Source organism: Pseudophaeobacter sp. EL27 (genome assembly GCF_900313025.1).
Taxonomy (GTDB): Bacteria; Pseudomonadota; Alphaproteobacteria; order Rhodobacterales; family Rhodobacteraceae; genus Pseudophaeobacter.
In genome coordinates this window covers 113,996-202,600 of sequence record NZ_OMPQ01000004.1, presented here as the reverse complement: position 1 = coordinate 202,600, position 88,605 = coordinate 113,996, and the positions used below count along the sequence as shown (strand labels likewise).

78 protein-coding genes, 2 tRNA genes, 2 rRNA genes, 13 pseudogenes, 1 riboswitch and 1 other annotated feature (1 of these 97 running past the window's edge) are annotated in these 88,605 nt (G+C 55.5%); of the genes and pseudogenes, 41 read left to right on the top strand and 54 right to left on the bottom strand.

Annotation, left to right across the window (positions count from 1 at the left end):
- The 3 genes from ED661_RS02925 to ED661_RS02915 all read left to right on the top strand — a co-directional run.
- Positions 1–2,202: ribosomal RNA gene (locus ED661_RS02925) — 23S ribosomal RNA — on the top strand; the annotation flags it as partial.
- A gap of 204 nt (positions 2,203–2,406) precedes the next feature.
- A 5S ribosomal RNA gene (rrf, locus tag ED661_RS02920) occupies positions 2,407–2,521 on the top strand.
- A 177-nt stretch (positions 2,522–2,698) separates the two neighbouring features.
- Positions 2,699–2,775, top strand: a tRNA-Met gene (locus tag ED661_RS02915).
- Positions 2,776–2,972: 197 nt separating this feature from the next.
- On the opposite strand, the pseudogene ED661_RS02910 reads toward ED661_RS02915, so the two are convergent.
- The 4 genes and pseudogenes from ED661_RS02910 to ED661_RS02895 form a co-directional block, all read right to left on the bottom strand.
- Positions 2,973–3,308 (bottom strand): annotated as a pseudogene (locus ED661_RS02910) (transposase); the annotation flags it as partial.
- Between the two features lie 95 nt (positions 3,309–3,403).
- Complete coding sequence (locus ED661_RS02905) at positions 3,404–3,937, bottom strand: transcription termination/antitermination protein NusG (RefSeq protein ID WP_122072450.1); 534 nt, start codon at positions 3,935–3,937, stop codon at positions 3,404–3,406.
- A 273-nt stretch (positions 3,938–4,210) separates the two neighbouring features.
- Positions 4,211–4,448, bottom strand: a pseudogene (locus tag ED661_RS02900) (hypothetical protein); the annotation flags it as partial.
- Between the two features lie 59 nt (positions 4,449–4,507).
- A pseudogene (locus ED661_RS02895) lies at positions 4,508–4,867 on the bottom strand (transposase); the annotation flags it as partial.
- 251 nt (positions 4,868–5,118) lie between these two features.
- On the opposite strand from ED661_RS02895, the gene ED661_RS02890 reads away from it, so the two are divergent.
- The 5 genes from ED661_RS02890 to ED661_RS02870 are packed head-to-tail and all read left to right on the top strand — an operon-like array spanning position 5,119 to position 9,192.
- Entirely contained in the window at positions 5,119–5,880 is a 762-nt protein-coding gene (locus tag ED661_RS02890; protein ID WP_122072449.1) for an amino acid ABC transporter ATP-binding protein, read from the top strand.
- 36 nt (positions 5,881–5,916) lie between these two features.
- Entirely contained in the window at positions 5,917–6,690 is a 774-nt protein-coding gene (locus tag ED661_RS02885; protein ID WP_122072448.1) for a transporter substrate-binding domain-containing protein, read from the top strand.
- Positions 6,691–6,744: 54 nt separating this feature from the next.
- Entirely contained in the window at positions 6,745–7,443 is a 699-nt protein-coding gene (locus ED661_RS02880) for an ABC transporter permease (RefSeq protein ID WP_122072447.1), read from the top strand.
- Positions 7,443–8,114 carry an ABC transporter permease gene (locus ED661_RS02875; RefSeq protein WP_122072446.1) on the top strand — a complete coding sequence of 224 codons (672 nt, stop codon included), beginning with the start codon at positions 7,443–7,445 and terminating at the stop codon, positions 8,112–8,114. Before ED661_RS02880 ends, ED661_RS02875 begins: the two co-directional genes overlap by 1 nt.
- Positions 8,115–8,142: 28 nt before the next feature.
- Complete coding sequence (locus ED661_RS02870; RefSeq protein ID WP_122072445.1) at positions 8,143–9,192, top strand: SMP-30/gluconolactonase/LRE family protein; 1,050 nt, start codon at positions 8,143–8,145, stop codon at positions 9,190–9,192.
- A 61-nt stretch (positions 9,193–9,253) separates the two neighbouring features.
- On the opposite strand, the gene ED661_RS02865 is transcribed toward ED661_RS02870, so the two are convergent.
- Genes ED661_RS02865 through ED661_RS02850 form a run of 4 tightly spaced genes read right to left on the bottom strand, consistent with a single transcriptional unit; the run spans position 9,254 to position 13,130 of the window.
- Positions 9,254–10,207 carry an ornithine cyclodeaminase family protein gene (locus ED661_RS02865; RefSeq protein WP_122072444.1) on the bottom strand — a complete coding sequence of 318 codons (954 nt, stop codon included), beginning with the start codon at positions 10,205–10,207 and terminating at the stop codon, positions 9,254–9,256.
- Positions 10,204–11,373, bottom strand: coding sequence for an acetylornithine deacetylase (argE, locus tag ED661_RS02860; protein ID WP_122072443.1), 1,170 nt, complete (start codon positions 11,371–11,373; stop codon positions 10,204–10,206). The genes ED661_RS02865 and argE overlap by 4 nt, the downstream gene beginning before the upstream one ends.
- Complete coding sequence (locus ED661_RS02855; RefSeq protein WP_122072442.1) at positions 11,370–11,987, bottom strand: transcriptional regulator; 618 nt, start codon at positions 11,985–11,987, stop codon at positions 11,370–11,372. The genes argE and ED661_RS02855 overlap by 4 nt, the downstream gene beginning before the upstream one ends.
- Before the next feature lie 3 nt (positions 11,988–11,990).
- A complete protein-coding gene (locus tag ED661_RS02850) occupies positions 11,991–13,130 on the bottom strand; it encodes an aminotransferase class I/II-fold pyridoxal phosphate-dependent enzyme (protein WP_122072441.1) in 1,140 nt (379 codons plus the stop codon).
- A 112-nt stretch (positions 13,131–13,242) separates the two neighbouring features.
- Here ED661_RS02850 and ED661_RS02845 point away from each other — a divergent pair, with 112 nt between their 5' ends.
- From ED661_RS02845 to ED661_RS02835, 3 genes and pseudogenes are all read left to right on the top strand, one after another.
- A complete protein-coding gene (locus tag ED661_RS02845) occupies positions 13,243–14,220 on the top strand; it encodes an ornithine cyclodeaminase family protein (RefSeq protein ID WP_122072440.1) in 978 nt (325 codons plus the stop codon).
- Positions 14,217–15,179 carry a pyridoxal-phosphate dependent enzyme gene (locus ED661_RS02840; RefSeq protein WP_122072439.1) on the top strand — a complete coding sequence of 321 codons (963 nt, stop codon included), beginning with the start codon at positions 14,217–14,219 and terminating at the stop codon, positions 15,177–15,179. Before ED661_RS02845 ends, ED661_RS02840 begins: the two co-directional genes overlap by 4 nt.
- A gap of 122 nt (positions 15,180–15,301) precedes the next feature.
- Positions 15,302–15,442 (top strand): annotated as a pseudogene (locus ED661_RS02835) (IS6 family transposase); the annotation flags it as partial.
- On the opposite strand, the gene ED661_RS21800 reads toward ED661_RS02835, so the two are convergent.
- From ED661_RS21800 to ED661_RS22320, 3 genes are read right to left on the bottom strand one after another with little or no spacing between them, the layout of a single operon-like run.
- Positions 15,438–15,749 carry a hypothetical protein gene (locus ED661_RS21800; RefSeq protein WP_162930002.1) on the bottom strand — a complete coding sequence of 104 codons (312 nt, stop codon included), beginning with the start codon at positions 15,747–15,749 and terminating at the stop codon, positions 15,438–15,440. The pseudogene ED661_RS02835 and the gene ED661_RS21800 overlap by 5 nt on opposite strands.
- On the bottom strand, positions 15,739–17,523 hold the full coding sequence (locus ED661_RS02830) for a carboxyl transferase domain-containing protein (protein WP_122072438.1): 1,785 nt from the start codon (positions 17,521–17,523) through the stop codon (positions 15,739–15,741). Before ED661_RS02830 ends, ED661_RS21800 begins: the two co-directional genes overlap by 11 nt.
- 60 nt (positions 17,524–17,583) lie before the next feature.
- Positions 17,584–17,709, bottom strand: a complete 126-nt coding sequence (locus ED661_RS22320) for a hypothetical protein (RefSeq protein ID WP_256385547.1) — start codon at positions 17,707–17,709, stop codon at positions 17,584–17,586.
- 31 nt (positions 17,710–17,740) lie between these two features.
- Here ED661_RS22320 and ED661_RS02825 point away from each other — a divergent pair, with 31 nt between their 5' ends.
- Positions 17,741–19,300, top strand: coding sequence for a long-chain-fatty-acid--CoA ligase (locus tag ED661_RS02825; protein ID WP_122072437.1), 1,560 nt, complete (start codon positions 17,741–17,743; stop codon positions 19,298–19,300).
- A gap of 185 nt (positions 19,301–19,485) precedes the next feature.
- Positions 19,486–20,432 (top strand): annotated as a pseudogene (locus tag ED661_RS02815) (IS3 family transposase); the annotation flags it as partial.
- Positions 19,773–19,889 (top strand) — a sequence feature (AL1L pseudoknot). It overlaps the preceding pseudogene by 117 nt.
- A gap of 255 nt (positions 20,433–20,687) precedes the next feature.
- Here ED661_RS02815 and ED661_RS22145 read toward each other — a convergent pair.
- From ED661_RS22145 to ED661_RS02795, 5 genes and pseudogenes are all read right to left on the bottom strand, one after another.
- A pseudogene (locus ED661_RS22145) lies at positions 20,688–21,088 on the bottom strand (IS3 family transposase); the annotation flags it as partial.
- Positions 21,089–21,249: 161 nt separating this feature from the next.
- Positions 21,250–21,999, bottom strand: a complete 750-nt coding sequence (locus ED661_RS02810) for an amino acid ABC transporter ATP-binding protein (protein ID WP_162930014.1) — start codon at positions 21,997–21,999, stop codon at positions 21,250–21,252.
- Between the two features lie 12 nt (positions 22,000–22,011).
- Positions 22,012–22,899 (bottom strand): amino acid ABC transporter permease, encoded by an 888-nt coding sequence (locus tag ED661_RS02805; RefSeq protein ID WP_122072433.1) that lies wholly within the window; start codon positions 22,897–22,899, stop codon positions 22,012–22,014.
- Positions 22,889–23,644: an amino acid ABC transporter permease gene (locus tag ED661_RS02800; RefSeq protein ID WP_122072432.1), complete on the bottom strand. Its 756-nt coding sequence runs from the start codon at positions 23,642–23,644 to the stop codon at positions 22,889–22,891. The genes ED661_RS02805 and ED661_RS02800 overlap by 11 nt, the downstream gene beginning before the upstream one ends.
- A 29-nt stretch (positions 23,645–23,673) precedes the next feature.
- Positions 23,674–24,507: a transporter substrate-binding domain-containing protein gene (locus ED661_RS02795; protein ID WP_122072431.1), complete on the bottom strand. Its 834-nt coding sequence runs from the start codon at positions 24,505–24,507 to the stop codon at positions 23,674–23,676.
- Between the two features lie 182 nt (positions 24,508–24,689).
- On the opposite strand from ED661_RS02795, the gene ED661_RS02790 reads away from it, so the two are divergent.
- Both ED661_RS02790 and ED661_RS02785 read left to right on the top strand, forming a co-directional pair.
- The gene (locus ED661_RS02790) at positions 24,690–25,433 is read left to right on the top strand and encodes an ABC transporter substrate-binding protein (protein ID WP_122072430.1); all 744 of its coding nucleotides are present in this window, start codon (positions 24,690–24,692) and stop codon (positions 25,431–25,433) included.
- On the top strand, positions 25,430–28,138 hold the full coding sequence (locus tag ED661_RS02785) for an ATP-binding protein (RefSeq protein ID WP_122072429.1): 2,709 nt from the start codon (positions 25,430–25,432) through the stop codon (positions 28,136–28,138). The genes ED661_RS02790 and ED661_RS02785 overlap by 4 nt, the downstream gene beginning before the upstream one ends.
- On the opposite strand, the gene ED661_RS02780 is transcribed toward ED661_RS02785, so the two are convergent.
- A complete protein-coding gene (locus ED661_RS02780; protein ID WP_122072428.1) occupies positions 28,126–28,938 on the bottom strand; it encodes a response regulator in 813 nt (270 codons plus the stop codon). The two genes, ED661_RS02785 and ED661_RS02780, sit on opposite strands and share 13 nt — an antisense overlap.
- 213 nt (positions 28,939–29,151) lie before the next feature.
- Positions 29,152–30,096 (bottom strand): PDR/VanB family oxidoreductase, encoded by a 945-nt coding sequence (locus tag ED661_RS02775; protein ID WP_122072427.1) that lies wholly within the window; start codon positions 30,094–30,096, stop codon positions 29,152–29,154.
- A 231-nt stretch (positions 30,097–30,327) separates the two neighbouring features.
- Here ED661_RS02775 and ED661_RS02770 point away from each other — a divergent pair, with 231 nt between their 5' ends.
- The 6 genes and pseudogenes from ED661_RS02770 to ED661_RS02745 form a co-directional block, all read left to right on the top strand.
- On the top strand, positions 30,328–31,233 hold the full coding sequence (locus ED661_RS02770) for a LysR substrate-binding domain-containing protein (RefSeq protein ID WP_122072426.1): 906 nt from the start codon (positions 30,328–30,330) through the stop codon (positions 31,231–31,233).
- Positions 31,234–31,329: 96 nt separating this feature from the next.
- On the top strand, positions 31,330–32,484 hold the full coding sequence (locus tag ED661_RS02765) for an aromatic ring-hydroxylating dioxygenase subunit alpha (protein ID WP_122072425.1): 1,155 nt from the start codon (positions 31,330–31,332) through the stop codon (positions 32,482–32,484).
- Positions 32,481–33,932 (top strand): aldehyde dehydrogenase family protein, encoded by a 1,452-nt coding sequence (locus ED661_RS02760; protein ID WP_122072424.1) that lies wholly within the window; start codon positions 32,481–32,483, stop codon positions 33,930–33,932. Before ED661_RS02765 ends, ED661_RS02760 begins: the two co-directional genes overlap by 4 nt.
- 2 nt (positions 33,933–33,934) lie before the next feature.
- Complete coding sequence (locus ED661_RS02755; RefSeq protein WP_122072462.1) at positions 33,935–34,174, top strand: hypothetical protein; 240 nt, start codon at positions 33,935–33,937, stop codon at positions 34,172–34,174.
- Between the two features lie 197 nt (positions 34,175–34,371).
- Entirely contained in the window at positions 34,372–36,792 is a 2,421-nt protein-coding gene (locus ED661_RS02750) for an FAD-dependent oxidoreductase (RefSeq protein WP_122072423.1), read from the top strand.
- A gap of 145 nt (positions 36,793–36,937) precedes the next feature.
- Positions 36,938–37,049: pseudogene (locus tag ED661_RS02745) on the top strand (IS5/IS1182 family transposase); the annotation flags it as partial.
- Here ED661_RS02745 and ED661_RS22370 read toward each other — a convergent pair.
- Both ED661_RS22370 and ED661_RS02740 read right to left on the bottom strand, forming a co-directional pair.
- Positions 37,042–37,155: pseudogene (locus ED661_RS22370) on the bottom strand (IS3 family transposase); the annotation flags it as partial. The pseudogenes ED661_RS02745 and ED661_RS22370 overlap by 8 nt on opposite strands.
- A gap of 277 nt (positions 37,156–37,432) precedes the next feature.
- Positions 37,433–37,508: transfer RNA gene (locus ED661_RS02740), tRNA-Trp, on the bottom strand.
- Positions 37,509–37,649: 141 nt separating this feature from the next.
- On the opposite strand from ED661_RS02740, the gene ED661_RS02735 reads away from it, so the two are divergent.
- On the top strand, positions 37,650–38,342 hold the full coding sequence (locus ED661_RS02735) for a lysophospholipid acyltransferase family protein (protein ID WP_122072422.1): 693 nt from the start codon (positions 37,650–37,652) through the stop codon (positions 38,340–38,342).
- A 492-nt stretch (positions 38,343–38,834) separates the two neighbouring features.
- On the opposite strand, the pseudogene ED661_RS22365 reads toward ED661_RS02735, so the two are convergent.
- Positions 38,835–39,047, bottom strand: a pseudogene (locus tag ED661_RS22365) (hypothetical protein); the annotation flags it as partial.
- A 92-nt stretch (positions 39,048–39,139) separates the two neighbouring features.
- On the opposite strand from ED661_RS22365, the gene ED661_RS02730 reads away from it, so the two are divergent.
- Together ED661_RS02730 and ED661_RS02725 are read left to right on the top strand one after the other, a co-directional pair.
- Positions 39,140–39,412 carry a PfkB family carbohydrate kinase gene (locus ED661_RS02730; protein WP_371412386.1) on the top strand — a complete coding sequence of 91 codons (273 nt, stop codon included), beginning with the start codon at positions 39,140–39,142 and terminating at the stop codon, positions 39,410–39,412.
- Between the two features lie 98 nt (positions 39,413–39,510).
- Positions 39,511–40,081: pseudogene (locus ED661_RS02725) on the top strand (keto-deoxy-phosphogluconate aldolase).
- 88 nt (positions 40,082–40,169) lie between these two features.
- Here the strand turns inward: ED661_RS02725 and ED661_RS02720 are convergent.
- The 4 genes from ED661_RS02720 to ED661_RS02705 are packed head-to-tail and all read right to left on the bottom strand — an operon-like array spanning position 40,170 to position 43,168.
- Positions 40,170–40,991: an amidohydrolase gene (locus ED661_RS02720; protein WP_122072420.1), complete on the bottom strand. Its 822-nt coding sequence runs from the start codon at positions 40,989–40,991 to the stop codon at positions 40,170–40,172.
- The gene (locus tag ED661_RS02715; RefSeq protein WP_122072419.1) at positions 40,988–41,419 is read right to left on the bottom strand and encodes an RbsD/FucU family protein; all 432 of its coding nucleotides are present in this window, start codon (positions 41,417–41,419) and stop codon (positions 40,988–40,990) included. The genes ED661_RS02720 and ED661_RS02715 overlap by 4 nt, the downstream gene beginning before the upstream one ends.
- Complete coding sequence (locus tag ED661_RS02710) at positions 41,409–42,458, bottom strand: aldo/keto reductase (RefSeq protein WP_122072418.1); 1,050 nt, start codon at positions 42,456–42,458, stop codon at positions 41,409–41,411. The genes ED661_RS02715 and ED661_RS02710 overlap by 11 nt, the downstream gene beginning before the upstream one ends.
- The gene (locus tag ED661_RS02705) at positions 42,458–43,168 is read right to left on the bottom strand and encodes a GntR family transcriptional regulator (protein ID WP_122072417.1); all 711 of its coding nucleotides are present in this window, start codon (positions 43,166–43,168) and stop codon (positions 42,458–42,460) included. The genes ED661_RS02710 and ED661_RS02705 overlap by 1 nt, the downstream gene beginning before the upstream one ends.
- Before the next feature lie 102 nt (positions 43,169–43,270).
- On the opposite strand from ED661_RS02705, the gene ED661_RS02700 reads away from it, so the two are divergent.
- The 7 genes from ED661_RS02700 (at position 43,271) to ED661_RS02670 (ending at position 52,570) form a co-directional block, all read left to right on the top strand.
- Complete coding sequence (locus ED661_RS02700) at positions 43,271–44,794, top strand: UxaA family hydrolase (RefSeq protein WP_122072416.1); 1,524 nt, start codon at positions 43,271–43,273, stop codon at positions 44,792–44,794.
- 14 nt (positions 44,795–44,808) lie between these two features.
- Complete coding sequence (locus tag ED661_RS02695) at positions 44,809–45,555, top strand: SDR family oxidoreductase (RefSeq protein ID WP_122072415.1); 747 nt, start codon at positions 44,809–44,811, stop codon at positions 45,553–45,555.
- 96 nt (positions 45,556–45,651) lie between these two features.
- Positions 45,652–47,112, top strand: coding sequence for a sugar ABC transporter ATP-binding protein (locus tag ED661_RS02690; protein WP_254054750.1), 1,461 nt, complete (start codon positions 45,652–45,654; stop codon positions 47,110–47,112).
- Positions 47,109–48,116 carry an ABC transporter permease gene (locus tag ED661_RS02685; RefSeq protein WP_122072413.1) on the top strand — a complete coding sequence of 336 codons (1,008 nt, stop codon included), beginning with the start codon at positions 47,109–47,111 and terminating at the stop codon, positions 48,114–48,116. Before ED661_RS02690 ends, ED661_RS02685 begins: the two co-directional genes overlap by 4 nt.
- A 58-nt stretch (positions 48,117–48,174) precedes the next feature.
- Positions 48,175–49,122 (top strand): ABC transporter substrate-binding protein, encoded by a 948-nt coding sequence (locus ED661_RS02680; protein WP_122072412.1) that lies wholly within the window; start codon positions 48,175–48,177, stop codon positions 49,120–49,122.
- Positions 49,123–49,189: 67 nt separating this feature from the next.
- Positions 49,190–50,050, top strand: coding sequence for a fumarylacetoacetate hydrolase family protein (locus ED661_RS02675; protein ID WP_122072411.1), 861 nt, complete (start codon positions 49,190–49,192; stop codon positions 50,048–50,050).
- 579 nt (positions 50,051–50,629) lie between these two features.
- Entirely contained in the window at positions 50,630–52,570 is a 1,941-nt protein-coding gene (locus ED661_RS02670) for an SARP family transcriptional regulator (RefSeq protein ID WP_122072410.1), read from the top strand.
- Here the strand turns inward: ED661_RS02670 and ED661_RS02665 are convergent.
- From ED661_RS02665 to ED661_RS02655, 3 genes are read right to left on the bottom strand one after another with little or no spacing between them, the layout of a single operon-like run.
- On the bottom strand, positions 52,520–53,254 hold the full coding sequence (locus ED661_RS02665; protein WP_122072409.1) for a hypothetical protein: 735 nt from the start codon (positions 53,252–53,254) through the stop codon (positions 52,520–52,522). The two genes, ED661_RS02670 and ED661_RS02665, sit on opposite strands and share 51 nt — an antisense overlap.
- A gap of 15 nt (positions 53,255–53,269) precedes the next feature.
- Positions 53,270–54,658: a peroxidase family protein gene (locus ED661_RS02660; RefSeq protein WP_122072408.1), complete on the bottom strand. Its 1,389-nt coding sequence runs from the start codon at positions 54,656–54,658 to the stop codon at positions 53,270–53,272.
- Positions 54,659–54,672: 14 nt separating this feature from the next.
- A complete protein-coding gene (locus ED661_RS02655) occupies positions 54,673–55,572 on the bottom strand; it encodes a YcaO-like family protein (protein ID WP_162930013.1) in 900 nt (299 codons plus the stop codon).
- A 668-nt stretch (positions 55,573–56,240) separates the two neighbouring features.
- Here ED661_RS02655 and ED661_RS02645 point away from each other — a divergent pair.
- The 4 genes and pseudogenes from ED661_RS02645 to rpsU all read left to right on the top strand — a co-directional run bounded on the left by ED661_RS02645 (position 56,241) and on the right by rpsU (position 57,841).
- Positions 56,241–56,450 carry a hypothetical protein gene (locus tag ED661_RS02645; protein WP_122072405.1) on the top strand — a complete coding sequence of 70 codons (210 nt, stop codon included), beginning with the start codon at positions 56,241–56,243 and terminating at the stop codon, positions 56,448–56,450.
- Positions 56,416–56,643 (top strand): annotated as a pseudogene (locus ED661_RS02640) (IS3 family transposase); the annotation flags it as partial. The gene ED661_RS02645 and the pseudogene ED661_RS02640, both read left to right, overlap by 35 nt.
- 266 nt (positions 56,644–56,909) lie before the next feature.
- Positions 56,910–57,512, top strand: coding sequence for a class I SAM-dependent methyltransferase (locus ED661_RS02635; RefSeq protein ID WP_122072404.1), 603 nt, complete (start codon positions 56,910–56,912; stop codon positions 57,510–57,512).
- Positions 57,513–57,640: 128 nt separating this feature from the next.
- Positions 57,641–57,841 (top strand): 30S ribosomal protein S21, encoded by a 201-nt coding sequence (gene rpsU / locus ED661_RS02630; RefSeq protein ID WP_040700433.1) that lies wholly within the window; start codon positions 57,641–57,643, stop codon positions 57,839–57,841.
- Positions 57,842–57,999: 158 nt separating this feature from the next.
- Here rpsU and ED661_RS22360 read toward each other — a convergent pair.
- Positions 58,000–58,143 (bottom strand): annotated as a pseudogene (locus tag ED661_RS22360) (integrase core domain-containing protein); the annotation flags it as partial.
- Between the two features lie 394 nt (positions 58,144–58,537).
- Positions 58,538–59,797, bottom strand: a complete 1,260-nt coding sequence (locus tag ED661_RS02620) for a nucleotide sugar dehydrogenase (protein ID WP_122072403.1) — start codon at positions 59,795–59,797, stop codon at positions 58,538–58,540.
- A 198-nt stretch (positions 59,798–59,995) separates the two neighbouring features.
- Here ED661_RS02620 and ED661_RS02615 point away from each other — a divergent pair, with 198 nt between their 5' ends.
- The gene (locus ED661_RS02615) at positions 59,996–61,162 is read left to right on the top strand and encodes a nucleotide sugar dehydrogenase (RefSeq protein ID WP_122072402.1); all 1,167 of its coding nucleotides are present in this window, start codon (positions 59,996–59,998) and stop codon (positions 61,160–61,162) included.
- Positions 61,163–61,217: 55 nt separating this feature from the next.
- On the opposite strand, the gene ED661_RS02610 is transcribed toward ED661_RS02615, so the two are convergent.
- From ED661_RS02610 to ED661_RS02585, 6 genes are all read right to left on the bottom strand, one after another.
- Positions 61,218–62,276 carry an aldolase/citrate lyase family protein gene (locus ED661_RS02610; protein WP_122072401.1) on the bottom strand — a complete coding sequence of 353 codons (1,059 nt, stop codon included), beginning with the start codon at positions 62,274–62,276 and terminating at the stop codon, positions 61,218–61,220.
- Between the two features lie 42 nt (positions 62,277–62,318).
- On the bottom strand, positions 62,319–63,119 hold the full coding sequence (gene hpaH / locus ED661_RS02605) for a 2-oxo-hept-4-ene-1,7-dioate hydratase (protein WP_122072400.1): 801 nt from the start codon (positions 63,117–63,119) through the stop codon (positions 62,319–62,321).
- The gene (locus ED661_RS02600; RefSeq protein WP_122072399.1) at positions 63,116–63,973 is read right to left on the bottom strand and encodes a fumarylacetoacetate hydrolase family protein; all 858 of its coding nucleotides are present in this window, start codon (positions 63,971–63,973) and stop codon (positions 63,116–63,118) included. Before ED661_RS02600 ends, hpaH begins: the two co-directional genes overlap by 4 nt.
- A gap of 68 nt (positions 63,974–64,041) precedes the next feature.
- Complete coding sequence (gene hpaD / locus ED661_RS02595) at positions 64,042–64,893, bottom strand: 3,4-dihydroxyphenylacetate 2,3-dioxygenase (protein ID WP_122072398.1); 852 nt, start codon at positions 64,891–64,893, stop codon at positions 64,042–64,044.
- A 102-nt stretch (positions 64,894–64,995) separates the two neighbouring features.
- Positions 64,996–66,510 carry a 5-carboxymethyl-2-hydroxymuconate semialdehyde dehydrogenase gene (gene hpaE / locus ED661_RS02590; protein ID WP_122072397.1) on the bottom strand — a complete coding sequence of 505 codons (1,515 nt, stop codon included), beginning with the start codon at positions 66,508–66,510 and terminating at the stop codon, positions 64,996–64,998.
- Positions 66,507–66,911 (bottom strand): 5-carboxymethyl-2-hydroxymuconate Delta-isomerase, encoded by a 405-nt coding sequence (locus ED661_RS02585; protein WP_122072396.1) that lies wholly within the window; start codon positions 66,909–66,911, stop codon positions 66,507–66,509. The genes hpaE and ED661_RS02585 overlap by 4 nt, the downstream gene beginning before the upstream one ends.
- 109 nt (positions 66,912–67,020) lie before the next feature.
- On the opposite strand from ED661_RS02585, the gene ED661_RS02580 reads away from it, so the two are divergent.
- Entirely contained in the window at positions 67,021–67,374 is a 354-nt protein-coding gene (locus ED661_RS02580) for a GIY-YIG nuclease family protein (protein ID WP_122072395.1), read from the top strand.
- Positions 67,375–67,716: 342 nt separating this feature from the next.
- Positions 67,717–67,941: a hypothetical protein gene (locus tag ED661_RS02575; RefSeq protein ID WP_122072394.1), complete on the top strand. Its 225-nt coding sequence runs from the start codon at positions 67,717–67,719 to the stop codon at positions 67,939–67,941.
- 243 nt (positions 67,942–68,184) lie between these two features.
- On the opposite strand, the gene ED661_RS02570 is transcribed toward ED661_RS02575, so the two are convergent.
- The 7 genes from ED661_RS02570 to ED661_RS02540 all read right to left on the bottom strand — a co-directional run bounded on the left by ED661_RS02570 (position 68,185) and on the right by ED661_RS02540 (position 77,810).
- Entirely contained in the window at positions 68,185–69,192 is a 1,008-nt protein-coding gene (locus ED661_RS02570) for a nucleotidyl transferase AbiEii/AbiGii toxin family protein (protein WP_122072393.1), read from the bottom strand.
- Positions 69,193–69,194: 2 nt separating this feature from the next.
- Positions 69,195–69,791, bottom strand: coding sequence for a DUF6088 family protein (locus ED661_RS02565; RefSeq protein WP_122072392.1), 597 nt, complete (start codon positions 69,789–69,791; stop codon positions 69,195–69,197).
- Positions 69,792–70,160: 369 nt separating this feature from the next.
- A complete protein-coding gene (locus ED661_RS02560) occupies positions 70,161–73,193 on the bottom strand; it encodes a hypothetical protein (protein WP_122072391.1) in 3,033 nt (1,010 codons plus the stop codon).
- Positions 73,181–75,001 (bottom strand): hypothetical protein, encoded by a 1,821-nt coding sequence (locus ED661_RS02555; RefSeq protein ID WP_122072390.1) that lies wholly within the window; start codon positions 74,999–75,001, stop codon positions 73,181–73,183. Before ED661_RS02555 ends, ED661_RS02560 begins: the two co-directional genes overlap by 13 nt.
- Entirely contained in the window at positions 75,001–75,432 is a 432-nt protein-coding gene (locus tag ED661_RS02550; RefSeq protein ID WP_122072389.1) for a hypothetical protein, read from the bottom strand. The genes ED661_RS02555 and ED661_RS02550 overlap by 1 nt, the downstream gene beginning before the upstream one ends.
- The gene (locus ED661_RS02545; protein ID WP_122072388.1) at positions 75,413–76,579 is read right to left on the bottom strand and encodes an AAA family ATPase; all 1,167 of its coding nucleotides are present in this window, start codon (positions 76,577–76,579) and stop codon (positions 75,413–75,415) included. The genes ED661_RS02550 and ED661_RS02545 overlap by 20 nt, the downstream gene beginning before the upstream one ends.
- Before the next feature lie 104 nt (positions 76,580–76,683).
- Positions 76,684–77,810 (bottom strand): IS3 family transposase gene (locus ED661_RS02540; RefSeq protein ID WP_122072387.1). Its coding sequence is split into 2 segments (ribosomal slippage): positions 76,684–77,546 and positions 77,546–77,810, totalling 1,128 coding nucleotides; the frame shifts between segments, so codons are not numbered across the junction.
- A 56-nt stretch (positions 77,811–77,866) separates the two neighbouring features.
- Between ED661_RS02540 and ED661_RS02535 the strand changes: the two are divergent.
- Positions 77,867–78,283 (top strand): annotated as a pseudogene (locus ED661_RS02535) (tyrosine-type recombinase/integrase); the annotation flags it as partial.
- Between the two features lie 273 nt (positions 78,284–78,556).
- Here the strand turns inward: ED661_RS02535 and ED661_RS02530 are convergent.
- The 3 genes from ED661_RS02530 to ED661_RS02520 all read right to left on the bottom strand — a co-directional run bounded on the left by ED661_RS02530 (position 78,557) and on the right by ED661_RS02520 (position 81,065).
- A complete protein-coding gene (locus tag ED661_RS02530; RefSeq protein ID WP_254054748.1) occupies positions 78,557–79,162 on the bottom strand; it encodes a DUF1415 domain-containing protein in 606 nt (201 codons plus the stop codon).
- Between the two features lie 296 nt (positions 79,163–79,458).
- A complete protein-coding gene (locus tag ED661_RS02525; protein WP_122072386.1) occupies positions 79,459–79,905 on the bottom strand; it encodes a thioesterase family protein in 447 nt (148 codons plus the stop codon).
- Positions 79,905–81,065 carry an iron-containing alcohol dehydrogenase gene (locus ED661_RS02520; protein ID WP_122072385.1) on the bottom strand — a complete coding sequence of 387 codons (1,161 nt, stop codon included), beginning with the start codon at positions 81,063–81,065 and terminating at the stop codon, positions 79,905–79,907. The genes ED661_RS02525 and ED661_RS02520 overlap by 1 nt, the downstream gene beginning before the upstream one ends.
- Before the next feature lie 277 nt (positions 81,066–81,342).
- Positions 81,343–81,552, top strand: a riboswitch (cobalamin riboswitch).
- Positions 81,553–81,710: 158 nt separating this feature from the next.
- On the opposite strand from ED661_RS02520, the gene ED661_RS02515 reads away from it, so the two are divergent.
- Positions 81,711–82,595, top strand: a complete 885-nt coding sequence (locus ED661_RS02515) for a TonB-dependent receptor (RefSeq protein WP_122072384.1) — start codon at positions 81,711–81,713, stop codon at positions 82,593–82,595.
- 297 nt (positions 82,596–82,892) lie between these two features.
- On the opposite strand, the gene ED661_RS02510 is transcribed toward ED661_RS02515, so the two are convergent.
- The 4 genes from ED661_RS02510 to ED661_RS02495 form a co-directional block, all read right to left on the bottom strand.
- Positions 82,893–83,462, bottom strand: a complete 570-nt coding sequence (locus tag ED661_RS02510; protein ID WP_122072383.1) for an invasion associated locus B family protein — start codon at positions 83,460–83,462, stop codon at positions 82,893–82,895.
- Positions 83,462–83,854, bottom strand: coding sequence for a hypothetical protein (locus ED661_RS02505; protein ID WP_122072382.1), 393 nt, complete (start codon positions 83,852–83,854; stop codon positions 83,462–83,464). The genes ED661_RS02510 and ED661_RS02505 overlap by 1 nt, the downstream gene beginning before the upstream one ends.
- 81 nt (positions 83,855–83,935) lie before the next feature.
- Positions 83,936–84,916 (bottom strand): MBL fold metallo-hydrolase, encoded by a 981-nt coding sequence (locus tag ED661_RS02500; RefSeq protein WP_254054747.1) that lies wholly within the window; start codon positions 84,914–84,916, stop codon positions 83,936–83,938.
- A gap of 50 nt (positions 84,917–84,966) precedes the next feature.
- Positions 84,967–85,689 (bottom strand): GDSL-type esterase/lipase family protein, encoded by a 723-nt coding sequence (locus tag ED661_RS02495; RefSeq protein ID WP_162930012.1) that lies wholly within the window; start codon positions 85,687–85,689, stop codon positions 84,967–84,969.
- 189 nt (positions 85,690–85,878) lie between these two features.
- Here ED661_RS02495 and ED661_RS02490 point away from each other — a divergent pair, with 189 nt between their 5' ends.
- The gene (locus tag ED661_RS02490; RefSeq protein WP_122072380.1) at positions 85,879–86,319 is read left to right on the top strand and encodes a nuclear transport factor 2 family protein; all 441 of its coding nucleotides are present in this window, start codon (positions 85,879–85,881) and stop codon (positions 86,317–86,319) included.
- A gap of 4 nt (positions 86,320–86,323) precedes the next feature.
- Here the strand turns inward: ED661_RS02490 and ED661_RS02485 are convergent, their stop codons facing one another.
- The 4 genes from ED661_RS02485 to ED661_RS02470 form a co-directional block, all read right to left on the bottom strand.
- Entirely contained in the window at positions 86,324–87,220 is an 897-nt protein-coding gene (locus tag ED661_RS02485; RefSeq protein WP_122072379.1) for a LysR substrate-binding domain-containing protein, read from the bottom strand.
- A gap of 117 nt (positions 87,221–87,337) precedes the next feature.
- On the bottom strand, positions 87,338–87,730 hold the full coding sequence (locus ED661_RS02480) for a hypothetical protein (protein ID WP_122072378.1): 393 nt from the start codon (positions 87,728–87,730) through the stop codon (positions 87,338–87,340).
- A 52-nt stretch (positions 87,731–87,782) separates the two neighbouring features.
- On the bottom strand, positions 87,783–88,454 hold the full coding sequence (locus ED661_RS02475; RefSeq protein WP_162930011.1) for a GDSL-type esterase/lipase family protein: 672 nt from the start codon (positions 88,452–88,454) through the stop codon (positions 87,783–87,785).
- A gap of 37 nt (positions 88,455–88,491) precedes the next feature.
- A protein-coding gene (locus tag ED661_RS02470; protein WP_122072457.1) for an ABC transporter ATP-binding protein crosses the window boundary here: on the bottom strand, positions 88,492–88,605 show its final stretch. 972 nt of this gene lie beyond the right edge of the window; 114 of the gene's 1,086 nt are visible here — the last part of the coding sequence; its start codon lies off the right edge, out of view; it ends in the stop codon at positions 88,492–88,494.

Below are 88,605 nucleotides of genomic sequence, written 5' to 3'. Positions count from 1 at the left end.
TCGTCGGCAGCATCAGATGGTTATAAGAGACAGCTTAATAGTGCGAATGAATGCGTGGGATCAGACCCGAAACCGAGTGATCTAGGCATGGCCAGGTTGAAGGTGCAGTAACATGCACTGGAGGACCGAACCCACATCTGTTGAAAAAGATCGGGATGAGCTGTGCCTAGGGGTGAAAGGCCAATCAAACTCGGAGATAGCTGGTTCTCTGCGAAATCTATTTAGGTAGAGCGTCGTACGAATACCCCGGGGGGTAGAGCACTGGATGGGTAATGGGGACTCACCGTCTTACTGATCCTAACCAAACTCCGAATACCCGGGAGTACTATACGGCAGACACACTGCGGATGCTAACGTCCGTAGTGGAGAGGGAAACAACCCTGACCTCCAGCTAAGGCCCCTAATTCATGGCTAAGTGGGAAAGCAGGTGGGATGTCCAAAACAACCAGGAAGTTGGCTTAGAAGCAGCCATCTTTTAAAGATAGCGTAACAGCTCACTGGTCTAATTAAGACGTCCTGCGGCGAAGATGTAACGGGGCTCAAGCCATGAGCCGAAGCTGAGGATGCACATAGTGCATGGTAGCAGAGCGTAGTGTGACATAGTTCCATGTCTCCTTACCTACTTCGGTAGGATTGGAGACACGGAGCTTTCGATGAAGCGGGCGCGTGAGCGATCCCGTGGAGAGATCACTAGCGAGAATGATGACATGAGTAGCGACAAAGAGTGTGAGAGACACTCTCGCCGAAAGTCCAAGGGTTCCTGCTTAAAGCTAATCTGAGCAGGGTAAGCCGACCCCTAAGGCGAGGCCGAAAGGCGTAGTCGATGGGAACCAGGTTAATATTCCTGGGCCATGAGGTGGTGACGGATCTCGAAGGTAGTTCATCCTTATTGGATTGAATGGGCTGCTGAGAGGTTCCTGGAAATAGCCCCTCTATAAGATCGTACCCTAAACCGACACAGGTGGACTGGTAGAGAATACCAAGGCGCTTGAGAGAACGATGTTGAAGGAACTCGGCAAAATACCTCCGTAAGTTCGCGAGAAGGAGGCCCGGGTCCTACGCAAGTGGAATCCGGGGGCACAAACCAGGGGGTGGCGACTGTTTATTAAAAACACAGGGCTCTGCGAAGTCGCAAGACGACGTATAGGGTCTGACGCCTGCCCGGTGCCTGAAGGTTAAAAGGAGGGGTGAGAGCTCTGAATTGAAGCCCAGGTAAACGGCGGCCGTAACTATAACGGTCCTAAGGTAGCGAAATTCCTTGTCGGGTAAGTTCCGACCTGCACGAATGGCGTAACGACTTCCCCGCTGTCTCCAACATCGACTCAGCGAAATTGAATTGCCTGTCAAGATGCAGGCTTCCCGCGGTTAGACGGAAAGACCCCGTGCACCTTTACTACAGCTTCGCACTGGCATCAGGATTGTGACGTGCAGGATAGGTGGTAGGCATCGAAACGTGAACGCTAGTTCACGTGGAGCCTCCCTTGAGATACCACCCTTCGCACTCTTGATGTCTAACCGCGGTCCGTTATCCGGATCCGGGACCCTGCGTGGCGGGTAGTTTGACTGGGGCGGTCGCCTCCTAAAGCGTAACGGAGGCGCGCGAAGGTTGGCTCAGAGCGGTCGGAAATCGCTCGTTGAGTGCAATGGCAAAAGCCAGCCTGACTGCGAGACTGACAAGTCGAGCAGAGACGAAAGTCGGCCATAGTGATCCGGTGGTCCCGAGTGGAAGGGCCATCGCTCAACGGATAAAAGGTACGCCGGGGATAACAGGCTGATACTGCCCAAGAGTCCATATCGACGGCAGTGTTTGGCACCTCGATGTCGGCTCATCTCATCCTGGGGCTGGAGCAGGTCCCAAGGGTACGGCTGTTCGCCGTTTAAAGAGGTACGTGAGCTGGGTTTAGAACGTCGTGAGACAGTTCGGTCCCTATCTGCCGTGGGTGTAGGATACTTGAGAGGAGTTGCCCCTAGTACGAGAGGACCGGGGTGAACGAACCACTGGTGGACCAGTTGTCGTGCCAACGGCAGTGCTGGGTAGCTATGTTCGGACAGGATAACCGCTGAAGGCATCTAAGCGGGAAGCCCCCCTCAAAACAAGGTATCCCTGAGGGCCGAGGTAGACCACCTCGTCAATAGGCCAGAGATGTAAGCGTGGTAACACGTTCAGTTGACTGGTACTAATCGCCCGATTGGCTTGATCTGATCTAGTAATAGACAGCCAAGAACCAAATAAGCACCACATGACAAAGACTTAATGTTGATTGTTTCTTCCGATATCAGCTGTGAAAACCGAAACATTCGGTGACATTACTGACGTGCGGCAACGGGCATTTGCTAAAGCAAATACCCTGCCTGCCGCGCGACCTCTTGGCGGAGCCAAGAGGGTCGGACTTGGATTTTTCTTGGTTTGGTGGCGATAGCGAGAGCAAAACACCCGGTCCCATCCCGAACCCGGAAGTTAAGTGCCTTTGCGCCAATGGTACTGCGGCTTAAGTCGTGGGAGAGTAGGTCACTGCCAAACCTAGTAAAATCCAAAATCTCAAAACGATAACATTAAGAATACCCTTCAGATCAAATCGCCCTGAAGGGGACACGCAGAATTGCTACCGGCAATACTGCAATTGTCCTCAAGTAGCCCAACGGGCAAGAGGACAAACGGGCTCAAATAGCGCTCCGCGCGGTAGCCCAAATAAAGTGTCGCGGGATGGAGCAGCCCGGTAGCTCGTCAGGCTCATAACCTGAAGGTCGTAGGTTCAAATCCTACTCCCGCAACCAATATACTTGTAAAGTAGAACACGACACCAAAGCCCCTTCGGGGTGGCTTTGCGCGTTCTACCGCTAAGCTCCTGATGCACTTGTTGAAGTTTAGAAAGCTCCGCTGCAATGCGGATGCTTTCCGACGTCGTTACAACCGACAGAATGCCTGTCAGGTCGCCAATCAGATCAACCGTCAATTCTTCACCCGGGCCTTGGCGGAAGTTTAGGATCGTGGTTTCGTCGGGGATACGATCATCGCCCAGTTCGATCCCAGCGAAACGCCGCATCGCCTCGCTGTCATACAGCGTCTCTTCGGCCATCGGGTCGCTCAGCGCCTACCAGTTCAGAAGAAAGAAGACCCGCAGCATCGTCTCCAGGGGAACCGGGGGATGGCCACCCTTGGGCCCGACCTTCGGGTAATGCGGCGCGATCAGCGCCAGCAGACGACCCCAGGGCTCCATTGCATCCATCTCCGCCAGGAATTGCTCGCGTCGCGTCACCTTCGTCTTCACCGCATCGCGCAAGCCGGGAAAGGCGGGCTGTTTCGGCATCGGAAAAGCTCCTTGAAGACGGTCCCCAAGTCTACCAGATCAGGTCAAAAGTGGCAGGTTTTTCAGACCTTCCAAGAATTTTGCTGTCAAATTGTCTAAAATTGCTGTCCAGAAGTGTTTGGCACCCGCAGCTGATCCGCTCCGACCGCCATGCGGGTCTGTCCACCCATGATCTCCATCAGGACCCAGATGCGCCGATCGGGCGCGATCTTTTCGACCTCCGCCACAAAATTGGCAAAGGGCCCCTTGGTCAGGGTCACCTGATCACCGGGCTTCAAGAGCTTAGGCGGCAGCAGTTTGCCCTTCGCGTCACTGCGCAGCATCAGCTGTGAGACTAGATCCAGCGGCACCGCCGTTGGCTCCTTGCCAAAGCTCACCAGCTGCGTGATGCCGTAGGTCGAGTTCACCGTGCGCCAGAACCCGCGGGCCACAACGAAGGCCACGAAAATGTAGCCCGGAAACAGTGGCCGCATGGAGGTGACGAACCTGCCGTTGCGCTGTCGCGTCTCCTCTTCCATTGGCAGAAAGGTTTTGAAGCCTTGGCGCTTGAGGTTCTTATCCGCGATGTTGGCACAATTCGGCTTCAGTTGCGCCAAAAACCAGCTTGTGCCGCGATCGTGGAATGTCATCTTGTAACCTCATTAAAACTCTATCGCTCACATATCGCTCGAATTTGAACGGGTGCAAGTGAGGTTTTCCGGGTGTGATGTGAGATTTTGATGAAGATGTTGGCGTCAAAATTCCTCAAGGCGTTGATATAATGTGATAATTTATAACTATCAGTTTGTTGCATTTTGCCATCCAAGCAAACGTCCGACCGAGTTAAATACGGATCGGAGGTTGAGTTGGGCGGGAGTGGCGAGGTAAAAGAGTTTCGGGCGGCGCAGTATGTGCGCATGTGCCAATCGCCGTTGTGTGGATTGGTGCTGGGCCAGGACACGGCATACACGACGCTCAGAAACCTTCATCTGACTGCGCACATGATCAATGCAGGCACGTCGACGCGAGGGCTCAGGGGCACCGCCCATTCAGGCCTGACATGATTCACAGGATCATGTCCTAGACGGCTATCACTCCGCGTGCGGCCTCCAGCAGGATCAATTTGTCCAATGTCAGGTCGGAAACCGTACGCCGAATTTGTATTCATGCCGCCCGTTTTCAGGGTATTTGATCCCCCGGATCATATCCTGATCCTTCAAACTCCGCCCGATCAGACGTCTACGCCCCCCTTTTTTAACCGACAAGCTGGAAGCTGTCCGGTGGGCTTTGAGGTAAGTTGCGTCGATTGAAATTGTTTTGTTGTCCGGTGCTTCAGCAGCATGCCATTCCATGATCCGGGCAAACACTCCCATATCACTCCACCGTTTCCAACGATTGTAGAGCGTCTTCGCAGGACCATATTCATTGGGTGCATCACACCACCGTAAGCCATTACGATTGATGAAGATAAATCCACTTATAACACGTCGATCATCAACGCGCGGTACACCATGGCTCTTTGGAAAACAGGGCCGAAGCCGCGCCATTTGATCGTCGTTCAGCCAGTTAAGATTGCTCATTAAATTCCCGAGATTGAGGGCTATGAACCACGCAGCCATCTCAGCCTCAATCAGATTAATAGATCCTGAGCCTGGGTTGCGTTTGCATCGGAATTGCCGGTGCTGGCTGTCAGGCGCAGGCGCTGAAGGAAGACCAAGATCATCCTCACAAATAGTGGGCTCGGGTTTTCGGAGACCTGAAGATGACACCTCTTGACTGAAGATATGGACCAATATATCTAAAATAGACTATTGAGTATAAAGAGAGTATCATGACTAGGCACCAGATCTCGGTCGAGAACTTGAGAAAATCATATGGGCAGCTGGAGGTTCTGAAAGGTGTCTCCCTTGCTGCCGATAAGGGTGAAGTTGTCTCGCTGATCGGGTCATCTGGTTCGGGGAAAAGCACTTTGTTGCGTTGCCTTAACCTGCTCGAGGTGCCCACAAGTGGTGCGCTTACTCTGGAAGATCAGCCGGTTGAATATGTTGTTCGCAATGGTGCCTTGAATGAAACGCGAGCCATCCGCCAGTACCGGGCCAGCCTTGGTATGGTGTTTCAGAATTTCAATCTTTGGCGACATATGACAGCTGCACAAAATGTGCAGGCGCCGTTGCGCCATGTGCTAGGTCTGTCCAAGTCTGAGGCGCATGAGCGGGCAGAACGCGCGCTGGAACAGGTCGGGCTTTTTGATCGGCGAGATCACTACCCCTCTCAGCTATCAGGTGGGCAGCAACAACGTGCTGCAATTGCACGCGCCCTCGCAATTGAACCCAAAGTTCTTTTGTTTGATGAACCGACATCGGCGCTGGATCCCGAGCTGGTGAAAGAGGTTCTGAATGTCATTGTCAAGCTCGCAGAGGGCGGCGCCACGATGATGCTGGTCACACACGAGATGCGGTTTGCCCGCGAAGTCTCTAGCAAGGTGGCTTTTCTGGATGCCGGGCAAATCGAAGAAACCGGGCCGCCGTCTCAGGTTTTTGATGCACCCAGCAGTGAGCGATGTGCGCAATTCGTCTCATCGGCCTCCCACTAACAAAAACCGGAGTAATCCACCAACAAGGAGAGAAAAATGCTGAAACATCTACTGGTTGCTGCTGCAGTTGTTGCTGCGATACCCGCGAGTGCGGATACATTACGGGTTGCAACGAGCGCGGATTATCCACCCTGGGAGTCGGTCAACTCTGCTGGCGAAATGATTGGTTTTGACATTGAAGTTGGCCAAGCAATTTGCGCCAAGATCAAAGCGGAATGTATCTGGACCAACCAGGCCTACGACGGTCTGTTGCCAGCACTCGAGGCCGGTCAATATGACATGATCATCTCCGCAGTTTCGATCACTGACGAACGCAAAGAGCGCATTGGCTTTTCGTCAGCCTATGCACAGGCGCCTGCCTCGTTCGGGGCTTCGGGCAATGGATTTGGTGATATCGCGGATCGCCCGGGTCTACAGGCCGCTCTGGCAGGCAAGGCCGTAGGGGTTCAAGGATCCAGCATTTTTGAAGGATTGGTGGGAAACCACTTTCCTGATGCGATCATCAAAACCTATGAGCGCGCAGACCAAATTGTAGCGGATCTGGCGATTGGGCGTTTGGACGCCGCGCTGATGGAAACCACAAGCTGGGCAAGCATGTCCGAAGCCAATGCAGGCGCAAACCTCTCCACCTTTGGACCTCAGCTTGATTTCTCAGAATATTCTGAGCTGGGCGAGGGTATTGGGCTTGGGTTTTCAAAAGACGATGCTGACCTGAAAAATCGGGTTGACGAAGCCATCGCTGAGCTGCTTGCCGATGGCACTATCGCTGGCATTTCCCAGACCTGGTTTGGCTTTGACGCAACCCCCTAATCCCTAGGCGACGCAGAGGGCTAACACGGCCCTCTGCACCCGGAAAGTGATGCGATGTTTGAACTGCTCAGTTTTGGAGATGCGGGTTGGGGTGACGAAATTTCCCGCGGATTGGTGACCACGTTGATCCTGGCTGTCATCTGCTTTGTCACCGGGACGTTCGTCGGGTTGATGCTGACGCTGCTGCGTCGTGCCGGGCGGTTTTCCCGGTTTGTCGTCGGGGCCTATGTGACCGTTTTGCGCGGGGTGCCAGAACTGCTGGTTATCTATCTGTTCTTCTTTGGCACCGGAGTATTTGTCCGCGGTGTCGCTGCCAGTTTTGGATATACCGAATATATCAACCTGAGTGGGTTTTTCCTGGCTGCACTTGCGCTAACCTGTATCACCGCAGCCTATTCCGCCGAAGTTTTTCGCGGTGCAGCTTCGAGCATTCCACCAGGCCAGGCTGAAGCCGCCCGTGCGTTTGGATTTAAACCCAGCAAAGCCTTTCGCCTGATCGAATTGCCACAGCTGATAGTCGTGGCGCTTCCTGGCTTGGGCAATATCTGGCTCATCTTGTTAAAGGACACCGCGCTGGTCAGCCTGACATCCGTGGCGGAGCTGATGCGGCAATCAACCGTTGCCGCTGGCGCCACCTTCCGGCCCTTTACGTTTTACGCCATAGCCGCTGCCATCTATTTCATTATCTCGATGTTTTCCGAACGGGCGGTCACGGCTGTTGAACGGCGCATTGCCATCACAGGAGAGCGGTAATGGAGTGGCATCTGTTCAAGGATTTTATCCCAAAATTACTCGCGGGAGTGCCGATCACGCTTGGTCTTTTGGCAGGGGCTTTGGCTTTGGGCGTCCTGCTGGGGGCGATCCTATGCTATCTTCGCGTCGCAAAGGTTCCGGTTTTGCGACATGGTGCAGTTTGCTATGTTTCGTTGTTTCGGGGCACCCCGATGTTGGTGCAGCTGTTTGCGATCTATTTTGGGTTGGGGCAGTTCGAAGCCGTCCGCGAAAGCATCGCTTGGCCATTGCTGCGCCATGCCTGGTTCTGTGCGTTCCTGACATTGGGACTCAATTCCGCGGCTTTCACATCCGAGATCTTGCGCGGCGGGTTATTGGGGTTGGAAAAGGGACAGCTGGAAGCCGCAAAGGCCTATGGGTTTTCGCGCTGGAAAAAGCTGCGCTTTGTCATTCTGCCGCAGCTCACGCGGATTAGCATCCCTGCCTATAGCAATGAAATTATTCTGGTGCTCAAGGGAACCTCTCTCGCCAGCACCATTTCTTTGTTGGAAATCACCGGGCTGGCCAAACAATTGTCGTCCAAACATTTCACCCCTTTCGAAGCCTTTATCAGCGCCGGCGTGGTCTATTTGGCTATCGTCTTTGCGCTGACCTTTTTGATGCAATGGGTTGAACGGCGGCTCGATCACTGAGGAAACATTCAAAACGAGGAGCGAGAGAATGCCAAATGTTAGAGCACTGCAATCCCAGATGTCGGTAGCTTTCCTGACATTGGCGACCTGCCTTGGCGGGGCCGCCAGTGCGGCGGACCTGCCAGCCCCGGAGGGGTTGTCTGATTTTCTGGAACCTGATGCTGCATGGGAGCTGGTATACAGTGCGGCCTGTTTCACCGAAGGCATTGCCGCTAGCGCGAAGGGCGATGTGTATTTCAGCGACATCATGTCATCAGGTGATTGCTCGGCCGAGGGGCATCAGGAAGGCGCAATCTTCAAATACGACGCTCAGGAGAAGCAGGTCTCGCTTTTCCGTTCTCCCAGCGGGCAGTCAAACGGCTTGTACATGGCCGAAGATGGAGATCTCTATGCGGCGCAGGGAGCAGATTTTGGCGGTCGTCGTATTTCCCGGATCGATGCAGAAACCGGACGGGCCCACATTATTGCGCATAGTTTTCAGGGGCGGCGGCTGAATTCTCCAAACGATCTGACGATGGGGCCGGGCGGGCTGATCTATTTCAGCGATCCCCGATATGCTGGGCATGAAACCATCGAGCAACCCATTCAAGGCGTCTATCGAGTAGAAAACGATGGTTCTGTTACTCTGGTGGTCGCGGATGCGGTCAAACCCAATGGGATCGCCTTTTCCCCTGATGGATCAAAGCTTTATGTGGCGGCGGCGAATGATAACAGTTCAACCGATTACACACGCCACGCCAAAGACCAGCCAGTCCATGCAGGCCTGATGGCCGTTCTGGAATATCCGATGAACGACGATGGCACACTGGGTGCGCGCAGCATTCTGATCGACTATGCTCAGGTCAATACCTTTGGGCCTGACGGCTTGAATACCGACAAAGACGGCAATCTTTATGTGGCTCTTTTTGGCGTCGATGATCCGGGAGTTTATGTCTATTCCCCAACCGGAGATGTGATCGGGCACCTACCAACTGGCGAGGTCTGGCCGACAAACACAGAATTCGTTCGTGACCCCGACGGCACCACCTATCTTTACATGACCGGCGGAGCTGATCTCTATCGTATCAAGATGAAGTAGCCGCTTGCGGTCGGGAAAGAAAAGGCCGCTGACCTAGTATGGATCAGCGGCCTCTATGGGTTTAGCTGCTTTGTTTTGCCAGGGACAACAGCGCCTTGGCCGCAGCGATGTCTTCCAGTCCCAGCCCGATCGAGCGGAAAAATACCGGTTTACCTTGGCTGGGGCGCGGGCAGGTTTCAGTGACCAAAGTGGCCAGATCTCCCATGATTGCCTCTTTACTCCAGCCATGATCACGCGCAGCCAGAACCATTTCACCTGCTGAATCTGGTGTCGTCGCCTGGGCGTCGCAATAGACTTGTGCCTGGTTTAGCCAAGCAGGATCAACCTCATGTGCCTGTGCGACATTTGTACTGATCGAAGTCACGAGGGTGTTCGCGCCGATGGTTGCAGTGTCGATCACTGGTGTGCCGGAAGAGGTGCATAGCATCACCACATCCGCGCCATCGCTGGCCATCTCTGGGCTGCTGGCAAATTGGATGTAGCTGGCCAGCGCGCGCCAAGTGTCTTGCGCAGCGATGTCATCTGCAAGCGAGCGCGAATACACTGTGACAGATGACCAGTTACGCAGCTTGCAGGCATGGCGATAATGCGCCTGAGCAACCGCACCGGAGCCGATGATGGCCAATCGCTTGGCGCTCTCTGGAGCCAGGAGGTCGACGGCCAGTGCTGTGGTTCCGGCGGTGCGTTCCGTGGTCAACTGGCCTGAATCACATAGTAGCAAAGGCTGGCCGGTTTCCATCGACATCAGCAAGGTCCAGGCGGTGATGATTGGTGCGTCTTTTGTGACCAGATAGGGCGATAATTTTGCGCCAAATACACCCGCAGTACCCTGGGCGCCCAAATAGGTGATAAAGTCTCCGCGATCCTCAGGAAATAAAGTCACGCTTTGTGAGGGTTGAACGGCTTGTTTCTGCCCCAGCTCCGCAAACATTGCACGCAGCTCGTGGGCCAGGTCGATCCGAGGTGCCAGTTCGGCAACCTGGTCTGCATTCAAAATGATCGGTGTGTCAGTCATGCTATTGTCCTTGTGCAAAGAGTGTCGGTCAACGCCTGCATGAAGGCTTGACCCCGCTGCAATTGTGCGGCGGTGATAAATTCGTCAGGCTTATGGGCCTGTTCGATACTGCCCGGGCCACAGATCACGGTGTCGTAGCCAGAGGCTTGAAAATGTCCCGCTTCGGTCTGATACGACACAAACCTGTCAGCATTATCGCCAGTTAACCTGCGGGCCAATGCGGTGGCTGCCCCGTCCGGATCAGCGATCATCGCTGGAACAGTTTCGGTTATTTCAAGCTCAATATGCGCTTCTGGATGCTCCACTTGCATGTCGCGTTCGATGGCTTTCAAAAGGGCCCGATAGGGATCAATCCAATCGCTGGCTTTCTCGCCGGGCAAATGGCGAATGTCGCTTTCAAAAGAGCAGTTTTCTGGCACAGTATTGAGTGCGACCCCTCCCGTGATAGTGCCAACCTGCAGGGTGGAATAGGGTGGCACAAAGCCGTCACCCGCTGATTGTTTGCGGCTTTTTTCCATCTGTGCGGCATGCCAAGAAATTGCTTTGGCAGCATGGTTGATGGCTGAGACGCCGAGGTCCGGACGCGAGGAATGGGCCGCCTTGCCGGTGATACGCGTCACCATCCCAATGCCACCTTTGTGACCGCGTACAACATTCATCTCTGTTGGTTCACCAACAATAACCACTTCGGCAGGTGGAAAGTGTCGCGCCAACTCCGCCAACAAGGGTGGGCTGCCGAGGCAGCCAATCTCTTCGTCAAACGAAAATGCCAGCTGCACCGGACGACAAAGGGGGGCGGCGACCATCTGCGGCACAGCGGCCAAGGTCAGGGCAAGAAACCCCTTCATGTCGCAAGTCCCACGACCAAAATACTTGCCGTCTCGGGCGACCAGTTCAAACGGGTTCGATGCCCAAGCCTGGCCTGTGACAGGGACAACGTCGGTGTGACCAGAGAGGATCACACCACCGGCTTCATCTGGCCCGATCTGGGCAATCAGACCCTGTTTTTGACCGCTCGCGTCTGGAAAGACATGGAAGCGCACATCATGGCTGTCCAGATAGCTCGCGATGAACGCAATCAGGTTAATGTTGGATTGGTCTGAGATCGTAGGGAAACTGACCAATTTCTCCAGCAAAGATAATGTCGGGGCGAGGTCCGCGCTCATTCAGCGACTGCCTTGAGATCGTTGTAGACCGTAGCCCGACTAACCGAGAGAACCCGGGCAACATAAGCGGCTGCGTTTCGTTCGGACAGGGCGCCAGAGCTCTCCAGGGCCGCGACAAGCTCACGACGGGCCTCGCGGCTCAGCTCTTCAACACGCAGGGACCGTGTTGCACACCAGTCGCTGACAAATACATTGAGATTTTCGTGCCAATCATTGCGAAACAGTGCTTCCGGTTGCACCTTGGGAGAGCGCGCAGGGAGCAGGCTACGGACGGCCCGTTGCAGGTTTTGCAGGTCAGCCTGATCATGGTTGATACACAAAACGAACTGGGCATTGCCGGCATCATCGCGGACCACAACGCTGATGGACCGCAGAACGCTGCCGTCCCAGTTCACTTTCTCATAGGGGCCAATGACATCCTCGCTGGGGTGGAAATCGATCTCATGCATGTTGGAAGGATCGCCAGGTTGGCGTTGGGAAAAGGGGTTGGCAATATAGGCAATGGTTTCAGTGCTTAGATCATGCAGGACGACTTCGTTTCGGGTGCCAAAAAGCAGCGGGATCGCGTCAGCCAGGGCCTTGCTATTGGTGAGCAGAGTTTTGCGGTCCAACATAGCCTATCGGCCCTCCATAATGTCACGGGTAAGATCGTTCATATGGTTCAACCCTTTGCGTAGGTGGTCTTCGGGCAAGGCAGAACTGAACCTGAAATGGTTTTCGACACCAAACCGCGCTCCCGGAATAACCAAAAGGTCCTTTTCGCGCAGGAGGCGCGCGGCAAATTCTTCGGAGCCGATCGGCAGATTAAAGTGTACAAATGACATGGCCGAGGCATGTGGAGCCACGGTCTCAAACACACCCTGGTGCCGCCCCAGCTCTTCGGTCAGGATATCAAATCCGGTACGGATGAGCTTGCGGGCGCGCGCCTTTAATTTGGAGCGGGCGGGCTCAGCCAGGGCGTGGTCAGCCAGCTCCATCGACAGCATTGAGGCCGAAATGGATGCATATTCATGACGCCGCCAGCATTGTTCGATGATCTCTTCTGGCCCTACCAGCCAGCCTAAACGCAGCCCGGGCAACCCATAGGCTTTGGACATCGAGTTGACAATAAGCACCCTGTCGTAGGTGCCCCAGAATGAGGGCGTTTCCACGTCTCCCTCGCGTTCGGTCCCAGCATAGACTTCATCTGCCACGATCCAGGCTCCCACCCGGTTTGCAGCAGCGATAATCTGAGCGCGGTCTTCCACTGTCAGGACGCAGCCGGTTGGGTTATTCGGGTTCACAACGTGAATAATACGTGTTTTTTCGTTCACCGCTGCCGCCAGCGCCTGGGCGTCAATGCCCCATTCGTTGGCTTCGATCAGATCGACCCAGCGGACTTCATTGCCATTGTTTTGTGCGTTGCCTGAAATCTGCTCATAGGTGGGGCGAAAGCAGACTACATTGTCGCCTGGCTTCAACAGGGTATTTGCGACCAGGGTGTTTGCCTCGGTTGCGCCTGTGGTGATCATTACGCCCTCTGGGCTGGAACCAGGATAGAAACCAGCGATAGTCTCTCGCAGTGATTGCTTGCCATTTACCTGTGGATAATCGATCAACGTCGACATAAATGCGTCGGTGTCGATCTCCGCCATATCTGCCAATTCTTGCAGCGACATGGGATGCACACCGCTTTCTGAAAAGTTGTAAACAACTCCGTGTTCCAGCTCTGACAGATACTGTTCCACCTTGAACGTGTGATAGGCTTCATTTCTCATTCGGAAGGTCCTTTTCCATCAGCGGGGTAGTCTGTGGTTTCCAGATTGACCAATTTGTACAAATTAGATATTTCAGTCTACAAGCTGCGTCAATACGCTTTGGAGACTGAAGATGATTGAACTGGACAGGCCTGGCATACAGAAGTTGGTGGACAATAACGCCGGGTCAGAGGCCGTTCGTCACGCCTATATCGCGCAGGCCGAAGGTCGGGTCCAATCGCCCCCTGTTGCATGGCTCGATTTTAAAGCTGCGAATGGCGAGTGTCATGTAAAAACTGGCTACATCACCGGCAGCGAAGGCTTTGCTATCAAGATTGCCACCGGGTTTTACGACAACCCAGAGCGCGGGCTGGCAACATCCAACGGAATGCTCCTTGTATTCAGTGCGCAGACTGGTGAACCGTTGGCGGTTCTAAAAGACGACGGATGGCTGACGGACCTGCGCACTGGGTACTCTGGGGCGCTTGCAACCCATGCTTTGGCGCGTAAGGGCTATCGCGACGTGCTGATTGTCGGGGCGGGGATCCAGTGTTTGCACCAGGCCCAGTCCCTGCAACGTCTTGCCGGAGAAATACCGCTGACTTTCAAAATTTGGGCGCGTCATTCCGATCGTGCCAAAGCCGCAGCCGATAGGCTAAGCGCTGCGGGGCTTGAGGCGAGGCCGGTAACAGATCTGCAATCCGCTGCGGGTGCGGTTGACGCCATCATCACAATTACCCCTTCAAAAACACCATTGATTTTTCGAGACTGGGTTCGAGCGGGCACGCATATCACTGCAGTGGGTGCCGACTGTCCTGGCAAACAGGAATTGGATGTCGATCTGGTCGCCCGGGCTGATCTTCTGATTTGTGATCTGGCGGAGCAAGCCCTGCATGAGGGGGAGTTTCAAAGCGCCTTCGCCGCAGGGAGAGTTGCAGAAAAAGATCTGGTCGCATTGGGCCATGTGCTTTCAGGAGCCCACCCAGGCCGGCTTGATGATCGGGCGATTACAATTGCAGATCTGAGCGGTCTTGCTGCTTTGGATGCGGCAACAGCTTTGACAATAGTGCAGGCCTTCCGACAGCAGACAACCCAAAAGGTGAAATCATGACCAGCCCCAGTACTCTCATCCTGCAGTCTGCAGTACGCTCAGCCACTGTCAGGCGCCGTATCGCTCCAATGGTTCGAAAGACGCCGGTGCTGGCGTCGCGTATGGTCCTAAACCAGGGAACCCAACTTTTTTACAAAACTGAAAATTTGCAGACAACTGGGTCATTTAAGTTTCGAGGCGCAAGTGCAAAGCTGACGTCTTTGCCGACGGACCGCCCGGTGATTACCGCCTCTACCGGCAATCACGGTATTGCCTGCTCCGTTGCTGCGCAGAAAACGGGCCATGATCTAACAGTGGTGGTACCTTCCAATACCATTGCTCAAAAGCGGGAAAAGATTGAAAGCTATGGCACCCGGCTGATTATTGAAGGGTCCGACGGTGTTCTGGCCGAAGAGCACGCGCGTAGGCTTGCACAGACCCAGGGCTATACTTATGCCTCTCCTTACAACGACGCTGAAGTCATTGCGGGGCAGGGTACTATTGGTTTGGAACTGATTGAACAGCTGCCTCAGATCGATAACCTGTTTATCTCCATGGGCGGTGGGGGCCTCATCTCTGGGGTGGGAGCGGTGATCAAGGCGATATCCCCAGGCACCCGTATTATCGGGGTCAGCGCGGTCAACACAGCGGCCCTGGCGGCGGCTATCAAGGCTGGCAAGATTGTCGAAACCGAGCATCATGACACATTGGCCGATGGCGTGGCTGGCGGCGTAGATGCAGGGTCGCTTACCCTGCCGATGGCCAGTGAGGTAATCGACGAGATCATTCATATTGCCGAGGATGGAATTGCCCTGGGATTGAAGGCCCTAGCATGGACAGAAAACATGATCGTCGAAGGGGCGGCTGCCCTGGCCCTGGCCCCAATTCTCTCGGATCCTGACCGGTTTGAAGGCAAGGTGAATGTGGTGCTGCTATGCGGAGCCAACTATGATCAAGACAGGGTGCGGGCAGTCTTGTGAACTGGGAGTTCATAGGCCACTGGGGCAGCGGTCGCGGCTGTGAACTGGCCAAGATTGTCTGACATGGATGGGAAGGGCATTGGCAACTTGTTTGCGCGTTCTGAACTGGTTACCGCTCACGCATGAGAATCCCGCCCCAAATGCTACGCCTGAAAGGTTTTCGTTTCCCGCGTGAAATCACCGCCTGTGCCGTCTGGGTCTACCATCGTTTTGCGCCCAGCACCGCCGATGTCGAAGATCTTCTCGCTGAACGCGGAGTTATGCGGCGGGTGTTTTGCTGGTGTCGGGCTCCTGGTAGATCGGCAGCAGCCGCATGAGCCGCATCAAACGTCGGGCACTATGCCGCCGGCAGGCTTGGGTGTTGCGCTTCATATGACGTGCCATTTGGCGCGATCTGGACCACGGCGTCTCCAAGAACCGCTTGTCGATCACCGCCATAAACCGCAGGTTCTCGGCGCTCTCGTCCTTCGGCACATAGGGCCAATAGGATCGGGTCAGCGTCAGCAGCTGAATTTGACGGCGCAGGCTCAGCTGGGGGCAATGCTGGTGTTTCCCCCGCCTACCAAGCATCCACATAACGGTCACTGCAACTGCTGGGGCTGACAGTGGCCACAACGCGTGAGATTTCTTCGCGGGTCTGGGCCGGATCAATCACCGCGTCAAACTCCAGAAGGCTTGCTGCATTCAAGGCTGAGCCGTTTTGGTATAGCTCGGCCACCAACCGCTGGTACTCGGCTTCGCGTTCTATTGGGTCCTCTATAGCGGCCAAATGGTCCCGATGCCCCAGCTTGACGGCCCCTTCCAGCCCCATGGCCCCGACTTCGCCTGTTGGCCAGGCGCAGCAATAATGTGGTCGGTCAAAGCCGCCCCCAGCCATTGCCATCGCCCCCAACCCATAGGCCTTGCGCAGGATAACCGTCACCAAAGGCTGGCTGAAATGGGCCCCTGCAAGGAACAGCCGCGAGATATGTGCCACCTGTCCCGTCTCTTCGATCGCAGGCCCCACCATAAAACCCGGTGTGTCGCACAGGGTCACGACGGGTAGCCCCCAGGCATCACAGAGTTGCAGAAACCGGGCGCCTTTGTCGCCGGCAGGCGCATCGATGGCTCCACCTAAATGCAGCGGGTTATTCGCCAGAACCCCAAAGGCCTGTCCCTTTATGCGGATGAAGCCGGTGATCATCCCCTGGCCAAAGTCGCGGCGCAGTTCCAGAAAACTACCCGGATCCGCCAACGCGTCGAGTGCCTCGCGCATGTCATAAGCGCGGGTGAGATCCGCAGGGACAACACTGCGCAGGGCCACCACCGGTGGGCCCGCCTGATCAGCCTCATCTGCGTCATCCATATGCGGCAGCGCAAGCAGCACCTTGGCAGCGGCCACCGCCCCGGCCTCATCCGCGCACAACAGATCAATGACACCGTTTGCCTTTTGAACTTCGGAGGGCCCTATGTCATGGGCCTGCACTATGCCCAGGCCTCCGCCTTCGATCATCGCCGGTCCCCCCATGCCGATCCAGCTGTTTTGGGTGGCAATACGAAGATTGCACAGACCAAATAGCGCCGCATTTCCGGCAAAACACAGCCCGGCCGCAATGCCAATTTTGGGGCCCTTATAAGCGGCAAAGTGGCGAAAAGAGGGAACATTCAGCCCGGCCACCATGAGGGGGGCCATGTCATAGTCATTTGGCCGCCCGCCGCCGCCTTCAGCAAAAAGAACAATTGGCAGGTTGTCCCGCCCGGCACGCTCAATCAAGCGGTCCATCTTGCGGTGGTGATTGTAGCCCTGGGTGCCAGCAATAACCATGTAGTCAACCGCCATGGCAGCCACGGGCCGCCCCTGCACAGTCCCGGTACCACAAATAATCCCATCCCCCTGAGTGCGCGACTGCAGCTCCGACAGCGGGCGTTTGGTGCGTTGGGCAGCAACCGCGAGAGCACCGTATTCCGTAAACGAACCGGGGTCGAACAGATCCTCGATGTTTTCCCGCGCTGTCCGGCCGCCAGATTGATGGCGCTTGGTAACCGCCTTTGCCCTGCTACTATCCGCAAGCAGTGCCATACGCGCTTCAAACTCACTAAAGTCCAACCGCTGCCCCTGTGTATCCTGCGACACCTGCAACGACACCTCAGCCGGTTCAAAGCTGATCAGCGGCTCGCCACCACGCAACTCATCCCCGGTCGACACATGCAGGGAGGTGATCACCCCGCTTTCACCGGCGCGGATCTCATGCTGCATTTTCATCAGCTCCGTCACCAGCAAAACTGTGCCAGTCGCCACCTCATCCCCCACCGCCACGCGGATTTCTGAGACAATGGCAGGGTTTTCCGCTTTGATGGTTTTCACGTCAGGCCTCTTGGGTTTTTGGACCTGAAATCACTGGTCCTGGTAGGTCTTCGAAAAGGGTCAGGCTTCAGCATGCGCCAGTTGCGCCGCCCTGTGCAAAGGACGTTCCGTCACATCAAAAATGGATTTTTCCAACCGGTCAAAGCGTTGACTTGCACGGTTCAGGTGATCAACTTTGGCTAGCATTCCGCATCGCAGCAAACTGAAAGGTCGCAACATGCAGATCACGTCTATGATCAAACGGGCCGCCCAGATCAATCCCGATGGGATTGCAACGATATTCCAGGACCGCCAACAAAGCTGGAACCAGATGCTGGACCGTGTGGCCCGTCTGGCGGGCGCGCTGCAAGGGTTGGGTATGAAGCCCGGTGACCGTGTCGCTCTGGTTTCGCTGAACTCGGATCGCTTTATCGAATACTATTTTGCGGTGGTCTGGGGCGGTGGCGCGATGATGCCGATGAATATCCGTTGGAGCCCTGCCGAATGCGCCTATGCGCTCAACGATGCCGGGGCCGAAATCCTGATCTGTGATGAGACCTTCAAAGACCTGGCCGCCGAGGTGAAACCACAAGTGGCAGGCCTGAAGACGTTGATCTATGCCGGAGACGGCGAGACGCCAGAGAGCATGCAAAACTACGAAGCGCTGATCTCCGCTGCCCAACCCGCCAAGGATGCCGAACGCAACGGCGATGATCTGGCCGGCGTCTTTTACACCGGGGGCACCACCGGGTTTCCCAAAGGGGTGATGCTGTCTCATACCAACATGTATGTGGGCGCGGTGGCAAATGCCCATGACATCAATATGCACGACAGAACCGTGTATCTGCACGCGGCACCAATGTTTCACATCGCCGACCTGCTGTGGTTCACCGCTGTTACCCTGATGGCAGGCACCCATGTCATCATCCCGATGTTCACGCCCGAAGGCACCCTGGAGGCGATCGAGAAACATCAACCAGACCAGGTCTTGCTGGTGCCGGTCATGTTGCAGATGGTGCTGCAAAGCGACAGGCTGGCGCAGACGGATATCTCGTCTTTGCGCCAGATTGCCTATGGCGCTTCGCCAATCACCGAGGCCGTTCTGAAAGAGGCTTTTGAGAAATTTCCCAATGTTTCGTTTCTGCAGGCCTTTGGGCAAACCGAGCTCAGTCCGGTGGCGACCATTTTACCCTCTGAGTACCATGTGTTTGAAGGCCCCAAAGCAGGTAAGCTGCGCTCCGCCGGACGGGCGACACGGGTCTGCGAAATTCGCATTGTCGATGATCAGCAACAAGAAGTCGCCAAGGGAGATGTCGGCCAAATTGCCGTCAAAGGGCCAACCACCATGCTTGGCTATTGGAACAAACCTGAGGTAACCGCCGAAACCATTATCGATGGTTGGGTCATGACCGGGGATGCGGGCTATATGGACGAGGACGGATTTGTCTTTCTGGTGGACCGGGTCAAGGACATGATCGTGTCAGGCGGCGAAAACGTCTATTCCGCTGAGGTAGAGAATGCACTGGGCCAACACCCCGCCGTCGCAACAAGTGCAGTGATTGGTATTCCCAGCGATCAATGGGGCGAAAGTGTCCATGCCCTTGTCATCCTGCACCCGGATGCTGCTGTCACCACCCAAGAGCTGCAAGCGCACTGCCACACTCTGATCGCCGGATACAAATGCCCACGCAGCATCGAATACCGCACAGATCCCTTCCCCCTGTCCGGAGCGAATAAGGTGCTGAAAACCGAGTTGCGCAAACCATACTGGCAAGGGCAACAGCGTCAGATCTCCTGAATTGGTCTTAATGCGCATATCAGGCAGCCGAAGAGCCTTTAAGTAATTGACGATAAAGAGAGTTTCCGGGCCACGTTAGGCGGTGGAGGTTGCGAATCATAAGGCGCTAGGAAATGCCCACCTATGATTTCACTGGGTGAACCGCCCCTTGTTTTCCGGAGACCCAGAAGTAAGGATACTGGGTCATGGGAAAGACGAAGAACGGAACACGCTACCCAGAGAAACTGCGCGCTCGATCGGTGCGGATGGTATTGGATCACGAGAGAGAATACGCGAGCAGATCGGCGGCAATATTTTCGATCTCTGAGAAGGTTGGGTGCAGCAGGGACAGCTTGCGCATCTGGGTCAAGCAGGATGAGACGGATACCGGCAAACGCGATGGCGCGACAACGGCTGAGTGAGATCGCATCAAGGAACTTGAGCGCGAGAACCGGCAGTTGCGTCAGGCCAATGAGATCCTAAAAAAGGCGTCTGCTTATTTTGCACAGGCGGAACTCGACCGCCCATTTCGCAAATGATTGCCTTCATCAAAGACTTTCGAGGGGAGCATGGGGTCGAGCCGATCTGCCACGTTCTGCAAATCGCCCCTTCGACTTTCTATGAACGCTTGGCCATTGAACGTAATCCTGACCGGGCTTCTGAGCGTGCTAAGCGCGATGCGTATCTGCGCAAGGAGATGAAGAACGTCTGGACGAAAAACCGATCTGTCTACGGCGCAAGAAAGCTGTGGCATGCAATGAAACGCGAGAAGATTGATATCGCTCGTTGCATGGTTGAGCGTTTGATGCGGCAACTCGGCATTCAAGGCGCCAGGCGCGGCAAGAAGATCAAGACGACCTGTGGTCAGCCTGCGGATCAATGCCCGCTGGACAAGGTCAATCGTGAGTTCAGGGCTTCAATGCCAAACGAGCTTTGGGTGTCAGCCTTCATGTTCGTCTCGACCTGGCGTGGGTTCGTCTATGTCGCGTTCGTCATTGATACCTTTGCCAACCGGATCGTCGGTTGGAAGGCATCAACAACACAGGACCCGCAATTTGTTCTGGATGCGCTCGAACAGGCGATCCATGCGCGCAGGCCAGCTGAGAAACTCATCCATCATTCGGATCGCGGCAGCCAAAATGTGTCGATCAAATAAACTGAACGCCTCACTGACGCCGGTTTGGAACCGCCCGTCTTTCAGCTCTTGAAGCGGGAGAAGGTCAGGCGACGGAAATACAAAACCCGCGAAGATGCGCGGCGGACATCTTTGAGGACACAGAGCTATTCTACAACCCGAAACGCAAGCACACGAACAACGGCATGCTGTCACCCGTTGACTTCGAAGAAAGACAGCTCAAACTGGAAAAGGCAGGCGTCTAGGAAACTTGGGGCACCTCACCGCGAGGGGGCGGCCAACACGGCGATGCCCGCATTCAGGCCGATCTCTTTGGGTTCCTCGTCATCCTGGGACGGCCATGAGAGCCCGGACAGAGACGTGATTGTTCCTTGATATGCGCCAGCGTCACCATGTCAGATCGCTGCCGACGGCTTGCAGGCCGAGTAGGGAACGCAGGCAAACCACCTGGGCGGGCATCCTTGATCCGGCACATACGACCAGTGGAAAACGCAGATCGGTGCTCCTGCCCTTTCGTGCATGTAACCATGCACTGCAGGGCAGTGGGTGTGCCGTGATCCATTTGTTCAGCGTCGACATGCCGACACCTAGATCGTCAGCCACCTGCAAACGCCTCTGCCCACTGGTCAACGCGACCCTTACCGCGTCTTGCGGAATTCGCCCGTCCGTTTCAGTCCCTTTGTTTATCTCGATTGCTGCAGTAAATGCTATCAAAGGCGCGGCAGCAAATCGCAACAGGTCCAAAGCCGTCGTTCGAGATATCAGGTAAACCGGATGTATTGGGAACTGAACTGCAGATTCTTTCGGGAACCCGAAGCTAAGCAATCCTACTGTGCTAAAGAATCTGACTCAGGAACTCTTGGGTTCGTGGATCACTGGCGTGGTCAAAGAATTCCGATGGAGATCCGTGTTCGACAATCACTCCCTTGTCGGTGAAATAGATATGGTCGGCCACTTCGCGGGCAAAGCCCATCTCATGTGTGACCAGGATGCAGGTCATGCCCTCTGCCGCCAGATCTTTGATCGTCACCAGGACCTCTTTGACCGTTTCAGGATCCAGAGCGGCGGTTACCTCGTCAAACAGCATGACATCCGGGCGCATTGCCAGGCTGCGCGCAATAGCAACACGCTGCTGTTGGCCCCCGGACAGCTCGCCCGGGTAGTTGTCTTCTTTGCCCTCCAGGCGCACTTTCTTGAGCAGGGCGCGGGCGCGGGTCTCGACTTCGGCGCGATCCTCATTGAGCACCTTGATCGGCGCCATCATGACGTTTTCCAGGGCTGATTTATGCGGAAACAGATTGTACTGCTGGAACACCATGCCAACCTTTTTGCGCAGCTCCAGCCGGTCGAGATCGTCGTCATGCACCTCTTGACCTTCGACGGTGATGGATCCGCCCTGGATATCGTTCAGCGCATTGATACAGCGGATCAGGGTCGATTTCCCTGACCCTGAGGGCCCGATGATACAAATCACCTCGCCCTTCATGATATCCATGCTCACGCCCTTGAGCACTTCGACAACTCCAAAGGATTTGCGCACGTTGTGGATCGAAATGATCGGTTGTTCGGGTGTCCAGTTTGTCATGATCCAGACCTTTCAGAGTTTGACGGCAAAGCGCTTTTCCAGCGCGATGGTGAAGCGGGCAATCGGGTAGCAATAGGCAAAGAACAGCGCCAAAGCGTAGCCAAAGAAGGGCACCAGCAGTTCCGGCCGATTGTTCTCAGCCTCCATGGCCTGCCGCGAGAAGGTGATGATTTCTCCGACGCCCAACAGGGAACAGAGCGGTGTGGCCATGGTCAGGATCGCGTACCAGTTCATCCAAGGCGGGATCATCCGCTTGAAACACTGTGGAAGGATGATCTGCCACAGAGTCTGGGTGCGGCTGAAAGATAGCGATTCAGCAGCTTCCCATTGCGCCGAGGGCACAGACATCACCGCACCGCGCACGATCTCGGAAATATTGGCCATGATTGGTAAGGACAGGCCGATGACCGCTTTCATCCAGGCAGGTACTGGGATGATGAAACCAAAGACATTGATCTCAAACGGGAAGGCCAACAATACGATGAACAGGATCACCAGCCAGGGCGCATTGCGAAACAACTGCGTGATGCCCCAGGCCAAACGTCGCAGCCAGATCCGGTTGGAGATCTGCCCAAGCCCCAGCGCAGCCCCAGCCAGGGTGCCGATCAACATGGCAAAGATCGAAATCACCACGTTGAAGACAAAGCCCTGCAGGGTCAGAAAGGGGATCCAACGCCAGAGCGCCGCAAAGGCATCAGGCATGCCATAGACACCGGACTGGGCAAAGGCAGCTGCGGGCCAGATCAACAGCAGAAGGACAATCACCTGTGGCGGAACGGAGGCCAGCCAGCGCAGCAGGAACATCTCATCATAGGCATGACCCGCCGGAGTGAAGGGTTTCAGGACAGCCAAGTCACTGCGGGGCGCAGAGCTGACGCCGGGGATGGAGTTACTGCCCATAGCCAGGGATCCTCATGTTGCGTTCCCAGGAGTTCATGCCAAAGACCAGCACCCCGACCAGCGCGATATAGACCACAAAAAGCAGCAACATCGTTGGGTTCTGGGCCGAGGGAAAATCGTTCCAAATCGACACGCTTTCATACAGAAGTTCGGGAACCGCGATGGCAAAGGCCTGGGTCGTGGTTTTGACCAGATTGACCAGGTTGTTGTTCAGCGCCGGGATCGAAACCCGCAGTGCCAGGGGAAACACCACATTGGTATAGGTCTGGGTGCGGCTCATCCCCAGCGCCTCGGCTGCTTCGCGGGTGGAATGCGGCACCGCTTCGATGCCTGCCCGGAAGATTTCGACGTTGAAGGCGCCCGCAAAGAACGACAGGGAAATGATCGCCCAGCCTGCATTTGAGATGATCGGGACTTCGGTCCAGCCATCCGGTCCGGTCACGACCGGGGTGAACTGCCCCAGGGCAAAGTAGAAAAACAGCAGCTGCACCAGCGGCGGCGTGTTGCGGAAGAACTGGATATAGCCCTGCACTGTGGCGCGCAGAAACCGGTTCCGCGCGCCCTGAAGCCAGGAGCCGATAATGCCGATGATCAGGGACAGGATCACGCAGGCCAGGCTCAGCTTTATTGTCATCCACAGGCCGGACAAAACGCGTCCGGCCTGTTTCTCATCATAGAGCCAGATGAAATTCCAACGGGGGAAGTCCTCGGCCAATTGCAGAAAGAATGCTTCAAATCCGGTCATGGCCGCATCTTCCCCCTTATTGTTGTTGGTTATTCAGTGATGTGATCAGACAGCTTGTCGTTCAGGCCCTGCAGATAGGCCGTTGGCTTGATGCCCCATTTGGCTTCCCACTCGATCAGGCTGCCGTCCTGGTGCCAGGCATATTGCATACCGGCCATGAAGCGACCAAAGACACAGGCTTCTTCCGCTTTTGGAACCGCTAGGCCCCAGGGGCTGTCGTCTTCTGAGGCCAAAGGCATTTCAAACTCTGCCCATTCGCCTGAGGCGATGGCGGAACCGATAGAGGAATCATCATAGACAAAGGCGACACATTTTTTGTCACGAAGGGCCTGGCGGGCCTCAGCTGAGCCGCCAAAGGCAACGATCTGGGCGCCGTATTTGTCTTCGATGATTTGGTTGTAGAATGCGCCCTGCACGCCACAGACCGGCTTGTCGCGCAGATCATCCCAGGCGGTGAAACCCAGCGACTTGGGGGCCAGGATATTGGTGCCGGAGGTATAATAGTTGGGCCCGACGATGCCGACGATCTCGCGGCGATCTGCCCGGTCGGTCATGGTGGCGATCATCAGGTCGATCTGACCTTGTTCCAGAAACTGCATCCGGTTTGAGGCCACAACAGGCATCAACTCCAGTTCGACACCCATGGTTTCGGCCACATCCCTAGCCATGTCTATTTCCATGCCAATGATGGATCCGTCGGTGTCGCGGAAACCCCAGGGCTTATAGTCAGCCTTGACGCCAACCACAATTTTGCCGCGCTCTTGAATGCGGGTCCAGCTGTCGTTGCTGCATTCGGCGGCGCTGCTGGCCACTGGTGCCAGGGCGATGCTGGTTGCGGCAGCGGTTGCGAGTAATGTCTTCATGTTTTCCTCCCTCGGAATATCCTGAAGACCAATTAGCAGGCAAAATTTCACCCTGTGAGTGACCAAAAAATTCCTCTGCCAGCGTAACTTTTTGACCGCCTCCGAATTTGGCGATTTTCTTGTCTTGTGCAGTCAGCTGCGGATAGATTGCCTGGAACTAGAAAACGGGGATAGGCCACGCAATGGACTGGTTGAGACGGATCGTCACGAGTTTTGGGGCGCTTGGCCTTTTGACCATGCCGCTCTGTGCGGAAACCTGGGTTGCAGGTTCGATGGAGGGGTTTGCTCCATTCAACTATTCAGTCGGTGATGAATACGCAGGCATTGACGTGCAGATCATGAACGAAGCGGCCGCCCGCATCGGCGTTGAATTGGAGCATCGCCCGATGCCCTGGAAACGCGTTTTGCTCGCTTTTGAATCCGGCGAGCTGGACGTGATCTTTCAACTGGCCCCCTCGCCAGAGCGGTTTGCCAATTGGCATATGGTTGGTCCTCTACGTCGCACCCGCACCGTATTTGTCACCACGTCAGACAGCCCGATACAGGACATAACAGAACTGGAAGACCTTGAGGGCCTGGTGGTGGGTGTTGTTGCCGGGTTTATCTATGAAGAAGCCTTCGACAATCACCCCGACCTGCTGCGTGAGGAATCGCTGGATGATTTCACCAATATTCGTAAGCTTCTGTTGGGGCGCTCGGATCTTGTCGTCGGCGGTTACGCAACCCTACTCTATGTCGCCAGCGAGCTTAACGCGCTGGAAAAGCTACGATTTCTACCAACCCCCCTTTCAGAGTATTCGCGCTACGTTGGCTTTCCCCGCACCCCTCGCGGCAAAGAGATGGCGGAACGCTTGCAAAAAGAGCTGGATCTCATGCAGGCCTCGGGTCGGATGGACAGTATCCTGCGCAGCCATCTTGCCCGATGAGACTGCCCTTCAAAGTCATCGGTATCACCCGCAAGATTGCGCTTGCTGCAGCCATTCTTGGGGTTTTGTCAGGACTGATCCTGGGGCTGGTTTTGCTGCTTCTGGAGCATGGGCAACGCATCGACACAGCCCGGCTGAACGCCGAACGCATCATTCGCGCCACACTGCCGCAGCTCGAAAGCGCCTATTGGGAAGTGGACGTGCCCGATGCGCGTTCCATTATGAACGGATTGTTCGAGGTTCCGGTAATCCAAGGCCTGCGTGTGGAAGATCCTCTGCTTAGTGACGCACTTCGAAACAGCAGTGGGCTGGTTGATCTATCCGCGCGGAAACCGGAAGTCGAAATCCAGTCCTGGCTGGCAGTTTTGTTCAAACGCGGCATCGAATTTGAGAGCCGCTCTTATGTGTTGTCCAACCCGCGTGATGGACAAGAGATTGGCCAACTGATCGTCGATTTTTCCTATCGCGCCGTCCAACAGGACATGGTGGCGCGCAGCTATGTCGTACTTGGCTCGAGTATTCTGCAGACACTTTTGGTGACCGGGGTTATCTTTTTGATGATTCAACTGGTTGTCATCCGACCATTGGCGCGACTGCAAGCGGCAGCGCTCAGGGTGCGTGATGGTCATTCCTTCCAGCTCAAAGGCCGTGATCAACGGATGTTCGACAGCGCACGTCAGGATGAAATCTCCCGGCTTGCCCGTGCCTTTCGCCGAACCGTAACCGAGTTGGAAGCCAGTCGCGATAATTTGCTGGAATTGGTGGATGAACGCACCACAGAACTCCTGGAGGCCCGCAACGAAGCCGTAAAGGCTTCACGCGCAAAATCGGTCTTTCTTGCCAATATGAGCCATGAGTTGCGCACCCCCTTAAATGCCATCGTCGGTCTTTCTGGGATTCTGCTGGAAATGGGCCAAAGCCGCAAATCTCTGCGTCACCTGACGGATATGCAGGCTGCTGCGGCGCAGCTTTCGGAAAATATCGACAGCATTCTAGATTTGTCCAAGATCGAAGCAGGCCGGTTGAGCCCCGAACAGGTCTGGTTTGATCTCGACGACCTGCTGGACGATGTGCTGACCCAAACTCGCGCTTTGTTGGGAGATAGACCTGTGCAATTGACATGGGACTATCAGCAGGGTCTCCCGCAAGACATCCGCACGGACCCGCTGCGACTGCGACAGATCTTGATGAACCTGGCCTCCAATGCGGTCAAATTTACTGAGAGTGGTGAGATCTGTCTTTCGGTCCATCATGTTGAAGAAACGCTGGTGTTCAGGGTCCGCGATACTGGCATCGGCATTGCGCCCGATCAATTGGCGGAGGTCTTCAAACCCTTTGGTCAGGCCGACAGTTCAACCACGCGGCAGTTTGGCGGTACCGGGCTTGGCCTGCCGATCGCTCAGCGGCTAGCCGAGGCACTGGGGGCAAAGCTTGATGTGGAGAGCACTCTTGGCCAAGGCTCGTGCTTTCGCTTGAGTATCACCCCGCCGACCCGACGGGGTGCTGCCATACCCCCAACGGAAACAGGGCTTTGCATTACGGGCTCCAGCGGTCCCGTACAGCAAATCAGACAAATCTCATACCGACTTGGCCTCAACCCAGAGGCGGAATGTCCGACATTTCATATCCAAGTTAGCAGTCGCCATGTCACCTTTTCACAAAGCGAAAACGGCACCGGCCTGTGTGAACATATAGAGCTTCCCATCACCAAACGGGAATTCAAGGAGGCTCTGGATGGCCTGCAGGAGGCCGGCGAAATCTCTCCCCCCGAAGGCCTGCCCCTCGCCTCAAGGGACGTGCTCATCGTCGAGGACAACCGGATCAACCTGTCCGTTTTTGTCGGGCTGATCGAAGCCTTGGGGGCCAATGTGCGAACGGCTTGCAACGGATTGGAGGCATTGGATCAGGTGGCCCAAGCCATGCCGGATGTGATTTTGATGGATCTGCACATGCCGCACATGGATGGGCATCGCGCCTTCGAGGTGCTTCAGGTGGATTTTGGCGCGTCCCTCGCTCCGGTTATTGCTGCCTCTGCCAACGCTACGCCTGAGGAGAACCTGCGATGCATCACGGCAGGTTTCGCCGATTTTCTGTCCAAACCAGTTAACCCTGCTCAGCTACGCCTCGTGTTGGAAAAAGAGGTATCACGGTCTGACAACACCTCTCAGGACCGCGTTTTTGATGCAGATCGCGGGGTGTTGCATGCGGGAGGGGATAGGGCTCTTTATGGGCGCAATCTCAGTCGATTTCATGTCGATTTGGCGGTTTGGCACCAGTCACTGCAGATCTTGGAGAGCAGCCCGGACCCCGCCTCTTTGCATGAACTTCTGCATGTCATCAGGGGCGCTGCGGCTACCATGGGCGCGATGGATCTGGCGGAAACAGTGCGCGGTGTGGGAGAGGTGAAACCAGATGTCGTGGCCGTAATCTCAGCAATTGAAAGGCTACAGCCACTGATAACCAAAGCGCTGCCGCTGGTGGACGAGAAAGCAGCAAACCCGCATCTATCCCTGGAGCAGATTGGGCAATTGATCTCCAAACACGATATGTCCGCCCTGGAGGCCATTCGTGGATTGGAAACGCTGAACTTGACCCCTCAGGGCGCTGCCGCATTCAAAGATCTCAGTCAGGCCTTAGAAGGTCTGGACTTTATCACCGCGGAAACAGCCTTTGCCCGCCTATTGACCTATCTTCAAGAGGATTGAAACTGGCCAATTTCGACCACCAACCGAGCCAACATATCTTCTGCCTTTTGCAGCCTATCGGCACGGCGGACCAAAAGGTTTTCCAGGGCTATCCTAGCCTGACGCAACTCGATGTGGCTGCGAATACGCGCCCGCAAAACCACAGGAACGATGGGCCGGGTGATGAAATCGCAGGCCCCTAGCTCCAATCCGCGGGTTTCATCCGTTGGATCATCCAGGCTTGTGACAAAAATGATGGGAATATCAGCCAGGCTTGCGGTTGCTTTGATCCGTTCGCAAACCTGATACCCGTCCAAATCAGGCATGCGAATATCCAGCAGGATCAAATCCACCGGCTCACCAGAAAGATACGAGAGGGCCTCAGCACCAGATGTTTGGGCAATCACCCGGTAGTTATCACTGAGCAGACCAAAGAGGTGGTGAATATTCGTTGGCGTATCATCCACTATCAGAAGCGTCGGCAAGGAATCGTCTTCGTGCACCTCTGGTGTCGGCGACTGTGGCAAAACCTCTGTTGGAGCATCCCCAGCCAACTCCCGGGCAGCCACGGCGATGGCCTGCAGGTTTGGAGATACAGTTGCATAGAACCTTTCCCCAAGAGGTCCTAAAAGCGCCCGATTGGCATCCCGCTTGAACAGGATAACGCCCAGGTGGCTCTCCATGGCGCGGATTTGTCGGCTTACCGCCTCGCGCGAAACATTTAGCTCCTCGGCAGCGGCAGTGAATGTGCCTAGGCGCCCAGCAGCCTCAAAGGCCAACAAAGCGGTCAGGGGGGGGAGATTGCGTTTCAGATATTTCATGAAATTGGATCAAACGGGAAAGCATAGCTATTCGCAAGTGGTAGCTTGTCTCGAGCTTGCATGCTTCACACAGAAACCCCCAATTTTTTATGGGGCACAGCCGTAGAATTCGTATGGCCATTTTCAGTTTCCTTGCGGGTGTCATGTCGCCGATGCTCATGTTGGATCGCTCACGCGTCGTACCGCCCGCCCGCCGTATCTTTCCGGCTTCCTCTAGAGATCCAAAATTAGCTTGTTCCCCGCTGCGCGTGACACACAGGCACACATATATTTGTTGAGCGCTTGTTCCTCTGGGGTCAGGATGCCGTCGCGATGATCCACTTCGCCTTCAACGACATCAACAATGCAGGACCCACACAGCCCTTCGGAACAGCCGAAATCGATTGCGATGTCATTGGCGCGCAACACGTTGAGAACATTATCTTCCTTTGAAACGTGGAACACTTGGCCGGAAGAGTTCAACTCGATGTCGAACCCGCGTGTCGGAGCCTGGTCCACTTCCGATGCAGCAGCAAAACGTTCGAAGTGAATTGTGCCACCGCGCATAGCGCTGCCGGCTTCCAGGACAGCGTTCAACATAGGCTCTGGCCCACAAACATATAGATCGCTGCCCGCGGGAATTGCCTGCATTGCTGAACTCAGGTCTATCTGACCATCGGTGTCATCGCAGTGCAGGTGATACCATTCATCCAGCCCAAGGGCGCGGAACTTGGCATCCATCGCGGCGTATTCTTTAGATCGAACCAGATAATAGACCTGAAAGCGCTGTCCGGTGTTCAGCAGTTGCCGCGCCATGGCGACAAGCGGTGTCGCGCCAATGCCACCGGCCACTAAGGTGACATAGCGATCATTGCTTTCCAGTTGGAAGTGGTTGCGGGGACTGCCAATTTCCACCGACGCTCCTTCTTCCAGCTGATGCATGGCCAGTGATCCGCCACGACCCTCTGCCTCACATTTGACTGCAATATTGATCTGGCGCCCATCCTGGGTCCAGCTCCAGATAGAGTACTGCCGCACAAGATCGTCACTTAGCCGTACATCCACATGTGCCCCGGGTTCCAGGCCGGAAAAACGGCCCTCACGTAGTTCAAAGCAAAAATCCATGGTGTCAGGGCTTAGTTTGGTCTTTTTGATAAGCCGTGCAGTCTGGGTGTCCATTTGAATTCCTCTTTGTTTGCCGATACCTCAATCTGAGGTCAAAAGCGCCAAAACGTTCAGATGTTGAGGCTCCTGGCAGGGAAGGATGTCATTTCTCTGGGTTTTCCACCCCAATTTTGACCTCAGGGTGCGTCAGAAAATCGTCGCAAAGGTTGCTGGTGTTCAACAGCAAAAATACTCATATAAAAGTTAGCTATACTCACCTGTCGATGCCAACCTCTGGGAGGCCCCATGTCCAGACGCCACTACAATCTACCTCCATTGACGACCCTGTCTGCCTTCGAGGCCGCCGCAAGGCATCTGAGCTTCAAGACGGCTGCGCAGGAATTGTCCGTGACGCCAGGGGCAGTGAGCCATCAGATCAAAGCCCTGGAAGGCGAGCTTGGCTCGGCATTATTTGAGCGGCGCCACCGAGGCGTTGAACTGACCGCAAATGGGCATGCCCTGTTTGAAACCCTGGCCTCGTCTTTTGGGCGCATCTCAAAACGGCTTGAGATCATTCGCGAAAACGGAGCCGCGGAAAAAATCACCGTAGGGTCAACAACCGCGGTAGCCGCCCTGTGGCTTTCGCCTGCTATCATTCGGTTTTGGCGGGAACACCCAGATGTAAACATCCATCAAATCACACAGGATTTCCCTTTTAACGCACGCGCTGACGTTGATTTTGTCATTCGCTATGGCCGAGATCGTAACTCGCCGTTGCACCATCGTCCGCTTTACCGCGATGAGCTTGTTGCCGTGGGCCCCCCGGACCTGGCACAGACCTATGCCAATATTTCTCTCGAGGATCTTGCGCAGGAACGGCTCATTCACTTGGACAGTGACGCCCGCAATTGGACGACCTGGTCGGAATGGTTCCAACAACTCGGTTTTGACGGAGAGCTTTCTGTCGGGTCACGGGTCACCAGCTATTCGGTGGCTTTGCAGCTCGCCCGCAAAGGGGCAGGACTGGCGCTTGGCTGGCGCAGGCTTGTTGAACCAATGCTGAAAACCGGGAAACTGGCGGTGATCGGACAACACAGTTTGCCAGCACCGCATGAATTTCACCTTGTTGAATACTCCAGTGACACATCCTCAACCAGCGCAGAAACTCTCAAGTCTTGGTTGCTTAGCGAAGTACCCGGAGGTTCGGTTTAGATAGGTTAAACCATGGGTGAACTTTTCCGATATTGAGGGCCCCGGGTCTCTCCGCCAGATGTGATGCAAGCGCAACTGCATTTGAAGGGGAGACACATGAACACTCATAGCCCACTGTCATCCGTATTGACCGAGGTGAACACCGCCAATGGTCTGCCCAACGAACACTATATTGATCCGGCCATTTTTGCAGAAGAGCGGCGCTCTGTTCTTTTTGCCAACTGGGCTGGTGTCGGTTTTGGCAAGGACATTCCTGAGGCCGGGGATGCCAAACCCGTCGAGTTTCTGGGCATGCCGCTTTTGATGGTGCGTGATCGCGATGGTAGCGTGGGCGTGTTTCAGAATACCTGTCGGCATCGTGGCATGATCCTGGTGGATAAACCTCAAAAAATCCGCGGCGCGATCCGCTGCCCCTATCACAGCTGGTGCTATGGTTTGAACGGCGCATTGCGCACGACACCTCATGTTGGTGGCCCCGGCCAGAACACGCATGATGACGTCAAAATGGACGAGCTCGGCTTGTTCCGTATACGCTCATATATCTGGCGCGATGTGGTTTTTGTGAATGTGGACGGCACGGCTGAAGAGTTTGAAACCGCAAATGGCGCGCTTATGGAGCGTTGGAAAGAGTTCGAACAGCCTCAGCATCATGGCGGTGAAGCCTCTTCGTTTAAATTGTCGGTGAAAACCAACTGGAAACTCGCGGTAGAGAATTACTGCGAAAGCTACCACCTGCCCTGGGTTCACCCCGGCCTGAACAGCTACTCACGTCTTGAAGATCACTACAATATCGAGGAGCGCGATCAGTATTCTGGGCAAGGAACACTGGTTTATCGGCAATTGGAGGACCAGGACGGTGCAAAATTCCCTGACTTTTCTGGACTGAGCACGCAATGGGACGAAGGCGCGGAGTATGTTGCAGTCTACCCGAATGTTCTCTTAGGCGTGCAGCGTGACCACAGCTTCGCCATCGTGCTGGAGCCGGTGGATTGCAGCAACACGGTAGAGCATATCGAGCTCTACTACGCCAAAAGCGAGAAAGAGACGCCGGAATATGATGGGCTGCGCGCCTCAAATGCGCAGCTTTGGAAAACTGTATTCGAAGAAGACGTGTTTGTTGTAGAGGGCATGCAAAAGGGGCGCCATGGTGAGCTGTTTGACGGTGGCCGTTTCTCCCCTGCAATGGATGGGCCAACACATAATTTCCACCACTGGGTCGCCTCGCAGGTCGCAAAGGGCCGCACCGCATGAACGGTTTTCTAAAAGATGGGCTGGCCAGAAATTTTCTGGCCGGCACCTGGGTCGAAGGTGACGGCGGCGCGACAATAGCTGTCGAGGATCCCGGTTCTGAGGAACATCTCGCCGATTGCGCCCAAGCGGGCGAAGAGACGCTGAACAAAGCGTTGAGTGCTGCGCGGGCCTCATTTGACCGTGGCGATCTTGCTGACATGCAGCCCTCTGCTCGTGGGCGGTTGATGGCCCGAGTCGCGGTTGAAATTCGCGATCTCGCCGCGGAAGGAGCCGAACTGCTGTGCCGTGAAAGCGGCAAGACGCTTGAGGCGGCTCAGGATGAGTTCGAAGAAGCGGCGCAGTATTTTGAATACTACGGCGGTGTCGCGGATAAGATCGAAGGTAAATCGATCCCGCTCGGCCCGGATTATGCAGACTACACGGTCTATGAACCCTTTGGGGTTTCGGCGCAGATTGTTCCGTGGAACTTCCCTGTTTCCATCGCGGCGCGCTCGCTGGCGCCTTCGATCGCTGCGGGCAATTCGACCATAATCAAATCGCCGGAACTCGACCCCATCGGCCTGGCGATGCTGGGTCTTGCCCTGGAACGCGCCGAAGTTCCCAATGGCGCGGTGTCGATCCTGAATGGCATCGGATCTGATCTTGGCGTGCGTCTGGTCGCCAGTTCAGAGATCGACCAGATCGTCTTTACCGGCTCGGTGCCGACTGGTCAGGCAATCCTGCATGCAGCCGCCGAAACAGTGACGCCCTCTCTGATGGAACTGGGAGGGAAGTCAGCGGCAATTGTTTTTGAAGATGCCAACTTGGACGGGTTTATCGCCAGTTTGCAAAGCGGCATTTTCTACAATGCTGGTCAGGTCTGTTCCGCCATGGCACGGGTTTTGGTGCATCGCTCGATCTATGATCAAGTGGTTGAACGCGCCGCCGAACTCTCCAATGGGCTGAGCATTGATCACGGCTTGAAAAACCCGGACCACACGCCTGTCATCTCTAAGCAGCAATTGTCGCGGATTGAAGAGATCACTTCGATGGCACGACAAACCGGCGCACGCGTCGCTGCCGGTGGTACGCGATTGGATCGCCGGGGCTACTTTATGGCGCCGACAATTCTGGCGGATGTCGATCCCGCCAGCCGGGTTGCACAGGAGGAGATCTTTGGCCCTGTCACCTGCATAACCCCCTTTGACACAGAGGCTGAGGCAATCGCGATAGCCAATGGCACTGAATTTGGCCTGGTTGCAGGAGTCTTCACGCGTGATCTGGCCCGCGCCCATCGCTCCGCCCGAAAGCTGCGGGCAGGGCAAGTCTTTGTGAATGAGTGGTTCGCGGGCGGCATTTCCACCCCATTTGGTGGTGTCGGGAAATCCGGTTTTGGTCGCGAAAAGGGTCTGGAAGCCCTGTATAATTACGTTCAAACCAAGAACATCGCGATCTCACTAAAGGGCTGATGATGGAACCAGAGGACCTCGATACCGCTCTTTTGGCGGCCCATGCGGCGAATGACGCCAGTGAGCTGATCCGGCTCTATACCTTGGCCGGGGACCGCTCTGAAGACCGACAGGATGTGGATGCCGCCTGTTTCTACCTGACCCATGCCTTTGTCTTTGCGCTGGAAGCCGGAGCCCCGGAGACGCGCGACCTGAACAAACGTCTGGCGGATCAAGGGCGGGCCAAATTGCTTGAGTTTTGACCTGATTACGACAGTTTCCGGCGCGAATAAAACAGACCGGGCCTGTTGCGGCAGCCTCAGATTAAGTTCTGTAACGGCGATCTGATGAACCATTGACCAGCGGCCCGCTTTGGGCCTCTGTTTCACCCAAAACATGCGGAAAACAGTGATCTTTTGCTTTTCCAAAGATGGATCAAAGACCTAAGAGGAACCAAGACATGCGTACAGAAGCACAGGCCGTTGTCATCGGCGGAGGGGTGATTGGCTGTTCGATCCTGTATCATCTGACAAAACTTGGCTGGTCCGATGTGATCCTGCTGGAACGCGATGAGCTGACCTCGGGCTCGACCTGGCATGCCGCGGCCAATATTCATGGGCTGCATGACAGTACCAATATCTCGCGCATTCAGCATTACACAATGACGCTCTACAATGAGCTGGAAGACGAGACCGGACAAAGCTGCGGCGTGTTCCAGCCAGGATCACTGTATTTGGCACAGACAGAAGAGCGGGAGCATCAGCTGCGGCTTCAGGCGGCCAAGGCCAAGCTCTATGGCATGAATTTCTACGAGATCAGCATCGAAGAGGCGCAACGCTTGAACCCGATGGTCAACTATGACGGCATTCGCTGTGTTATGTATGAACCTGATGGCGGCAATGTTGACCCCTCAGGCGTGACAAATGCCTATGCAGTGGGAGCGCGCCAACGGGGGGCGGACATTCATCGTTTTACGCCGGTCACGGCGACAGACCAGCAGGATGACGGCACCTGGATTGTCCGCACACCCAAAGGGGATATCCAAACTCCCTGGGTAGTGAATGCCGCCGGGCTTTGGGGCCGTGAGGTGGCAAAACTGGCCGGAATCGAGTTGCCGTTGCAGCCAACCGAGCATCAGTATTTTGTCACCGAAACCATGGCAGATGTTGAAGGCGCCGATCGCCGTTTGCCCTCTGTTTCGGATCGGGACGGAGAATACTACCTACGGCAAGAGGGGCAGGGGCTACTGGTTGGCGCCTATGAGAAGAACATGAAGTTCTGGGCGGAAGAAGGCACGCCATTGGATTTTGCCCATGACCTGTTCCCTGATGATTTGGAGCGGATCGAAGAAAACATGATGAACGCAATCGAGCGAGTTCCCGCCGTTGGCGAAGCCGGCATCAAGCGGGTGATCAACGGACCGATGATCTGGTCGCCTGACGCGAATGTGCTGATGGGGCCGGTGCCTGAAATGGACGGTTATTTCTGCTGCAACGGCATTATCCCAGGCTTTTCGCAATCCGGCGGGATGGGGCTGATGGCGGCGCAATGGATCATTGAGGGTGAGACGCAATACGATATGTTTGCCTGGGACATGGCACGCTTTGACGGTTGGGCCACCAAAGAGTTCACCAAGGCGCGGGTGCAGGATCAATATGCGCATCGCTTTGCCATCCACTTCCCCAACGAAGAGCGTAGTGCTGGCCGGCCGGCGCGGGTCCGGCCCATCTATGAGATACAGCGCGATATGGGCGCAGTTTTTGGGCTGAATGCCGGTTGGGAACACCCGCTTTGGTACGCGGACACACCGGGCGCCACAGACACCAATGGTTTCATTCGCCAAAACTGGTGGGAGCCAGTCGGCAAGGAATGTCGGATGCTGCGCGATCGGGCCGGCATTATCGACATTTCAAACTTTGCCAAATACCGCTGCAAGGGCCCCGGTGCCGCCGATTGGCTGAATGCTGTCTTTGCCAATAACATGCCCAAAACTGTGGGGCGTTCCTGCCTGACGCCGCTGATTTCCAAACGCGGCGGAATTGCCGGGGATTTCACCGTGACCCGCGTGGCGGAGGATGAATTCTGGGTCATAGGCTCGGGCCTGGCGGAACGCTATCACAAGCGGTTCTTCAAACAGGTGCCATTGCCAGCAGGCACCACTTGGGAAAGCCAAACCGAGGCTATGTGCGGCTTCAACGTCGCGGGCCCCAAATCGCGCGAGATGTTGCAGCGCATGACCAATGCCTCGCTTGCGACTGCGGATTTTCCCTTTATGCGTTCGGCGATGATTGAGCTTGGCGGAGTTGAGGTTCTGGCGCTTCGGGTCTCTTTCACCGGCGATCTGGGCTGGGAATTGCATTGCAAAACCGAGGATCAGGCGCAGCTCTATGCGGCTTTGTTGGAGGCGGGAAAAGAGGTTGGTGCCGGACCCGTTGGATCCAGAGCACTAATGTCTCTGCGGGTTGAAAAGGGCTATGGATCCTGGTCGCGGGAGTATTCGCCTGAATATTACCCACAAGAGGTTGGCCTGGACCGGTTGTGCAAGACGCAGAAGGATTTCCTCAACAAACAGGCCGCATTGGAGGTGATGGCAAAACCCGCACGCGAACAGCTGGTGTTGCTGCAGCTAGACGAGGCTTCTGTGACGGCCTCGAACGCCGATGCCACCGGAGGAGAGCCTATATTCAAAGATGGCAAAGGGATTGGCCGCGTGACCTCGGGGGCCTATGGCTACACGGTTGGCATGTCGCTGGCCCTTGGCTTTGTAAAAGACGCCGGACCGGGGGATGAGGTGGAAATCATGGTTCTGGGGCAGCCGCACAGGGCGAAGATTCTGCCTGCGCCCCCCTTTGATGCAGACGGGAGTATTCTGCGGGCATGATCCTAAACTTCCCATTTTGCAGCCAGCCTGAAGGGACGTGAAGTCGGTGATTTTCGGGGCTTGGTTTGGGGCCACATAGACTTTGTTGCACAAATGGGTCTGATCTAGGATTCATGTCGTAAATCCAGCGTGGTAGCGGTCGACTATGAGCAACTGGCGTGACTACAACCGAGCTCTAAAGCAGCGCGGTTCGTTGTCCATCCGGTAAGAAGGGGCGTCAGCAGGCTTACAGTGATGCGGCGATACAAGCTTGCCTGGCTGGATGTATTCAAGCCGCAGGTTGCGCTTCTCGGCCCATTCCATCCACCGACCGGCAGGTTGGCGTGCGAACTCAAGGATGGTTCGAACGACTGGCGCTTGCGGACCACACACCAGCGACATTCAAACCAAACCTCGAAGGCACCTCCCATCGGGTCTGTGTTGCACCAAAGGATGCAGAGAGTTTTCACAAACGCTTTATCACGTCAGCAACCATGGAAAGCCAGTTCTCTCAAAACCGGAAAATCTTGCTCAAGAAACTACGAGCCGCATAAGTAGAGGCATTCTTCTCCAATGAGGAGAAACACATTGACAGAAATTCGCATGACACATGCTAAATTCGCACGTGTATGCTTCTTTGGCACCAGCAAAAAAAGGAAACTGGCAGGGGCATCAGGGTTCGAACCCGAGACCTACGGTTTTGGAGACCGTCGCTCTACCAACTGAGCTATACCCCTGCAGTGTCGGTGTTCCTAAGCCACCTCTGCCTGACTCGCAAGAGGGAAATCTACAGAATGCTCCCAGTTTTTGCGTAAGCTGGCGAGTGGACTGGTTCTTGCCGGTTGAGTATTCTATGACTGGCAAAAAGGGACCTGCTTTTGAGCCTACGAAAAAAAATTGCCGATAACCCTCGCTTCAATAGATTTTTTGAAGGCCTGTTTGCGGCCTATGTCAGTTTTGCCTATCGCAACTCACGCTGGCAACGCACTGGGTTTGAAGAAATGGATGCTGCCGTTTCGCGAGGAGAGCCTGTGATTTTTGTGCTGTGGCACCAGCGACTGATCATGGCGCCCTATCTGTTTGACACGTCTTTGGGTCGTATTTGCGCGCTGACTTCTGCCGCTCGTGCCGGCAGGCTGGCAGGGCAGATTCTGGTGCGACTGGGGTTTGAAACCATACCGATGTCCAGTCACAAACGTCATGTGGCTCTCTCCCGAGAAGTGTTGCGGCGCACTAGAGAGGGGTGTTCGATTGGTATTGCAGCAGATGGTCCCCGCGGCCCTGCACGCATCTCTTCCGGGGTTCCGATCACCTGGGCGCGGATGACAGGCTGCCGCGTTTTTACAGTCGCCTTTGCCGAGCGGCGGGTTCTAAAGATGCCCACCTGGGACAAGCAGATGCTACCCATGCCCTTTTCGCGCGGGGTGTTGATTTGTCAGGAATGGACCGATCCGGTGCCCAAAAAGCCAAATGAGAATGAGGCCGAAGCCCTGCGCTTGAGCCTGCAGTCTGCATTGAATGAGATCACCAGCCAGGCCGATGAGGCCGTGGGACGGACTATGGATCGATGAAACCATCCTTTCCGGCCCCTCAAAAGATCTGCGTATGAAGCCCACCCTCAGGGTTTGTGTTTTCAAAGGTGCTTTTTACCAAGCTGAAAAAGGCTCGCAGAACCAGGTTTGCGTCCCTGCTGGGTCTGAGGGTGCTGCTAATCTACAACCTCTGTGCCGCGGTCAAAGGTAATCAACCTATGTACACTATGGGACAGGTCTTTTGTGGCGCAGCGCGATGACACGCGAGCACTATTCTGTGTGTTTGATCCGTTTCCGCTGTCGTGCGCGCCAGTTGGCAACCGCCAACTGGGCAGCTGTACCCTCAAACCCACTACGCTTTGGCATAGGGGGGGTCAGAGACATGATTTCTCTTCAGTTCTCGGAAGCACATCAACCAAAACTGGACTTGGCATGAAAAAGTTCCGGTCTCTCGAAAGCTAGGGGATAAATGCCGTCTTCACGGGTTTTAGACCCCATTGATGTTTGGAATATTGCTCCTTCCGCTTGTCAGCGGGTCGCCCGTTTCTGGCGCCAAATCAGTTCGGCTTTCAGCGACTTGAAGATGGACACGATCAGGGAAATGTCATGACGATTTCCCTTGCCGCTCATTCGCTGGCCGCGGCACATGTTTACTTGCAGGGGGGGAGACCAGAAATCTGTGTTTGGTTAGGCGTTTCTGGTATCGCTTGAACAATACTGGGCGCCTCGGTCCGTATGGTGAAGTCAGCCCTCGAGTAGGCGCCGCAAACGCTGAATGACTGGATGAAGAGGGGCAAGGTCGCTCCTGGTCAGGGCAGCGGCATCACACCCGAGCAGTGCTCGAACGGTTTGAACAGTATGGGGTTCCGACAGGTGCGTTGAAACGCGGAGTGTGTGGGCCGCTGCCAATCAATGCAGGCATAGACCCATCCGTAAAATATTCACCCGCATTGAAGGTTGTTGATACAACCGCCGCAGGAGACAGTTTTGGCGGTGCATTTCTGGCATCTTTCCTAACTGGCGGCAGCCTGAGCAATGCAATGCAGGCTGGGCATACGCGGGCATCGCAGGTTGTCGGGCATCGAGGTGCAATTGCTGAAGCTTTTTGAGAGGCCAGTTTCCTATTCGACAGCCAAGCTTGATCTTTCCTGCCACCCGGCAATAGGCATTGCTGACGCTGGTGCCAGTGCATGCGGAGACCAAACCGTTGCCTATCACCCCAACAGACGCCGCCGGCTACTGTTGGGAAATCTGTCAACTGGCTCCCATTGTACCGGCTCTCGTTGGCCATGATGTCGCCCATGCCGGCCCTTTGGGAGAGACGCTGATACGTGGCGGCCTTCCTGAACTTGAAGTCACCCTGCGCACCCCTGCTGCTCTGGACGTGATCCGCGTAATGGCTCAAGTGCCAGGTGGTGTCTCGCCTGGCGCAACGGACAATCTTTTGACGGCCTGCGAAGACATGGATCTGCCTTTGCTGCTGGGCGCCGCTAGCGCAAGCGATGTATCTGCCGGAGCGCGGCTATGACATGCTGACATTCGACCCCGCCGAGACCTCGGGAGGTGTCTCCGCAATCAAAACCATCAGCGCCCCTCTGCCCCGGGGCTCGTTCTGCCCAACAGGGGGATTAACCCGGAAAATCCAGATACTACCTGTCCTTACCCAATGTCATCTGCGCTGGAGGCAGTTGGGTCGCACCTTCAAACCTGTGGTGCAAGCAGATGATTGGGATGCCATCAAAGCGCATGCAGGGGCGGCGCGCCAGCTTTGGGTTTGAGGCCCTTGGGGGCGAAGTGTTTGATCGGGGCTATCGCGCCTGATACCCTCAAAGGCGATCTTTCGCTCGGATCTCTGCAAAGACATTTCTATGAAAGATTGTACGCAGCAACGGCGTTTGATCCAAAAATTGCCTCTCTGGCAGGTTCACCTGAAATGAGAGAGCTCGCAACCTCTATCCAAGTCCCATAGTTGGCCGCAATCGTCAGAACCGGCCAGTCGCTTCCCCAGATCAGCCTTTGCGCGCCAAAATGGTCGAATAATAGTGAGACGTAGGGCACGAGGTCGGAAGTGGTCCAGTCATCACCCGCTTCGGTCAAAAGGCCAGACAACTTGCAACTCGCATTTGTTTCTTCGGCGAGGAGGGCGATGTCTTTTGCCCATCCCTCGAACTGGCCACCAGAAATGTCGGGCTTGGCGCCGTGGTCGATTACGGTCCGCAAATTAGGGTGGCGGGATAGCAATTTGTGAAGGCGCGGGAGGTGTCGGGGTAACACCAATGCATCAAATGTCAGGTCAGCGTCGATCATTGCATCGAATGCTGGCGTTAGGTCAGCTCGCAACATCCAGTCATCATCGGCGATGTCCTGGATCATTGGTCGCAGGCCAACCAATTTAGGATGTTGTGCAAGTCGCGCAATGTCTTTGGCAGCTGTTGGGGCGGTAAAATCGGTCCAACCTACAACGCCCAATACGAAGGACGTCGTGTCAGCGATTTCCAAAAGGAATTTCGTTTCGGCTACCGTGGGAGCTGCTTGCACCAGGACGGTTCCGGCCACGTTGGCCTGAGCGATAAGGGGGACCAAATCGTCTGGCATGAAATCCCGATAGAGAGGCCCCAGTTCTGGCGTTAGCCAACCGTAATCACCGCGTGCGAGTTGCCAAAAATGTTGATGCGCGTCGATGATCATGCGGCAATCACTCCTTTCTTTAGGATAATATTGCCATAAAGCCGCGTCTCGCCAGTCTGGATTATTGCAAAGGCGGACTTTGCGCGGCCATAAAATGCAAAGCGCTCCAGCCTGTCTAAGGTGGCGGGGTTGTCCGCTGTGGTCGTTGTGATGTCTTGAAACGCGGTCACGATAGGAGGAACTATTTCGGGATCATCGACAACTTCCATCACCACAGCCGGAGCGGGTACAAACCGATCCAATGGAAGGACTGTGAGAACCGCCTGTAAAACGTCTGTCGCTGACAATCCGTCAAGACGGTGACAGCGTGCACCTAGTGCGGTTGCCGGAAAGTTCGCATCTGCGATGACCAAATCGTCACCGTGGCCCATGGCTCGCAGGGTCCAAAGCACATCGGGCGAGAGTATGGCGGGGATGTTACGAAGCATCAGGCTGCTCCAGAGGGGTAGGGGCATCCTCACGGATCAACCCCTGGGATTTCAAATCCGACCAAAGATCTGAAGGGATGAGCCTTTCGAAAGTTTCGACATTCTGACGCACTTCATCGGGGCTTGATGCACCCGGTATCACGGATTTAACCGCAGGATGGCCCAATGGAAACTGAAGCGCGGCGGCGATGAGCGGGGTGTTGTGTGAGGCGCAGACCTCGTTCAGGGCGCGGACACGTTGCAAAATGGCGTCGGATGCGGGCGCGTAATCAAATCGCGCGCCCACAATCGGCCCCGTAGCGAGGATGCCAGAGTTGTAGGGCCCGCCAAGGATGATCCCAACATCGCGTTTGATACATAACGGCAGGAAGGTATCAAGGGGATCCTGTTCTAACAACGTATAGCGCCCAGCTAGTAGAAATCCGTCAAAGTCCGCCTCACCCAAAAGCCGTTCGCAGATTTGCCAAGTGTTCACACCCGCGCCGATGGCGAAAACTTTGCCAGCTTCGCGCAACTCGGATAGGGCGCGATAGCCGCCCTCAGAAAACAGCTGGCGAAGATTGTTGCCCTCAAAGGCCTGCCCATGGTTGCCGGCATCAATGTCATGCAAGAACAACATGTCGATCCGATCTGTGCGAAGTCGGACGATGCTGTCTTCATAGCTGCGCATGATCCCGTCATAGGTGAAATCAAAAACAATGCGTTTCTGCGGCACGTCTACAAATGCTTCGGGGGTTACCTCATCGGGGGTGCAGTCCTCCAGAATTCGACCGACTTTTGTCGACAGAACGAGCTGATCAGGGTCAAACCGCGATCGCGCTTCGGCAACCCTCATTTCTGAACGCCCCAGCCCATACTGTGGTGCGGTGTCGAAATACCGGATGCCCGCGTTCCATGCGGCATCAAGGGTCGCTTGCGCGTGACTGTCTTCGATCTTGCGATAGAGATTGCCAAGCGGCGCACCACCAAATCCGAGCGGCGATAAGTTGACCGGCAACCGGGTGCGCTGGTTGAGAGCAGTGGGTTGGACCAATTTCATTAGTTACTTTCTCGGTTGGGGCGGAAGTATTCAGGGTGCTGGCGTTCCAACGGTTCAAGGCGGGTCATTAACTGCCGAAGGTGGAGCGACATCGCAGAACTCGCGGCAGCGGCAGAGCGCGCTTTGATTCCGGCCAGAATGTCTTCATGTTCGGCGACCGCTTCAGCGGGGCGCCCCCGTTCAGGTAAAATCAACACCCGCGCGCGATGCAGTTGCAGCGACAGTTGTCCGGCGGTGACACTAACGCGCGGAAAACCGGTGAAGGCTAAAATCAACTCGTGAAATTCCAGGTCAGCCTCAAAGAATCCCTGAAAATCCTCATCTTCCACCAAAAGTTTCTGCATTTTCAGATTTCGGGATAAAACTGTCAGCTGTTTTTCAGTTCGTTCCTTTGCAACCTTTGCGACAGCGGCAATTTCGACCGCTTCGCGCAGGAAACTTTCTTCGCGCAACTCGAACATTGAAAATTGCGAAACCCGCGTGGCCGATTGAGGGATTATGTCGACCAACCCATCCGACGAAAGTCTGTTTAGAGCCTCCGTGACCGGAGAGCGGGAGACCCCCAGTTGCTCGCAAAGTGCGCCCTTGCGCAGCACGAAGCCCGGTTCAAACGCCATGGTCAGAATTTTATTTCGCAACGCCGTATAAACCCGCTGGCCCAAAGGGCCATCCAGACTGTTGATATCGAGCGCGAGCCTTTGGTTGGTCATAATTGTCGTCCTTTAACTGACATGTTAGTTGACGGGTGCATCGAGTCAAGCTAGCACTTACCCTACTAAAGCAAAAACCCCTAAGCCAGAGATACCCAGCTGATGACACAACATTCCCGCATACTGACCCTGCATCCGCATGACAATATTGCTGTCGCGTTGGCTGACATTGCAGCGGGTGAGGTGGATGTCGCGACGGGTGTTACGCTGCTGCAACCCATCAAGCAGGGCCACAAGATTGCAATTTCCGCGATCAGTGCCGGCCAGAACGTGTTGCGTTATGGACAGACGATCGGGCAGGCCACTGCGGATATTGCAGCGGGCGAGCATGTGCATATCCAAAACCTCGGCATGGGGGAACACAGCCGCGACTATGCCCATGCACGTGATGCCAAACCGCTTGCGGCCTCCACGAAAATTCGCACATTCAACGGCTATCACCGTGCTGACAGCCGTGTCGGCACACGCAATTATCTGGGCATCCTGACGTCAGTAAACTGTTCCGGATCAGTGGCCAAATTCATTGCAGAAGCGGCAGAAAAGTCCGGCTTGCTTGACGATTACCCGAACATCGACGGCATTGTCCCGATCACTCATGGCACTGGTTGCGGGATGTCTGGGAACAACGAAGGCTACGACACGTTGTTTCGCACGCTGTCCGGTTATGCCCAGCACCCCAATTTCGGCGGTATTTTGTTGATTGGCCTTGGCTGCGAGGTCATGCAGATTGCAGACCTTGTGGGAGGACGTGAAATTCGTGCCGATGGTGCGCTGCGGTACATGACTATTCAACAGACGGGTGGCACACGCAAGACGATTGAAAAAGGACTAGAAGAACTCCGCAGTATCGCCGAACTTGCAAACACGGCATCCCGCAAACCAGCCCCGATTTCCGAGTTGATGCTGGGAATGCAGTGCGGCGGGTCGGATGGATATTCCGGCATCACGGCCAACCCAGCACTGGGGGTGGCTTCGGACATGCTGGTGCAACATGGTGCCACAACGATCCTGTCTGAAACTTCAGAAATTTACGGTGCAGAACACCTGCTGACTCGTCGCGCGGAATCGATCGAGATCGGCGAAAAGCTGATCGAACGGGTCCGTTGGTGGGAGGACTATACCGCCCGCAACAAAGGTGAGATGGACAATAACCCCAGCCCCGGCAACAAGCGTGGCGGGCTGACTACAATCCTCGAAAAATCCCTTGGTGCCGTCGCCAAAAGCGGCAGCGCGCCGCTGACGGATGTCTATCTGTTTGGAGAAAAAATCGACAAGAAGGGCTTTGTCTTTATGGATAGCCCCGGTTTCGACCCCTGTTCAGTAACAGGGCAAATCGCGTCCGGTGCAAACCTGATTGTATTCACGACAGGGCGCGGATCTGTTTCGGGGTATATGCCGACACCCTGTATCAAGGTCGCGACCAATTCCGAAATGTACGCCCGTATGTCCGAGGACATGGACATCAATTGCGGTGACATCGTCAGCGACGGCGTCAGCCTGAATGACAAAGGCAATGAGATTTTTGAGATGTTCATAAGCATCGCATCCGGCGAGCAGACCAAAAGCGAAGGCCTGGGTTTTGGTGGCGTGGAATTCGTGCCGTGGCAGATTGGCGCGATGATGTGAAAATGAGGAACGATATGACACTGAACAACAAAACAATTCTAATTACGGCTGCTGGGCAGGGTATTGGTGCGGCGAGCGCACGAGCTTGCGCTGCGGCGGGTGCAACTGTGATCGCGACTGACATTAATGCGGATCTGCTGGCCAATCTAGACGGCGTCGATGGTATCGAAACCCGCGTGCTGGATGTCACGGACGTGGATGCCATCAACGCATTGGCTGCGGATCTTCCTGATTTGGATGGATTGTTTAATTGCGCCGGAGTCGTTCACCACGGCTCAGTTCTTGAGCTTGATGATGCCGCTTGGGAATTTTCGTTGGACCTGAACATCACATCAATGGTGCGGATGTGTCGCGCGTTTGTGCCGGGCCTTTTGCGCCGCGCAGACAGCGAAGGGACAGCCTCAATCCTGAACATGTCATCCATGGCATCTTCGGAAAAGGGATTTATCAATCGCACAGCTTATGGGGCAACCAAAGCAGCCGTGATTGGCCTGACCAAAGCGATTGCCGCGGATTTTGTTACGCAGAATTTGCGCTGCAACGCCCTCTGCCCTGGTACCGTCGATACACCCGCCTTGCGGGGCCGCATCACTGCGGCACTGGACCCGGTACAGGCGGAAAAAGACTTTATCGCACGCCAACCCATGGGTCGCTTGTCCACGGTTGATGATCTGACACCAATGATTGTTCTGCTGCTGTCCAGCGGCGGCCAGTTCATGACGGGTCAATCTGTTTTGGTCGATGGTGGCTGCACGATCTAGCGCGATCACTGGCTTGGGAGGGCTGAAACCATGACAAATATTGTCGAAATGAGAGGCATCGAAAAACGCTTCCCCGGCGTGCATGCCCTAAAGTCTGTGCAGTTTGATCTGCGCCCGGGAGAAGTTCATGCTCTTATGGGCGAGAATGGCGCTGGCAAATCGACCCTAATGAAAATTATGTCCGGCATCTATGCTCGTGACGGCGGTGAGATGTTTGTGGATGGCAATCCGGTGACGCCGGACGGACCTCGCGCGGCACAAGACCTTGGTATTGGCATCATCCATCAGGAATTAAGCCTGATGAACGATTTGACAGCGGCGCAAAACGTGCTGATCGGGCGCGAACCCCGCCGCGCATTTGGACGGTTGGACGAGACTGCGCTGAACGCCAAGACCGCAGAGATTTTTGCCTCACTGAACCTTAAAATGGACCCGCGCACGCTGGTTCGCACCCAGACAATCGCGCGCCAACAGTTGATCGAGATCGCCAAGGCGCTGTCGTATGACCCACGCGTTCTGATTATGGACGAACCGACAGCAGCGCTGAACGACACTGAAATCAACGAGTTGTTCAAGGTGATCGAGACGCTGAAAAATGACGGTGTCGGTATCGTTTACATAAGCCACCGTATGAATGAAATCAAACGTATCGCCGACCGGGTGACCATTCTACGTGACGGAGCCTATATCGATACGCTCGAGTCTGCAGAGACGCCGCTGTCACAGATTATCCAGCTTATGGTGGGCCGCGAAGTCACGCAAAATACGCCCGTAATCCCTGAGATTTCGCAAAGCGCTGTTGCTTTGGAGGTGCGCAACCTTTCGCGCGGTAAGGACGTTCTCGACGTTAGCTTTGACCTGCGCAAAGGCGAGATTTTGGGCTTTGCCGGTTTGATGGGCGCAGGCCGTACAGAGGTTGCGCGGATCATCTTTGGCGCGGACCCCCGCGATGCTGGTGAGATCCTAATTGATGGCCAGAAGGTCAACATACGCACGCCCCACACTGCTGTCGAAGCAGGCATCGGGTATTTGTCCGAGGATCGAAAACACTTTGGGTTGGCTGTGGACATGACTGTTCGTGCCAACATCGCCATGGCTAGTCTGGACAAGCTCACCAGCCGCGTAGGCGTACTGAACGAAGCGACAATGAAAGACACAGCGGTCAAGTTCATTGATCAGCTTGGCATTCGCACGCCCTCGGACATGCAAGAAGTCCGACTGTTATCAGGAGGAAACCAACAAAAGGTCGTCATCGCCAAATGGTTGCTGCGCGACTGTGATGTATTGATCTTTGATGAGCCCACACGCGGCATAGATGTCGGCGCGAAATCAGAAATATATGCATTGCTCGAAGACCTCGCCGCACAAGGCCGCGCGATCATCGTCATCTCCTCTGAGCTGCCCGAAGTCATGCGCTTGTCCCACCGCATCGCAGTAATGTGCGAAGGCCGTTTGACCGGCATTTTGCCCGGCGGCGAAAACACTACTCAGGAACAAATCATGGAATTGGCCACGCAGCGCGATCCCGCACTGGTTGGCGCAGAGGATCAGAAATGACGACCACTACACTAGATGCGCCCAAGTCAACGCTCGCTCGAATCGTAGCGGCGGGAACCCATCAGCGGGTATTGGCCTTTGCAAGTTTGATCATCCTTTTGATCGGCTTTTCGATTGCCTCGCCCAATTTCATGCAGACCTCTAACATGATTGCTATTTTGCAGGCGACCTCGGTGAACGGCGTGCTGGCGATCGCTGTGACGCTGGTCATCATCACCGGAGGGATCGATCTTTCGGTCGGCACCATGATGACATTTTGTGCAGTGATCACCGGCGTGGTGCTAACCTACGCAGGGCTTCCGCTAATGTTCGGAGTAATTGCGGCGGTACTAACCGGGGCGCTGTGCGGGGCCTGTTCGGGCACGTTTGTTGCCAAGATGGCTATTCCACCGTTCATCGCGACGCTTGGCATCATGCTTATCCTGAAGGGGTTGAGCCTCGTGATTTCCGGTACAAGGCCGATCTATTTCAACGACACTCCCGGCTTTAGTGAGATTTCGCGCGGGTCGCTGATTGGTGAAATCATCCCCAGCTTGCAAATCCCGAATGGTGTCTTGATCTTGTTCATCGTCGCTGCGGTGACTGCCTATATCCTGAACCGCACTGTATTGGGTCGATACTGTTTTGCCCTGGGTTCAAACGAGGAATCCGTGCGCCTTTCCGGAGTAAATACCGACCGCTGGAAGATTGTGATCTATGCGCTGGCAGGGGCGATCGTTGGTATCGCTGGCCTGCTGATCGCGTCGCGTTTGAACTCTGCACAACCAGCCCTTGGGCTTGGCTATGAACTGGAAGCGATTGCAGCAGTGGTTATCGGTGGCACCTCCCTTTCAGGCGGTCGCGGCTCAATCCTCGGCTCGCTTATCGGTGCATTGATTATGGCTGTTCTGACCAACGGGTTGCGAGTGCTGTCCGTCGCTCAAGAATGGCAAACCGTCGTCACTGGTGCGATCATTATTCTGGCGGTTTACGCCGACATGATGCGCCGCAATAGGGCAGCCTAATAAGCCCAATACCCGGGAGGAGAACCGGGTCAAACGACAACCTAGGAGAGGAAGCATCATGTTGTCACGTCGTACCCTCATTGGCGCCTTAAGCGTCTCAGTCGCTCTCGCATCGGCACCCGCCGCATTTGCGCAGGACGAAATCTATATACCCCTGGTCTCAAAAGGCTTTCAGCACCAGTTCTGGCAAGCTGTAAAAGCTGGGGCAGATCAGGCTGCTGAAGAATTTGGTGTTCGCATCACGTTCGAAGGTCCGGACAATGAAACCATGGTGGATCGTCAGATCGACATGTTGGCGGCTGCTTTGGCCAATAACCCTGCTGCGATCGGTTTTGCCGCGCTGGATAGTCAAGCCGCTATTCCACTGCTGCGTCAGGCCACCGAGGCTGGCATCCCTGTGATTGCGTTTGACAGTGGCGTCGACAGTAACATTCCGGTCTCTACGGCCACCACTGACAACGTCGCCGCTGCTTCATTGGCTGCTGACAAAATGGCCGAGTTCCTTGGCGGTACAGGGACAGTCGCCGTTGTGGCCCATGACCAAACCAGCCGCACCGGCATCGATCGTCGCGATGGTTTCCTGAACCGGATGAAAAATGAATATCCAAACATCGAAGTTGTCAGTGTTCAGTACGGCGCAGGTGATCAGTTGCAGTCAACCGAGGTTGCGAAGGCCATCTTGACAGCCGAACCTGGTTTGGGCGGTATGTTCGGCACCAATGAAGGTTCCGCAATCGGGATCGTAAATGCAGTGCGTGAAATGAATGCGCAAGGCGTCACCATCATCGGTTATGACTCGGGTAAAGCCCAGACAGATGCAATCCGAGAAGGCCTTATGGCCGGTGCGATCACACAGAACCCTGTTGGCATTGGCTACGAAACCGTTCGTGCCGCGGTTGCCGCGATGAATGGCGAAGAACTGCCAGAGATCATCGACACTGGCTTTTACTACTACGACCAATCCAATATTGACGACGCTAAGATCCACGCCGTCCTGTACGATTGATCTTACCACTGTCGCCGCCCTTCCTGGGGCTGCGACAGCTTCCCTTTCTTTGATGTCCGAGGACCACATGAAACTATTACGCTACGGCCCCAAAGGTCAGGAAAAACCTGGTTGTCTTGATGCGGAGGGGCGCGTCCGCGACCTCTCGGGGCATGTTGATGACATCGCCGGGGCAGCACTTCTTCCAGACTCGATTGCGGGCTTAAAGTCCCTGGATGTTGCATCCTTACCCATCGTTGAGGGCAGACCGCAGGTCGATTTGCGTCTTGGGCCATGCGTTGGTCAGACAGGAAAATTTGTTTGCATCGGCTTGAATTATGCAGATCACGCCGCTGAAAGCGGCTTGGAGGTTCCAACGGAGCCGGTGATTTTCAACAAATGGACTTCGGCCATTGTGGGACCAGATGACGACGTCCTTATCCCACGCGACTCCAAAAAGACCGACTGGGAAGTCGAACTGGGCGTCGTCATCGGCAAAGGCGGCAGCTATATCGCTGAGTCCGATGCAATGGGTCACGTCGCAGGGTTCTGCGTTATCAACGATGTATCTGAGCGTGAATTCCAGATCGAGCGTGCAGGCACATGGGACAAGGGCAAAGGGTGCGACACCTTCGGGCCAACTGGACCATGGTTGGTCACGCCTGACGAGGTTGGCGACTATGACGCCCTTTCGATGTGGCTAGAGGTTGATGGCACCCGCTACCAGAATGGATCCACAGCGACGATGGTTTTCAAAATTCCGCACCTGATATCGTATTGTTCACGGTTCATGAGCTTGCAATCCGGCGACATCATTTCAACCGGTACGCCGCCTGGCGTCGGCATGGGAATGAAGCCACCAACCTATTTGTCGGGTGGTGAAACGATGCGCCTCGGTATCGAAAAGCTTGGCATTCAGACCCAGACTGTCCGGACCCTGACCCAATAACATCTTTTTTGAACTGCGGGCGGCTTACTTTGGAGTGACCCGCTCGCAGAAATACCAGTATTCACCGCAAAAACGACAGTGTGAGCAAGGCCTGAACTGCGGCTTTTGAGTCTTTGCGCGTTAGAGCTGTCATGCGGCCCGATCCAGGACCCTTTCTTTGATGACCTCTGTAGGCGCTATTCATCCCAACATGAATTACCGGGCGGCTTTCAAGCCAAACGCGTGATCAAGGGTTGGATCAGCTTTGACACCCCAAAGCGCCCACACCTCGGGTCTCGGCAAGCGAACCCCCGACGCCGCATTTTTCAACGCAGACGACCCCAACAGACCGCATGAAACCACCCAGACTACATCTTAACAGAGCTGTCGACCTGTCCGAATAGCTAATCCATTTCAACTTTTAGCTCCCAAGAACAACAGGTTTGACCCGATCCTTGACGCTGCAAGCTGAGCAAAGTTCATTTTTATGCGGACAACTTGATACCCAACCAATCAAAATATTCCAGCCGTGCAAAATAACTCCTACGTCGTGAAGAATGATACATTGCTCGGGCACTCCTCTCATAGCATAGTAAGATCATGAAAATTTCGCCGGAAACGTTTGTTGAATTCCTGTCAGAGATAAAGCTGAGAAAGGCGCGGGCGTTGGCAGTTTACCTGGTGATTGAACCGGGGCGAGAACGACGCAGCGAACTGATTATTGACTTGCTTTGGCAGGAGGCTCAGTTGGCCAAGGCGCGCGCGTCACTACGCCAAACTGTGCGGCATTTGCGTGTTACCTCAGAGAACCAGTTCCACTTTCCTCTGATCACACGCAATGGCCAAATTATGCTGGATTGTCCGCGCGACTGGCGCCTGTTTGAGGATGTGGCGCAAGGCTTGTCCAATCCTGATCTGTTCCAGGCGGCACGGCGCACCGGGTTGGACCTGCTGGACGTGTTCGAACAGCTGTTGGGCATTTCGGACAATTTCGACAGTTGGTTGGCGATTGCCCGCAATACAGCACTGTCAGGCCTTTGCGCTGCGCTGGAACAGGTGATGGCCCGCCCTAACAGGCAGCTGGGGCAAGAGGCGGCGCAGTTTTTGCTGGAGTTGGATCCCTGCCACGAGGCGGCAGCGCGATTTTTGATGCTTCAGTATTGGAACGCAGGCGCCCCAAACCGGGCGATCGAACTTTACAATCTACTCTATCAGGCCCTGGACGCGGCCTATGACCAAGACCCGGAAAGCAGCACAATCGAATTGCTAGCGGCGATCAAGCTGAACCCCGAGGGCGGCCCAGGCAAGGGCGCGTCAAAGCGGGCACGGCCCAGCCGGGTAACATTGGTGGTCGAGGTGCCCGATCAGGGGCCACTCGATGACCGCGACAGCAGTTTTCAGACTGTTCTGGCAACTGATCTTCGCAGCAGACTGGGGAGGTTTCGCGAATGGCAGGTCATTGCCTCGGAGCCCGAAGACAACGACTTTTTGGCGATCCGGCCGCGCCTGTTCCAACTGGATGGACAGTACCGCTTCCTGGTCGAGATAGTACACCCGCGCAATCGCGAGCTGATCTGGTCGGAGATCATGGAGGATCCGTATAACGACTGGGTCGGCAAGGTCCGGATGTTGATATTGAACATCAGCAACGCCTTGCAAGTGGTGGTGGCAGACAGGCAGGGCAAGGACGGGCGCGCCGAACTATATGATCGCTGGCTTCAATCCCTGGCGCTGAAAGGGACCTGGACGCATGAAGACGAGCTCCGTGCCGAGGCGCTGCTGCGCTGCATTACGCAAGAGGCTCCGAAATTTGGCCCGGCCCATGCGGAACTTGCGGGGATTTACAACATCCGCCATATCCTGCGCCCCGGTACTCGCCAAGATCCAAACCTGCGCGACAAGGCGCTGACCCATGCGCTGGATGCGGTTGCGGCGGATGCGATGGACACGCGGGCGCATCGGGTTCTGGCCTGGTGTTATTGCCACAAGGATGAGTTCGACCTGGCCGAGTTCCATTTTGAGCAATCCCTGCAGCTAAACCCGCAGAACACGCAGACCCTCGCATCAAGCATGCTGGGTTTTGCATTTTGCGGCAACGAGCTTCGCGCCCGCACCATGTTGTCCGAGCTCGAGCGACTGCCCGAAACGCTGGAACCGTTTCACAATATCTACCTGGCAGCGACCACCTATCTGCTGGGGGATTTTGCAGCCGCAGCCCAGCATTGCGCTGGCGGAGATGGCCTTATGTCGACCACCGGCGGCTGGCACTGCGCAGCCCTGGCCAAGCAGGGCAAGACGCAGGCCGCGCGTCAACGATTGGAGCAATATCACCAGGAAATCTGCGCTCTGTGGCACGCGGCCGAAGCGCCGGATCTGCACGACGTGATTGACTGGTATGTCGCCTGTTTTCCATTACGCAGTGAAAATGTGCGCGAGGATCTGCGCCACACACTCTACGATGTTGCGGCACAGCCTTTGCCGGCAGAAGCGCTAGTCGCACATGTTGGTGATGTAGATACCCACAGCACGGTGGAAGGCTGACAATGGCGAGGAAAGAATGCGCGCCATGGATTTGCGGGTCGGATCTTCCTCTTCTTCTTCGGATCCAAGGTCATTGTCGAGCGCGGTTGAAGCGGCCCAACTGGCATTCACCTGCGCCTTGATGGCCTCCTTTGTGTCATCTGACAGATCGGCCGCACCTGCCTGTACGTCGCTCAGAGCCTTGTCGAGTAGGCCGTCATAGAAGTGCTTCACCATCAGGTGGTCAAGCGTGTAGGTCAGCGGCGGCTCATAGCCCGGCTGGTTGGCTTGGGTGCTGAAATAGGCCGCGCGTTCAGCCAGAGTGTTTTGCACTGGGATGACCAAAGTGCGAGAATTCACGTCGACACCATCCGTGTCCGGCCGGCGTTCGTCCCACTGCAGTTTGAGCTGGAACTTGTCGTGAATCTGTGTGATCGCGGGATCGTTCAGATCATGCATCTGATCCATTGGTACGACCGCCATAGCCTGACGCAGCTGTTCAGCCGCGCATTTATAGGCGGTTGTGTCCTCGTCCAGCGGACCACCGCGCGACAGTTCAACCACGGTCCTGCCGATGAACTCCACATCCAGGGCCTCGCCGGGCACGCCCTCTTTAATCGGGTCAGCACTGATGTCGCCGTCTTGGTGCAGATACTTGGTTCCGCCGCCATCGACCTTGCGGCCTACGATGATGTATTTGTCCATCTTGTCCCCTCCTCGTCAGGAAATTACGGTATTGATTATCTGGATGAAGCGGTTGGGCCGGGGCAGTATTGGCGCAACCGCGCTGGGGGTAACCATGCGCACATTGGCGATGGCCTCTTCGATTTTGCAGCGTAGCAGCAGACTGCCCAGCGGGCCAAAGCGACCGTTTTCACCATAAAGCTGGGCTTCGATCATCAGGATGAGGTGGATATGGCAACGCTTGACTTCGCCCTCGGTCAGCTTAAGCCCCTGAGGTTTGGCCACTTTCTGGGTAAAATCCCGGGCAAGTGCGGCTGGAGCAAGACGCTCGGACCATTTCGACGGCATCAGTGCCAATACCTGCTGGATGTCCGAACCATCCAGCCGCTGGGGACCAAGATCACGCGCGGTGCGTGCATCAAGCTTGTCGATGGTCACTCCGCCCCGAGGCCGGAACGCTGGCGAAAAGCTGGCTGAGATCCCGGTCTTGGTGCCCTCCCGCGCGGGGTCGAAGAACAGCGACCAGTCGAGCGGCCAACTGCTCAGCTTGCGCTCATTGTGCTGGGAGGAGCGCAGTACCAAAGCCCCAAGATCGCGTAGTTCTGGAAACTTGTAGGCCCTGCGTGGCAAGGTATGAAAGGCGCGCATCACCCCATGTTGCATGGTGATCGCGTCGATGACCTCGAACTTTCTCAACTCCCTCATCGGGATTGCTGCGACTTCGGGGGCCAGGAACTGAGGCAGGAAATCCTCGCGGATAACTGCTATCCAGCTGTGTAACACATGGTTGCGCGCCAGAGAAAAAGCCAGGTGGCGGCGTTCTTTCGAAGTTGATGACAGCGCGTCATAGAACTGCTGGGCGATGTGGTTGTGGTAGCGCATCATGATCGCCGTCATGCGATGCAGGATGTGAACATCGCGATTTCGGGCATCGGCGATAGCGCGGACGCTAGGATCGTCAGTAAGGTGGGGTAGCGTGATGACGCTCATGGGGTTGATGCGGAACAGCTGGGTCTTTTGATCGTAGAGATGCGGCAGAACGCGAGGACCAGCACCATAAAGGGTTTCCAGTGTCAGCGGGTTTTCGATGGCGTTGTGACGCTTGGGCCGGTGATCGGTGGCATCGCCGGGGCGGACCGCGTAGGGCACCTGGCTGTTCGGGACACTGTGGCCCATATCGTGCCCGATCAGCTGGCCCAGATAGGTGTACCCTGCTGGAATGTGTTGTTTTGAGGCGATGCAGGCCTCACGCCAATCCTGTCCGGCAAAATCTATAACACCTCGCCCCACCGCCCCGCTGCCACTGGTGTCTTCTGAGGCCACCCCTGTGCAACTGTGATCGCTGACCCAGCTCTGATCCTTGCAGTGACCGGCTTCGCTCTGAAAGGCGGTGCTGGTTTCGTCGACTTTGGGTGCAATGGTCATTCAAAATCTCCCGGTTACATGAAGGGCGACCCCTGCCCATGCAGGTCGAAATCGCCGCTGTTTGGCAATGTGCAACTCCAGACCCGGCGCAGCTGGTCCGTCGGAGTAATGTCCCGCAGCGTCACCCCATCAAATATTGCCGCATCGGCGCCGGGCGGCGTTTCGGCAGGTTCAATCCACCCGCCCGTCCCCAGCAGCGCGGGGCAGCGCCGAACGTAGAGTGCAATCTTGTTTTCGATGGCGCTGGTGTCCTGGTCGCTATGACCGCTGCGCGCCGCCAGGACTTCACCTAGGTTGAGTTCCATCAACAATGTCTCGCGCAAGGCCTTGCGCACCGAGCGCTCCGGATCAAGATCGGCGCCAAAGCCCAGGATCGGGTCCTGACCGGAGCCCCCATGCGCGTGGCCGACAGCCACCGAAACCGGGCCTGGATGATCCAGCAGCCAGACACCTGTCTTGCGGCGCTGAACGGCGCCTTGCCGCATCCCGTCAAGCCAGACGTCAATCCTGCGCTCCGCCACCCAGTCCGGCGCCACGGGCCGCGCCGCCGTTTGGCCCAGCCACCAGGACCAGATGGCAGCGCGTTCATGTGCCTCAAACACTGCGAGTCGCTGCGCCGCCTGATCATCCGAATGGGCGGCAACGCCTGAATGCCCGGTTGCAACCGGTGGTAAGCCTGCAGCGCGTAGCGCCGCCTGCGCCGCGATTTCCGCCGTTTCGCCAAGACAGCATTCCAGCGCCTCTTCGCGCGTATCACCGGCCCCGCTGGCTGTGGCGCCAGCTATCGCGAGCGCCTGCAGAACGCACAGATTGGGCGCCGTCAGAACCTCGCGCCAGTCATGACGGGTCCAGTGCGCCAGCAGCTGGTTGGCGTCTTCATTTTTTCTCTCTGGCCTGTCATTGGGTGCTGCCATGCCTCGAAAATCCCTTTTCATCTGCCTGCGTCGCTGCCTATCCCCCAGTTTAGTTAGGCTGTGTGATTTTCCTGTGACCCGGCACATTTGAAGTGTGCTGGCAAAACTGGCCAGCGAGCTATGATGAATTTAAGATCGACGACAGGATACAGGAATGACGAAGGGAGGTAGTTTTTCGAATAGGTTCAGGAAAGCGGAAGACTACAAGGCTGTCGTCAAAGAACTTCATGTGAAGATAGCGAGGCTGACGGTCACGCGGCCAATCCATGCTGGGTGTAGCGATGTCACCTTTATTCTAGTCCGCCATGGGTTCCTGTACTTGGTTGCGATTAAGGATTGGGCTACGCGTAAGGTGTTCTCCTGAAGACTATCGAACACACCGGGCGCCAACTTTCGTGTAAAAGCCCTGAAAGAAGCTATCGTCAAATTCGGTAAGCCCGCGATCATGAATACGAACCAAGGATCTCAGTTCACAGGAGCGGTATGGATCACCACTTTAACCGAAGCTGATGCCAAAATCTCAATGGCTGGCAGAGGCCGATATCTCGATAATATCCTCATCAAGGTTATGGCGGTTGCTCAAGCAGAAAGTCGTTTATCTGATTTGTTCCGACCTGATCTGACACCGCCCCCGCTTTCAGCGAACAGAACTGGGAACGGCGCGTCGCTTGATCGAGATGATGGTTGCTCGTTTTGATGGTGGTGCACTCCAGCCACAAAACGAGGAAACCACGATGTTGGATACTACCGACAAGATCATTAAACACAAAACCGGTCTGCTGAACCTGGCAGAGGAGCTGGGTAATGTCTCGAAGGCCTGCCAGGTCATGCACTGCCGGGCAATTGGTCGAAACGTGCTTCAAGACGCTCAAAGCTGAACTGATCTGGCGAGACACATGGGGCACCCGTAGGCAGGCCGAGTTGCTCATCTTCAAATACATCAACGGCTTCTACAATCTGCGCCGACGCCATTTAGCATTGGGCTGGAAAAGTCCCGTCGCTTTCGAAAGGAAAGTGGCTCAAACGAGCACTTGGGGGGCACAAAAGCGCGACAGGTCCACAACCAACTAATCGCGGTTTCAACATTGCCACTCCACATCCAGCCAACCCCATCATGAGCCAGCAAGTTCGAAGAGAATAAAGGCAACCTCAGACGTTAAAACAGCCCGATAAGTGAGAAATTACGTTGACAGGATAGAGAACATTATGGGCTCATCGTGTCAAATTCTGCTACTGCACTAATGGCCATTTTTTGGGGCTGCGGGAAATACAGAAATGCGCTACAGATCGAAACGCACGAGCATTGATGCTCTTTCGGGACAGAAAATGGATAAAAATTGAAGCAAGTTGCAGGAGAACTTCGCGTCGATTTTGTCGAAGGCGCAGTCGGCCACCGTCTTCGGTTCGGTGGTGGTCGTGGCCAAGATTTAGCCAAGGCTATGGGGTTGCGAGGGGGTAAAACTCCTATGATCGTTGATGCGACTGCAGGATTGGGCCGGGACTCATTTCTTTTAGCGTCCTTAGGTGCGCAAGTCACTTTGATCGAACGCTCAGAGAAAATGCACGCATTGTTAGATCGAGGCATGAAGCGCGCAGCAAGAGAGGGTGGTCAGTTTCGCGAAATTATTGGCCGCATGACCCTGCTGAAGGGAGACGCTCTGGATGTGATCCCAGAATTGGCCGCCGAAGCAATTCTGATTGATCCAATGCACCCTGAACGGAAAAAGTCGGCACTGGTGAAGCAGGAGCTACGTCAAGTCCGCGAGATCGTCGGCTCCGACGATGACGCTGCTGATCTGGTACGATTGGCGATCAAACATGCGCGTAAACGAGTGGTTCTAAAGTGGCCCGCTAAGGCTGATCCTATTGAAGGCGTTAAGAAATGCTCTCACCAAATTATCGGCAAAACAACGCGATATGATGTTTTTATGATAAATTAGGCGGATATCGGCGCAAAGGTAGTTTCATCCGCATAGCCGTCCTTGCTGTACAAGATGGTCTAGGGTTGCTACTTGGTCAGCAGATTCAGATCACCGCAACCCCAAACAAGAAAGTTGGTGTAAACCACATGCAGGTTAGTGTTCGCGACAACAATGTCGACCAGGCCCTCCGAGTTCTAAAGAAAAAGCTCCAAAAGGAGGGCGTCTTCCGTGAAATGAAGCTCAAGCAACATTTCGAAAAGCCTTCCGAGAAAAACGCGCGTCAGAAAGCAGAAGCGATCCGTCGTGCCCGTAAGCTGGCACGCAAAAAGCTGGAACGCGAAGGATGATCTAATTCAGCTCTTGATGCTGAACAAACAGAACCCCCGTTGTCAGATGGCAACGGGGGTTTTCCGTGCCAGCATCGCCTTTTTGCATGGAGCGCTTAGATCTAGCCCCCCGAAAGGGGTGAGCTACTCCCCATTTATTGGACAATTTCTGGCGTAGTTTAAGCTACTCTTTGCACCTGCTGATCGGGTTTGGTTGTTTCAATTCTCTGCCAGTAGATCACAGCGGGTGGTTTGCCGCCAAGGGCGGCATGTGGGCGTTTGTGATTATAGAAGTCGATCCACTTGCCGATGCCCGCCCTGGCCTCTGATCCGCTTTCTCAAGCATGCAGGTAGATGCGTTCATATTTCAAAGACCACTACAACCGTTGGACGAAGATGCTGTCCAAGAACCTGCCTTTTCCATCCATCGATATGCGAAGACCCGACTTGCGCAGCCGATCCGCCCACGCAAATGATGTGACCTGGCTTCCCTGATCCGTATTCATGAACTCTGGCGGGGCGCTTCAAACTGTCATTGTATGACGTCTAGTTTGTCGTCCTATATGTTGTCGGGGACCATTACTCATATCTCCCAGCGATCATGCTGAATTCACAAGGTGAATCCGCCCCTCGATTTGTACACCAAAGCCCCTCTTTAGGCGTTGGTGTTAGGGTCTCGGCATTCCGGTGGAAAATTCAGTTTTCCGTCTTTATTGATTACAACCTGATGTCTGAAGCTTCAGCTGGCAGGATGTATTTCAGATCGTAGAGCACTGTATCTGCCGTTCCAAATTCCCGAAATTCACTTTCCTGCATCTCGGTGAACTCGGTATGAGCGACTGCGAGGATGATGCCATCATAGGCGTTCTGTTCTGGGTGACTTACAAGATCCAACCCTAAATTGGCCCGTGCAGCAGCAGGATCGGCATGGGGATCATGCACATCTACGATCAACCCGTAGTCCTCTAGACCGCGCACCACATCGATGACACGGGTGTTGCGCAGATCGGGGCAGTTTTCCTTGAAGGTGAGCCCCATGACCAGTACCCGGCACATCGGTTTGCCGCGTTTGACCAGAGCCTTGATCATCTGTTGAGCAACATAGGTGCCCATCCCGTCATTCAACCGGCGCCCGGCCAGCAGGATATCCGGGTGATAGCCAAGGCTCTCGGCTTTGTGCGTCAGGTAATAGGGGTCAACACCGATGCAGTGCCCTCCGACCAGACCAGGGCGAAAGGGCAGGAAGTTCCACTTGCTGCCGGCAGCTTGCAGCACCGCTTCAGTGTCGATGCCCATCCGATTGAAGATCATTGCCAGCTCGTTGATCAGGGCGATATTGATATCTCGCTGGCTGTTTTCGATCACCTTGGCGGCCTCGGCCACACGGATGCTGGGCGCCAGATGGGTGCCGGCAGTGACAACCTCATTGTACAGCGCGTCGACACGCAGGGCGACTTCGGGGGTCGAGCCGGAGGTTACCTTGACAATATCGGGCAAGCGGCGGTTTTTGTCACCGGGATTGATCCGCTCTGGCGAGTAGCCGACGTAAAAATCCTGATTAAACCGCAGGTCGGATTCTGCTTCCAGAACCGGCACGCAATCTTCTTCTGTGGCACCAGGGTAAACGGTGCTTTCATAGATCACCAGATCGCCGGGTTTCAACACTGCTCCAACGGTTTTTGAGGCCGCCAGCAAGGGGCGCAGATCGGGACGGTGGCTAGTGTCCACAGGGGTGGGCACGGTGACGATATAGATCCTGGCCTCGGCAATTTCGCCCGGGTCAGACGTGAGCGCCAGTTGGGTTGCTTCGGCGAGCTCTTGTACAGAGGTTTCGCCGGTCTGATCATCTCCAGCGCGCAGCTCGGTGATGCGCTCTTTGTCGATGTCAAAGCCTAGGGTAGGGCGGTGGCGACCAAAAGCCGCCGCCAGAGGCAGGCCAACATAGCCAAGGCCAATGATGCAAATCTGATCCTGCATGCTTTGCTCCTGCACTTCTGTGACGATCCATGGGAAAGCGTCTTTATTAGTGCTCATATAGCCACTCGGTGGGTCCGCGACCAGCCCTGCTACAGCGAAGGTCACGTCGATTGATCAGGGTTGTCCTTAACGGTTTGGCTTGGCTGTTCATTTCGACTACATACGTGACCGCATGGGGAAGAGTAGTGTAGGTGTGAAATGAAGATTGCCGTTGCTGGAATTGGATATGTAGGCCTGTCGAATGCGGTTTTGCTAGCTCAAAACCATCAAGTAACAGCGGTGGATGTGACAAAAGAGCGGGTCGATATGATCAATGCCCGTGAGTGTCCCATCGTTGATGCAGAGCTCGAGGCCTTTCTTGCCGACAGCCCCTTGCAGTTGGAAGCAACGCTTGACGCAGAGGCGGCCTATCGTGATGCAGAGTTTGTGATCATTGCGACGCCAACCGATTATGACACCGATAACAACTATTTCGACACCTCCAGTGTTGAGGCGGTGATTGGTCAGGTTCTGGCGGTCAACCCGCAGGCCACAATTGTCATCAAGTCCACCATTCCTGTGGGCTTTGTTCAGCGACTGCGTGCCGAACTTGGAATCAGTAACCTGATGTTCTCCCCTGAATTTCTGCGCGAAGGTCAGGCGCTCTACGACAACTTGCACCCCTCGCGGATCATTGTTGGCTCACAGCAAGAAGCCGCCCGCAGATTTGCTGATTTGTTGATCGAGGGCGCCGTTGAGAAAGACGTGCCTGTTCTCTTTACTGATCCGAGCGAGGCCGAGGCGATCAAACTCTTTGCCAATACCTATCTCGCCATGCGCGTGGCGTTTTTTAATGAGCTGGACAGCTATGCGATGGCGGGTGGCATGGAGGCGCGTCAGATCATCGAGGGTATCGGCTATGATCCCCGGATCGGCAATCATTACAACAATCCCTCCTTTGGTTACGGCGGTTACTGCCTGCCCAAGGACACGAAGCAGCTCCTGGCGAATTACTCCGAGGTGCCGCAGAACCTCATCCGGGCAATTGTGGATGCCAACCATACCCGGAAGGATTTCCTTGCAGAGCAGATTATCGCCAAAGCGCCCAACGTGGTTGGCATCTACCGTCTGGTGATGAAGGCCGGATCGGATAATTTCCGCCGTTCCTCAATCCAGGGCATCATGAAGCGGATCAAGGCCAAAGGGATCAAGGTCGTCGTCTATGAACCTGTCTTGCAGGAGGATGAGTTTTTTGGCTCAGCTGTGGTGGGGGATTTGGAGGCCTTTAAGCAGGTGTCTGATGTCATCGTGGCCAATCGGGTGACTGATGACATCCGCGATGTTGAGGCCAAGATCTTTACGCGCGACCTGTCGGGTACCGACTAAAACCTACTACGCAGTTTAGCCCGGCCGCCCCAGCATCGTCGCTGGGGCTGACAGCTTATTCCGCCCATTCAATGACCAGCTCTTCTCGGAAGGCAAAGCGCACCAGGTGATCTGTAATCACCTGCTTCCACTGTTCCAGATCGCCACGCGGCCCTGTGGTGGCGGAGATCTTCAGCTGTTCGGCTGAGGCGCTCATTTCAACCCGGTTGCCGCTGGCAAAACGCACACTGCCCTTATCCGCATCAAACTCAGCCGTACCTTTATGGGACCAGTGTTTGCACAGCTGTTGCAGGTAACGACTGGCGCTTTCAGTTTGTGCGCCACCCGTTGCGTTCTGGTCCGGCAGCAGCGCCAGCGCTGCCTTGGCGGTGTTACGCATCGCAGCGGCAAAGAGCGTGACGTCGATATTGGTGGCCACAAAGGTGGCGCCGGCATCCAGACAGGCGCGCTGCATCTTAGGGTCCAGGGTCAAGATGCCGCTAGCCTTGCCTGAGGCGACGATCTTGCCCATGGCCTCCAGCACCGCTGCCTCCACCTCGGGGGCGCCGGCATTGCCGATATAGCCCATGTCAGCCGCCAGATCCGCCGGACCGATGAAGACCCCGTCGACGCCCTCGACCTGCAGGATCTCATCCAGCGCCGCCATGCCCGCGCGGTTTTCCACCTGCACCAGCAGGCAGATCTCGGCATCTGCGGTCTGCAGATAATCCGGAATAGCCGAAAAATTAGAGGCCCGTGCCAAGGCAGAGCCAACGCCGCGGATGCCATGGGGCGGATAGGTGACGGCCCGTACCAACTCACGCGCCTGTTCGGCGCTTTCGACCATGGGGATCAGCAGGGTCTGGGCGCCGGCATCCAGATACTGTTTGATCATCCAGGTCTCGCCGATGGTGGGGCGGACAATGGCATGGCTGTCAAACCCGGCCAGCACCTGCATCTGCGCGGTGATCGAGCGCAGATCATTGGGCGCATGCTCGGCATCGATCAACAACCAGTCAAACCCGGCCCCGGCGCTGATCTGCGCCACATAAGGATCAGCCAGTCCCAGCCAGCAGCCCATCTGCGGCTTTCCGGCTTTCATGGCGGCTTTGAACGGATTGTGCGGGGCGGGCATGAGCAATGTCCTTATGCGGGAATGTTTGGTGTTACAGGAGCCTTAGGCGAAGCGAATGTCAACCGACCCAAAGGCGCCAAAGTCCGCGTGAATATCCGCACCTGTGGGGCATTCAACGGGCCGGATAAAGCTGCCCGACAGGATCACCTGACCGGGTTCGATGCTCTGGCCATATTGCGCCATGCGCCGCGCCAGCCAGACCACGCTTTCAACCGGATCATTCAGAACCCCGGCCCCTAGACCGGTTTCTTCAACCTCGCCATTGCGGCTGGTGATGGCCCCGACCCAGCGTAGATCATGGGCGTCGACGGCGTGGCGCTCGCGGCCGAGTACAATACCTGCATTGGCGGCATTATCGCTGATGGTGTCATAGACAGACCGCGTCTGGCCTGTCTCTGGATCGGCGCGCAGGATCCGCGTATCCAGGATCTCAATCGAGGGGGTCACGTAATCCGTGGCAGCAATGACCTCATCGCGAGTGACATTGGCGCCGCCAATGGCCTCTTTCATTACAAAGGCGATCTCGGCCTCGATGCGGGGCTGGATATACCGGCCCGCTGGCACGGTAGCACTGGTTTCAAACAGCATGTCATCAAACAAGATACCGCTGTCGGGGATGTCGATGTTCAGCGCATATTGCATCGCCTTGGAGGTCAGTCCGATCTTCCAGCCGATCACCTTTTGACCCGCCGCCAGTTTGGCGCGATAGATGGCGTTTTGCACCGCATAGGCATCATCCATGCCCATGTCCGGGTGGCGCTTGGTGAGCAGGCCGATCTGCGCGCCTGACTGTTCGGCCTCGAGCAGGTCGGCGGCGGCCTGGGCGTGATCCTGTGGGGTCATGCTAGCACCTCGTCCTCGACACCATTACGCAGGGTGCCGATGCCCTCGACCTCGATCTCGACCACATCTCCGGGTTTCAGGTAACGTGGTGGATCAAACCGCGCGCCCGCGCCTGTGGGGGTGCCGGTAATGATGATGTCACCAGGTTGAAGCGTCATGAAGGTGGAGATGTATTCGATCTCGCGCCGAATGGGGAACATCATCCGCGACAACACATCGTCCTGACGGACTTCGCCGTTAACCCGGGTGATGATGCGGGCGTCATCCAGCTGCTTGGCGTCGGTAAAGGGCACCAACCAGGGGCCGATGGCGCCGGACCTGTCCCAGTTCTTGCCCTGGGTGACGTTGAATTTGGCATGCCGCACCCAATCGCGAATGGTGCCCTCGTTGCAGAGCGTCAGGGCGGCGATATGGTCATAGGCGTCGTCCTGGCCAATGCGGCGGCCACCCTTGCCAATAACGATGGCAACTTCGCCCTCATAGTCCAGGGTGTGGTTTTCAGGCGGGCGCTGCAGGTTTTGCCCGTGGCCGGTAAAGCCACTGGCAAAGCGCGGGAAGAGCGACATGTATTTGGGCTGGGTACTGCCATCTTTGTATTCGGCGTTGCGATCCGGGAAGTTCACCCCAACGCACAGGATCCGTGGTGCATTGGGCAGCACCATCTCGTAGGTGAAATCCGTGTGGGTCACGGGCTTGCCTGTGGCCAGTTTCTCTAGTTCTGTCAGGCCATGATCGGCAATCACATCATAAAGCGTTGCCCATTGTGGGCAGGCTTCATTCAGGGCGATCATGCCCCTGTCGGTAACGGCGCCGTAGAAGGTCTCACCCTCGGCTGTATAGGTTGCAAAACGCATCTTGTTCCTCCTTCACGGCTGGCCCTCTTGGCGCTGCCCTGAAACGTGTTGATTGCTGAATTGCCCGGTTAGACCGGGAAGATCACATTTGTCTGACCGGTGCCGGAGGAAGGGAAGTATTCGGTCACCACCTCGCATTTACCAGCGTATTTGTCCCAGCCAAGGGCCCCGTACAGCATCGCCGTGTCATGCATCGAGCCTTCGCCACAGCAGAACTGGGCATATTCGCCGAGCATTTTGAGGAAGGTGGCATGGTCGCCCTGTTTCCACATCTCCAGCACATGCAGGTCCATCTGGCGGTTGAACTCGGAGGAGATGGTAAAGGTGCCATTGTTGGCGGCATAGTCTTTATTGGGCCAGATTTTATGGCTGAGAGAGCCGGATGCAACCAGCAGAACCTTTTCATCGGAGGCTTCAATGGCTTCGCGGATCGCCTCGCCGACGATGCGGCTCTCATCGTGACCATGGACCGTGGCCCAGGCCGCAACGGAGACCACCTTCATGTCATGTTCGCGGGCCATGAAACGCATTGGCACCAGGGTGCCATACTCCAGCTCCAGACTGTCGAGCTGATGACAGAGCGTATAGGCGCCCTTGTCAGTGGCCGCCTTGGCGATGGCCTCACCCAGGGCGGGGTTGCCGTCATAGGCGTAGGGAAGGTTCTGAATGAACTGGGGGAATTCATTTGAAGTGAACAGCCCCTCAAAGTGGGAGTTGGCGTTGATGTGGAAACCTGCGTTAATCACCCAATGGGTGTCGCAGATTACCACGGTGGTGGCACCGAGCGCCTTGGCGCGTCGCGCAATTTCTGCGTGGCCATCAATGGCAGCCTGACGTTTGCCCTTGATGGGACCGTCCTGCTCGGACATGAGCATGGTTGGCACATGGGTCATTTTGGCGGCGAGAACGATTTCTCCCATAGGGTTTCTCCTTTTAAGGTGGGGGAGGGGCCAGCCCCTCGATTTCAAGCATGAAATCTCACCCCGGGATATTTTTGGCCAAATGAAGCCGGGTTAGGGTCATCAGGTAGAGGCGCCCAGGCGGGTGATTTTGTGCTGACCAGTGGCAAAGCCGATGTGTTTTTGCTCCATGTAGAAGTCAAAACTCCAGTCGCCGCCGTCGCGACCGATGCCGCTGGCTTTGACGCCGCCAAAGGGGGTGGGCAGGTGGCGGACGTTCTCCGAGTTCACCCAGATCATTCCGGCTTCGAGCTGGTCGGTGAAACGCAGGGCGCGGGTGAGATCGCTGGTCCAGAGATAGCCGGTGAGCCCGTATTGGGTGTCATTGGCCAGCTCCAGCGCTTCTTCCTCGGTGCTGAAGGGGATGGAGGTGAGGACGGGGCCAAAGATTTCTTCCTGGGCGATGCGCATCTTGTTGTTGGCCTCTGTGAAGAGGGTGGGGCGGACAAAATAGCCCTCATCGCCCAGTTTGGTTCCGCCAGCAGCGATGGTGGCGCCGTCTTCGACTGCGATGTCAAAATAGGAGGTCACCTTGTTGTAGTGTTCCTCGCTGATCAGAGGGCCAATTTCGCTGGCGGGATCAAGCGGGTGGCCGACTTTGATAGTGTTGATGCGTTCAACCAGCCTGGCCTCGAACTCTGCGCGGATAGTATCCTGCACCAGTAGGCGCGAAGAGGAGGTGCAGCGTTCGCCGTTGATGGAAAAGATCATGAAGATCACCGCATCCAGCGCGCGGTCGAGATCGGCGTCGTCAAAGACGATGACCGGGTTTTTTCCGCCCAATTCCAGATGCATGCGTTTCAAGGTATCTGCACCCTGCTTGGTGATAATGGAGCCCGTGCGGCTTTCGCCGACAAAGGCAATGGCCTTGATGGCGGGGTGTTCGGTGAGGCGTTTGCCCGCGTCATGGCCGAAGCCGTTGACGGTGTTGAGCACGCCGGGGGGCAGCCCCGCTTCTTCGGCGATTTCGACCAGCAGGCGGGCGGTCAGCGGGCTGTCTTCGGCGGGTTTGTGGACCACGGTGCAGCCAGCAGCCAGCGCCGGGGCGATCTTCCAGGTCGACAGCATGAAGGGAGTGTTCCAGGGGGTGATGACGCCTACCGGACCGATCGGTTTGCGGGTTGTGATATTCATCAATGTGGGGGACTGCAGGTGCTGGCCGTCGCGGGCCTGCACCACTTGGTCGGCAAAATAGCGGAAGTTTTCGGCGCCGCGCAGGGCAGCCTTGGACATGAATTTCAGGGTCTGACCAGTGTCCCAGCATTCGCATAGTGCGATTTCTTCGGCACGGGCCTCGATACCTTCGGCAACGCGAAGCAAGATCTTTTTGCGCTCGGTTGCGGGCATGTCGCGCCAAGCGGGAAAAGCGATTTTGGCTGCTTCTGCGGCTGCATCGATATCGACGTCTGTGCCACGCGCCACATCGCAGATCATCGATTTGTCCACGGGGGAGGTTGATTGGAAAGTGCCAGCAGACCCGGGGCGGTCCTCACCTGCGATCCGGTTCTGGATGCCAGCTTCCTGAAAGCGGGCCAGGAGCTTGCTGAGTTTGGAAATATTGTCGTTCAGAGCGGTCATGAGGATACCTCCTGCGAAGGGTGGTCGAGATGGTCGCGGATGGAGCCGGTTTTTGGAGAAAGGTCGGGATCGATATCACGCATCTCGAGCGAGAGGGCGATGGAATGCGTGGCCATGACCGGGGCAAGAAAGCTCTGTGCAGCGTCGAAGATGCGCCGTGTTGCCTCTTGTTTCACTTCGGGCGCGCGGCCTGCACGCAGTCGGATAGAGATATCGATGAAACCGTGCTTCGGATTACCGTCTGCAATTGCATAGTGATCAACACGGGTGGCACGGACGCGGATGCCTGCCAGCGAAAAGGTGTCGATTTCAGCAGCCTGGGCGCGAATATGTTCGCAGAGGGCAGAAATATCGACACGTCGCTCCAGGTTTTCCGAGTATTCAATCTGAAAATGGGGCATTCCTCAACCTTCACATGTTAACTAAAGAAAGGTTAACCTTGGCGGTTTGATGCTGTCAATAGGTAATTAACATGGCAACTAATTGTAGGATTGGGGAGATGTTGTAAAGATTGGCCTAACAAGAAGGCTGGACCCCTCTGACCGTGTACGTGAGTTGGGCGATGCGTCAGTGCCGTTTTTGTTCGATACGCATGCGATGATATACTCCGAAGAGGCACCTGCACTTGAAGCCGCCTTGCACACCAAGTTTTCCGACCAACGGATTAACGCAGCAAATATGCGCAAGGAGTTCTTTCGAGTGACCCTAGCCGAGGTCGAAGAAGCTGTGCAGCGACTAGCACCTGACGCGGATTTTCATACCGATATTGAAGCTCAGGAATTTTACGAGACTTTGGCGAAGAGAAAGGAACTTTCCGAACGTCTCGCTGAGATTGATGCAACAGAACTGCCTGTGGAGATTTAGTTCGCCGCCTCACCCAAAGCTGCTATCGGCCCGTTGCTGCCGTTCGTATTACGCAAAACCAATGACCGCTCCCGGATCAACTCATCAATAGATTTCGCTCTCCAAAGAGCGGTTCACACCTTGCTTCGTTCGTGTTGCTGACCTTCGTGGTGAGCGCAGCGAAGGTCAGCATCCCGCCCCTGTTGAATAACGCTGTCACAAGCCGCCAATTCCTCTTCGAACACGAAAACCTACTTGTGATCGACTAGCGTCCTATCTTCATCTTCAGGGTTCTCTAAATCTTAGCGAAACATCCCAGTGATAGAAAAGTGTTCACAAACAGTTATATAAGGAGCTCCATGCATGAAGAAAATGGCACAAATCGACTTGACCACCTGTAGCGACAACGCGTTCGATATTCTCGCCCGGTGTCAAAGGGCCGCCAGACAGTCACAGGTATCTCTGGCAGATATTCAAGAATTTCTTTTAGAAGCGGTTGACGGTAATCACACCCATCTTCTAGCCACCGTGTTGAAGTACTTTGAGGTATCACAGGCAACGCGCAGCATAGTCAAATCAACCAGATGAGCCAAACTCTCGCTTAGTTTAGGCCGCCTTTGGACCCAAAAAATCTGACGACGGACAGGTCTCTGCCGATCCGATCATTGTCTTGGAATGCACCGCCGCAGTCCGCAGTCCACCGCGTTCGGCGGGGTGGGGATTGCCCCAATATCAACTTCCGCGCGGTTGGCGTCTATTGGGAGAACTTTGAGGGCGTCCCAGTGTATGAGGAGGTGCGGTACTAGTGCGGTGTGTTCCTAAACCGATGGGTCAGCTATTGATTTCAGCCTCGAAAGCTTCAATCGCACCGAGGATGTCGTCGAAGCCCGGCGCATCCCCAATGATCATCTCCCGCATACCAGAATAGTCCCGACGTAAGGCGACAGCGAGTTCCGCATTCGGCATCACTCTTAGGGAACCTGGTTTGGCATCTTCGTAGTTGGCCCAAGCTGCTTTGAAGAAAACCGATTTGTGATGAGCGACTTGTTCCAACAAATCAAGGCTGCCGACAGCGCGCCCCTTGGCCTCGTGGCCGATGAGCTGGGCCATGTCATAGTAGTGGCGCGACATCCGATCCGCGAGGGGTTTGGTGGGATCCTGATGATAGAGCATGTGCAGGATCGTGGCCTTTTCCCAGAAGGTCCGCTCGACACCCAGCACTTTAACATCTACCCCGCCAGATCCCAGCAAATCAGGAAAGGCTTGATGAACATATGGCGATATCTCGCGAACCTCGGCCGGCAGATGGACGCCCCGTGCTCCAAACTCGAAACGAACAATGGGTTTGACGTAACCGCCGACACTGTCCGACAAGGATGGATAGACGAAGAGCAAGGTTTGTGCGTCGCTTGGGTCAACTGTCAGGGAAAAACTCTGATCGAGACCGGCATCAAACGCGGCCTTAGTCTCAGCCATGAGCGGACCGGAGACCTCCGCTTCTGCGACCTCCTGGAGCTCCTGCAGCAAGGATTTGCGCTTTCCGCCGGACAGTTCGGGGTTTTCGGGATCGCGGTCGCCTTCGAAACCGAGCCGTGCCCGATCTAGAGATAGATCCACATCTTCCGAGAAGCGATGGATCACGTCATAGGCTTTGGAAAGAGATGTCCCTCCTTTGAAGATCATGTGATCGCCAAAGGAGGGCAGGGCGAAGAGTTGCTTCAAGGACCAGCAGACCCAGAAGTCTTTCTCAATAATGGGTTTGGACATCCCGAGCTGCGCCGCGGCCTCTTGGAAGGCCTCGTCTCGTTGTTCAGGGGTGTCGTTGGCAAACTGATCCATGCTCAGGCGTGTGCAACGATCTGCTGCACAACAGGATGCATCCAGGCCGGCACATGCGTGCTTTGCTTGGAAAGCAGAGCCCGATCCTTGTCATCAAGTGAGCGTGCCAACTTGCCAATCACTTGATCATCGACCCGGTCCTTGCCGACATAACGTAGCGCCTGAAACACGGCACCGGTCTTTTGGCCAGCACCGACAAGCGTCTTGGAGGACGCATTGCGAAACTGGATTACCTGCCGGCCGACTGTCTTGGTCCGTGTTGGCCCATCGGTCATGTAGGTCGGTTTGGACGGGACCTGAGTTGAAAGCCCCAACTGGTTGGCGGCCATGGCAGGGGAGGGCTGCAGGACCTGGTTGTCCTTGCGAGCCACAGCCTGCGCGACATCGTCTGCGGACGGCGATAGATAGCCAAAGCGCAGGCTTTTCTTGGGATAGTCGTATAGCCCACGTGTCAGGCGCCGGATAACACCCTGATCGGCCAGACGCGACAGCGCCTGGTCCACGCTGGCGCGGGATCCGATATCCAGAAAATCCGACGGTGCAAAGATTGCGCCGCGGCCTTTTCCGATAATGCGTTGTTTGATCTTCGACGTGATCATAATCTATCTCCTTGTCAGAAAATATAGTGTAGTTTTCTGAAAGTCAATGGTGACGGGTGCGTATGCATGGCTGTATCGAAGAGCGGTTTCTGGTCATTCGCTGCAGTTGCGCGGGCTTCTCGCAAGAACGGTTGAAGCGCCATTCAAGGTTCAGCTGCGTCGCGGGAGCCCTTAAGGTCAGCAATGCGCAGTTTGCGACCTATGCAAAGTCAGGGCACGGGCTTGCCAGAGCGGCACAATCGGCCCATTCCTGCCGTTTACCTGCGGGTCAAGATGCTGCGGTCGCAGCCCGCTTTCCGGTCCTTCGCTGCGCAAGCAAAAATTGGAGATGATCGAACTCACAATCCGCGGACTTTGCGGTTAAGTGCCCTAAGAAATCTCGGTTACTTCTAACGTGTCTTTGTTTATTGAAAGGAGCCAGCCTTCGGAGCTGAGGAGCAGAATAATATTGCTGTCTGGGGCTGCTTCTACTCGTGTCAGGCTAAACCCTTTCGCACGGAAAACTGTTGGACTTCGAGGCGCCTTCTGTACTTCAATTGATATCTCGCCACTGTCGTCCGGGTCAGGAATGCTGATGCGACAGCCCCGAGGGGAAAAAAAGATAGACGCGGTGTTGCGCAGGCCGCCGTCCGCGTCGATGTCGCGTGAAATTCGTTCTTCCTCATCCCAAGAGTATTCAACCCTTGTGAGGTCGATGTTCACAGTCGTTACATCTGCTTGGAGGGGATTGTAGAAACGGTAATTCTCATATCCGATGGTCTTACAATAGATTTGGCTTTGGTAATCGGACGAGAAGCGAACCCCGCCTTCTGGTCGAAGGTATTCAATGAGCCAAGCCGTAAACGCGAGGGTCGATTTGGGTGCTGTCCATTGTTCAATTACACCCAGCCGCTCTCCGTCATCGCGTTGCATGAACCATCCGATACTGTGGCCCTCAGTTTGGAATCCGAGAATTTTGACGGGCTCCTTGATTGTTGTCCCCCATAGTTCTTCAAAGCCAGGAATTTCTCCCAATAACAGGGCAACATTTAGGGCTTGGATTCTTCCATTGCAAAACACCATCCATAGCTGATCCGTAGTGGAGTGATCCCACGCTTCTAGAGGCAAAGACCCGATCTCAAGGTGCGTTTTTCTCACGGTATCAAAACGAATAATGCGTTTCTCACTCTCTCGACCTTGCACAACGATCAAAACATAGCGGCCCCTATGGATGCGGACTAATCCCTCAATGCGGGGAACAAAGTCGCTCCACTCCACATGCCCGTCCATGCGCAGGACCGCCAGTTTGCCATCGCCACTGGCTGCCATCAGACGGTTGTGCCCTCCGTGCGCGATATGGCGCCAATTGTCTTTGGGTTGGGGCGACAATCGCACTAAACGCTTTTCGCGGCCTGGTGAAGGTAGACCTTTACGACGGATCATTTTCAGATCTTCGGCCATAACTACAAGGCCAATCGCCTTAGCCAGCTTGCCCCAACTCTTGAGGTCACTTTGGTCAATTGGGATTCCAGCCGCGACCACCACTCTTACAAGCTGATCTACAAGGACACGGCCGCGGGAGGATAGGAATTCAGACTGCCCAACGTGCTTCTCTTGATGCGCCTTGGTGACGAAATGCAAAATCTCGGCCGACTTTTGGGGATTTTCTAGGCTTTCGCGTAAATAGCCTTCAATCTGCCCGCCAATCTGAGATGGATCGGGGAGATGATTTGGTTCAAGGGCTGCTTTGTTCCATGGCAAGACAATAATGGCCCGGTGCATGATTTCGGGGTCGTTGGCTTGCCCGTCGGCAAAGGCGTCAGCAAGCCACGGCAATCGTTGCGCCTCAAGTGCTTTTACTTGATCCGTAATCTGAAGTGCCTGACGGAAATCCTTGTGGGCGACCAAGTGATCGGCCCAAACCGCACGAAAGAACAGTCCGGCATTCTTGTTCCGACTTTCGGCGGCTGAGACAAGCTCTTTCATGCTGTCGTGGCGTTGGGCCATGAGGACCGCGATGTCGCGTTTCCCTGCCAAATACCAAAGAACAGCAATCTCTTTGACGTCCATATTGTGGCCGGCAGCGAATTTTGCGGCCTCTTCAAATAGTTCACCACGTTTGAGGACCTGTAACGCGCCATGATCATCATTTAAGAGATCGGATAGGACAAAAGCCGCCCGTTTAAAGTCTCGGTCTTTTTCAAGATCGTTTGCGAGTTGGCGATACCGGTTGACCACTCCGTCAAACCCGTCCGACCCCATCAAGAAGCTGCTGCCACCACTTGTTCTGCTGAGTTTGAGGTCCAGATTACCGCGGATTTCGGGTAGCCGTGTAGCCAGCCCCTTTGGTGGCTCATTGCTGTTTGCGCCCATTGCCAGGGCGCGTTTGAGGGCTGCATCGACCTGACCGTCGCGCAACAGGCGTTCGGTTTCGGCAAGACGTCGTTCCAGTTGCCGACGCAATTTGTTGCCGGCACCCGAATTCCACATTAGCCAACCTTTTAGGCGGCTACCGAGACCAGATTTAGGCGATTGCCCAGAGTGAGAATTTGTTTGCGCTGGACCTGATCGTGCGGTGCTGTTGTACGCAGGTCCGACCACTCTTTGTGCCCCCCTCCGGGTTGGGAGGTTTCGGAGCACTGCCATAAAAAGCGCGCCGATGAGCAATACACCGACAAGCGTGACAAGGAAAGGCGCGGGATCTGATGCATCTGATACTATATTGCCGGATGTCGTCTCAGGAGGACTAAGAAGCATTAGAACCAAAACAAAGCAGCAAAAAGCGCCCGCGAGGAGCAAAAGCCAGAAAAATAGAATTGTGGTCTTGTGCTTAATCTCGGGGATGCGCCGAGCGATGCGTTCGTAGGGGGTCTCGTCTGCGGCATTGTTCACGACAGTTCGGATGTCGTCCATCGGGTCGTCATCCATGACCTCATCGAGGAGGACATTTTCTGTTGCTGGTGTGAGGGGAGGTTTGGGTTTGGAAAGCACTGGCAGCGGGCGAGCAGTTTCAATTGCGGTGATCCGAACTTGCCACAAGGCCGCGACATCAACTTGGCGGGCTGCCTTGAGATCTAAGAACTGTACGCGACCGCTTGAGTAAATTTGGATTTCGTCGCGGCTTGGGGTGGCGTCGACATAGGACCCAAAACCGCCTGATCGCATCTTCTTCAGGGGATAGGCCACGCCGAACTCATCTGGGGTAAGCCATTGCGGTATCTGAAAAATCGCAATCAGGTCATGTTCTGATTGCCAGAGTTGCAGATCGCGCAATAACCATGGCTCAAGCCGATCTGAGCCGGTCTCAAGGTTCAGGCCAGGCCAAAAAAGACCATCATAATCCGCCGCGTCGGACCACAGCCAATCTCGCGGCGGCAACGGGGCGGCGGGGCGGGAAACAGGTGGAGGCGTCAAGTTTCGCATATCGTCGCGGCCTCCCCTAAGGCTTCAAATAGGTCGAATGTTATGATGTGCGTTTTAGTTTTGGAGAATGAGACCTGCAGAACTTGGTGCGGGATACCCTTATCTAGGATGATGCCCTCTACTCTCCGCCCGTGAGTGTGGGTAAGCGCGTCTGGTATTCTTGGCAGTTCACAGGTCAACCGTCGTAAATCTACACGACCGCTCCGCACCGTATACTGAAAAATGGCTGACTGATCACGGTGAAAACAATAGCCCTTGGTTGGGCTAAGCATCAGAATTGGTTCGTGACCTTTGGGGAACATGATTTGGTCTTCGCTATGGGGCTCAATCACAGCATAGGCGGTGCCTTCGTCAACATCGCCTTCGCGCACGAGCAATGCCTGCGCGCTGTCTGCAACCAGAATGTAGTCAAACACCGCTTTATCAAGGCGTGATGGAAGGGGCGCATGAAATTTGGTGCGACCGTTAAATGTATCGCTGACTTTTAGGTGCGCGCCAGCTGTTCCAATATTTGGAATATGGATGACACGGTAACCGTAACCAAAATGAACACAACTAGCATGGTTCCTTTTGCCTCTGAGCAAAAAGTGCCCGGCTTTCTTGACCAGTTCGAGTGCCTCTCCGCGTTGATCAGGACCGATACAATGGCCTCCGAAAATTGTGAAAAGAGGAATAGACCTGTCAGGGTAGTCGATGCGTTTGTGTATGCCCTTGGCCAAGCGTAGGGTGTGGTTGGTTATCTTTACATAATCATTGTTAAAGTCCACTTCCTTGACCATATAGCTACCGTGGACCGTTTCGATGAGAAACAGAAAATGAGTGGGCGTTTTTCGTTCTACGCCGATCAAACGGCCAGTTAGCTGTAGCCACTTGTTATGACCCTTGGGATCAATAAGAACCCCTTCGGGATAGAGAGCAACATGCAAGGCTGCGCTCCAATGGGTCGGAAAACGTCCATTTGAGGAGTTCTCAGTCGGGATTTTGTCTGTGGATTTTGGCGCGACTTTTTTGGGTGCAAATGGTTTTCGCAATGCTGCGATGCACAACTCGTCTAAAGGATAGCGAACCGGTTTTCTGGTGTGTAGACGCCTGTTTGTCCAAAGAGATGTACGGGCCATAGCCGGCTCATTATCACTAGGCAAAGAGGGCCGTCCTAGCAGCAGAGCAGTGCGGAACATATGGTGAAACGCAATGGTCGCGGGATGGTCTGAACCAATGAACCACAGCTCGGACGCATCGAGGTTTGGCAGACTGAGTAACAATTTTTCGACGTGGCTTTCCGTCATCTCGCTTTGCGAGATTTGTCCTAGATAGTTTGTGACATTTTCTATGGTTAGATCAGTTTGCCATTCACCAGATTGCGCACTGGTGCGCCAGAGAAATTCTTGCCCACTGCGTTTGGCGACATCCGCCTGCCAAAACAGCCCGGCAAGGCCGATCAGACGATTGTGCCCCAACATCCAAGCGCCCACATCAACCAAAACACATCGGGCCAACCCGCTTTTACGCATCTCAAAGGATTTACGCCGAAAAAGGCTTTCACGCTCGGCAAAACGGCGCAGGAATTCAGCTCGCTCCAGGTTGTACATAGCCCATTCTGAAAGCATCAGATCTTGGAGATCACCGGCGTTTTGAATCCCGTCATAGCCCAGACCCCTCCCCCAACCTGTGGGCTGTGGCCGCGAAGCGAGATCGCCAAAGGCATCAAAATCCTTCAAAATCCCATTGAGTACATCCTGCAATGAAGGAGACATCTGGGAGAAAAGTTCAGAGAACTGATCAAGAACTGGAACAGGTGCCGTCCGCATCAGAGTAGAGCTTTCAAAGCTTGGGCTTGAACGGCACCAAGGTCGATATCATTGCATAACTGGGCGTTGCCTAAATCGGACAGGGTCAACGTTTGCCCCTGTTCAAGCAAAATTGTGTCCGTTGCGCCCGATTGCCTGCGAAGTTTTTCGGCCATGTCAGGCCAGATTGAGGGCGGGGAGTTTACCTCGAACTGAACAGGGCAATAGACCCGTTGGCCTAGATCGCGCAGATAGGTTGCACCGTCGACCCAGGGCAGATCCGGTTTCTTTTCCTGCCCAAATAAGACAAGCCGCCCAGTCAAAACCGCCAGTTTGAGTTGCCCATATCGTGGCAAACGGTTCCAAACACCCGAGGTTTCTAGATCACCGATGATGACACCAACCGGCGGCTCCGTGCTGGTTGCGCAAGGTTTAAGAGACAGAACTGGCATCGGTGTTCTCTGCCGGTACGTTCAAAGCTGCCAACAAGCCCGATCGCAAAAGAGATAGATTTTCCGGCAAGTCATCTTGTGTGAAACCTGCGTCAATCCGGGCCAGCAAACCTTCGACCTGAATTTGCCAACCTTCATCCTCGCCATCCAGCGCAAGTTTGGGGCGTGTATCCAATAGCTTTTGTCCTTCAGAGACAAGGTCGACGGCGTAAGCCGCAGGGCCATAGCTGGCTGCTTGAACACTGTCGCGCAATATTGGGTTTTCACCGGCTTGTAGTTCATCGGCCAACAGATCTTTGACCTGATCTTGCAGCGCTTGATCATTCACCATGTAGATCACGGGCCAAAGATCAGCCACTGTTGCGGTTTTGCGGCCTGCCAAAAGGGCAGCTGCTGCAATTAGCTTTTGCCCCCGGACGATACGTCGATCCGACAGAACCATCCCACGAACGGCCAACTTGCGGACAATATGGGCGTAGGGTTCGAGAATCTGTGACAGATCGGTTTCAAGCACACCCGCACTTAGGGTTGCGACATCGTCTGGGGAAAGCGTGTCAGAAGCGGACTGTTCTGATTGCCCAAATTGCCACCCTGTTTGCAAGAGGTTGGTAATTTGATCCGGCTCAACCGGATTCACAAAAGTCGTCAGCAGGAATCGATCGGCAAAAGCGCCAAGCATAGGATCATCGGGTAGCGCATTTGACGCTGCCACACAGGACCACAGCGGCACGTCCATTTTATGAGAACCGCGTTTAAACGTACGCTCGTTGAGGATGCCAAGAAGAGTGTTTAGTATTGCGGTCGACCCTAAAAAGACCTCGTCCAGAAAGGCGATGTTGGCCTCGGGCAGCATTTCATGAGTCACAGGGCGCATTTCGCCCTCTCGCAACGCCTTTAGATCCAGAGCGCCGAATAACTCAGACGGTTCTGTAAAGCGGCCAATCAAATACTCAAAATAGGTTCCAGAAAGATGCTGCGCAACGCTTTGCACCGCCGCGGATTTGCCAGTGCCAGGAGGACCGATTAAGAGCACATGCTCACGTGCAAGGACGCCGAGAATGACAAGTTCAAAGACCGTGCGGCGCTGCACAAGAGCGCCTGCACCCTGATCAATTATCCTCTTAACTTTTGCAACGAGATCAACCAAAACAAACTCTCCAACCAAACGTCCAGATGCCAGTTATCAGAAACAAGACCGCGGGTTAAGCACAGTTTCCTGAGCCGCCCCACTTGAGTGGTCCACATTGAAAGTTAGTGCATGATTGGCCTTTGGTCCATCGGAACGATGACCTTTGGCGCAGGTGGGCGGTAGCCCAGAGCACTATGTGGTCGTTTGGTGTTGTAATGGTTCCTCCATCTTTCAATGATGATTTGGGCTTCACGTAGCGAGTAGAAGATTTCACCGTTCAGCAACTCGTCGCGCATCCGCCCGTTGAAGCTCTCACAATATCCGTTCTCCCAGGGTGACCCGGGTTCGATGTAGGCAGTCCTTGCCCCAACCGCCTTGATCCAGTCTCTGACGGCCTCAGCAATGAACTCAGGGCCATTGTCCGACCTGATGTARGCAGGCACGCCTCGCAGGATGAATAGATCCGTCAGAGCGTCGATTACTTCAGCCGAATTCAACTTCCGCTTCCCCCGGATAGCCAGGCATTCCCGGCTGTGTTCATCCAAGATGTTGAGCGTCCTAAAGGCTCTGCCGTCGTCTGTTCTGTGGTGTACGAAGTCATACGACCAGACGTGATTGCGATACTCAGGACGTAAACGGACACACGATCCATYATTGAGCCAGAGCCGTCCTTTCTTAGGTTGTTTCATGGGCACTTTAAGCCCCTCACGTCGCCAAAGCCGTTCGACGCGTTTGTCGTTCACTTGCCAGCCTGCGTCTCTCAACAGGGCAGCGACTCGACGGTAGCCATATCGACCAAACTGGCGCGTCAGCTCGATCATATCCTCAACCAAGCGTTCTTCGTCAGCGCGTCCACGTGGTAATCGGCGTTGTGTAGATCGGTGCTGGCCCAGAACGCGACAAACCCGTCGTTCAGAAACCTTGAACTGACTACGCACATGGTCGATGCAGGCCCGCCTACGCGAGGGGCTCAGAAGTTTCCCGATGCGGCTTCCTTCAGGATCAACTTATCTAATGTCAGATCAGAAACCGCCCGACGTAGACGCTCGTTCTCTTTCTGTAGCCGCTTCAGTTCCTTGAGTTGTTCCGTGCCCATTCCGCCATACTTCTTCTTCCAACGGTAGTAGGTTTGTTCAGTCACGCTGATCTGTCTGATTGCGTCAATACGGGGCATGCCTTGCCCCATCAGAACTTCAACCTGCCGCAACTTCACGACAATCTCTTCGGGCTTCGGTCTCTTCGTCGCCATCTATGGTCCTCCGCTTTCCTAATCATAGGCGCGGACCAATTTTTTGGGGGAGGCTCATGTTGGCGTCTGGCCAGATCAAGGAACGCGCCTCAGTACTGCAGAGCAAGACGCAGAAGCCAGTCCGGTTTGAGATATCGGAAGGCACCCGTGCTTCCGTCGAAAAATGGATGGAAAACGAACTGATGGTCGGATCAGAGTATCTTTGGCCAGGTCGATTTCATGAGCGCCTTCACATTTCGACACGCCAGTATGCACGGATTGTTCGGGACTGGGTCACGTCGATCGGGCTGGAAGCCAGTGCGTATGGCACACATTCGATACGACGCACGAAAGTCACTCAGATCTACAAGAAAACAGGCAACCTTCGCGCCGTCCAGCTTTTGTTGGGGCACACAAAGATGGACAGCACGGTCAGGTATCTTGGTGTTGAACTTGAGGATGCCCTGGCCATTGCTGAAGCCATTGAAATATAACATTTCTGGGTCGCCTACACAGGCGGCCCACAGCCGACCTTGGCCAGATCATCTAAGACTGCGATGCAGCTTCTCCAGATCATGTGCTGGGGGGTTCGTTGCTGCACTGTGAATCGTCCAAGGTTTACGCCGCCGAATTTACTGCCGCGTACCACAGAGTTGGACCATAGCACTGCCCCAAACCTGATGAGCCAAACGCTCTCTTATTTTAAGCGACCTTTGGTCCCAAAGAGCTTTGGCGCCGGACGCGATTACAGGCCATCACAATCAGCCTTATTTCCCCCAAGGGCAGAGTGCCTCGACCTGTCGGCGACCAAGCCTATTCAATGTTTCTATGTTATCCAAATAAATCTTCTCTGGGTCCGAAACGTGCGCGAGAATTTTGGTCATCTGGTCTTGACGCAGAAGATGTATGGTTGGATAGGGCGAGCGATTGGTGAAATGGCTTAGATCGTCCGGAGCCACACCGTCAAATCTGTATTGAGGATGAAAGGATGCCAGTTGCACATCCTCTGTCAGCTCTGCTTGCTCCAAGAGTTGCTGAAACCAATCGAGTAAGTCGAGGTAATCATCGAACTCTTCTAAACCTTGGGTAAACATGAGCAGGCTGGTAGCGATGTCATTTTCGTTGGTCACGAGCAGGCGCTGTAGTTCCGTCACAAAAAACTGCTTAAGATGCGCATCGGTCGTGGCGTCACATATGGCATAGTGGACTTGGTCTCGGGCTATGACACTCGAGGAAAATGGGCATAGATTTAACCCCACCACGATGTGTTCAAGCCATCGACGTGTGTTTTTCACCACGTCTTGATGAGCTGTCGATAATGTCTTTGGTCCGCGCTTTTTGATAGAATGGATCCCTTCATGTTTGGCAGGCATTAAGCACGTTCTGCCCATGGTTCCTATTTGTTTGCGGAAGCGAAACCCATAGAATCGGTGCAGTCACTACGGTCTATTGTGTCATGCCATCCTGCGCCATAGCTGAGAACGGCCCTTATCGAACTTTGGTTGAGCGGTAAAACACCGTGATGCCAGTCACCAAAGCAGCCCTTGAACCTGTTTGTGCAGCCTTAACGGATAATCGAGGGTTGAGAATGCGGACAAAGCAGTCATTTTTAACTTTTATTCAACGTCTTGGCGCACCAAAGGAAAGGGTCGAATGGATCTATGTCATGTCAGGTGCTCATTTTCATCAGGCTCTGAAACGCGACGCGGCGGTCGTCTTCTATCGGGGACGGACGGTGAGTTTCGCGATTGACATAGACGTGGATAAAAAAGCCCTCGGCGGTGGCCGTGTTCTCGTCATTTCGGAACAACGCGACTTCGTATTTGATCGAGCTTGAGCCCAGCCGGGCCACCCGAAGACCGGCTGTTACCCTGTCGGGAAACCCCATTTCGGCATGGTATTTGCAGCCGCTTTCAACCACCAATCCATAGGTTTCGGACTTGCGCGGGTCCAACAGACCTCGTTCGATCAGCCACCCATTTACCGCGGTGTCGAAGAGAGAATAATGGACCACATTGTTCATATGGCCATAGGCGTCATTGTCCATCCAGCGGGTTTGCAGCGGATAGAAGTCCAGATAGTCCGCGCGTGTTGTGATCGGTGCCTTACCTCCCATCACCAGGCCGCCTCGTAGATGTTGAACGCATCCCTTTCGGTGACCTCACGGGGGTTGTTGACCAGGAGACGCTGTTGAACCATTGAATCCGATGCCATTTTGGCGATGGCATCTTTGGGGATATCCACGTCTCGCAGGCGGGTTTTCATGCCCAGATGTTTGGACAAATCAGCCAATGCGTCGATAAAGGCGGCACAGCGCGCTTGGCTGCCTTCGACCTTTGCTATCTGTGGAAAGGCGTCTGCGGCAATTTCTGCATAGAGCATATGGGCGTCGGGCGCGTTAAAGCGCAGCACATGCGGTAGAATCAGCGCGTTCGACAAACCGTGCGGGATGTGGAAGGTGCCGCCGATGGGATAGGCCAGCGCGTGTACCGCAGCCACGGGCGAATTGGCAAAGGCCTGCCCTGCCAGCATGGACCCCAGCAACATCGCTCCACGCGCGTCTTTGTCCTGGCCATTGAATACGGCAGTTTCGATGTTGGCGCCTAGGAGGCGCAACGCTTCGCGCGCCAGCATTTTTGAGAGAGGATTGTTGTTGGCTGATTTTGAGGCATAGGCTTCGATCGCATGCACCATTGCGTCGACACCGGTGGCCGCGGTGATATGAGCCGGCAGACCCACAGTCAGGTCTGCATCCAAAATGGCGATGTCCGGTAGGATTACAGGGGAAGAGACCCCCCGCTTTTCCTCGGCACCCACCGTGATGATCGAGACTGGCGTAACCTCGGATCCTGTTCCGGCGGTGGTCGGAACCAGAACCAAAGGCAGACGTGGGCCCTTGGCCTGCGCGACCCCCCAGGCCTCGTCCAAGTCCTCATTCGATCCCAGCAACAGTGCCACCAGCTTAGCCACATCCAGCGATGAGCCGCCACCAAAGCCGAGGACACCGGTTGCCCCGACCGAGCGTCCGGCCTCCACCGCCTGCATCAGCGTTTCACGAGATGGATCGGCCTCCACTTTGTCAAAAACCGTAACGCGGTGTCCGGCGGCTTCAAGTGAAGCCATGGCAGGATCTGCAAGTCCCAACTGGCGAAGACCGGGATCTGTTACCAGCAAGACCGATTTGCCCAACGTTTGCCCAGCCACTTCGGCAAGGCGAGATGAAGCGCCAGTTTCGAAGACCAGAGATTTGGTGGTATTGAAAATGAACGGTGTCATTTCGGTATCCTTGAGTGTTGTGTCGCGGTTCTGCCTTGTCGATATCACACAGTTTGAACCGTGTGATTTTGCCCGATCCCCAACGCGAAGTTTTAGGTTCTGTTATCTACTGTGAGATGTTTTTAGGGGCAAAGCCCCTCTCCTCAACAGGCACGTATTGCTTCATGACTGATTTACGTGCCGTCACCTGCATTTTGGCGCCCCAAAACCACACCCTGCATCTCTTTTCCAGCGACCTGCTTCAAACTCCCTTCTTGACAGACCTAACAATGCCTGACTAAGTCGCGAGCATTCTGGTCCGGCTGGGAGACCACCCGGATAATAGGGAACACGGTGAGGTGTAGCCAACAGGCGCCAAATCCGTGACTGCCCCCGCAACTGTGAGCGGAGAGCACTGCTGCATTTAGCCACTGCCCCTCGGGGTGGGAAGGCGCGGCAAGGCCTCGACCCGCGAGTCAGGAGACCTGCCAGAATGATCACCCTGTCCGGGTGCGGGATGCGCCAAGGACAACGGATTTCCGTAGTGGTGGCAATTTTCACCGTCTGCGGGAGCAGTGCCTCTCATAGACCTTCATTTTGACTTGCTGTCCGCTTTGGGCAGCTGCTTGGCCTGTGCTTTGTCATCAAGCCGGGAGGAATAGAACTATGCGCAAGGCACGCCTGTCCTTGGCTGCGGCTCTGGCCGCGACCCCCGCTATTGCATTGGCCCAAGACTCTGAGGTCATCGACCTGGGCGAGATCATCATTTCTGGTGGCTTCACGCCCATTGAGTCCCAAAGATATGGCCGCTCGGCCTCGGTTCTCACCAGTGAAGAGATCGAAGAACGTGGCATCACCTCCGTCCAGGACGCCCTGCGGGCGGTGCCCGGCTTGATGGTCAACGGGTCCGGTGACAGCTACACTCAGGTGCGCATTCGCGGCGCCGAAGCCAACCACACCCTGATCCTGATTGATGGTGTTGAAGCCTCCGCCGGGGACAGCGAATACATCCTATCCGGTCTGGACACCGCCAATATCGAACGCATCGAGGTCCTGCGGGGTCCACAATCGGTGTTTTATGGCTCCAATGCTTCGGCTGGGGTGATCAATATCATCACCAAGACCGGCGGTATCGGCACCGAATACGGTGGCAGCGCCGAAATTGGATCTGACGGCTACCGCGCCTCTGCACGGGCCTCGACACGCTCCGAGCGTGGCGGCATCTCCTTCAGTCTCGCCCATGACGAGGACGATGGCTACGACAGCTCCGGCTCTGGCGGCGAAGAAGATGGCATTCGCCGCACGACGCTGCAGCTGAAGGGGGATTATCTGGTCACACAACGATTGAAGCTCGGCTTTAACCTCCGCACCTCAGATGAGCACTACGACTACGATCGCACCGATCGCTTTGCAACCGATGCGGCTGGGTATGTGGTGGACGATCCAACCCAGTTCAGCGAGCGGGACGAACGCCTGGCACAGATCTATGCTGAGTTCGCCTCCTTGGGCGGGCGTTTAAAACATCGTCTGTCGTTTGCTGCATCAATTTAACATAACCATCCTTATCCGCTCTACAGATCGGGAATGGCGCGCGCTACCTTGAAGTGCGACTCTGGTTAGAAAACAGTAGTTTATCTAACAAGAGGAATCGACATGGGCGCTGTCTATAGTCAACTGAGTATCACGGAATGCCACAGAATTGAACGCTGGAGACACGCAAAGGTCCCAGTGATGAAATGGCTCGCATTCTCCGGGTCCGTAAATCGACGATTTTCCGAGAACTGCCTGCCCACTCCTGTGCCCGGGTGGATCACCTGTGAGCATGCCATGATCCAGACGAGGCTCTCACTATTGCCGCAGAAACCATTGTGTTTGATAGGTCTCGAAGGCGTCAGAGAAACCCTCCAGCGACCAGCTGAGATCAAAACGCCTGAAATGCGGGTCGATAAACGAAAACTCCAGACCACTTCCGTTCAGCATAGCCTGCAGGGCTTCATCGGACTGAGAAGCATCAAGCTCGCAGTCCGCCAGAAGCAGGCATCCCACTCCCGACATGTGCCAGATGATTTCCTGGTCCTGTTTAACAACGAAACCGTCAGGTAAAAAGACCGTGCCCAGTTCCGGACCGAACATAACGTCATGCTGTCCGGCTGGCGCATTTTCCCGGGGAGTGATGAAGGTGAACAGGGCCCCGAAATCCGGGTGCCCGGCATAGACATCCACCCAGCGGATGTAGCAACGCTGTTTCAGCGCCCCATGCTCCTCACGTTCGTCGCAGATCGACTTCCAGATCCCGTGAGAAGTATGGTGGGTCACGCGCCAGTTGCCCGCAGTATCACGCCCTTGCAAATCCTGTGCAACAGCCCCCCCCCCCAGATGAAGGCCCAGCCCAGTCAACAGCGCGCTTGCCAGCCGCATCAGCTCAGCCCGGCCAGCCGTCGCGCCTCACGCAGCGCCGCGCTCCAATCATGCCCATGCACAGACAGGATCTCTCCCCCCTGCGAGACAAAGAAGATCGGCGGGTAAACCAGTTCCAGCTGCGGCGCAGCCAAGCGCAGGATCGGATCGCGATCGCCGTAGACGCCTACATTGGGCACGTCGCGGGTACGGGTAATCACGTTTTCCTCGACGTTGAAACCTTGTTGTTTTCCTAAGGTCTGCACATCCGCCAGATTTTTGCGTTTGAACGCCATGCATGGCGGGCAATCTTCGGCGCCATAGAAATGGAACGTTATCGGATCCGCGGCGAGCGCGGACCCCGCAAACAGTGCCGTGGCGACGGCGGCGGCAATGAACTCTCTGCGTTTCATGGTCTTTTCCTTTCAGAAATTCCGGAGCGGGTCTGCGCCCGCTCCGAAAGATGTGCTGAATCTTTAAGCGGTTTCGTGAACTTACGCGGTATAGTGATATTCGTCAGGCACCCAGGCATAGGCCTCACCGCTGCGCGCTACATGGCCAAAGGACGGGAACGGGCAGTGGGGCGAGGCTACCAGCAGTTTGTCATGCGCCGCCATGTCCAACAGCTTGGCGCGGGTTTTCTTGCCGGTTTCGCCGTCCACGTCGAACACCAGGCCAGCTTCGGGGTGTTGGAACTGCACCGCTGCCACGCCACAGGCGTCGCCCCAGATAAGCAGTTCTTCACCACCAAAGCCGAAGTGATAGCCGGTCTGACCTGGAGTGTGGCCCGGCAGTTCCATCGCCGTCACGCCTGTGATAAGTTCGGGCGCGCCGGAGAAGATGTTGAGCCGCCCGTCATAAGCCGCCTGCACATCCAGCGCCGCCTGATACCAAGGCTTTGCGAAATCAGGGGCAGAGGTCAGGTTGGTTTCAGAGGCCCAGAATTCGATTTCCTTTTGTGCTACATGCACCTGAGCATTGGCGAAGGTTGCTCTGCCATCTGCAGTGATCAGCGCGCCGATGTGATCGGGGTGCATGTGGGTGATCAGGATATCGTCAATCTGATCAGCGGTGTGACCAGCGGCCGCAAGCATCTCCAGAAATTTGCCAGCAGTTGGGCCGAATAGGTCTGCTGAGCCGCTGTCGACAAGGATCAGGCGGTCGCCAGTATTCACCAGATAGGATGTGATGCCAATCCTGATATTGCCGTTGTCGGGCAGGAAGCTGTCGGAGATAGCCTGCTTTACACCGGTCTCGTCAATGCCGGTCCACAGGTTGTGGGCGATATCTAGGTAACCATCCAGCAACGCAGTGACTTCGGCATTGCCAACCTTGCGACGATAAAAGCCGGGGGCCTGTGTGCCCGCCAGCGGCGCCGTGGCGCCCACCCTGGTTGGCATCAGCGGGGTGGCGATCGCAGCAGAAGCGGCGACGGCAGCCCCAGTTAAAGCCTGACGGCGGGAAATAAGAGTCATGAGGTCTCTCCATGGTTTGGGTTGAGTGTATTGTGGGTCGTCTCTTTAGGTTATTCGGAAAGTAGTGCAGCCACGGCAGGGGCCAGCGCCCGCCCCAGTTTTTTGTGCGCGGCGACGGTAAGATGCACCCCGTCCGCCCCGTCGGCCCGGATCACGGATCCAGCATCAAAAACAGGAATACCGGTTTGTTGGGATTGGCGTGCATAGGCTTCTGCCAAGGCTTCTGATCCAGATTGCGCATCACCAAAGATATAGGCGAGCTGCCCCTGTTCAGGGCTGGTCAACGGCGGCGGGGCAACCATTAGAACCCGATCAACACCCCCGGTTTGCAGGATGCGTGCCAGAGAAAAGGCCGACCGCGCGATGGTCTCCTCATCCCGCTCCTGCCCAGCCTGCAGGTCATTGGTGCCCAGCATCACCACTGCCAGATTCAGTGGCAGGTGCTGGGCCACCAAATCTGGCAAAGGCGTGGCCACGGCATGGCCAATATTGTCCAACGGGCGCTCTGCCTTCAGATCTGTACGCCGCCCGATGCGGCCCTCCTCCACCACCACAACATCAGGAAGAGCCGCACCGAGCACCCGCCCCCAGCGCACGGTTTCTCCGTGTCTGGGACCAGATGCATTGGATCCCCAGGTATTACTATCCCCCAGCACCAGCACCCGCGTCTCTGCCCACCCGGACAAAGGCGCAACGCACAGCACCAAAACACACAGACAAACAGCGCGGATCATCGGATAGATCACAGAGGGGGTTCCTTTTGTTTTCATCATGATGATCAATTTAACCTCTGCCCCTCCCGCACTGAACAGGGCACTTTTTTGTAACCATGGGTTTCTTGGTCACGTTCGGGTGAGATCGGCGTTACAAGGGGCCTTCTCTTTGGACCCGTAGCCTTGAAATTGACCACGATCGTGTCACAAACGACCCCTCATCGGCATCTTTCAGAAAGCACCGTTTCAATGACTAGCACTGATCAAATTCGTCACCTGCTCAACGCCTATAGCTTTGCGTTGGATAATGGTGATCTGGACGGTTTCGCGGATCTGTTCGCACGGGGTGAATGGGTATTTGAGGGAGGCGTGCCACTCTCTGGGCGACACGAAGTCCGCGACAAACTGTTGTCCCGCGTCGTGTTGTTTTCTGACGGTTCGCCCCGCACCCGTCACCTGTCTACAAATGAGGACCTTCAGATAGATGAAGATATCGGAACCGCTCAATGTCGACGTTATGTCACGGTCATTCAGCAGACAGAAACTCTGCCATTGCAGATGATTTACTCCGGTGAGTACCTCGAGGAATTCGCCCGCGATGACAATGGAACTTGGTACTATGTACGCCTGTCGATCAGCCGCCCATTCTATGGCGATCTCCACCAGCACATCCGATCATCGCAAGCCTGAGCATTTACTCAGTTGCCGTTTCCACCAACCAATCAACGAACTGGCGGACCGCTCGTTTGCGCATCGCGGTAGGAGAGCACAGAACGCGGTAGTGATAACCAGGGAGTTGTGGGCCTTCGAGTTCGACAAACCCACCATCAAATTCAGCAGATCGCACAATAGTGCGACTGAGAAGGGCTGCGCCGTGGCCACGTTTTAGAGCGTCAAACGCCAGATTATAGGCGTCAAAACTCATTCTACGGAAACTGTCGCAATCTTCCATCCCGGCGGCCGCAAACCAGGCCTTCCAAGACGGCGCAATGAGAGATGAATTTTCCCATCTCACATCTATCAGACGTTTGCGGGTCAGAAATTCGATCCGCGCGGCCCGGTTGGGTGTCAGCAAATCGCGGCTGGCGGCAGCGACATAATATTCCTGATAAAGCGGGGTTTCGTCGTTGTCTTGTGCAGGCATCGCGCCATATCGCACTGCGACATCAATCTCACTACCGCTCATGTCCACAGCACTTTCGCTGGCGAAAATGTTGAGTGTTAGTTGCGGGAAGGCATCGTAAAACTCTCCCAATCTGGGTTGCAGCCAATAGCGCGCGAATTCCCGGGTGGTCGAAATCGTCACCGTGTTGGTGTCGATATTGCCATAGGTTTCGGCGAATGCCGCCGCCAGGCTGTCCATGCCGCGGGTGATATCCGGCAGCATCCGTGCACCCTGGTTGGTCAGCGATACGTTGCGCCCGGCGCGTTCAAACAACTTGATGTCCAGCAGGTTTTCCAGATGCCGGATCTGATGGCTGATCGCGGTGGGGGTGACTGACAGTTCTTCCGCCGCCTCAGAGATACTCTCCAGACGGGCCGCCGCCTCAAAGGCGCGGATGGCGTTCAGGGGGGGCAGTCGGCGTTTCATCTTGTCCTTTCATGACACGAACCGCGCGATCCGGCAAAGTCGAAATATTTGCATGAAAGGCTTTGGGGTCTTGATCCTAGGGCGCCCCGGGCCGTGCGTCGGCCCGGGGCAGTGGTATCAGTGGATGTCGGAATAGGTGATGGTCACGCTGTCCACATTCACCAGCTCCAGGAAATCCTTGTTCACCGGGTCAGCGACGAATTTTTCGAGCGCGACGCGACCTGCCTCTTCGCTTTCCCAATAGACGACTTCGATCCAGACGCCATCGGCCTGCAGCGCCACATAGCGATCGACAAAACCATCGTAGTTGGCGGTCAGGTTGGCATTCACCGTGCCCCCGGCGGCGGCTTCGGACATAGCATCAACGCTAACGCCGTCTTTCGCCTTAAAGGTCACGTATTCGATGGTTCCGGCTTTGCTCAGATCTGCGGCCATAGCTGCTGTCATTGTTCCGATGGCCAGGGTGGTCGCAAGTGCTGCGGTCTTCAGGCCTTTTGCAAGTTTCATCATGGATAACTCCTCCTGTTGCATGATGGGGGTGAGTGGTGGTAGATTGTGTGGGTCAGAGGCCGCGCACCTTGTCGGCGATCGCGCGGCCAAGTTTGGCGTGTTGGTCCTGGCTCATATGAAGGCCATCGACGCCCGCCGCATTGCCGGTGAGAGCCCCGGCGTCAAAGCTATCGAAGCCAGCAACGCCGGCGGCGGATTTCAGAGCGGCGCCGAGCGCTTCGGACTTGGCTTTGCCGCCTTCGAACATGGCCGCGAAATCCGGATGGGGCATGTCGTTGACTGGTGCGGGCGACACGACCAGCACCTGCGGCGCGTCATAGTGATAGGCGACCCCGCCGCCACAGCCCTGCGCCACCTGCGCCACTTCGATGATGGCGGCGGCGATATCTTCGGCGGACCGGTTGGTGTCGGCCTTAAGGTCATTGGTCCCTAGCGCGATGATCAGCAGATCTAACGGCATTTCCCGCGCAATCGCGGCGGGCAGAGTTTTCGCGCCGTTAAACATGTCGGCCTTGATGGCGTTCCAGTCCATGGCGTCGTCCAGATTGGTTGCGCGCACGGTCAGGCCGTCGACGGCTACGTCGTAATCGTCGCCCAGCTCTGCGGCCATGACACCCGCCCAGCGGTCTTCGTCGGCGTAGCGGGTCGACGGGAAGGCTTCTTCCACACCAACCCAGCCCCAGGTGTTGCTGTCGCCGTAGACAAGTATTTTTTTCTTGGCCATGACAGGCTCCTTCATTCGTTTCTCAGATGTTCATTGATCAGGTTTTGATGATGTGGCCATCCTCGGGATGCCAACTGGCGGTGATGCCAGCGCCAACTTCGATGTCCAGAGCCTGCATGTCGCGTTGTTGGAGTTGCACTGTGATTTGCGT

Bases quoted from the DNA above. Each gene is read 5' to 3' on its own strand.
- ED661_RS02905 (WP_122072450.1), bottom strand. From the start codon at position 3,937: ATGACATTCCACGATCGCGGCACAAGCTGGTTTTTGGCGCAACTGAAG.
- ED661_RS02890 (WP_122072449.1), top strand. From the start codon at position 5,119: ATGACTAGGCACCAGATCTCGGTCGAGAACTTGAGAAAATCATATGGG.
- ED661_RS02885 (WP_122072448.1), top strand. From the start codon at position 5,917: ATGCTGAAACATCTACTGGTTGCTGCTGCAGTTGTTGCTGCGATACCC.
- ED661_RS02880 (WP_122072447.1), top strand. From the start codon at position 6,745: ATGTTTGAACTGCTCAGTTTTGGAGATGCGGGTTGGGGTGACGAAATT.
- ED661_RS02875 (WP_122072446.1), top strand. From the start codon at position 7,443: ATGGAGTGGCATCTGTTCAAGGATTTTATCCCAAAATTACTCGCGGGA.
- ED661_RS02870 (WP_122072445.1), top strand. From the start codon at position 8,143: ATGCCAAATGTTAGAGCACTGCAATCCCAGATGTCGGTAGCTTTCCTG.
- ED661_RS02865 (WP_122072444.1), bottom strand. From the start codon at position 10,207: ATGACTGACACACCGATCATTTTGAATGCAGACCAGGTTGCCGAACTG.
- argE (WP_122072443.1), bottom strand. From the start codon at position 11,373: ATGAGCGCGGACCTCGCCCCGACATTATCTTTGCTGGAGAAATTGGTC.
- ED661_RS02855 (WP_122072442.1), bottom strand. From the start codon at position 11,987: ATGTTGGACCGCAAAACTCTGCTCACCAATAGCAAGGCCCTGGCTGAC.
- ED661_RS02850 (WP_122072441.1), bottom strand. From the start codon at position 13,130: ATGAGAAATGAAGCCTATCACACGTTCAAGGTGGAACAGTATCTGTCA.
- ED661_RS02845 (WP_122072440.1), top strand. From the start codon at position 13,243: ATGATTGAACTGGACAGGCCTGGCATACAGAAGTTGGTGGACAATAAC.
- ED661_RS02840 (WP_122072439.1), top strand. From the start codon at position 14,217: ATGACCAGCCCCAGTACTCTCATCCTGCAGTCTGCAGTACGCTCAGCC.
- ED661_RS21800 (WP_162930002.1), bottom strand. From the start codon at position 15,749: ATGCTTGGTAGGCGGGGGAAACACCAGCATTGCCCCCAGCTGAGCCTG.
- ED661_RS22320 (WP_256385547.1), bottom strand. From the start codon at position 17,709: ATGCTAGCCAAAGTTGATCACCTGAACCGTGCAAGTCAACGCTTTGAC.
- ED661_RS02825 (WP_122072437.1), top strand. From the start codon at position 17,741: ATGCAGATCACGTCTATGATCAAACGGGCCGCCCAGATCAATCCCGAT.
- ED661_RS02810 (WP_162930014.1), bottom strand. From the start codon at position 21,999: ATGACAAACTGGACACCCGAACAACCGATCATTTCGATCCACAACGTG.
- ED661_RS02805 (WP_122072433.1), bottom strand. From the start codon at position 22,899: ATGGGCAGTAACTCCATCCCCGGCGTCAGCTCTGCGCCCCGCAGTGAC.
- ED661_RS02800 (WP_122072432.1), bottom strand. From the start codon at position 23,644: ATGACCGGATTTGAAGCATTCTTTCTGCAATTGGCCGAGGACTTCCCC.
- ED661_RS02795 (WP_122072431.1), bottom strand. From the start codon at position 24,507: ATGAAGACATTACTCGCAACCGCTGCCGCAACCAGCATCGCCCTGGCA.
- ED661_RS02790 (WP_122072430.1), top strand. From the start codon at position 24,690: ATGGACTGGTTGAGACGGATCGTCACGAGTTTTGGGGCGCTTGGCCTT.
- ED661_RS02785 (WP_122072429.1), top strand. From the start codon at position 25,430: ATGAGACTGCCCTTCAAAGTCATCGGTATCACCCGCAAGATTGCGCTT.
- ED661_RS02780 (WP_122072428.1), bottom strand. From the start codon at position 28,938: ATGAAATATCTGAAACGCAATCTCCCCCCCCTGACCGCTTTGTTGGCC.
- ED661_RS02775 (WP_122072427.1), bottom strand. From the start codon at position 30,096: ATGGACACCCAGACTGCACGGCTTATCAAAAAGACCAAACTAAGCCCT.
- ED661_RS02770 (WP_122072426.1), top strand. From the start codon at position 30,328: ATGTCCAGACGCCACTACAATCTACCTCCATTGACGACCCTGTCTGCC.
- ED661_RS02765 (WP_122072425.1), top strand. From the start codon at position 31,330: ATGAACACTCATAGCCCACTGTCATCCGTATTGACCGAGGTGAACACC.
- ED661_RS02760 (WP_122072424.1), top strand. From the start codon at position 32,481: ATGAACGGTTTTCTAAAAGATGGGCTGGCCAGAAATTTTCTGGCCGGC.
- ED661_RS02755 (WP_122072462.1), top strand. From the start codon at position 33,935: ATGGAACCAGAGGACCTCGATACCGCTCTTTTGGCGGCCCATGCGGCG.
- ED661_RS02750 (WP_122072423.1), top strand. From the start codon at position 34,372: ATGCGTACAGAAGCACAGGCCGTTGTCATCGGCGGAGGGGTGATTGGC.
- ED661_RS02720 (WP_122072420.1), bottom strand. From the start codon at position 40,991: ATGATCATCGACGCGCATCAACATTTTTGGCAACTCGCACGCGGTGAT.
- ED661_RS02715 (WP_122072419.1), bottom strand. From the start codon at position 41,419: ATGCTTCGTAACATCCCCGCCATACTCTCGCCCGATGTGCTTTGGACC.
- ED661_RS02710 (WP_122072418.1), bottom strand. From the start codon at position 42,458: ATGAAATTGGTCCAACCCACTGCTCTCAACCAGCGCACCCGGTTGCCG.
- ED661_RS02705 (WP_122072417.1), bottom strand. From the start codon at position 43,168: ATGACCAACCAAAGGCTCGCGCTCGATATCAACAGTCTGGATGGCCCT.
- ED661_RS02700 (WP_122072416.1), top strand. From the start codon at position 43,271: ATGACACAACATTCCCGCATACTGACCCTGCATCCGCATGACAATATT.
- ED661_RS02695 (WP_122072415.1), top strand. From the start codon at position 44,809: ATGACACTGAACAACAAAACAATTCTAATTACGGCTGCTGGGCAGGGT.
- ED661_RS02685 (WP_122072413.1), top strand. From the start codon at position 47,109: ATGACGACCACTACACTAGATGCGCCCAAGTCAACGCTCGCTCGAATC.
- ED661_RS02680 (WP_122072412.1), top strand. From the start codon at position 48,175: ATGTTGTCACGTCGTACCCTCATTGGCGCCTTAAGCGTCTCAGTCGCT.
- ED661_RS02675 (WP_122072411.1), top strand. From the start codon at position 49,190: ATGAAACTATTACGCTACGGCCCCAAAGGTCAGGAAAAACCTGGTTGT.
- ED661_RS02670 (WP_122072410.1), top strand. From the start codon at position 50,630: ATGAAAATTTCGCCGGAAACGTTTGTTGAATTCCTGTCAGAGATAAAG.
- ED661_RS02665 (WP_122072409.1), bottom strand. From the start codon at position 53,254: ATGGACAAATACATCATCGTAGGCCGCAAGGTCGATGGCGGCGGAACC.
- ED661_RS02660 (WP_122072408.1), bottom strand. From the start codon at position 54,658: ATGACCATTGCACCCAAAGTCGACGAAACCAGCACCGCCTTTCAGAGC.
- ED661_RS02655 (WP_162930013.1), bottom strand. From the start codon at position 55,572: ATGGCAGCACCCAATGACAGGCCAGAGAGAAAAAATGAAGACGCCAAC.
- rpsU (WP_040700433.1), top strand. From the start codon at position 57,641: ATGCAGGTTAGTGTTCGCGACAACAATGTCGACCAGGCCCTCCGAGTT.
- ED661_RS02620 (WP_122072403.1), bottom strand. From the start codon at position 59,797: ATGCAGGATCAGATTTGCATCATTGGCCTTGGCTATGTTGGCCTGCCT.
- ED661_RS02615 (WP_122072402.1), top strand. From the start codon at position 59,996: ATGAAGATTGCCGTTGCTGGAATTGGATATGTAGGCCTGTCGAATGCG.
- ED661_RS02610 (WP_122072401.1), bottom strand. From the start codon at position 62,276: ATGCCCGCCCCGCACAATCCGTTCAAAGCCGCCATGAAAGCCGGAAAG.
- hpaH (WP_122072400.1), bottom strand. From the start codon at position 63,119: ATGACCCCACAGGATCACGCCCAGGCCGCCGCCGACCTGCTCGAGGCC.
- ED661_RS02600 (WP_122072399.1), bottom strand. From the start codon at position 63,973: ATGCGTTTTGCAACCTATACAGCCGAGGGTGAGACCTTCTACGGCGCC.
- hpaD (WP_122072398.1), bottom strand. From the start codon at position 64,893: ATGGGAGAAATCGTTCTCGCCGCCAAAATGACCCATGTGCCAACCATG.
- hpaE (WP_122072397.1), bottom strand. From the start codon at position 66,510: ATGACCGCTCTGAACGACAATATTTCCAAACTCAGCAAGCTCCTGGCC.
- ED661_RS02585 (WP_122072396.1), bottom strand. From the start codon at position 66,911: ATGCCCCATTTTCAGATTGAATACTCGGAAAACCTGGAGCGACGTGTC.
- ED661_RS02575 (WP_122072394.1), top strand. From the start codon at position 67,717: ATGAAGAAAATGGCACAAATCGACTTGACCACCTGTAGCGACAACGCG.
- ED661_RS02570 (WP_122072393.1), bottom strand. From the start codon at position 69,192: ATGGATCAGTTTGCCAACGACACCCCTGAACAACGAGACGAGGCCTTC.
- ED661_RS02565 (WP_122072392.1), bottom strand. From the start codon at position 69,791: ATGATCACGTCGAAGATCAAACAACGCATTATCGGAAAAGGCCGCGGC.
- ED661_RS02560 (WP_122072391.1), bottom strand. From the start codon at position 73,193: ATGCGAAACTTGACGCCTCCACCTGTTTCCCGCCCCGCCGCCCCGTTG.
- ED661_RS02555 (WP_122072390.1), bottom strand. From the start codon at position 75,001: ATGCGGACGGCACCTGTTCCAGTTCTTGATCAGTTCTCTGAACTTTTC.
- ED661_RS02550 (WP_122072389.1), bottom strand. From the start codon at position 75,432: ATGCCAGTTCTGTCTCTTAAACCTTGCGCAACCAGCACGGAGCCGCCG.
- ED661_RS02530 (WP_254054748.1), bottom strand. From the start codon at position 79,162: ATGCCTGCCAAACATGAAGGGATCCATTCTATCAAAAAGCGCGGACCA.
- ED661_RS02525 (WP_122072386.1), bottom strand. From the start codon at position 79,905: ATGGGAGGTAAGGCACCGATCACAACACGCGCGGACTATCTGGACTTC.
- ED661_RS02520 (WP_122072385.1), bottom strand. From the start codon at position 81,065: ATGACACCGTTCATTTTCAATACCACCAAATCTCTGGTCTTCGAAACT.
- ED661_RS02515 (WP_122072384.1), top strand. From the start codon at position 81,711: ATGCGCAAGGCACGCCTGTCCTTGGCTGCGGCTCTGGCCGCGACCCCC.
- ED661_RS02510 (WP_122072383.1), bottom strand. From the start codon at position 83,462: ATGCGGCTGGCAAGCGCGCTGTTGACTGGGCTGGGCCTTCATCTGGGG.
- ED661_RS02505 (WP_122072382.1), bottom strand. From the start codon at position 83,854: ATGAAACGCAGAGAGTTCATTGCCGCCGCCGTCGCCACGGCACTGTTT.
- ED661_RS02500 (WP_254054747.1), bottom strand. From the start codon at position 84,916: ATGACTCTTATTTCCCGCCGTCAGGCTTTAACTGGGGCTGCCGTCGCC.
- ED661_RS02495 (WP_162930012.1), bottom strand. From the start codon at position 85,689: ATGATGAAAACAAAAGGAACCCCCTCTGTGATCTATCCGATGATCCGC.
- ED661_RS02490 (WP_122072380.1), top strand. From the start codon at position 85,879: ATGACTAGCACTGATCAAATTCGTCACCTGCTCAACGCCTATAGCTTT.
- ED661_RS02485 (WP_122072379.1), bottom strand. From the start codon at position 87,220: ATGAAACGCCGACTGCCCCCCCTGAACGCCATCCGCGCCTTTGAGGCG.
- ED661_RS02480 (WP_122072378.1), bottom strand. From the start codon at position 87,730: ATGATGAAACTTGCAAAAGGCCTGAAGACCGCAGCACTTGCGACCACC.
- ED661_RS02475 (WP_162930011.1), bottom strand. From the start codon at position 88,454: ATGGCCAAGAAAAAAATACTTGTCTACGGCGACAGCAACACCTGGGGC.